Source organism: Frankia sp. ACN1ag (assembly GCF_001414035.1).
GTDB lineage: Bacteria > Actinomycetota > Actinomycetes > Frankiales > Frankiaceae > Frankia > Frankia torreyi.
In genome coordinates this window covers 57,672-172,181 of record NZ_LJPA01000013.1, presented here as the reverse complement: position 1 = coordinate 172,181, position 114,510 = coordinate 57,672, and the positions used below count along the sequence as shown (strand labels likewise).

The following is a 114,510-nucleotide window of genomic DNA, read 5'->3' as shown; positions in this document are numbered from 1 at the left end:
ACGACGCGTCCCGGGCGCGACGCCGGCCCGCCGCGGACCGCCGGGGTCGGCGCGGGGGGCGGCGGGCGGATCATCCTGGTGCGGATCGAGGACTGCTCGCGGCCCGCGCCGTTCGCCGGCCTGCTCGCCTTCGACCTGTTCGGCCTGGATGCGACGCTGGCGCGCGACTGGCTGCTGCGCCAGGTNACCGTCGTCGCCCCCCGGCCCGCGACCGACCTCACCCCGCCGCCGTTTCCCCCCACCTCGTTCGCCGGCACCGACACCGGCGCCGACGGCCAGCCGAGCCCATGCCCCGGCGACACCGGCGGACACCGTCCGCCCGGCCCACCGGCGCGCGGCGGCACCGCGGGCGCCAGCGCCGGCGCGACGTTCACCGGCGCCGGCGTCCGACGCGAGCGCGGCGCCGCCCGCGACCTGGCCGCCGCCCGCCGCCTGGCCGTCCTGCCCGAGGAACGCGGCCATCCGATGAGCGTCAGCTTCAGCCCGACCGCGGCACTGCTCGCCACCGGCGGCACCGACACCACCGTCCGGCTGTGGCAGGCGGCGTTCCCCGACCCTCCACGGCTGGTCGCCACCGTCGGCTACGGTCGGCGGATCAACCAGGAGTGGGCGCGGGCGGTGACGTTCAGCCCGGACGGGCGCATCCTCGCCGCCGCCGGCGACGCGGGTACCACCGTGCTGTGGCAGGTCGCCGACCCGGCCCGCCCGGTGCCGCTGATGACGCTGACCGGCCATCGCGGCTACCTGCACGACCTCGGGTTCAGCCCCGGCGGCACCCTGCTGGCCACCGCCGGCGACGACCGGGCGGTGCTGCTGTGGGACCTCGCCGAGCCGGGGGTGCCGCGGCGCGCGGCGATCCTCGCCGGGCATCGCAGCGCCGTGCGGGCGGTGGCCTTCAGCCCCGACGGCACCCTGCTGGCCACCGGCGCCGAGGACCGCACGGTCACCCTGTGGGATCTCGCCGACCCGACCCACCCGAGCGCCACCGTGACGCTGTCCGGCGCCCGCGGGGCCGTGTTCAGCGTGGCGTTCAGCCCCGACGGCGACCTGCTCGCCGTGGCCGGCAAGGACCGCACCGTGCGGGTCTACTCGGTGGCCGACCCCACCACCGAGACCGTCCTGGTCGAGATCGCCGACCATCGCCGCGCCGTGCAGGCCGTCGCCTTCAGCCCCGACGGCACCCTGCTGGCCACCGCCAGTGCCGACCGCACCGCGACGGTGCGCGACATCACCGACCCCGAACGTCCCGGCCCCGGCCACCGCCTGCCCGCCCACGCCGGCCCCGTCCAGGACGTCGCCTTCGCCCCCGACAGCCGCCTGCTGGCCACCGCCGGCGCCGACCGCCGCACCGTCCTGTGGGACCTCTTCCCGTCCCCACCCGCCGACGCCCGCTGACCCGCCGACCCCGCGTTCCGCCCGACACCGACGCTCCGTTCGAACCCGACGTCTGGTCCCGCTTCCGGCGGCCGCGGTCGCCCACGGCAGCCGATACGATCATCGGATGCGGCGGCGACGACGTCCCCCGGTCATCGCGTTACTCGGCGTCGACGGGGTGGGCAAGACCACCCAGGCGCGGCTGCTCGCCCGCACCCTGACCGCCGCCGGGCAGCCGGCCAGCTATTTCGAAAACGGCGGCGGCCGGCCGCTGCTCGATCCGCTCGCCCGCAGGCTGGGCCGCCGTGACGGCCCGAACCTGCTCGGCCCGCGCGTCCACGTCGCCGTCGAGGCGACGTTCCGCGGCCTGGCGATCACCCGCGCGCTGGCGCTGTCCCGGCTCACCGGCCGCATCGCGGTCATGGACCGCTACACCTACTGCCAGTACGCGGTCATGCGGCTACGCGGCGACGGCGACGGCCGGCGGGTGCGCGCCGCCTACCGCCGATTCCCGACCCCCGACCTGGTGGTGCTGTTCACCGTCCCGGCGGCGCTCGCCCAGGAGCGAGTCGAACACCGCGGCCGCGACCACGAGGACCTCGACCGGCTGACCGCCTTCGCCCAGGCCTACCGCGACCTGCCCGAGGCCGCCGCGTTCCACGAACTGCCCGCCTCCGGCACCACCGACGAGGTACACGCCGCCCTGTACCCGCTCGTCACCGCCGCGCTGAACCGCTGACCGCGCAGGGCGCCGCACGGGCGTCGGGATCCGCATCCGCCCGCCTGGAAATGATGCTGTTCCGCGGAACACCAAGATCGTCTACGCGTCGCGGGTCACGGCCGGCGCCAACCGAAAGTGACCATGGCCGTGAGGTTCGCACCCTGCCGTGGCCCGGCGCATCCGATTTTCCGCCGGCGATCCGATCATCCGGTGACGGAACGCGCGACGCGCAGGCCCACGTCGTCGAGGCGCACCGTCGGATGGCTGCGGCGGCGCACCGAGGCCCGGCAGCTCCACTCCTCGTCGAACCACCCGCCGCCGCGCAGCACCCGGTAGGTGCCGTAGACCTCGGCGTCGTAGACGTCCCAGCACCATTCCCACACATTGCCCAGCATGTCGTGCAGGCCCCACGCGTTGGCCACCCGGCCGCCCACCTCCTGGGGCCGCCCGCCCGCGTTGGCGCGATACCAGGCGATGTCGTCGAGCCGGCCGTAGCGGGGCCCCGTTGTGCCGGCACGGCAGGCGTGTTCCCACTCCGCCTCGGTCGGCAGCCGGTATCCGTCGGCCCCGGCATCCCACGCGATCACGTCGCCGTCGCCGTCAGGCAACCGGTACGCCGGTGTCAACCTCTCGTGCCGGGACAGGGCGTTGCAGAATCGGACAGCGTCCCACCAGCTGATGCCCTCGACGGGCAGCCCGTCGCCGTGGACACTGCTCGGCCGCTGGCCGGTGATCCGCGTGTACTGCTCCTGGGTGACGGGGAAGGCCGCCAGCCAGTAGGGGGCGAGCTCCACTGACCAGCGGCACTGGGTGCGCCGGTCCGACAGGGTCACCTGCCCGGGCGGGACGGCTCGCATCGCGGGGGACGCGTCTGNCTGCATCGGATGATGATCTCACCGCCGGCAGCCGGTGGTGAGGTGCCCGCGAGCTGTTCCATCGGGGGCGCCGCCGGCGGTGGGGTGCGGTTCCGCGGAACCGTGATGGGTCGGGGCTGAGGCCGGCGCGCCGCTCAGGGTCATGACCGGCAGCGATCATCGCCGTCGTTGCCGCGGCCGCCGCGGGGCATCCGGGCCGGATCGTTCCGTTATCTCCGACACCTACATCGCGCTGTTCAGCCGGTTCATCCCCTGCGGGGTGTGGGAGACGGTCCACATCATCGACGGCCTGCTGCACAACGAGTCCGAGGTGACACCGGATGTGGTGCATGCGGATACCCAGGGCCAGATCACCGGCGTGGTCAACCAGCTCGTTACCGAAGGCCAGGTGGTCGACCCCGACGACCTGGCCACCATCTCCCTTACATTCTGATCCGGATACTATGATTCCGGCGTTTCCGCCGACCACTCGGTCGGGCGAACGAAGTGCAGAATCTCTTCTCCTTTTTCTAGCCGCAGTCTGCGTCCGCTGGGAACGAAGCCGACCCGACGATAGAGCCGCTGCGCCCGGTCATTGCCGGCTCCGGTCCACAGCTGAAGCCATGCAAAGCCGCGGAGACAGGCCTGGTCCGCGAGGTGTCCGATCAGCAGCTCACCCACCCGTCGCCCCCAGTGGTCGGGGTGGACGAAGACCATCGAAACGTGGCACAACCCGTCCAGCTTCGGTCCCTGGCCGTCCTGAGCGCGGCCTGGTTCCGCCAAAACCATGCCGAGAACTGTCGTGCCTGCCACGGCGATGAGGAGGAGACCATCGGGGGCGGCAAGCTTGGCCCGCACTCTGGCGACCCGCTGAGGGCCGGGAGGTTGTCCGCGGGCAGTATTGGCTTCCTGCCAGACACCCAGGGCGGCAGGAAGATCATCGCCGCGCGCGAGACGGATCTCCACCGGCGCTGGGTCCAGTACAGGTTCCATGGTCCGATGATCGCCCGCTACCGCTCCCTGACCGCTTTCAGCGGGGGGGGGGATTACGGCCGCGCTCTCCGGCAGGGGTACCAAGATCTGCGAGAAACGGCCCGGGGGGTTAGAGAAGGTCCTCAAGTCGGGTGGCGACCTGGCGGTAGCGGCTGACCGGAACGAGGTGCACACCGGCGAAGGCGCCGCTGTCGCGCAGCCGTAGTACCTGGTCGCAGGCCGCTTCGACCCCGGCCACCTGGTCCCGTTCGACCGCGTGGACGAGGTCGTCGGGGATGTCGATGTCGGGGATGGTCGCGGCGAGGCGGCGGGCCATCCCGGCGCTCGCGAGGACCATCACGCCGGCGTAGACCGGCAGTGCGACCGGATGGGCGTCGCGCCAGCGCAGCAAGGCGTCCACCGAGTAGCTGACCTGTACGAACAGGAAGTCGGCCGCTCGTTTCCATGCGGGCAGTGGACGTAGGCCGGCCGCGGCGCCGACCCGGAACGCCGGCGAGTCCGCGAAGGCCGGATCCTCGCTGGCCGCGCGGGCCTCGTCCATCATCGCGCGCACGGTCAGGTCGCTGGTCCGGTTCCCGGCGGTGGGTTTGTCGCCGTGGACGAACAGGAACTCCTCGACGCCGTAGGCCGCGGCGGTGAGCAGGTCGCGGCGGAAGCCGAGCAGGTTACGGTCGCGGGAGTTCACGCAGGCGATGCTGCGTCCCCCCATGGTCTGCACCTCGTGGGCGACGGCGATGCTCGACACCGTCGCGCGTCCGATGTGGTTGTCGGGGATCAGGAACGCATCGGTGACGGGGCTCAGGACGCCGATCTGGTGGCGGGCGTGGGTCAGATCCGGCCGGGTCGGCGGCTCGATCTCGCAGATCAGCTCGAAGCCGCGCGCCGGACGTTCGTGACCCGCCATGGATTCCTGCATCCGGACAGGATAGGACGCCACGATCCACCCGCCGGCGTTGGCGCGCTACCAGGCGATGTCGTCGAGCCCGGCAGCGGCGGGGGCCACCCGGCGACACAATGACGGATGTGATCAGCTCTTCGGACGGTCCGGTGAACCCGCCCTGGCAGCGGTTGGAGGCCGAGGGGTGGAGGCTGTCGGACGATCCCGCACGCCTGGACCGTCACCAGGTGTGGAGATGGTTGTCGCTGGAGTCCGCCTGGTCGCGTGGCCGCAGCCAGGCGGCGGTGAACACCTCGCTCGACCAGTCCCTCACCGTGGGCGTCTACGACCCGGCCGGTCGGCAGCGGGGAGTCGCCCGGTGCGTGACCGACCGGGTGGCCGTCGCCTTCATCGACGACGTCCACGTCGATGCGGACCATCGCGGTAAAGGGGTCGGGCGCTGGCTGGTCTGCGGGCTGCTGCGGCATCCACAGGTGCGCGACATCCCGCAGTTCACGCTGGTGACCGACGAGGCGCACGCCCACTACGCCGCAAGCGGCTTCACGTCCCTGGCGAAGATCGAGCGGTGGATGCAGTGGCGACGCGACACCGGTTCTGCGTACACGCCCGATCCCTGGCCCCGATCCGCCGGCTGAGCCGTCGGGCGCCTTCACGGGGATGGCGCCCAGTGGGCGGGGCGGGCGAGTGCCGCGGGCAGGACGGTGGCCTCGTCGCCGCGGGCGGCGTCGAGCTGGGCCTGCACGACGAACAGCGCCCCGCGCAGGTCCGCGCCACTCACCTCGGCGCCGCGGAGGTCCGCTCCGCGCAGGTCGGCGCCTCTCAGGTCGGCGCCGCGCAGGTTCGCTTCGATCAGCAGCCGACCGGTCAGCTCCGCGCCCCGCAGGTCAGCGCCGGCCAGCCGGGCTCCGACCAGGTCGACGCCCAGGGCGCGTAGCCGTCCCTGCCCGCCGGCGGCGGGGGTGAGCCCGGCACGCAGCAGGGCGCTGGCGCGGGTGAGCAGGCCGTGGACGGCGCGGCGATGGGCGGGCACGTCCACGGCGAGCAGAGTGTCGGCGTCGGCGCCGGTCAGGGTGACGGTCGCCGCCGCGGTGGCATCCACCTCGGCGAGCAGGCCGGCGCGGAGAGCGGGGGCCTGCTCGCCGGCGGTGAGCAGGCCGTGGGCCTCGGCGAGGTGGTGCAGGGACTCGTGCAGGGTGCGCATGACCGCGAAGGTGTCGAACATCCGGGTGGCGTCGCCGGGGTGGGTGCGCCAGTCGCGGCCGGCGAAGGTGACCTGGCTGACCTGCTGGCCGGCGCCGAAGCAGTCGAACACCGCGCAGCCGCGGAACCCGCGGGGACGCAGCTCGTCGTGCACGGAGCAGCCGTGGCGGGCGTTCAGGTGCCGGCATGGCGTCCCCGGGGGCTTGCTGATCGGGAAGTCCGCCGAGGCGGTGAAGCCCGGGGCGACGCAGCACAGCGCGAAGCAGTGTGAGCAGTCCGCGCGCAGCGGCGGGTCGGTCACCGCGGGGGCCTCCTCGACGTCGGCGGATATGTCATGCTGGCGAACGCGACAGCTTCGGGAGGAAGCCGGTGTGAATCCGGCGCGGTCCCGCCACTGTCACCGGGAAGTGCGTCTTCCCGGGTGGATCCACCGGCGCGACGCGGCGCAGGAGGGCACATCCGGTGATCGTCGCGCCCGGGCTGGGAGCGGACTTCCCGGCACCGGGTGGGACGACGGGTCACGGCCGCGGCAGGCGGCTGGAAGGCCGAAGGCGCGCGTCGACCCGGGAGCCAGGATACTCCGGCCGTCGCAGGGTGATCACCAAGGGCGAGGACCCTCCGGGAGGACATCAGCATGCCTGCAACACCGTCCCATCGGACGCCCCATCGGCGCGATCGGCCGCGCCGGCCGCATCGGCACGATCGGCACGTGGTCGCGGCGGCGCGGCGGTGGTGAACTTCCCGCTGTCCGCCGTCGTCGGCGCCGACGACCTGCGCCTGGCGCTGCTACTCAACGCGGTCAGTCCGACGCTCGGCGGCGTGCTGGTGCGCGGCGAGAAGGGCACCGCCAAGTCCACCGCCGTGCGGGGGCTGGCGGCGCTGCTGCCCGGCGTCGACGTGGTCGTCGGCTGCCGGTTCGCCTGCGCGCCGAGCGCGCCGAACCCGGACTGCCCCGACGGCCCGCATCCCGACGGCGCGGCGCAGGCCACCCGGGCGGCGCGGCTCGTCGAGCTGCCCGTCGGCGCCTCCGAGGACCGGGTCACCGGGTCGGTCGACCTCGACCGGGCGCTCGCCGAGGGGATCAGCGTGCTGCGCCCGGGGCTGCTGGCCGCCGCCCACCGCGGGGTGCTCTACGTCGACGAGGTCAACCTGCTCGGTGATCATCTCGTCGATCTGCTCCTCGACGCCGCCGCGCTCGGCGTCGCCCACGTCGAACGCGACGGGGTCTCCGTGCGCCATCCGGCGTCGTTCCTGCTGGTCGGGACCATGAACCCGGAGGAGGGGGAGCTGCGCCCGCAGCTGCTCGACCGGTTCGGGCTGACCGTGCAGGTCGCCGCCAGCCGCGACCCGCAGCTACGCGCGCAGGTCGTGCGCCGCCGGCTGGCCTTCGAAGCCGACCCGGACGGGTTCGCCGCCGCCTGGGCGCCGGCCGAAGCGGCCCTCGCCGCCCACGTCGCCGCCGCCCGCGCCCGCCTGGCCACCGTCACGCTGACCGACGCGGCACTACGTGCGGTGAGCACCGTGTGCGCCGGGGTCGACGTCGACGGAATGCGCGCGGACGTCGTCCTGGCGAAGACGGCGATGGCGCTGGCCGCCTGGTCCGGGCACGGCACGGTCCGCGCCGCGGACATCCGCGCCGGCGCGCGCCTGGCCCTGCCGCACCGGCGCCGCCGCGGCCCGTTCGACGCCCCCGACCTCGACGACGCCGCCCTCGACGCCGCCCTCGACGCCGCCCTCGCCGGCCTCGACGCCACCGCCGACGCCGAACTCGCCGACACCGCCCTCGCCGACACCGCCCTCGCCGACGCGGCGGCCGACCCCGACCGTGCGGCGCACGGCGACGCCGACGGCACGGACGGCGAGGGCGCACGCTCGCGGCGGGACACCGCCGGCGACACCCACGGCGGCCGCGGCGTCGACAGCAGCGGCCCGGACGGCCGCGGCCCGAGCCCGGACGACGACCCCGATGGCAACGACCCCGACGGCGGCCCGGACGGCCCCGGCGGCGGCGCGTCACACGGCGACGACCACATCGGCCCCGGCGGCCCCTTCGGCGCTGGCAGCGGGCTGCACGGGCGGTCGCCGGCGGACGGCGGCGACCCGGCGGCCGACCCGGGCGCGCAGCCGGGCGCCGACGATCCGCGGCTGCCCGCGACGGCCGGCAGGACCCACCGCGGCCCCGCCGGCCCCGGACCTGGCAGCGCGGCGCGCGGGCACCGGGCGGGCGGGGGACATCTCACCCTCCCACCGGCACCGTTCCCCCCGTTCACCGCGAGCACCCCGGGATCGGGTCACGCCGGCGGCCCACCCGACCCGGCCGCCGCCGGGGTCGGAGTCGCCGGGGCGCCCGGGGCGGCGTTTCGACCCCGGCTGCTCGCCGTCGCCGGCCTGGGCACCGCCGCCGGTGCCGCCGGGCGCCGCTCCCTGGCCCGCGGCAGCCGCGGGGCGGTGGTCACCACCGCCGCCGACGCCCCCGGGCTGCACCTGCCCGCCACCCTGCTGGCCGCCGCCCCCCACCAGCACGCCCGCGGCCGGCACGGGCCCGCCCCGATCCTGCTGCCCGCCGACCGGCGCGGCGCGGTGCGGGTGGGCCGCGAGGGCAACCTGGTGCTGTTCGTCGTCGACGCCAGCGGGTCGATGGCCGCCCAGGCCCGGATGACCCTGGTCACCACCGCCGTGCTCGCCCTGCTCACCGACGCCTACCAGCGCCGCGACCGCATCGGCATGATCACCTTTCGGGGGTCGAGCGCCGAGGTGGTGCTCGCCCCCACCGCCAGCGTCGAGGTCGGCGCCGCCCGGCTGCGCGCGCTGCCGACCGGCGGGCGCACCCCGCTGGCCGCCGGGCTCACCCGCGCCGGGCAGGTCCTGCGCGCCGAACGGCGCCGCGACCCGGCCCGGCGCGCCCTGCTCGTCGTCGTCACCGACGGGCGCGCCACCGCCGGCGCCGACCCGCTGCCAGTGGCCCGCGCCCTGGTCCGCGCCGCCGGTGGCGCGGGCGGACCGGCCACCAGTCGGCCCCGCGGCGGGCGCGGCCCGGGGGGCACCGCGGGCCGCGGCGGGCTGGCCAGCGTCGTCGTCGACTGCGAGAGCGGCTTCCTGCGCCTGGGGCTGGCCGGCCGGCTCGCCCACGCCCTCGACGGGATCACGATCCCCCTCGACGCCCTGCCCCTGCTGACCCCACCGCCGACGACCCCACCGCCGACGACCCGGCCGACGCCGCCGACGCCGCCGCCGGCACCGGCACCGCCGGCACCGCGCCCACGCCCGCGCGCCAGAAAGGCGGCCTGAGATGGCGCCGCAGGGGCAGCCGGCCAGCGTCCCCGACGACGGACTGACCACCCGCGAACGCCGCGACCGGCCGCTGCTGATCGTGCACACCGGCGACGGCAAGGGGAAGTCGACCGCCGCGTTCGGCCTGGCGTTGCGCGCCTGGTCGCAGGGCTGGCCGGTCGGGGTGTTCCAGTTCGTCAAGTCCGCCAAGTGGCNCATCGGCGAGGAACGCGCCCTGCGGGTGCTCGCCGACTCCGGCGCGGGCGGCACCGTCGACTGGCACAAGATGGGCTCCGGGTGGAGCTGGGTACGTGACCGCGTCGATCCCGACGGCGATCCCGCGGCCGCGGCCGCGGAAGGCTGGGCGCAGATCCGCCGCGACCTGGCCGCGCAGACCTACCGGCTCTACGTGCTCGACGAGCTGACCTACCCGCTGCGCTGGGGCTGGCTCGACGTCGCCGAGGTCGTCGAGACCCTGCGCACCCGCCCGGGCCGCCAGCACGTCGTCGTCACCGGCCGGCGCGCCCCGCAGGAGCTGCTCGACGCCGCCGACCTCGTCACCGAGATGACGAAGATCCGTCATCCGATGGACGCCGGGCAGAAGGGGCAGCGGGGGATCGAATGGTGAGCGCGTGGTGAGCGCGCCGCTCGCGCTGCCCCGCCTCGTGCTGGCCGCCCCGACCAGCGGCGCCGGCAAGACGACGGTGACCACCGGGCTGATGGCCGCGCTGCGCGCCCGCGGGCTGCGCGTCTCCCCGCACAAGGTCGGCCCCGACTACATCGACCCCGGCTACCACGCGCTGGCCACCGGCCGCCCCGGACGCAACCTGGACGCGGTGCTGTGCGGCCCGGCGCGCCTGGCCCCGCTGTTCGCCCACGGCGCGCGCGGTGCCGACGTCGCCGTCGTCGAGGGCGTGATGGGCCTGTTCGACGGGGTCGCCCGCCCGCAGCCCGGCGAGGCCGCCGACCACGCCTCCACCGCGCATGTCGCCCGGCTGCTCGACGCTCCGGTCATCCTCGTCGTCGACGTCTCCGGCGCGGCCCGGTCCATCGCCGCGCTCGTCGCCGGGTTCCGGTCGTTCGACCGGCGCATCCACCTGGCCGGGGTGATCCTCAACCGGGTCGGCTCGCCGCGCCACCGCGAGCTGCTCACCGAGGCGCTGGGCGGCATCGGGGTGGCGGTGTTCGGCGCGGTCCCCCGCGAGCAGTCCGTGCACACCCCGTCGCGTCACCTGGGCCTGGTGCCCGCCGCCGAACGCCGCCCGGCCGCGCTCGACGCCGTCGACCGCCTCGGCGCGCTCGTCGCCGCCTCCTGCGACCTCGACGGTCTGCTGCGCGTCGCCCGCGCCGCCCCGCCGCTGCGCACCGAGGCCTGGGACCCGGCTGCGGCGCTGGCCACCGTGGGAGGCACGGCGGCGGGCCGGCCGCCGCGGATCGCCGTCGCCGGTGGGGCGGCGTTCACCTTCGGCTACGCCGAGCACGTCGAGCTGCTCACCGCCGCCGGCGCGGACGTCGTCGCCGTCGACCCGCTGCGCGACGACACGCTGCCCGCCGGCACCGACGCGCTGATCATCGGCGGGGGCTTCCCCGAGGAACACGTCGGCGCGCTCACCGCCAACACCCGGCTACGCGGCGAGATCGCCGCGTTCGCCGCCCGCGGCGCGCCCGTCGCCGCCGAGTGCGCCGGCCTGCTGTACCTGGCCCGCAGCCTCGACGGCGCGCCGATGTGCGCCGTCCTCGACGTCGCCGCGGTGATGGGCCCGCGGCTCACCCTCGGCTACCGCCGGGCGGTCGCCGCCACGCCCAGCCCGCTGGCGCCGGCCGGCAGCGTCCTGGCCGCCCACGAGTTCCACCGCACTGTCCTGCTTGCCCCGCCTGCCGGCGGCCCCCCGGCCGCCTGGTGGCTGCCCGTCGTCGACCCGGCGCCCACCGCCCCTGCCGGCGCCCCGCTGCCGGCGGCGCTCCCTGGCGCCCCACCCCCGACGGCGGGGCTGATCGCGGCACCGTCACGCCGGCCTGCCGAGGCGCCGTCGCGCTGGCTGGCCGAGGGCTTCGTCCACCGCCGGGTGCACGCCTCCTACCTGCACCTGCACTGGGCCGGCCGACCCCAGATCGCCACCGGCCTGATTGCCGCCGCGCGCGCATACCGCCGCGACAATGCCGCCGACACCCGCCACCCCGACCCGCCCTCCCACCCCGGCATCCCCGACACCCACGGCAGTCACGGCATTCCCGGCATTCCCGGCAGCGACGGCCGCCGGCCCGGCGCGGCCTGACCCTCCGATGGCAACCGCCCGGACCGCAGCCGACCTGGTCGTCGGCGTCGGCGCGCGCCCCGGGGTCGACGCGGCGGAGATCCTCGCGCTCATCGACGCGGCGCTGCGCGAACTCGGCGTGCCGGCGGGCGCCGTGCGCCTGCTGGCCACCGTCGCCGCCCGCCGCGACGAGGCGGGCATCGTCGCCGCCGCCGACCACCATCGCTGGCCCGTCGCGGGATACCCCCCGCACCGCCTGGCCACGGTCGACGTCCCCCACCCCAGCGCCGCCGCGCGCGCCGCACTCGGCACACCGAGCGTCGCCGAGGCGGCCTGCCTGCTTCCCCTCGACCCGGATCTCGACCCGGCCGCGCCACGACCGGTCCTGCTGCTCCCCAAACGCACCGGCCGGCGCGCCACGATCGCCGTCGCCCGCCACAGCCCGCACCGCGCGCACACATCCGGGTGGCCAGGTCAGGCGCCACGGAGGACAACCTCGTCGAGGTCAGGAGTCAGCGGCTCGGTTCCACGCCCGTGATCATGGATCTGGTGCACAGTTACCGGATGGTTCGTCTTGCGTTCGCCTCGGGTGCGGTGCTCGTCTCCTGTGTGGTGACGGCGTCCTGTTCGTCGGCGTCGGGTGCGGCGGCGCCCCGGCCGGTGCCGCCCTGCTCCCTGCTGCACGCTCCGGAGGTTCGGGCCGCGATCGAGGCGTCCTGGAGTCCGGGTCGCCAGGGGGCCTCCGAGGGAGACACCGATGCGATCGGCTGCACCTTCCAGTCCTCGAAAGGGTTCGTCACCGTGTGGAGCTCGGCGAAGGACACCGAGGCGGGCTACCAGTCGTCGCGCGCGGCGCCGGCCCAACGGCCGCAGCAGGACCTGTCGGGTGCCGGCTACGTGGGCTACAGCTACACCAGCCCCGGCAACGTCCAGGAAGTCCACCTCCTGAAGGGCGCGGCCTACATCTCGGTCGTCGTCGGAGCAGGAGCCGCCCCCGGCACCGCCCGCCACCTCGGTGATCTCATCGTGGCCAGACTCCCGTGAAGCAGCCGGTCTCCTCGCCGTGCAGGCGCGGCGCTCCGCCGCGGACTTCTCCGCCGAAATATGACTCGCGCAACAGGGGGGCGGGCTGGTTGGCTGTCGGGCCGTGCGTGTTCTGGTAACCGGAGACCGGGGGCTGGTGGGCCGGGCCGTGACAGCGGCGCTGACGTTGGCCGGACACCAGACGGTGGGATTCGATCTGGTGAACGGGCACGACGTACGCGACGGCGCCGATCTCGAGCGGATGTCCGCGGGCTGCGGGGCCATCGTGCACCTGGCCGCCCTCGACGAGCCGGTCGACGATCCGGGCCTGGCGGAGTTCGGACCGGCCACGACCGGCACGGACACGCGGGTGTTCGAGACCAACGTGGTCGGGACGAGCAACGTGCTGCGGGCAGCCGAACGGCACGGTCTGCCCCGGGTGGTCGTCATGAGCAGCGTGGACGTGCTGGGCTGTTTCGCCGGCCGCGGCCGGCCGTCCTACCTTCCCCTCGATGACCGCCATCCCACCCGCCCGGCGGGTGCGTACGGGATATCGAAATGGCTGGCCGAGCAGATGTGCGAGGCGGCCACCGCCGCGACCGGCGTCTACACAGTCTGCCTGCGCCCACCCGGGGTGTTCACCGAACAGACCTACGCCGGGATACGGCGGGCCCGACGTGACGATCCCGCCTTCGAATGGTCGCCGATCTGGGAGTACGGCGCCTTCCTCGACGTGCGGGACCTCGCGTCGGCGGTCGAACGGGCGCTGACCGCTCCGCTTGCCGGGCACCATCGGCTGCTGCTGTGCGCGGCCGACATCTCCTCCGCCCACGACGACGCCCGTACCCTGGTCACGCGGCTGCTCCCCGACGTCGCCTGGCGCGGGGGAGCGGAGTATCTCCAGGATCCGTTCCGGGCACTGATCGACACCTCGGGTGCGCGCACGCTGCTGGGCTGGGCACCGCGGCACCGCTGGCGACCTTCCCGCGCGAAGTAGACCGTAGAGCGGCGCAGGCGCACGCGGCGCCAGCGGCGCAGGGGCCAGCGGCGGCGACCCGCGGTCGAACCGCTCCGCGCGCCGCCGTCCATGATCTGCTGCGCCGTCGTCGCGGACTGACCGCGAGCCGCCGGGCCGTCAGTCCGGGGATGCGGGGAGGAACCGGGCGAGGTCGGGATGGGACCGCCCGACGGGGGCGAACACGATGATGTCCGTGGCGGTCACGCCCGCCTGCTGGAAGGGGTCCTCGGCGAGGATGCGTTCCAGCGTCGCGCGGTCGACGCCGTCGGCGAGGATGACCCCGCCGGTGCGCGGCGTGCGCGGGCCGGAGAGCAGGAACACGCCCTGGTCGTAGTAGCGGGCCAGGTAGTCGCGATGCTCGGCCAGCAGCCGGTCGACCTCCTCGATCGGGCGAAGGTAACGGAGCACGATGACGAACATCGGCAAGAAGGCACCCTTCTGCGGGGAACGCGCCGTGCGCCCGCGGTGGCGAGCCCGGCTGCGGGGTCGGTAGCCGGATCAGTAGACGTCCTCGGACATCTTCCGACGTTCTCAGGGGTCCTCAGGGGTCCTCGTGCAGGACGAGGTCGAGCAGCCCGGGGAAACGATCGTCGAACTCGGCCCGGCGCAGCCGGTTGAACCGGCGGGGGCCGGTGTCGCGCTGCTCGAGCAGTCCGGTCGCGCGCAGCACCGCGAAGTGGTGGCTGCGGGTGGCCGCGCTGACGGGCACCTCGAAGCTGCCGCAGGGCAGCGTCCAGTCCGGGTGGTCGGCCAGCATGCGCAGGATGGCGCGGCGCACCGGGTCCCCGAGGGCGTCGAGGGCCTCCTGCAGGCTGACCTGCGCCGGGTCGCGATGAGTGAGGCTCTGCGTGCGCGCCGGCGTCCGGACCGGCCCGTCGGCGGCCGTCGACTGCGTCATGACCATCTCCCTGCGGCGCGGACCGGCAGCCGGCAACCCGTCACCGGGCGACCGTCACGCCGTTGCCGGTCCCGCCGTCATGGTAAGTCCGCGCCTGGGACGATGGTGCCCGTGATCGGCGACTGTCTCGGCGACGACGACCCGACGGCCATCGGAGCCGAAGATCTTCTGCTGTCCTGGGGAGCGGCCAGGATCGACCATCCCGGCGNCACCCTGTTCGACCATCTGCTGCGCGTGCGTGACCTNCTCGCGCGGTGGCGGGCCGACAGCGTGCTGCAGGTGGCGGGTCTATGCCACGCCGTCTACGGCACCGACGGGTTCGCCCCGCATCTGGTGGACCTCTCCCGGCGCTGCGAGGTGGCCACGATGGTGGGCGCGGACGTCGAGACGTTGGTCTACCGGTATGCCAGCTGCGATCGAGCCTGGGTCTACCCTCGCCTCTCCGCCGCCTCACAGGTGGAATTCCGCGACCGGTTCACCGGCCGGGTGCAACCGGTCCGCGGCAGGGAGCTACGGGAGTTCATGGAGCTCACCGCCGCCAACGAACTCGACCTTGCCCGGCACAATCCGACGTTCGCCGCGGAGGTCGGTCCCCGTCTGCACGCCCTGTTCGCCCGCACGCGTCCGCTCCTCAGTGCCGTGGCGTGGCAGGACTGCGCCGCGACTCTGCGGCCCTGAGCGATCGGATCGATGCCCACGGCGCCGTCCCGAGAGCGTTCAGAGCGCGCGGGTGGCTATCCCTGGATAGTTGACGACCAGCGCCGAGTCGTCGTAGGTGAGCTGGCAGGCGAAGGCGAACGTGGGATCGGTGTAGTCGTAGCGCTGACATGATCCGTCGTCGGCGGCGCGGGTGTAGGTCTGCTCCAGCCGGTGGACGGTCAGATCGACGGCGCGGACGTAGGCGGCCGGGGCGTCGGCCCGCTGCCCGACGGCCAGGTCCAGCCGGCGGACCGGCAGCGCGTTCGTCACCGCCGACGATTCCAGATCGACGTCGCGGAAGCCCTCCAGATCCGCCGCGACCGCACCGTTGACCAGCCATCGCCCGCCGCGGTCGGCTTCGAGCGTGACCGACCGGGATCCAGTGGCCGACCGCCCGCGCACAGTCGCCTCACGGGATGTGGGCCCCGGCACGAATCCGTCTCGCCGACCGGTGCCGGCGCACACTGAGCGGGCGGGCCCACTGCCGTTGCTCCCCACCCGCCGTCACCAGCGCAGACCCCGACCGGCATCCCGCCGCCGGGGCCCGTCCCACCAGGGAGACACATGGCCACCCCGCAGGAACGCCGTACCGCCGACGAGCAGGCCCGGTATGCCGACCATCGCCGCGCCCGGGCGACGATCCTCGACGCCGCCGAGCACCTGGACCCCGCCGACCTCAGCCTGCGCGCCCGCCAACTGCGCGACACCGCCCAGGCGATCCTGCGCCGCCCCGGTGTTCGAGCCCCCGCCGAGGCGGTCGCTGCCGACTGACTCCACTTCCGCACGGCCCACCTGCCCCCGCCGGCACGTGCGAGCCCGCAGCGCAGTGCGGGGACCGGCAGCGGCCGGTTGTCGTCAGCGACGCGGCGCCGAGCCGGAGCCGAACAGCGCCCTCAGCACGTCTGGCGACGAAGCTGCTGGCCCGCGCCGAACGGGTCAGCGACAGCAAGCGGCTCAAGGCGCTGCCCCGCTTCCGTAAGGCCGCCGGACGGGTCGCGGCTGCGGTCACCGTGCTCCTCGACGTGCCACTGGCAGGGGACGGGCAGGGATGACCCTGGCGGAGATGTGGACCGCGATCGAGCAGGCCGTGCCGCGGGAGAAGCTGCAGGCGGCGCTGGCGACGGTCGCGGAGTATCTACCCGACGAGGCCGAGGACGACGACGCGGACTGGCGTACCGAGCTGGTCACCCGCTACGCCGCGGTGACCGGATTCCTGGAGCTGCTGGCCGAAACAATCGCCGGGGGTGCGACGCCGGCCGGCGCGCCGATCGTGGCGGCGCTGCGGGACCTGCCGCGGGTCAAGGCACGGCGTGCACCGGAGGCGGCGCACATCCGGGAGCACACGGGGACAGGCTCCCGATGAACGGTCGCGAGGTGCGGCAGTTCGTCTGGCAGGTGGTCCCGGCGGCCGTCCTGGCGATACTCGTTGCCACCGACACCACCGTGTCACTCTTGACGATGCCGTCCGCGCCGGCCGCCTCGATGACGGTTCCACCGTCCTGCTGCTCGGTTTCGGAGGAGGCATGACATGGGGAAGTGTTCTCCTGCGCTGGCACGCCTGAGCTGGCGGCCGGCCCGCGGCGCGTCGCCGCCGCGGGCCGGCCGTTCCCAGAGCCAGGTCGGGTTTCTCGCTGTCACCGCGGCGACCGTTCTGTGGGCGTTCGACGCCACCGCTGGCAAATCGTTCCGCGCCGGAGTCGCGCCTCTCGAGCTGGTGGAGGCACGTACGTACGTCACCGCCGTGGGACTTGGCCTGTTCAGCTACCTCTGGCACGCCCGCGCCGGCGATCGGACCTCCATCAGCGAGAACCCCCCGCGGTTTCGGCACACCCTCGTGTTCGGACTGGCCGCCGGAACCGGCCGGATCAGTCTGACCGGTCTCGCCTACGGCCTGCTGACCGCTGTCGCCGTCGCGTCGTTCTCTGTCCTCGGCGAAAGCTCCAGCCGCGCCTACGGCGCGGCTTCCTCCATGGCCCGAGCCTTCGCCGTCTCCGCACTCGCCTGGGTGATCATCCAGGCCCCGCAGGGCTGGCCACGCATCCTCACCGACACCCGCCATCTCCCCGACGTCCTGCTCGTCGGCATTCTCGGCACCCTCGCACCTTTCGTTCTGTTTTCGTGGGGTGTCGCCCGGGCGGGTTCGCAGGCGGCCTCCGCCGCCACCGCTCTCGAACCCGTCTTCGGTGTCGTCCTCGCAGGGCTATGGCTCGGTCAATCCCTCAACCTGCGTCAGCTCATCAGCGCGGCCGTTCTCATCGCGGCCGTCCTCTACCTGCGAACCCAGATGCCCCCTCCGGACATCCCACCCGCCGTACAGCAACTCCCAGCCCGAACGGCTCGTCCAGCCACCCGCCTGGGCGGCGATGAGGACCCCGATAGTGCACAGCGCACACCCAAGGCAACGACCGTCGCATATCCGAAGCAGCCGGTCCGACGACCAGACAGCCAACCGACGCAGGGACGGTTCACGACGAGATGTGCACGGTCTTCTGCCAGCTCTCGCGGTCGGCGAGATGGGTGAGCATGTAGTGGGCGAGATCTGCCCGGGAGACGGCCTTCGGTTTCACCAGGTGCTGGTCGACCGCCGTGCGGTAGCGCCCGGTGAACGGCCCGTCGGTGAGCATCGGTGCGCGGATCACCGTCCAGTCGAGGCCGCTGGCGGCGAGGAGGCGTTCCATGATGGTCATGTCGGCGTAGCCGTGCCGGTAGAGACGCCGGATGACCACGGTGGTGACGAGCCGCTGGGGCAGCGCGGTGCCCGGCGCGACGTCGAGACCCGCCGAGGACAGGCACACCAGCCGTCGCACCCCGGCGTCGCGCATGGCGTCGATGATGGCAGCCGCGCCCTGGGAGTAGACGGTGGTGGGATGCCTGCGCTCGGTGCTGCCCAGGCAGGACAGCACGGCGTCCTGCCCGCCGACGGCGGCCTTCCACCCCGGGGGCGCCAGGATGTCCGCGGCGATGACGGTCAGGCGGGCATGCTCGCCCGCGGGGACCCGGTCCGGGTGACGGGCGACGGCGGTGACGTCGTGACCGGCCTGCAGCGCCTGGGTCACCAGCCGGGCGCCGGTGCCACCGGTGGGGCCGAAGATGAGCAGCTTCACGATTGCTCCTGACGGACCCCGATGGGCCCAGGCGACGCGGGCCGCGGCACCCGCCGGGGGTTGCGGCCGGGGTTCAGATGTTCGTGCCGGCCCTGGTGGCCCTGTTGGCCCTGGTGGCCCGGGTGCGCGGCAGCAGGAAGCTGGTGGCGACGAGCCAGGCCAACGCGGTGAACCGGGCTAGGGGCAGCAGCACCGCCGCGTCGGAGACGAGCAGGGTGATCGTGGACAGTTCGGCGATGGTGGCGACGACCAGACCGGCCACCGCCAGCGGGCGCGGCAGCAGTCCGNCCAGCAGCCCCGGCACGGCGACGCCCGCGACCAGCAGGCCGAGGAAGACGACGTGCCCGGTGCCCCCGGTGACGAAGGCCAGGTCGTGCAGTGCCCGCACGACCGCCGGCTCGTCGAGGACGTCCGGACGTGCCAGCACCCAGCTGACCAGCCCGCACAGGGCGAGCATGGTGGCGGCCACCACGCCCCCGGCCAGGGCGATGGTGGGGCCGGGTACCCGCACGCCGAGAGTGCGCAGGCGGGCCGAGACAGTGGCCGCGTAGATCGCCAGCGGGACCGAGGCAGCGAACTGCAGGAACGCGCTGACGCGCACGGGATCGCGATGGTCGTGGAAGTACGCCAGGATCGTCGGCGACGAGCTGAACGGTGAGGGAAAGATGTCGCCGCCCGCCATGGCCGTGCTCACGGCGAGCCCGGCGACGAGCAGCGCCGTGAACACCACGGCGAGGATACCCAGGGGCGGTCCGCCGCCGCCCTGCCGGCCGGAACGCGCAGCGATCGTCACAGGATCACGCGCCCGCCGGTCNGGTCGAGGGTGACCCCGGTGACCCAGCAGGAGGCGTTCGAGGCCAGGTAGAGCGCGGCCTGGGCGATGTCGTCGGGCTGCCCGACGCGGCCCAGCGGGAACACCGCCGACAGCCGTTGGAGCTGCTCGGCGGACATCGACCGCCGCATGCGGTCGTTGAGGACCGCCGAGGGGGCCAGGCAGTTGAGGCGGACGCCGTGCCTGGCGACCTCGTTCGCCAGGTGCCGGGTGAACATCACCACGCCCGCCTTCGCCGCCGCGTACGCGGCGTTGGCGCCGCCCGGGTGGCGACCTGCCGTGGAGGACATGGTGATGATCGACCCACCGCCCCGGGAGATCATGGCGGGCAGGAAGGCGGTCACGGTCAGATACACCGACGTCAGCTCCGAGGCGAGGACCGCCTGCCAGCGAGCGGGGTCGAGCTCGACGGTGGGCACGGGGGAGCCCTGGCCGCCGGCGAACACCGCGAGGACCTCCACCGGGCCCAGCGTCTGCTCGACGTGCGCGCGCAGGCGTCCCACCGCGGCGGCGTCGGTGACGTCACCGGGCGCCGGCACCGCCGTGCCGCCGTCGGCGGCGATCGCCGCGACGACGACGTCGATGGCAGCGTGGTCACGGCCGTTCACCGCGATCCTGGCGCCGCTTGCCGCCAGCGCCCGGCAGGTCGCGGCGCCGATCCCACGGGAGCCGCCGGTCACCAGCGCGACCTTGCCGGCCAGGTCCGGATAGTGCGGCCAGCGAGCACCGGCGTCGTTGATCATGTCCACAGTCACCTCAGTTCTCTATGGTGAACCATTCATAGCACAGAATCATTCTCTGTCGCTACCATCGCTTCCATGACCACACACCGGCCGACCGGCCGCGACGAGGCGGCGGCGCAGCGCCCGCCGAGGGGGACGGCGTTCCTGCTCGCCCAGGTCGGCGCGCACGCCGCGGCACGGTTCGCCGAGCGGATCAGCGAACTCGGGCTGATCCCCGCCGAGGTCGGAATCCTGCGCATGATCGCCGCGCGGCCCGGACGCAGCCAGCGGTCCCTGGCCGAGGAGCTGGGCGTGGTACCGAGCCGTATCGTCGCCCTGGTCGACAGGCTGGAGGGAAAAGGACTGCTCGCCCGAGCGCGCAACCCGACCGACCGGCGCAACCACGCCCTGCAGCTGACCGCCGAGGGCGGTGCGGTCATGGCGAGGATGCGCGGGCTCGCCGCCGCCCACGAGGACGAGATCTGCGCCGCGCTCGACGACGCCCAGCGCGCGCACCTGTCCAGCCTGCTGGCGGCCATCGCCGCCCAGCAGGGGCTGACTCCCGGCGTCCACCCCGGATACCAGCAGCCCCCGCCGACCTGATCGCGCCGAAACGCTCGGGCGCCGCCGCGGCAGGGGCGCCGACAGGCCACCGTGCCCTGGCCGACCATGTCGCCGGCGTCCTCGGCGTCGCCGGCGTCCTCGGTACCCGCTCCCGCCGGCGGGCGGTCCGCTTAGTCCAGGGCGCTCGGCTTAGTCCAGGGCGCTCAGCGCCGCCGGGTCGCAGGCGTCGGCCAACAGGTCCAGGGACAGGCCGAGGACCGCGGCGAGCGCGGCGACGGTGAAGAACGCCGGCGTCGCGATGCGGCCGGCCTCGATCTTGCGCAGCGTCTCCGCGGACACCCCCGCCGCGGCGGCGACCTCCACCATGCTGCGCTCACCGCGCGCGGCCCGCAGCAGCGCACCCAGCCGCTCGCCGCGTTCCCGTTCCGCCCTGGTCAACGGCGTGCGCACCATACCCGTGATAGTAATACCGGTATAGTAATTGGGGACTGGTGCGGCGGGTGTGACGCCGCGTCGGCGTGGGCAGGGAAGGGTGGTCGGGATGGTGGAGCTGAAGTCGGCCGCGGCGATCGAGGCGATGGCCGCGGCCGGGGCGGTCGTCGCCCGCGCGCTGCGCGCCACCCGCGACGCCGCCGCCGTCGGGGTCACCCCCCGCGAACTGGACGCGGTCGCGCACACGATCATCCGCGACGCCGGGGCCATCCCGGTGTTCCTGCACTACCATCCCGGTTTCGCCCCGACACCGTTCCCCGCGGTCATCTGCGCGTCGGTCAACGACGTCATCGTCCACGGCATCCCCGGCGACACCCCGCTGCGCGACGGCGACCTGGTCAGCATCGACTGCGGCGCCGAGCTCGACGGCTGGGTCGGCGACGCCGCGATCAGCTTCACCGTCGGTGCCCCGCACCCCGGCGACGCCGCCCTCATCGACACCACCGCCGCGGCGCTGGCCGCCGGCATCGCCGCCGCCGTCCCCGGGGGCCGCCTCGGCGACATCGCCGCCGCCATCGGTCGGGTCGGGCGCGCCGCCGGCTATGGCATCCCCCGCGACTTCGGCGGGCACGGCATCGGCCGGCGCATGCACGAGGATCCCAGCGTGCCCAACGACGGCCGGCCCGGACGGGGCATGCCGCTGCGCGCCGGGCTCGTCCTCGCCCTGGAACCGATGTTCTGCGCCGGGGGCCGCGACAGCTACCGCACCGCCGCCGACGGCTGGGCCCTGCACACCGTCGACGGCAGCCGCGCCGCCCACGTCGAGCACACCGTCGCCATCACCGCCGACGGCCCGCGCATCCTCACCACCACCGGCTGACCAGCCCCGCACCGGCCTGACCCGACCGGACCACCCGAACCGACCAGGACCACCTGATGCAACCAGGACCGCCCGACGGGACCAGGACCGCCCGACGCGGGCGGTACCCGGTCCGTTGCGGGTCGCCGCCGCGGCGGTCGATAGTCGGAGCTGGCCGTGCGGCACCCGCCGCCGGCCGGTGATCATCCGACCCCGGACCCCTCGGAGCGAGCCATGACGTCGCCGTCAACCGCCCTGCAGCCCTTCACGATCGACGTTCCCGACGCCGTCCTCGACGATCTGCGCCACCGGCTGCGCCGGACGCGGTGGACCGAGCAGATCCCCGGCACGGGCTGGGACCTGGGCACCGACGTGGACTACCTGCGCGGGCTGTGCGCCTACTGGGCGGACGGGTTCGACTGGCGCGCCGCCGAGGCCCGCCTCAACCGCTGGCCGCACCTGCGCACCGTCATCGACGGCACCACCGTGCACGCCCTGCACGCCCGCTCCCCGCATCCGGACGCGGTGCCACTGCTGCTCACCCACGGCTGGCCCGGGTCGATCGTGGAGTTCGGCGGGGTCATCGACCGCCTCGTCGACCCGCCGTCCTACGGCGGCGACGCCGCCGACGCCTTCCACGTCATCTGCCCGTCGCTGCCCGGCTACGGCTGGTCCGGGCCGACGGTCGAACGCGGCTGGCACGTGCGCCGCATCGCCGACGCCTGGGCGGAGCTGATGACCTGCCTGGGCTACGACCGTTTCGCCGCCCAGGGCGGCGACTGGGGCGGAGCCATCACCGCCCATCTCGGCGCCTACCATCCCGACCGGCTGCTCGGCATCCACCTCAACCTGGTCCCGCCGCCGCCGATGACCCGCGAGGAACGGGCCAACCTCACCCCGGAGGAGATCGCCGACCTCGACTTCGCCCGCCGTTTCGCCCAGTACGAGACCGGCTACCAGGCCATCCAGGGCACCAAGCCGCAGACGCTCGCCCACGCCCTGGCCGACTCCCCGGCGGGGCTCGCGGGCTGGATCGTGGAGAAGTTCCGCACCTGGTCGGACTGCGACGGCGACGTGGAGAAGGCGATCAGCCGTGACGACCTCCTCACCAACATCACCACCTACTGGGTGACGGAGACGATCGGCTCGTCGATCCGGCTGTACTACGAAACGCGTGCCGCGGGCCTGCTCGGCGCGCCCGAACGGCAGGTGAGCACCCCCACCGGCGCGGCGATCTTCCCGAAGGAGATCTACCGGCCGGCGCGCGCCGTCATCGCCCGCCACTACAACCTGCGGCGCTGGACCGTGCAGCCCCACGGCGGCCACTTCGCCGCCCTCGAACAGCCCGAGCTTTTCACCGCCGACGTCACCGCCTTCTTCCGCACCCTGCGCCCCTGACCTGTGCCCCCGGGTGGCCGGCGGACGAAAAGGGGGTGACGGGTCGCGGCGGGGCCGGCAGGCTCACCACATGATCCGCACGCCCGACGGCCCCGCCCCGGCGCCGGCCCCCGGCCCCACCCGGCCCGACCACCCCACCCGGCCCGACCACCCCGCACCGGCCGGTGACCTCGCACCGGCCGAGCACCCCGCGCGGTACGAGCACCCCGCGCTGCCCGGCGAGCTGCGCTGGCGGCGGCCGCGCGGCGCCGACCAGGCGCGGGTGCTCGCCGTGCTGGACGACTGGTGGAGCGGCTTCGGCGGCGAGGCCGGCTCCCGGCAGCGGGCGCTGCTGCTGCCGCGGCTGTTCTTCCAGCACTTCGCCGACACCTCCGTGCTCGGCGAGGCCGCCGACGGCCGGCTGACGGCCTTCCTGATCGCCTTCCGCTCCGCCGCGCAGCCCGACGCCGCCTACATCCACTTCGTCGGCGTCGACCCGGCCCTGCGCCGCCGCGGCGTCGCCGCCGGGCTGTACCGGTGGTTGTTCGCCCAGGCCGCCGCCGACGGCGCCCGGCGCGTCGAGGCGATCACCAGCCCGGGCAACGCCACCTCCGTGGCCTTCCACACCGCNCTCGGCTTCCGCATCATCCCGGGGCAGCGCACGGTCGACGGCGTCGACGTCCAGGTCGACGTCCAGGTCGACTACGACGGGCCGGGACTGCACCGCATCGCCTTCACCCGCCCCCTCACCCACGCCGACACCTCACCGGCGTCCGCGGGATGAACCCGCTGCACACCAGGCGGGCCCTCGAACGGGCCACGGGCGGCTGGGGCCTCGCCCCGCCTCCTTCGAACCGGGCGACCTACCGTGAGGCCGGACCTGGCCGGCGAGGCCTGGTGCCGGCGGCGTTCAGATGCGGGCGGGCGTCGGGCGCATGGTGCGCTCGGCGATCCGCACCAGCATCCGCCGAGGCAGCAGCCGCCCGCCGCGGGCCAGCAGCGCGTTGCGCCGCCCGTCGATCGCGACCGGCCGGCCCCGCTGCAGGGCGCGCAACGCGGCGGCCACCACCTGCTCGGGGGTGCGCACCGCGCCGACGACGCTGTCGCGGGTGCCGAGGACGTCGAAGAACGGCGTCTCGGTGGCACCCGGGCACAGCGCCAGCACCCGCACCCCCGCCGAACGCGTCTCCGCCCACAACGCCTCGCTGAACGACAGCACGAACGCCTTGCTCGCCCCGTAGACGGCCATGTGGGGCAACGGCTGGAACGCCGCGGTGCTCGCCACGTTCACCACCGCCCCCTGCCCACGGGCCACCATCGCGGGCAGGAAACGGGCGGTCAGCGCGACCACCGCGACGCAGTTGAGCCGCACCAGGTCGGCGAGGCGGACCGGGTCGGCCCCGACCAGGTCGCCGTAGGCGCCGAAGCCGGCGTTGTTGACCAGCAGGTCCACCCGGCCCCCGGCGGCCGCGACCCGCTCGGCGACGACGTCGGCGGCGCCCGGGTCGCCCAGGTCGACGGCGACGATCTGGGCGCGCACCCCGTGGCCGCCCACGATCTGGTCGGCCACCGCCTGCAGGCGGTCTGGGTCGCGGGCGACGAGGACGACGTCGGCGCCGCGCGCGGCGAGGGCGCGGGCGAACACCGCGCCGATGCCCGTCGACGCCCCGGTGATCAGCGCGGTCTGTCCCTGCAGGTCCATCAGCGTCTCCATACCATCCGGTCGGTTTGTTGGGGGAGCAGGCGGACACGACGGCGGTGACGCCGACCGCCGCGAGGCGCGCGGGCGGGGCTACCCGCCGGGCCGGGCGGGCACCGCGGCCACGGCCGACGGTGGCGCGATCGCCTCCGTCGCCGTGTCCGCCCCCGAGCCCGTGTCCACCGAGGACGCCCCGACCGCCGGGTCGGTGGCCATGCCCCGACCGCCGCACAGCGCCAGGTCGACGAGGCCGACCAGCACCCCCGCCCGCTCGGCGAAGCGGGCCGAGGCCCGCGGGCCGTCGAGGACGTCGGTGAGCGACTTCAGCCCGTCGAACGCGGCGACGAGCACCGCGGCGAGGGCGTCGGCGTCGAGATGGGCGCGCAGGTCACCCTGAGCCTGGGCCCGGCGTACGACGTCCGCGACAAGCGCCACCCAGGCCACCATCGGCTCACGTACCCGCGCGGCGAGCTCCGGTTCGGCGGCGAGCTCGCGGGCCAGGCGGGTGACGCTCCACACTGCCGGGTCGCGCTCGATCAGCTCGACCATCACCGGGACCATGGCGAGCAGCTCGTCGACCGCCCGCTCCCGGCCCGCCAGCGCCGCGACGACCCGGTCGAGGAAACGGGTCTTCTGCTCGGCGAGCACGGCGAGGGCGAGCTCGGCCTTGGAGCGGAAGTAGAAGTAGAACGCGCCCTTGGTCAGCCCGCTGGCGTCGATGAGCTGCGCCATCGTCGTCGCGGCGTAGCCCTGCCCGGCGAACACCGCCGCCGCGGTGCGCAACAGGTGGGCACGGGTCGCCTCACCCTTGGCCGTCGCCGGGACCATCGCCGCCACCTCGCCCGCCGCCACCTCGCCCATGCGCCCGACACTAAACCGACCAGGCGGTATGTCAACGGGTCCGGCCCGCCCGCTGCCCGGGTAGCTTTACCGCGATGTACGTACCGGCGCCGTTCGCGGCCAACGCCCAGGCCATCGCCGAGATCCTCGCCCACCCCGGCGCGGCCGACCTCGTCACCGTCACCGCCACCGGGCCGACCGCCTCGGTCGTGCCGTTCGTCCTGGATCCCGACCGCGGCCCACGCGGCGCGCTGCTGGGCCACCTCGCCCGCGGCAACGACCAGTGGCGCACCGGCCGCGATGGCCCGGCCCTGGTCATCGTGGGCGGCCCCGACGCCTACATCTCCCCGTCCTGGTACGCGGCCAAGGCCGAACACGGCCGCGTCGTACCCACCTGGGACTACCTCCGGGTCCACGTCCACGGCCGGCTGCGCGTGCACGACGACCCCGCCTGGCTCGCCGACGTGCTGCGCTGCCTCACCGACACCCACGAGGCCGCCCACGCCGAGCCGTGGTCCGTCGACGACGCCCCACCCGACTACCTCGCCACGATGCTGCGCGCGGTCGTCGGCATCGAGGTGCTCATCGAGCGCGTCGAGGCGGCGGTGAAGCTCAGCCAGAACCGTCCGCCCGCCGACGTCGACGGGGTCCTGGCCGGGCTGCGCGCCCGCGGCGAGCACGCCACCGCCGACGCCGTCGCCCACCACCGCCCCCCGATTCCACCGACCGAGGCGACCGAGGCGACCGAGGCGACTCAGCCCACTGCGCCGATTCCGCCGGCCGCCGGCGGGTGACCCCCGCATGGGGGAGACGCGGGCGAGCGGGCCGGAGCCGGTATGCCCGAGCGGCCGGGTCCGGGCCGCGCCCCGCGACGGGGGACAGCCCCAGGGCGACCAAGGATGCCCGCGGGCGCACCGCCACCCGGCCCCCGGGCGCCCACGCCGGCCCTGACCAGGCCCGCCGGCCACGCCCTGCCGGCCGGGCGCCTCGGCCCGAACGGGCCATCGGGGCCCCTTTACACGCCTCACCTTCCGCCTACAAGAGGAGGAATGTCCCGACTGGACAACGCGGGGGCGGTGTGGAGTTCGTCGAACCTCTGTACAGACCCCCCCGTGGGCGCGGTAGCGTGCCCACCGTCACGTCGTCCACCGATCCGGCTACACACCGGTAGGAGGCGTCGCCAGGGACGGGTCGCCGTGTGCCCGGCGTCGAAGCCCAGCTCCGGCACCCCGCAGCGGGCCCGCCGAGAGAAGGCGGGCACGGCGGGCACCAGCCCCACGACCACCCGACGGTAACGCGGCGTGACGGACAGGGGTGGGCTTGCCTGCGGCCTGCGCCGCCGCGGCATCCGGCCGCGCCGGCGCGGTGCGCACGGCCCGCCCGGGCCCCGGCCCGGCCCGGACGTGACGGCGGGCGCGGGACGGGCGGTCCGGCCGGCGGTGTGCGCCGCCGGCCGGGAGGTGGAGGGGATGCAGGGCATGGACGCGGTGGAACTGCCGGGCGCGCAGGTGCCGGACCGCTTCGGCCTGTCCGCCGCCGCCCGCGCCGCGGCGATGATCTCCCGGGAGATCGCCTACGCCGACCCCGACCCGCTGGCGCTCAGCGAGTTCGACGACCGCCTGTACCGCTACGCCACCACCCTGCTCAGCGTGCCCCACACCAGCCTGCTCGGCCCGATCATCGGCGACTGGCGCCGCGTGCAGGCCGCCCTGGCGCGGCGGCTGTCGCCCGCGGTGCACATCGAGCTGACCCGCGTCGCCGGCTACCTGTCGTTCTACCTGGGTGTGCTGTCCGCGGACACCGGCGCGGACACCTCCGCCCGCCGCTTCGCCACCCTCACCGAGCAGTTCGCCGCCCAGCTCGACGACCGGCTGCTCACCGGCACCTCCCGCAGCCTGGACGCCGCGATCGCCTTCGCCGACGGACGCCTCGACGCCGCCCGCGCCGCCGCCGCCCGGGCCGCCGCCGTGGAGCATCCCTACCTGCACGGCTGGGCCGCCGCCGCCGAGGTCACCCTCGCCGCGGCCGCCGGAGACGAACCCGGCGTCGACGCCGCGCTGGCCCGCCTGCGCGACCGCCCGGTCGTGCACGGCCTGCGCCATCCCGGCTGGCCCGCCTTCGACGACGTCCGTGAGGCGTGCGTCGTCGCCGACGCGATGGCCCGGCTGGGTGTGCCCGGAGCCCGATCCGCGGCGTGGCGCGCCGTGGCGATCACCACCCCGGGCACCCTCGAACGCGGCTGGGCGCTGGCGGCGCTGGCCACCACGCTGGTCAACCACGACCCGGCCACCGCCGGCGGTGTCCTCGACGAGATGGTCGCCATCCTCGACACCCGCCCGTCGCGGCTGCTGGCCACCCGGGTGCACGAGGTCCTGCTGCTGATCTCCACGCCCCCGGTCGACCACGCCCCCCGCACCGCCGGCGCCTCCTGACGAAAGCCGCCGGGTCGGCGTAGGGCAGGCGCGGTGCCGGCAGCTGAGCGCCGGTAGTCCGGTACCGGTGGCGCAGTTCGGCGGGATCGGGGTCAGTCCGCGACGTCGGCGAGGGCGACGACCTGGGTGGGGGACAGGCGCACGAGCAGCTCGCCGGGCACGCCGTTGCGCGCGCCGTACTCCTCGGCGCGGTCGGCGCCCATGTAGCGGGCGGCGATGCGCGTGGCCCAGCGGCGCACCTCGGCCACATCTTCGGACAGCGCCACCGGCCCGGCCAGGGTGACGAACGAGTACGGCGGCCGCTCGTCGTCGACGCACAGCGACGCGACCCCGGTGCGCCGCAGCGCCCTGCCCTTCACCGACTCCGCCCCGGTGTTGAACACGACGTCGGCGCCGTCGAGGAGGAACCAGATCGGCACCACGTGCGGCCGGCCGTCGGCGCGGACGGTGGCGAGCTTGCCGGTGCGCGTGCCCGCCGAGACGAACGCCCGCCACTGCGCGTCGGTCATCGTCGCCATGCGAGCACCCTATGCCGCCGAGGCTGCGGTGCTCGGACCGCTCAGGCCCGAGCCGCCGGCGGCCGGACCGCCGCTGGTTCCGGCGCCGCGCCCGCCGGTGGCGCGCAGACGATGGCCACGGCGGACCAGCAGCCGCTCGGCGAGGGCGTCGGCGCGTTCGATGTCGTCCAGGGTGGCCCGGGTCCGCCGCTCGACCTCCAGGATCGCGGCGAGCAGCTCGGCGGACAGCCGGGTGCGTGCGGCGACCCGAGCCACACTCGGTGGCAGCGGCGCCGCCCCACCCCCCGGCCCGGCCGTCCCACACGGGGACCCGGCCGCGCCACCCGCCGCCGGACGGCCGCCGGCGTGGCGGTCACCGGCGGGACCGGCACGACCCGGACCCGCCGTGCCCGGACGGGCGGTGTCCAGCCGCGCCCGGGCGGGCGGGCCGGCCGGCGCAGCGGGGCCCCCGACCTGGACGGGGCGCGCCGTCGAACTCGGGCGGGCGGACTCGGGCTGGCGGGCGGGCGGAGTGGACCGGGCGGTCGGGTGCGGCAGAGCCATGCATCAGTGATACCGCGCCAGATACGCACCGCAACGCCTTGACTTCTCCCCGCCGCGCGGGATCACCCTTTCCCCACAGGACATCCACAGGGTCACACCGAGTTACCCACCGCTCCGTTGACAGGGTTATCCACATCTCGATCATCACGTGATGAACGTCACAGAGCAGACGTGACTCGGTCGGGGATCCGCCGACGCTCGGCGACGTCCACCCGGGACGGCGAGCGGATCGGCGAGGATGCAGCTATGACCCGGTTGCGCCCATGACGGAGACACCCCTGCCCGGTGGGCTCGTCAACCCGGTCGTCCGGATCGGGGACACCGTGCGCCGACCCGCGCCGGACCGCGCCGAGTTCGTCCACCGCCTCCTGGGCCTGCTGGCGGACCGCGGCTTCGAGGGAGCGCCACGGCTGCTCGGCGTCGACGGGCAGGGCCGCGAGATCCTCACCTACCTGCCCGGCCACGTCGCCTGGCAGGCCGACCAGCCGGCCGCCGTCACCGCCGACGGCAGCCTCGCCCGCCTCGCCGAGCTGGTCCGTCAGCTCCACGACCTGACCGCGGGGACGGCACTGGCGCACGGCGGCGAGGTCGTCTGCCACAACGACCTGGCGCCGCGCAACACCGTCTACCGGCCGGTGGCCGGGGCGCTGCGCCCGGTGGCACTGCTGGACTGGGATCTGGCCGCACCCGGCCGGCGCCTCGACGACGTCGCCCACGTCTGCTGGCAGTTCCTCGGACTCGGCCCGTCGGTGACCGACCTGACCGAGGTGACCCGACGGATCGCGGTGATCTGCGACGCCTACGGGCTGCGACACCGCGACCGTCTGATCGAGACGATCCTGTGGTGGCAGGACCGATGCTGGCGCGGCATCGAGGCCGGTGCGCGGGCCGGCCAGCCGGGCGCCCGGCACCTGCGCGAGGCCGGTGCCGTCGAGGAGGTGCGCGCGGCGTACCACTGGGTCGCCGCCCACCGCAGCCCTCTGCAGGAGGGGCTCATCGGGCGCCGCCCCGCCCAGGGATAGCGGCGGCGCGGGCGGCCCCACGCCGGCAGACGTCAGCCGGCTGGGTGCGCGCCGGCCGGGACCGCGTGGCGGGCGAGCATCGCCGTCGGTCATGACGGCCTCGCTGCGCACCTCGGCGGCCGGTCAGGGGCCGAGGGCCGGGGATCGTCGGCCGCGCGGCCTATTCCGGCAGGACGTCGCGGCGCGGCGGGTCGATCCCGACCGCGCGCAGCGCCTCGTCGACGAAGACGCCCTTGGCGTTGGTGTAGGCGTTGCGGTTGTCGCGATGCGCCGCGGCCAGGCGCCGTTTGAGCCGCGCGTACCGCCCGCGCAGATCCGCATCGGCGCGCAGGGCGTCGCGGAAGGCGAGCAGGGCGCGGGCGTGCGGATCGTCATAGGCAATCACGTGCAGATGGTGGGTGCGCGCGGCCGGATGGGGGCGCAGGAACCACAGACGGTAGCCGCCAGCCGGATCCTGCGGCCAGTACAGCCAGCCCTCGGCGGCCAGCGCCGGCACCGCGCCGCGCGCGGTGTCCAGGTCGTGCACCGGGGCGAGGATGTCGACGACGGGCTTGGCGGGCAGGCCCGCCACCGCGGTGGAGCCGATCTGCTCCACCGCGCCGGCCAGCAGATCCCCCAGGATGGCCGCCAGCCGGTCGCGCTGCTCGACGAACCGGCCAGCCCACGCCGGGTCATGGGCGACAAGCTCGCCCGGCTCGTCGCCGACCATGTGCGTGCCCCTCCCACCCGCACGTCATCGTCGCCCGCCCGACGATCTGCCCCGGACAGCCGCGGCGGCGCTCAGCGCCGCCAGGGGGAGCGGGAGGTGCTGCGCGGCAACGGTTCGGTGGCCGCCCAGATCCGCCGCCAGCGCGCCGTCGGGGTGTCCGGGGCGCCGCGCAGCCGCGCGGAGATCGACACCGGGCCGGTCCCGCTGCGCGCCGCGACGCGGGGACGGTGGCGGCCCAGGGTGCGCGCCGCGCCGACAGCGGCCGTCGGCGCGGCCGGGCTGCCGCCCGATCCGTCGTCGTCCCCCTGGTCAAGGCGCGGCCCGCCGAGCACAGGCCCAGCAGCGGGGGACAGGCCGTCAGCGTCGGCATGGTCGGCGGCGGTCGGCTGGCGTGGTGGCACGTCGGACACGTCGGGCCCGGCCGCGGTCGGCGCGCCCGCGGCGACAGGGGAGTCGGTGGCGACAGGGGAGTCGGTGGGCTGCTCGGCGAGCGCGGCACGGGTGGCATCCCACCAGCTGGTGGCGTCCTCGGCGCACAGCCGGTCGACCTCGGCGGCCAGCCGGGCGGTGAACGTCCGCACATCCTCACCGGGCGCCGGGCGCAGCGGCCGACCGAAGCGCACCGTCACCTGCGGGCGGCCCGGCACCGGCCACGACCGGCCCCGCGGCATCGCCGCGAACGCCCCCCGCACCCCCACCGGCACCACCGGCACCCCGGCGTTGATCGCCAGATACGCCGCCCCCAGCCGGAACCGGCCCCGCGCCCCGTCCCGCGACCGCGTCCCCTCCGGGAAGATCACCAGGTTCCAGCCGTCGCGCAGCAGATCCATCGGCGTCGACGACGGCGCCCCGCCGCTACGGTCGATCGGCACCGTCGCGAACGCCAACGCGCTGCCCGCCCCCCGCCACACACTGTCGAAGAAGTAGTCCGCCGCCGCCGTCACCGCGGTCCGCGAACGCACCCGCCCGGGCAGCGCGCACAGCAGCATGGGGGCGTCGAGATGGCTGGTGTGATTCGACACGATGATCACCGGGGTGTCGCGGACGGCGTCGAACACCTCCGCGCCATGCGTATCCGCGGTCAGCGAGGCATGCAGCAGCGGGTTCATCACCCCGCGCAGGAACACCGCCCGGGTCGTGCGCGCCGCCCCGCCGCGCGCCCACCCGGTGGGAAACTCCCGCGACGCCGGCCGCGCCGCACCGCCCGCGTCGCCGACCGGCGCCCACTGCGGGCCACCCCGACGAAAACCCCGTGCGGCCTCGCGCAGCCCCACACCCCGTCGCGGCCTACCCATCCCGATCACCCATCCGTCCCGAACACCTTCGTCCTACCGGTCCGATCCGCCGCACCCAGCCGCGCCCAGCAACCCGCCCGTCACGGCGCGACCCCAGCACCCCTCACCGCACCTCGGTGATCAGCTGCGGCGGGCTGTGCAGGTAGGTGATCGACGGGTCACGGCCCACCGACCCCGCCACGATCTCCAACGCGTCCGCCAGCGTCGACGCCGCCCGGTAACCCAGCCGCGCGCACACCGCCCGATCCCCGCCGACGAAGACCACCTCGGCCAGATGCGCCCGCGCCGGCGCCGTCTCATACCAGCGGTGGAACGGATGCACCCCGTGATGCGCCAGCGACGTCCGGTACAGCGACGCATACCAGGGGTCGGTGGCGTACTGCCGTTCGAACTTCGCCTCGATCGTCGCCGGATCACTCGACTCGGCAAGCACCTCCTCGTAGAAGTCCACATACGACGGCTGATGCAACTGGGAGAACCGGGCCGCCACCGGATGGTAGACGATCATCGCCCCGTTCTCGCGGACGACGGGCCGCCCCCGGTGGCGGGCGAAGACGTCGGCGAGCGCACCGTGCGCGGCGAGCACCGGATCCGCCGGCGCCCCACCCTGATACGCCCCGAACGGGGGCAGCCCCACGACGACGACGTCACTCTGCCCGTCGACGTCGACCCGCTGCTGGGCGTCGACCGCCTGCCACGCCGCCACCGCCACCGCCTGCGGCTCCCCGGCCGTCACCGAGGTGATCGCATAGTCGGCGGCCAGATCGCGCAGCACCCGCGCCCGCCCCCGCCCCCCGAGCAGCTCCAGGCCCCGGCCCACCCCGAACGCCAACGCCGAATCAGCCGGCGACCACTCCCACTCCCGGCGGGTCAGAAACGGCCCCGGCCCGACGGCCGCGTTCACCGTCGCCGCCACCGCGAACACCGGCACCGCCGCACCCAGCACCGCCCCCACCCGGCCCGCCGCCGCACCCTGCACCACCCGGCCGTCCACCGTCCCGCCGCCGCCCGCACCCGCCGCGGCGGCCTGCGTCACCGCGGCCACCCCGTGCACCGCGCGCAACGACGCATACGACGACAACCCCTCGACCAGCGCACCCAGCCCACCCTGCCCAGGACCCTGCACGATCCCCACAGCGACGAGCAGATCGGCCTCGGCCACCGCCCGGGCGATCTGGACCGGTTCGCCGGCGTCGCTGCGGCCGACCTCGACGAGGTTCGCCGCGTCCTCGGCGTCATGGCAGGCCAACTGCGTCGGCCAGAACGAGCGGAACACCCGCTCCCCGACGATCCCCGCCACCTCCGCGGCACTCAGCCGCCGGTGCAGCCCGTTGGCCACCACCAGCGTCACCTCGTCGACGCCGGCCGCCGCCGCCGCGCTCAGCACCTGCTCCAGGATCCGCCCGCGCGCGTCGACACCCCGCACCCGCGGCTGCGGGGTACGCAGATCATCCACGCTGATCGCCAGACGCATCCCCGGACGCAGCAGCGCCGACAGCGGCGCACTGCCCACCGGCTCGGCCAACGCCGCGCCGATCGCCGCGTCGACGTCACCGACCCCCGGCCGCGGCTGCGGCGGATACACCACCCGCGTACCCAGCGGGAACCGTTCCAGCAGCACCCCGGCGCCGGAATGGACCAGCAGCGGGGGAGTCCGCTCGTCGACCTCGAGCACGAACCCCGGTCTCACTGTCGCGATCCTCTCCACGTCCGCCCCGATGAGCCACACCCTGCGTGCGCCCAGTCCACCCCCGCCATCCCAGCCCGGGTCCGCCCAGCCCGGGTCCGCCCGACCCGGGTCACGACGGCGCCGCCGGATCGAACGCCACCCGCACCGCGCCGAGCCGCCCCGCGTCCCACGCATGGGCCAGCGCGTCCCGCCAGCGAGTCAGCGGATAGCCGCCGGTGACCAGCCCATCCAGCGGCGCGGTCGCGGCCAGCTCCCACGCCCGCGCCAGCACGTCNGCCGCACCCGGATCGGCGCTGGTCCGCGCCGCCCCGACCAGCTCCAGCCCCCGCGCCCACAGCGGCGTCAGATCCACCCGATCCGACGGGATACCGGCCACCACCACCCGGCCGCCCGCCCGCGTCGTGCGCAGCGCCGTCGCCAGCGCCTCACCGCTACCCGCCGCGTCCACCGCCACATCCACCCCGCCAAGCAGAAACGACCCGCCCGACGGCGGGGTCACCCGCAGCGCCCGCGTGCCGCGGCGCACCCCGGCAACCGCCCCGGCCGGGTCGAACACCGCGTCCGCGCCGAACCGGCCGGCCACCTGCGCCTGGCGCGGATGACGCGCCACGACCGCCACCGACCCGGCGTCGGTGAACGCCCGCAACGCCAGCACCGTGCACAGCCCGACCGCCCCCGCACCGACGACCAGCACCCGCGCCCCGGACACCACCCGGGCCCGGTCGACCGTGTGCACGGCGCGGGCCAGCGCATCGACCAGCACCGCCCGCTCGTCGGGCAGGCCGTCGGGCACCGCCTGAAGCTGACCGCGATGGGCGAGCATGACCCGGCTCCACCCACCGCCACCGACCCCGACCTCACCCGCCCGCGGCGCCGGGGGCGCCACCGGGTCGACGACGACCCGGGCACCCGCGGCCAGCACCCGGCCGTCGGGAAGGGTCACCTGCTGCTCCACCCGGCCGACGACCTCCCGTCCCGGCACGAACGGCAACCCGACCACCGCCGTCAGATACGCCGACGCCCGCCCGGTCACCAGCGCCAGCTCCGCCCCGCCGATCCCCGCCAGCGACGGACGCACCCGCACCCAGCGTTCATCCGGCGGCCGCGGATCATCACGATCCACATACCGCAACGGCACCGCCCGACCCAGCCCGGCGAACGCCCCGCCGGGCGCCTGGGCGACCAGCCGGGCGGCGACATGGCGCGCCGGGGACTCATACAGCTCCAACCCGCGAGTCACCCCCCACCCCCCACCCCACCGGCACCACCCACACCGCCCACCCCACCGGCACCACTGCCAGCACCAGCACCACTGCCAGCACCGACGGCGGCACGGGCCCGCGCCGCCGCGGCCTGCCAGCCCCGCTCCACCCGACTGCCCACCACCAGCCGCGGTTCCCCCGCCGCCGCCGCCCACTCCTCGATCGGCCAGCCCGCACCCCGCGCCACCTGGTGCAACGCCACATCCGGGTTCACCGCCACCGGATTACCCACCGCCCGCAGCAACGGCAGATCCGACTGGCTGTCCGCATACGCCCACGACGCCACCAGATCCGCACCCGTGCTGCGCGCATGATGACCCAGATACGCCGCCCGCGCATCCCCGACCAGCGGCGAGGACGCCAACCGGCCGGTGAGCAGCCCATCGGCGCCCACCTCCAGCCGAGCGGCGACGATCTCGTCGAACAGCGGCGCGAACGGCCGGGTCAGCACCTCCACCGCCCCGGTCAGCAGCACCGTGCGATGCCCCGCCGCCCGATGCTCCCGCACGCGGCGGATCCCCGCCGGCTTCACCCGCCGCAGCAGAATGTCCCCGGCCACCTCGGCAACCAGACGCTCCAGCTCCTCGGGATCCACCCCCGCATAACGGGCGTACACCGCGCGCATCAGATGCCCCCGGTCACGCCGCTCCGCGCGCACATACCCGGGCAGCGCCGCCGCCAGCCCCGCCAGCTCCCGCGCACGCCGACGCGGCCCCGCGTCGGCCAGCCGCATCCACAGATACGACTCGATCACCGTCGCGCTCGCCACCGCACCGTCGAGATCGAACACCGCCAGCACCCCGTCGCCGGCGGCCAGATGCCCCGACAACCGCCGGCGCGGCGCGGCCTCACGCGGACGGCGCAGCACCGCCGTCACCGCCGGGCAGTGCACCTGCTGCAGGTAGTGCCGCCAGTCGAAGCACGCCGGATCGAACCCGAACTCCACCTGGTCAGCCGGATCCAACGCCTCGTGCAACGCCGCCGTCGCATCGTCGACGTAGACCAGCTCCGCCTTCGTGTACGCCCGGTACACATCCGAATAGCGACGCAGGAACGCCACCCGGCTCTGCGCCCGCTCCAGCTCCCCGGCCAACGCCCGCGTCCGCGCCGACGCCGGGACCTGCGCCAACGCCCGCCCGGCCAGCCCCACCAGCCGCTCGGAATGCCGCAGCCGCGCCTCCACCGCCGCCGCCCCCGCAAACGGCCACGACGGCACCGCGATCGCCCCCCGGCCCCGCTGCGGCAGCGGATCGGCCAGGAAGTACTCGCGCACATGGGCATACAGATCCCGGAACAGCAGCGGGTTACGGAACCCCGAACACACCGTGTAGTAGGCCGGACGGTCCACCGGCGGCACCGTCGCCGCCGCGGCCAACGTCGCGTTGACGACCAGATCCACCGGGATGATGTCGACGACCGCGTCCGGGGAGGCCGGGAAGTCCGGCAGCTCCCCACGGCCATAGGCCAGGATCAGCGGCTCGGCCATCTTGAACCCCTCGATCCACCCAGGGAACGGCCGCGCCAACGCACTTTCGATGATCGACGGCCGCAGGATCGTCAACGGCAGATCGCCGTGCGCCTCCTCGAGGAACCGTTCCCCCAACGCCTTGGTGAACGTGTACGCATCGGTCCAACCCAGCACCTGCGCACGCTGCCCGCCGGCCTCGACCAGCCGGCGCGCCACCCACGCCCGCCGCAGCTTCTCCGCCTCCGCCGACACCGTCTGCGCCCCGGCTGCGGCGAACCGCCGCTGCGCCTGCGTCCGAAACCGCGCCGAGTTCTCCGGCGACCGTGAGGCGTCCTCGGTCTGCTGACGCACCCGGGAAGCCGAGTCCTGCTCGACCCGCCAGTCCACATCGTGGGCCAGCGACCCCTCGGCGATGTGCCCCGAACGCAGCCCCGCCACATACGCCGTCGACACGTGCACCAGATGCGGACGTGCCCCCGCGGCCGCCAGCGCCCGCAGCAGCTCCTGCAGCCCACCGACGTTGATCCGGAACCCGTCGTCGATCGGCGGGTCGAACGACACCTCCCCGGCGCAGTGGATGACGACGTCGATGTCGCCGGGCAACGCCGGCAGCCGCGACAGGTCACCCTCGACGACCTCGACGCGGCGCGCCACCAGCTCGGCAAGCCCCGCCGACCCGAGCCGGTCGCGCAACTGGCGAAACGCCGGCTTGCGCAGCATCCGCGCCAGCCGCGCCGCCCCCGTGTGACTGCCCCGCGGCCGCACCAGCGCCACCACCGAGGTGTCGGGGAAATCCGACAGCAACCGTTCCAGCAGAGCCTCGCCCATGAATCCGGTCACCCCGGTCACGAACACACGCCTGCCCGCGAGCCGCTCGCGCAGCCCCACCCTGACCTCCGCTGCCGTCACCGCCGACACCCTCATTCGGGCACCCGCACCCGCCGTAAATCCGGATGGGCGGGTGCACATCCGGAGGGCAACCCTAGGCGACGCCTCGCCCCCGCGGCGCCAACCTGCTCATCACGGGTGCGTGCCCAGGCCGCGGTACGCAGGGAAACCTACCGTCCGCCCCCCTGCGCGGTGACGGGCAGCCCCACGATCCGGCCAGCCACGTGGACAACCACCCCACCCATCTGCTTCCCCAGCGCGGGGCCACGACCGGGCCACCCCGTGGTGGGGCGCTGCCGCGGACCCCCGAACGGGGGCAGTCCAAACCCTCCCCCGGGGGAGGGCGACCCGAGGGAGGGCGACGCCCTACCCCGGCCGCGGGGTTGGGCCGCTCAGCCGGCACCGACCGCGTCCAGGGCGGACATCAGCCGCGTGCACGGCCCCGCCAGCCCCCACCGTTCGCTCAGCGCCAGCACCGCCTGCGGGTCGGCCGGGCTGACCGGCAGCCGCCCGTCGACGTCACCGACGTCGCAGTCACGCACCACCGCGACCACCCCCACCGCGGCGTCGAGGTAGTCACGGGCGGCCAGCAGCCGCCGCCGCGCCGCCACCGGCATCCCCTCCGCCCGCGCGCCACCCCGCGCGCCCGCGGCCACCGAAGCCGGGGGAGCCGGGGGAGCCGGGGGAGTGTCGAGCGCGGCGAGGATCGCCGCCAGCGACCCGAACCGGTTCAGCAGCATCGCCGCGGTCTTCGCGCCGATGCCGCCGACCCCGGGCAGCCCGTCGCTGGGATCGCCGCGCAGCACCGCGAAATCGGCGTAGGCCCGCCCCGGGATGCCGTAGCGGGCGGTGACGGACGCCTCGTCGACCACGGCGAACTTCTCCACCGCGTAGCGCACCCGCACCCCGGCATGATCGTCGACGAGCTGGAACAGATCCCGGTCCCCGGTGAGGATGTCCACCCCGCCGCCACGGTGGCGGGTCGCGAGGGTGGCGATGACGTCGTCGGCCTCGAACCCCACCGCGGCCGCCCGGGCGATCCCGAACGCGTCCAGCACCGCATCGATGATCGGAAGCTGAACGGTCAGCTCATCGGCGACCTCCTCGACGTCCCCGCCCACCACCGCATCCCCGCCCACCACCGAGACGCCGGCCCGGTCGGCGGGCACGGCCACCCGGTGCGCCTTGTACGACGACAGCAACGCCACCCGGAACGCCGGACGCCAGTCGGCGTCGAAACAGGCCACCAGCCCCCGCGGGCGGATCTCGACGATCTGACGTGCCAGCACGTCAAGCAGACCCCGCACCGCGTTGACCGGCGTCCCATCCGGCGCCCGCACCGCACGCGGCACCCCGTAGAACGCCCGGAAGTACAGCGACGGAGCATCGGCGAGCAACAACCCGCCGCCCCGCTCACGCGCCGGGCCGCTCACCACCGGATCCACCGCCGGACCTCGCGCCATCACCGATCCGCCCCCTACCCGTCCGTCCCCCCGCCCTACACCACCCACGCCCCGGACCGTCCACACACCCGGACCGTCCACACACCCGGACCGTCCACACACCACCCACGCCCCGGGACCGCCCGCCCCGCCCGACGCCCTTATCACCGCCATCACGACGGCAGCGCCGCGCGACCGCGCCCCACCCACACCTGATCCCGACCGTACCGGCTGTCCCACCGGGACCAGGCAACGGACCAGAAACAGCTCCCTCGCCCCGCGCCGACCTGCGTACGCTCCGGATCGTGCTGGAAGATCTCGACCGTCGAATCGTGCAGATGCTGTGCCGAGATGGGCGCATGAGCTTCACCGACCTCGGCCGGGCCACCGGCCTGTCGGTCTCCGCCGTCCATCAGCGCGTACGACGTCTGGAACAACGTGGAGTGATCACGTCCTACACGGCGCTGGTCGACCCCTCCCAGGTGGGTCTGCCCCTGACCGCCTTCGTCTCGATCACCCCGATCGACCCGAGCCAACCCGACGACGCCGCCGACCGGCTCGCCCACATCGTCGAGATCGAGGCCTGTCACAGCGTCGCCGGGGAGGAAAGCTACCTGCTCAAGGTGCGCGTCGCCAGCCCCGGCGACCTGGAGATCCTGCTCCAGCGCATCCGCGCCGCGGCGAACGTGTCCACCCGCACCATGGTCGTGCTCTCCACCCCCTACGAGGGCCGCCCCCCCGCCCTGTGACCCGACGCCCTCCGGGTAAGCCGGGAAACAGGTCGGGAGCGCCACTCGGCCAGTGAGCGCCGCGCCGCGGGCCGCGTCGAACAGGTGCCGCCGCCCCGGGCCGAACCACCGCTCGACTCGCGACCCGCGCCGCCCGGCACGCCACGACCTGCTCCCCGACGCCGGGCACGAGGGCGGCACCGGCCTCGCGCAGCACCCGGGCAAGATCGGCGGCCCGCCCCGGCTCGACGGGCACCACGGCGTAGACATACCCGGCGACCAGCCGACCCGACGGGCAGGCAGACTCACCAGCGTGACCGACCCCCACACCCCCCGCCGCACCGTGCTCTACCGGGGCGGCCACATCCACACCCCGACCAGCCCCACCGCCACCGCCATGCTCACCGACCACGCCACCATCGCCTGGATCGGCTCCGACGACACCGCCGCCACCCTCGACGCCGACACCGTCATCGACCTCGACGGCGCACTGATCACCCCCGCCTTCGTCGACGCCCACATTCACACCACCGCCACCGGCCTCGCCCTGACCGGCCTCGACCTCACCGCCACCCCCACCCGCACCGCCGCCCTCGACGCCCTGGCCACCCACGCCCGCCGCCACCGGCACACCACCGTCTTCGGCACTGGCTGGGACGAGACCGCCTGGGCCGACCCCACACCCCCCACCGCCGGCGAACTCGACCGCGCCACCGGCGGCGCCCCCGTCTACCTCGCCCGCGTCGACGGGCACACCGCCGTGATCTCCACCGCCCTGGCCACCGCCGCCGACGCCGCCACCCACCCCGGCTGGCACCCCGACGGCCTCGTCACCGGCACCGCCCACCACGCCGCCCGCCGCACCGCCGACACCACCCTGACCCCCAGCCAGCGCCGCCACGCCTGGCAGACCACCCGCACCCACGCCGCCGCCCTCGGCATCGCCGCCCTGCACGAGATGGCCGGACCCGACGTCTCCTCCGCCGACGACCTCGCCGGCCTGCTCGCCCACGCCCGCACCGTCACCGGACCCGACATCGTCGGCTACTGGGCCGGCGACCTGCCCACCGCCGTCGAACTCGGCGCCGCCTGGGGCGGCGACGCCTTCGTCGACGGTTCCCTGGGCTCCCACACCGCCGCCCTGCACACCCCCTACGCCGACCGCCCCCACACCCACGGCACCCTGCACCTCGACGCCGACGCCATCCGCGACGCCGTCCTCGACGCCACCGACGCCGGCCTGCAGACCGGCTTCCACGCCATCGGCGACGCCGCCATCACCACCGTGCTCACCGGCCTGGAGGCCGCCGCCACCACAATCGGACTCGCCCGCATCGCCGCCGGCCGCCACCGCCTCGAACACGCCGAGATGACCACCACCGACCACCTCCCACGCCTGGCCGCCCTCGGCATCATCGTCAGCGCCCAACCCGCCTTCGACGCCCGCTGGGGCGGCGAGGACGGCATGTACGCCACCCGCCTCGGCCCCACCCGCGCCGGCGCCATGAACCCCTACGCCGCCATGACCCGCGCCGGCATCACGCTGGCCTTCTCCTCCGACGCCCCCGTCACCCCCCTGGACCCCTGGGGCGCCATCCGCGCCGCCGCACACCACCACACCCCCGCCGCCCGCATCTCCGCCCGCGCCGCCTTCACCGCCGCCAGCCGCGGCGGCTGGCGCGCCGCCCGCGCCGACACCGACGGCCACGGCATCCTCGCCCCCGGCCACCCCGCCACCTACGCCGTCTGGGACCACCACGGCGACCTCGTCGTCCAGGCCCCCGACACCCGCATCGCCGCCTGGTCCACCGACCCCCGCGGCGCCGTCGCCGGCCTGCCCGACCTCACCGGCCCCACCCCCCGCTGCCGGCGCACCGTGCTGCGCGGCCGCATCCTGCACGACACCCCACACTGAACTCCACGCTCACCCCCACCCCGAAACCAATCCCATATTCGCACAGATGTTCGATAACGTCGAGAGGTGAACCACCACCAACCAGCCCCACCCCACCGCCAGGCCACACCGCCACCACACTTCGAGCCCCCTTCGGGTCAGGGGCGGCGTGGTCAGCGCGGCCCGCGTGACAGAAACTGGTCGGGTGACCCCCACGCCGGCCACCGGAAGCCCCACGGCCCAGGCGACCGGCGACACCGCCGCCGCGCCGACCCAGCCCGCCGCCGTCCCGCCCCAGCCCCGGACCGGCATCGAGCCGCCGCGGGCAAGCGACCCGTCACCCCCCACACCCGCCGCGCCCACCCCGGCCGCCGCGACCGCCACCGAACCCGACCGGACCGAGCCCAACCAGGCCGGCCAGGCCGGCAAAGAGCGGCCCGCCCGCCGGACCCGCCGCCGCGCCACCCTGCGCCGACGCACCCCCCCGGCCCTGGCCGCCCTGCTCGGCGGCGCCCTGCTCTACCTCGCCACCCCACCGGTCGGCGCCTGGCCGCTCGCACCGATCGCCGTCACCGTGCTCACCCTCACCGTCCGCGGCCGCCGCCTGCGCGCCTCCTACGCCCTGGGCCTGCTGTTCGGCCTCGCGTTCTGCCTGCCGCTGCTGCGCTTCGTCTCCTTCGTCGGCGCCGACGCCTGGATCGCCCTCGCCGTCGCCGAAGCCGCCATCCTCGCCCTCGTCGCCCCCGCCACCACCCTCGTCTGGCGCCTGCCCGCACCCTGGCTGTGGACCGGCGCCGTCTGGGTCGCCCAGGAGGCCCTGCGCGGACGCGCCCCCTTCGGCGGCTTCCCCTGGGGCCGGCTCGCCTTCACCCAGTCCGACAGCCCGCTGACCGGACTCGCCGCCCTCGGCGGCGCACCCCTGCTCACCGCCGTCGTCGCCGCCACCGGTGCCCTGCTCGCCCTCGCCATCACCCACGCCCACACCCTGGCCCGCGCCACCACCGGCCACCGGCGCACCGCACCGCGACGCCTCGCCGCACCCCTGCTCGGCGCCACCGCCCTCACCCTCGCCGGCCTGCTCGTCCCGCTGCCCACCACCGCCGAACACGGCACCCTCACCGTCGCCGCCATCCAGGGCAACGTCCCCGCCGACGGCGGCATCCACGCCCTCGGCCGCGCCTTCCAGGTCACCGCCAACCACGTCGCCGGCACCCGCCGCCTCGCCGCCGACGTCGCCGCCGGCCGCCGCCCCGCCCCCGATCTCGTCCTGTGGCCGGAGAACTCCTCCGACCTCGACCCCCAGCGAGACCCCACCGTCGCAGCCGCCCTGCGCGGCGCCGCCCGCACCGCCGGCGCCCCCGTCCTCGTCGGCGCCGTCCTCGACGGCCCCGGCCCCCGCCACGTCCGCAACGCCGGCATGATCTGGACCGCCGACGGCTTCACCGGCCAGATGTACGTCAAACAACACCCCGTCCCCTTCGCCGAGTACCTCCCCGGCCGCGCCCTGCTCACCCGCCTCATCGGCCGCTTCGCCAACGAGATGCCCAGCGACTTCCTGCCCGGCCACAGCCCCGGCGCCCTGCACGCCGCCGGCACCACCATCGGCGACGTCATCTGCTTCGAAGTCGCCTACGACGACCTCGTCCGCGACACCGTCGACCACGGCGCGCAGATCCTCGTCATCCAGACCAACAACGCCTCCTTCGGCCGCAAGGGCGAAAGCCAGCAGCAACTCGCCATGTCCCGGCTACGCGCCGTCGAACACGGCCGCGCCACCGTCCAGGTCTCCACCAGCGGCGAAAGCGCCCTCATCGCCCCCGACGGCACCCTGCTGGCCAAGACCGGCCTGTACGAACCCGGCGTCCTCACCGCCGCCCTGCCCCGACGCACCAGCCAAACCCTCGCCGACCGTGCCGGAATCGTCCCCGAGGCGGTGCTGCTCNCCCTCGGCCTGGGCGCCATGATGGCGGGAGTGATCCGCCGCCGAACCCGCCCCACCGGCGACCCCGACCACACCGGCACCACCCCGCAGGCACCACGACCCCACGAGACGACACCCACGGTGACGCCCGCCGGGCCGGCCTGACGGATATGGCCCCCGATCAGGAAAGGAACCGCGTGGATCTCCACCGCGTTGTCGTCTGCGTCCCCACCTACAACGAGCGGGACAACCTCCCGGACACCGCCCGCCGCCTGCGCGCGGCGAACCCGACGGTCGACCTGCTCGTCATCGACGACGCCAGCCCCGACGGCACCGGGAAGATCGCCGACGAACTCGCCGACAACGACGACCACATCCACGTCCTGCACCGCGACGGCAAAGCCGGCCTCGGCACCGCCTACATCGCCGGCTTCACCTGGGCCCTCGACCACGGCTACGACGTCATCGTCGAAATGGACGCCGACGGCTCCCACCAGCCCGAACAGCTACCCCGCCTGCTCGCCGCCCTCGCCCACGCCGACCTCGTCATCGGCTCCCGCTGGGTACCCGGGGGAGAGGTCCGCAACTGGCCCCGCACCCGGCTGCTGCTCTCCCGCGGCGGCAACATCTACGTCCGCGCCGCCCTCGGCATGCCGCTACGCGACGCCACCGCCGGCTACCGCGCCTACCGCGCCGACGTCCTGCGCGACCGCGACCTGACCGGCGTCTCCTCCCAGGGCTACTGCTTCCAGGTCGACCTCGCCTGGCAGGCCTGGCGCTCCGGCTACCGCGTCACCGAAGTCCCCATCACCTTCGTCGAACGCGAACGCGGCACCTCCAAGATGAGCAACGCCATCGTCGCCGAAGCCTTCTGGCGCGTCGCCTGGTGGGCCGCCACCACCCGCCGCCGCCGGCCCACCCCCCGCACCCCCCACCTCCCAGCCAACCCCACCCCACGCCAACCCACCGCCAACCCCGACATCCCCACCGACCACCCCGACAACGTCACCACCAGCCACAGCGCCTAACCACCACCAGACCGACCCCCACCCGTCACCCCCCGCAGCCGCCACATCACCCAGAACAGCCACCCCGGGCATGCCAAAGGGTCGGGCACGCACATCCCCGTGCCCGACCCCGCAACCACCGACAAACAGCCCCGCTACGCGGTACGCCGGCCCTCACCGGTCCCGCGCAGCACCGCCAACCGCTCCGCCAGAACCTCCTCCAGATCATCGGTGGTCCGGCGCTCCATCAACATGTCCCAGTGCGTCCGCGGCGGCTTCGACTTCTTCGGCTCAGGCCGCTCACCATCGACGATCACCGACGCCCCACCACAGACCTTGCACTCCCACACCGACGGCACCTCCGCCTCAGCCGCGAAGGGCATGGTGAACTGGTGGCCGTTGGGGCAGTCGTAGGACGCCGACTGCCGTGGGGCAAGCTCGGTGCTGCGGTCAGTCTCGTAGGACACTGCACCGAGACGGCTTCCCCGCAGGATGCGCTCGCCCATATAACTCCTCCGAGCGTCGAGACGTGTGCAACTACCCCTCGACAACGTTCTNGCCAGCCGAGACGTTCCCGCCGAGGAAGGACCCGTAACACAATCATGAACGCGCAGCGTCCCCACCCCACAGCGAAACGCCCCACCCGTCCCATCCGCACCCTGCACACGGCCACCCTCGGCATCACCCGCGCCACCGTCGGCACCCTCGTGCTCACCCGCGCCGTGGACACCCTGCGCATCACCGGCGTCGACCGACTCACCGCCACCCGCCTGGCCTGGGTCGCCCGCCTCGCCGGCATCCGCGACCTCGCCCTCGGCGCCGGCCTGCTCGCCGCGATGACCACCGGCCGCGACACCACCACCTGGCTGTGGGCCGGAATGATCGCCGACGCCGCCGACGTTTCCGTCTTCGCGACCTCCACCGCCCGCGGCCACCTGCCACCCGCCATCGGCACCCTCATGGCCACCGCCGCCCTCGGTGGCGTCGTCGCCGCCGCCCCCCTGACCCGCACCGGACCGGGGGAGTGACCCCACCACCCCGTCGCATCGCCCATCGACGAATCCACCCAGAAAGGACCCCGTGACGCCATGACCACCAGCGACCACGCCACCCCCACCGGCCCCGACGCCGCCGACGTCACCAAGACCGACGAGCAGTGGCGCGCCGAACTCTCACCCCAGCGTTACGCCATCCTGCGCCAGGCCGCCACCGAACCCCCCTTCACCGGCGCCTACACCTACAGCAAGGAAACCGGCACCTACCGCTGCGGCGGCTGCGGCGCGGCGCTGTTCACCTCCGACACCAAGTACGACTCCGGCTCCGGCTGGCCCAGCTTCACCGAACCCGCCGTCGCTGACGCCGTCGAACTCGTCGAGGACCGCTCCCACGGCATGATCCGCACCGAGGTCCGCTGCGCCCGCTGCAGGGGACACCTCGGCCACGTCTTCGACGACGGCCCCGGCCCCACCGGCCAGCGCTACTGCATGAACAGCCTCGCCCTCGACCTCGACACCCACTGACCCACCCCAGCCCGTGGACCGGGCCGCCGCCGGTGCACTGACGCACCGGCCGGCCCACCCACCACCTGCCACCCAAGACGACCCAGCACCCCCAAAAAACTGTCGGTGCCCCCGCCTACCGTCACTGCCATCCCGCCACCGACCCCGGGGGAGGCACACCATGGAAACCGAACTGCAGTTCGACTGGCACCGGCGGCGCGCCGCCTGGATCCGCGACACCATCCACCGCCACGGCTGGGCCGTCCAGGCCGTCCTCGCCGAACCCGACACCGGCGAACCCGACTACGCCTACACCATCGGCCTCACCGCGCTGCACCACCCCGAACTGCTCATCGCCGGCCTGCACCCGCACGACGCCGCCGCCCTGCTCAACCTGCTCGCCACCCGCATCCGCGCCGGCGACCCCCCGCCAGCCGACACCACCCTCGACGACCTCGCACCCCCCAGACGCCACCACCTACTCACCCTCAACCCCGCCGCCAGCGACGAGCTGCTGCTCCACGCCAACGCCACCTACCAGCACCCCGACGGCCCACCCGTCACCGCCCTCCAGATCATCTGGAGTGACCCCGCCGGCACCCTGCCCTGGGAAACCGGCTGCACCGGCGACGCCGCCCACCAGCCCCTCGCCGGCCCACCCCCCGACACCGCGGGGGACAGGCCCCACCCCTGACCGCACCCATCCAGCGCCCCGGTACCCAGGCGGCGGTGCCACCCGAACACCGCCGAGACACCGGGGCCACGCGGGGCGCGCGCCAACTCAGACCACGCCGACGCCGGGGGAGTCAGGCAACCACCCTCAGTAACCCACCAGAAAACACCACCACCGACGACCAGCACACCCGGCCGACCTGCTCGACCGCTCGAACCTGGCAACCGGACCGCGACAACGACAACGACAACGATCACCAGCGTGACGATCACCAACCTCCAGCTCCAGCACCCAGCCCACCCGGCGACCAGCATGCACATCCACCTGGAACACGTCACCCACCAAGCCAACCCACACAGCCAAAAACCCAGCAACCACTACCCCACCGCACGCGCCGATAATGCACATTATGTCAAGTAGAGATTGATCAGCCGCTCCCCCCGTTCGCCCCGACTCCCGGCCAGCAGGAGGCCCGCGACGAACAGGATCTGCCGCTACCGCGGACCTCGCGCCGCCCGACCCCAGGAAGATTGACTTCGATTTCGATCCAGCCCGAAGGCCGACAGATCACAAGATCACATCCAACACAAGCAAGTTGATCATGACTTCTCCCCCGGTGGTCAGCTGCATGGCCGGGTGGAGTTGTTGTTGATCATTATGTGAAGTGACGTCAACAGCGTTGATTATCTTTATGGAGGATGGCCGATCAGACGTGGCCGGCGGTTCCGCGGAATACCACGATCGCCGGAGGCTCACGAGCTCGCACCGGACCGCGTCCGTTCACGAGCGGACGACGCACGCCTGCGGGCTGCCTACCCGCCGCCGAAGGCGTAGATCACTTCAGAGGTGAGAAGGTGATCTACGTCGGTACGAAGCAGATCGGCCAGGGTTTCGGTGTAGTCGCGCTGGAACATCTCCACCTGCTCGAGAGTGAGGGTGGCGATCGCGTCGTGGTGCGGGCCGCGGGTGTGGGCCTCCCAGGCATGTTCCAGGTCACGGGAGGAGAAGCGGATGGTCTCCCCCACCTGCTTCGCCGGGGTGAACCCGGCGTCACGCAGTGCCCGATGGCATCGCGTCCGCGTTCCCAGGGCGGTGGCCGGGTCGGTGAGGGCCAGTCCGTGGCGGCGGGCATGGTCGCGAAAGATTCTGGCCGCGACGGGGAAACCCGCCGCCATCGTCGAGAAACCGATCTGCCCGCCGGGTGCCAGCAGCCGGTGCCATTCCCCCAGCGCCGCCTGGACCGGCAGGTAGAGCAGGCCGGCGGAGCAGAGGACCAGGTCGAACGAGCCGTCCCCGAACTGGGGCAGGGTGGTGGCGTCCGCCTTGACCAGCTCGATGGTCGTCAGTCCGGCCGCGTCGATTGCCTGCCGGGCCCGGGCGAGCATGCCTGCGGAGATATCGACGCCGACCACCTGTCCGGTCGGTCCGACGGCCCGGGCGGCGGCGATCGCGGCGAGCCCGGTACCGGTCGCGGCGTCCAGGATGCGCATGCCCGCGGTGGGGGCGGCGAGTTCGACGAGCCGTTCGGCGTAGCGGATGTGCCAGGTGTGGTTGCTGTAGGTCGCGGCACGCCCGTCGAAGACGGTCTCGGCGCTGCCCTGCGAGTCGGCCGCCGTCACAGAAGGTGATCATGGCACAGCCGCGTGGCCGTGGTGGTCGAATCCCGCTTCCGGGTCGGTGNGGTTGCCGTCACCGAACCGGTTGCGGGCCGCGGAGCATCGTGGCATGGCAGAACGACTCGTTTCCGCGTCCTGCCTGTGCCAGGGTCCTGGGGTGAGCAGCGAGGAAGAGCTGTTGCCGGGGAATGTCACGACCGGTGTGGTACGGGTGGGTCAGACTGTTCGCCGCCCGGTCGGACCATGGACGGACGCGGTCGATGCGCTGCTGGAACACCTGCACGCGGTGGGTTTCACCGGCGCCCCTCGCCCGCTGGGACGGGACGCGCAGGGACGCCAGGTGCTGGAGTACATCCCCGGCGAGCTCGGTGCGGTGGCGGGCACGTACTCGGTGGCAGAGCTGTTCTCGATCGGTCGGATGCTGGCGGACCTGCACCGGGCACTCGCCGGCTTCGGGCCGCCGGCCGGCGCGGTGTGGAACAGGGTCATTCCGCCGGATCGGGAGGACTTCGTCTGCCAGAACGACGTGGCGCCATGGAACCTCGTGAGGTCTGCTCGGGGGTGGGTGCTGATCGACTGGGATGGAGCGGCACCGAGTTCCCGGTTGTGGGATCTTGCGTACGCAGCGCAGAGCATGGCGGGTCTGCGGGCCGATCGGCCGGTGGCGGAGTCGGCGGCGCGGTTGCGCACCGTCGTTGACGGTTACGGCTTGGATGAGGCGTCGAGGCCGGCGTTGGCGAGCATGCTGGGCCGACGCGCCAGAGCGATGTACAACCTGTTGCGCGATGGCGCCCGACGGCAGCGTCAGCCGTGGGCCAGGATCTGGGTCGAGGACGGGCCTTACTGGCGCGCGACCTCCGAATATCTGGCGGCCCGGACCGAGGTGTGGACAGCCGCCCTGCGATGACGCTTGGGCGCCGGCTCAGGTGGCGGGCGTGGCCGCAAAGAACGGCCGCAAAGAACGGTTCGGCTCCCCCAGGTTGCGGGTTTGGATCGCCTTTCTTGTTGATTAAGAAAGGCGATCCTTCGTCAACGGCGTTGATTATCTTGGGGGTGGTGGGCGGGCGGCGGGCTCAGTGGGCGGCGTCGGACCAGCGGTGCAGGATGGACACGTCGGCGACGAACCGGACCCCGCTGGCCGTCGACCAGTAGGCGGCCGTGGCGGCGAGGGCGCGGCGCAGCAGGTCGGCGGCGGCCTCGGCGTGCGCGATGGGGACGTGCAGGAGCAGTTCGTCGTGCAGGCAGAGCACGATCTCGCCGCCGAGGGCGGGCAGCTCGGCGCGGACGGTCACCGCCCAGGCCTTGAACAGTTCGGCGGCGGGGCCCTGGATGACGGCGTTGCGGGCGAAGCGGCCGCGGGCCTGCTCGGTGACCCCGCCGGCGGCCGGGGAGGCCTCGTCGGGCGGCGCCGGGTCGGTCAGACCCCGGGGTGGGCGCGGCGTGGGGGCGAGGCGGACGAGCCGGCCGCCGTAGGTGCGCAGGTCGCGGCCGGAGCGGCCGGCGGCGTCGGCGGCGTCGAGGTAGGCCAGCGCGGTCGGGTAGGCGCGGCGCATCCGGCGCAGGGCCTCGCCGGCCGAGCCGGTGGTCTGGCCGTACATGGCGGCGAGCATCGCGATCTTGGCCTGCGGGCGGTCGCGACCGAGCTGCGCCGCGACGGGGGCGTACATGTCGTCGGCCTGGGTGGCCGCGGCGAGGGCGGGGTCGGCGGAGACGACGGCGAGGACCCGGGGTTCGATCTGGCCGAGGTCGGCGCGGACGAACACCCGGCCCGGTTCGGCGACGACGGCGGCGCGTAGGTCGGCGGGCAGGTTGTGCAGGCCGGCCTGGGCGGTCATCCGCCCGGCGGCGCCGTCGCTGCCGTGCCAGGCGCCGCGCAGCCGGCCGTCCGGGGCGACGTGGGTGTCGAGCCAACGGTGGCCGTAGGTCGTGGCGATCCGCTCGGTGCGCCGCCAGGCCAGCAGCGCGGCGACGGCGGGATGGGCGTCGCGCAGCGGTTCGAGGCGGCCCGAGCGGGTGTCGGGGACGTCGATGCCCACCGCGCGCAGCGCGGCTCGCACGGCGGCGGGGTTGCGCAGGTCGACGGGGCCGCGCAGGTGGGCGAGGACGGGGGCGTCGCGGCGGCGGCGGGCGGCGAGCTCGTCGGCGTCGGTGCGCGGCGGCGGGCCGACGATCTCGGCGAGCAGCGTCTCGGCGGTGGCGCGGTCGATGGGCAGGCCGTCGCGTTCGAGTTCGCGGGCGAGCAGCTCCGCGGCGGATTCGGCGCGGGCGGTCAGGACGGCGAGGCTGGTCCGGCCGGGGCGGGCGCGCCGGTCGGCGAGGCCGTTCAGCGCGGCCTGCTGACGGTGCTGGGCCTGCAGCGCGAGCGCGGCGAGGGCGGCGGCGCGGCGCAGCGCCTCACCGGGCCCGGCGGCCCGGTGCAGCCAGCCGGCGTCGAGCTGGCCATCCCCCGCCAGTGGCCCGTCCGCACCGCCGAGGCCGAACCCGCCGCCAGCACTGAACCCGCCGCCAGCACTGAACGCACCGCCAGCGCCGAGGGGTCCGCCAGCGCCGACGGGTTCGTGGGTACCGCGGGTGTCGACTCCCCCACCGGCGCTGATTCCCTCGGCGCCGGTGGGGTCGAGGCGATGCCGGGCAGCGGGGTCGTCGCCGGTGCCCTCCCACAGGCCGAGCTGGCCCGGCGCGACCCGCGCGGCGGGGCCGGGAGGTCGGGACGGCGGGGGTGGCAGGGGCAGGCCGGCGGCGGCGGCCCACACGGCGGCCGGGTCGTCACGGCGCCCGCCGTGCAGCAGCCGGTGCACGGCGGCGAGATCCCAGCAGGCGGCGAGGCGCACCTGGGTGGCTGGCGGCACCGCCGCCGACGCCGACCACCACACCCAGCGCGGGGCGCAGCGCCGCTCGATCTCGGCGACCAGTTCGGCGGCCTCGGCCGGCTCGGGCGCGGACACCACCAGGGTGACGGGCGTGCTGGTCGGGTGAGACGGCGGGAGCGGCGGCGGGCCGGCGGGCAGGTGGTGGGCCAGGGCGAACCCGACCTTTGGGAGGACCACGAGCGCCAGGGGTTGACGCGGGGCGAACTCCCCCGACCACAGGTCCGCGAGTGGTCCCGCGGCCGGGTGCGACGGGCTGGCCGGCGTCATCGTTCGATTCTCACCACCGGGTCCGACAGTTCGCGCCGGCCCGGTGGCGGGGGGCCGGCGCGCGTGGCCGGGCGGGCGAGCCTGGCCGGGTGCGCGGTGCCGTGGTCAGATGGACCGTCATGGTGGCCGGGAAAGCGGAAATGCCCCCGTTGGAAACGTGGAGCGGTAAGAATCCCCGTCGACGAGGGATGCGCGTACCACGGGGGAAGGGTGGATTCATGGCGGGGCGGGACAACGAGTACGAACGTCCCATCCTGCTCGGCTGCGGTGGGTGCGACGCCCGGTGGACGGCGCTGACCGCGGCGCACTGCCCGACCTGTCATGCCACGTTCGCGGGGGCCACGACCGGTTTCGACGCCCACCGGGTGAACGGGGTCTGCCAGCCCCCGCAGCTGGTCGGTCTGCGTCATGACCGGGGCTACTGGCTGGTCGCGGGCGAGCAGCCGCCGGGACGCCTCCTGCACCGCTCCCGGGAGGGGGCCGGCGGGCACGGTGACCCTCGCGGATCGGCCGGGCCCCCCGGCGGCGAGGTGCGGATGGCCGGCTGACCGGGCCGGCCGAACGGCGCTCCGGCCCCACGGCAGGCTGGCCGGACGGCAGGCTGGCCGGACGGTCGGCTGCGTCAGCGGGCCTGCTCGGCGGCGCAGGCCCGGCGGGCCGCGATGCGTTCGGCGGTCGGCCAGCGCACGTCGTGGGCCCAGCCCAGGCGTTCGAACCAGCGGATGAGCGCGGCGCTCGGGTCGACCTGACCGGGCAGGACGCCGTGGCGGGCGCTGGTGGGGTCGGCATGGTGCAGGTTGTGCCAGGACTCCCCCAGCGACGGCACGGCCAGCCACCAGACGTTCCGCGACTGGTCGCGGGTGGTGAAGGGCCGTTCGCCGATGAGGTGGCAGATCGAGTTGATGGAGAACGTGACGTGGTGCAGCAGGGCGATGCGCACCAGGGAGCCCCAGAACAGGGCGGTGAGCGCGCCGGTCCACGACATGCTCCACAGCCCGCCGGCCACCGGTGGGATCAGGACCGAGGCGGCCACGCACCAGGGGAACGCGGCGGCGACGGCGGCGACGTCGCGGTCGGCGAGCAGATCGGGGCAGAACCGCTTCGGGCAGGTGCGGTGGCGGTTGAACAGCCAGCCGACGTGGGCGTGCAGGAAGCCCCTGGTCACTCCGACGGCGCTGCGGCCGAAGCGCCAGGGTGAATGGGGATCGGCGGCGGCGTCGGAGTACTTGTGGTGGCGGCGGTGGGCGGCGACCCAGTCGGTGACGCTCATCTCGACGGCGAGGCTGCCGGCCAGGGCGAGGCCGATGCGCAGGGGCCGGCTGGCCTTGAAGGAGCCGTGGGTGAACAGGCGGTGGTAGCCCACGGTGATCCCGAAGCCGGAGATCAGGTACATCACCCCGCCGATGACGATGTCGTGCCAGCCCAGTCCGTGTCCCCAGGCCACGGGCACCGCCAGGGCCACCGCGAGGAGGGGGACGGCGAGGAACAGCAGCAGCAGGATCTGTTCGAGGGGGGTCTTCAGATCGGGGGCGATGTCGGGGCGGGCAGGCGGGCCCGCGTCGATACGCTGGAATGTCGATTCGGTCGATTCGGAGGACACATATTTCCTCTCACGAGGTTCGTCGGATACCCGGCAACCCTCGTCGGTTCTCCGAGCCGGGTCACGGGTGCTGGCCACCGGAACACCGGTTCGGGTCCGCCCCAACAGTAGACGGGGGTGTGCCCGCCGGTCGGCGGCGGCGCGCGTCAGGCACGATCGAGGGACCATGACACTCACCGACCACCTTCCCGCGTCCTCGCATCCGGTGGCCGGCGCCGCCGACGATGTACCCGGCGAGCCGGATCCGGACACCCTGTACGACGCCTTCACCGCCTGGGTCGCCGAGCAGGGCCTGGAACTCTATCCCGCCCAGTCCGAGGCGCTCATCGAGATCGTCTCCGGGTCGAACGTCATCCTGGCGACGCCGACGGGGTCGGGGAAGAGCCTGGTGGCGGCCGGGGCGCACTTCGCGGCGCTGGCCGCCCGGCGGCGGACGTTCTACACCGCGCCGATCAAGGCGCTGGTGTCGGAGAAGTTCTTCGCGCTGTGCGCGATGTTCGGGGCGGCGAACGTCGGGATGATGACGGGTGACGCCTCCGTCAACGACACCGCGCCGATCGTCTGCTGCACGGCGGAGGTGCTGGCGAACATCGCGCTGCGCGACGGGGTGGNCGCCGACGTCGGTCAGGTCGTCATGGACGAGTTCCACTACTACGCCGATCCGGAGCGGGGGTGGGCGTGGCAGGTGCCGCTGCTGGAGCTGCCGCGCACCCAGTTCGTGCTGATGTCGGCGACGCTCGGCGACGTGTCGATGTTCGAGGCGGATCTGACGCGGCGCACCGGGCGGCCGACGGCGGTGGTCCGCTCGGCGCAGCGGCCGGTGCCGTTGTTCTACCGGTTCGTCACGACCCCGCTGCACGAGACGATCGGTGAGCTGCTGGAGACCCATCAGGCGCCGGTGTACGTCGTGCACTTCACCCAGGCGCAGGCGTTGGAACGGGCGCAGGCGCTGATGAGCGTGAACGTGTCGTCGCGGGCGGAGAAGGACCAGATCGCGGCGACGATCGGGAACTTCCGGTTCGCCGCCGGGTTCGGCAAGGTGCTGTCCCGGCTGGTGCGCCACGGCATCGGGGTGCACCACGCGGGGATGCTGCCGAAGTACCGCCGCCTGGTCGAGCAGCTCGCGCAGGCGGGGCTGTTGAAGGTGATCTGCGGGACGGACACGCTCGGGGTGGGGATCAACGTGCCGATCCGCACGGTGGTGTTCACGTCGCTGTCGAAGTACGACGGGACGCGGGTACGGCTGCTCTCGGCGCGGGAGTTCCACCAGATCGCCGGGCGGGCCGGGCGGGCCGGGTACGACTCGGTGGGCAACGTCGTCGTGCAGGCTCCCGATCATGTGGTGGAGAACATGCGGGCGTTGGCGAAGGCCGGCGACGACCCGAAGAAGCGGCGCAAGGTGGTGCGCAAGAAGCCGCCGGAGGGCACCGTCGGCTACGGGGAGCCGACGTTCGACCGGCTGGTGGCCGCCGAGCCGGAGCCGTTGACATCGCAGTTCACGGTGACGCACGCGATGCTGCTCAACGTCGTCAACCGGCCCGGGGACGCGTTCGCGTCGATGCGTCACCTGCTCACCGACAACCATTCGGATCTCCCGACGCAGCGCCGGCTGATCCACCGGGCGATCGCGATCTACCGGGCGCTGCTGGCCGCCGGCGTGGTGGAGAAGCTCGACTCCCCCGACGAGCTGGGCCGCAACGTGCGGGTGACCGGGGATCTGCAGCTCGACTTCGCGCTCAACCAGCCGCTGTCGCCGTTCGCGCTGGCCGCGCTCGAACTGCTCGACCCGGCGTCGCCGACGTACGCCCTCGACGTGCTGTCGGTGCTGGAGGCGACGTTGGACAACCCCCGCCAGGTGCTGCACGCGCAGCTGACCAAGGCTCGGGGGGAGGCGGTGGCGGCGATGAAGGCCGAGGGGATCGAGTACGACCGGCGGATGGAGCTGCTGGAGGAGGTGACCTATCCGCAGCCGTTGGGTGAGCTGCTCGCCGCGGCGTTCGCGACGTACCGGCGGGGTCATCCCTGGGTCGACGACTACGAGCTGGCACCGAAGTCGGTGGCCCGGGAGCTGTATGAGCGGGCGATGACGTTCGCCGAGTACGTGGCGTTCTACGGGCTGGCCCGCTCCGAGGGGCTGCTGCTGCGCTACTTCGCCGACGCCTACAAGGCGCTGCGCCAGACGGTGCCGGAGGACGCGCGCACCGACGAGGTCATCGACCTCACCGAGTGGCTCGGGGAGCTGGTGCGCCAGACCGACTCCAGCCTGCTCGACGAGTGGGAGCGGCTGAGCAACCCCGATCCCGACGCGGCCGCCGGGGCCGGGGCGGGGGCGGTCGACGAGCGGCCGCCGGCGGTGACGGGCAACCTCCGGGCGTTTCGGGTGCTGGTCCGCAACGCGTTGTTCCGCCGGGTGGAGCTGGCCGCGCTGCGCCGCTACGACCTGCTCGGCGAGCTCGACGGCCCGGGGGCCGGAGCCGGCCTCGGGGCGGGAGTCGGCCCCGGGGCGGGAGTCGGCCCCGGGGCTGGGGTGGCCGCGGGGGACGGTCCGGTGTTCGACGCGGCGGGTTGGGAGCGGGCGCTGGCCGGCTACTACGCCGAGCACGACGAGATCGGCACCGGCCCGGACGCGCGCGGGCCGGGGTTGCTGCTGCTCGACGAGCGGCCCGGGGTGTGGACGGCGCGGCAGATCTTCGACGATCCGGCCGGGGACCACGACTGGGGGATCAGCGCGGAGATCGACCTCGCCGCCTCCGACGAGGCCGGGGTGGCGATGGTCCGGGTGACCGCCGTCGACCGGCTCTGACCGGGTACACCGTCGGGCCCCTTCGACCGGGGTCACCTCGCGATCCGGGCCGGGGCGCGCGACCCGAGCGGTATCGTCACCCTGTGAGTACCGTACGGGTCTTCCTCCTGGATGACCACGAGATCGTCCGCCGGGGAATTCGGGAGATGCTCTCCGAGACCGGTGACGTCGACGTCGTCGGCGAGGCGTCCACCGCGGCCGAGGCGCTGCGCCGGATCCCCGCCACCAGACCGAACGTGGCGGTGCTCGACGCGCGGCTGGAGGACGGCAACGGCATCGACGTCTGCCGTGACCTGCGCTCGGCGCATCCCGATATCGGCTGCCTGATCCTCACCTCCTACGACGACGACGACGCATTGTTCGCCGCGATCATGGCCGGGGCCGCCGGCTACCTGCTCAAGCAGATCAAGGGCACGGACCTGGTCGGGGCGATCCGCACGATCGCCGCCGGCCGCTCCCTGCTCGATCCGGCGGTCACCCAGCGGGTGCTGACCCGGCTGCGGGAGGGTCCGGCGGAGGACCGCAAGCTCGCGGCGCTGGGCGAGCGGGAGCGCCAGATCCTCGTCCTCATCGCGGAGGGTCTGACCAACCGGCAGATCGCCGGGCGGATCCACCTGTCGGAGAAGACGGTCAAGAACTACGTCTCGGCGATCCTGGAGAAGCTGGAGCTGTCCAGCCGCACCCAGGCCGCCGTCTACGCGACCCGCATCGACAAGTAGCGCCCCGCCGGCGCCGCCCCTCCACCGACCGGCCGGTCAGGACCCCGGTCCTGACCCCGGTGGTGCCGCTGGGTGCGTCACGGTTGGGTGCGTCACGGTTGGGTGCGTCACGGTCGTCGGCGAAGGTCGTGCGCGGGACTGTCCCTGGTGCGGTTGAGGGCGGCTGTCTCCTGGCGGGTGATCTCGATGGCGGTTTCCAGGTGCCGGGTGAGGAAACGCAGTTCCTGGGTGGAGTAGGTGGCGTGGAGCCGGTCGAAGGCGGCCCCGATGCTGAGATAGACGTTCTCGCGAGCGGCCAGCCCGGCGAGGTCCACCGTGACAACGACCTTGCGCCCGTCCTGCGGGTCTGCCTGCCTGCGGGCGAGCCGGTGGTCCGCCAGGCGGTTGATGACGCCGGTGACGGCTCCCGAGGTCACGGCCAGCCGCGCCATCAGGGACCCCGCGGTCTGCGGCCCGTCATGCAGCAGGATGCTCAGCGCCTTCATGTCGGTCACCCCGAGGCCGTACGTCGCGGCGGCGGCCTGGTGGAACAGCGCGGTCTGGGTCGACTCGATCTCTCCGAGGAGCCGCAGCCGTTCGATCAGGTCCCGCCGGATCTCGGCGTCCGGGTNAGCAGTCACCCTCTCATCGTGACATTGAAGTCTCTTAGTCACTAAGATAAGCGCGTGTCTCAGGGTGCGGAAGTCGCTGACAGCGTGGTGCGCGCCGCCGATGGCACGCCCATCGGGTACCACAGCCTCGGTTCAGGGCCGGGCGTGGTCATCGTGCACGGCGCGATGCAGGCAGCGATGAGCCAAGCGGACCTAGCCGAACTGCTTGCCACGAGATACCGCATTCACCTGATCGACCGTCGCGGGCGCGGCGCGAGCGGGCCCTACCCTGACGCGGTCACGACCGCCGTGGACGTCGGCGACCTCCACGCCGTGCTCGAGGCGACCGGCGCCCGCCGGGTCCTGGGGATCAGCTCCGGCGCGATCATCGCCGCGAGGGCTGCTCTGGCCCACCCTGAGATCATCGAACGCCTGGCCCTGTTCGAGCCGCCTCTCTCCCTCGACGGCTCGATGCGCCTCGACCTCGCCCCGCGAATGGACGCCGCGGTCGCCGCGGGTGACCTCGCGACCGCGATGGGGCTCAGCATGAAGATCTCGCAGATGGGCCCGCCGTGGATGTTCGGCCTGCCGGTCCCCATCCTCGCGGCGTTCTCCCGCCGGATACTCACCTCCGCGCAGAGACGTGCGCAGGCCGAAGCACTCCCGGTGGACTTCGCCATCGTTCGCGAGAACGCCGACCGCATCGCGGACTTCGCCGCGATCGCCACACCCGTACTGCTCATCAACGGCACCGCCACCCGGCCGTACCTGCGCACGGCCGTGACCGGCCTTGCCGCGATCATCCCCGGTGCGACGCACGTCGAGCTCCCCGGCCAGACGCACGCGGTCACCCAGAACCGCGACGAACGCGGACACCCCGACGCCATCGCACCGGCATTGCTCGACTTCTTCCAGTAGCCGGGAGTGCCACGTCAACGTGGCAGGGGACCTGGAGGCGGGTGCGCGGCGCGAGCTCCCGGCGCTGTCCTTCACCGGTGAGGTCACATTGCAACGGTTCCCGGCGCGGCCGGTCAGTCGAGATGGCTCTGGACGGCCTGCAACGCCTCGGCGACGGTGACGGCGGTGCGGATCACCGCGGCCGACGGCCACGGGTCGGCGCGCGCGGCCATCGCCCGGTGGATGGCCACCGTGGCCTCGGACGGGTCGGGGCCGGCGGCCATGCGCCGGGCGATGCGCGCCGCGGCGACCTCGGGTGCGGTCACGCAGTGCAGCTCCACCAGGTCCGCGTAGACGTCGGCGGCGAGGGTGGCGGCGGCGGCGCGGTGGCGCGCGCTGGACCAGGAGGCGTCGAGCACGACGCTCTCCCCCCGGCACAGCGCCGCCCGGGCCCGGCGCAGCATCTCGGCGTAGGTCGCGTCGGTGATCTCCGGGGCGTAGCGGCCGACGCCGAACTGGGCGTCGAACCCCGCCGCGTCGAACCCCACCGCCTCGCCGTCGGCCGACGGCGAGGCGCCATCAGTGTGCTGCTGGGGCGGGGCCTCGGCGGGCGGCTTGCCCACCAGCTCCTGGCGGATGATGTCGGAGCGCAGCAGGACCCAGCCGTCGCCGACCTCGGCGAGCCGGCTGGCCAGCGTCGTCTTGCCGGTGCCGGGCAGCCCGCCGACGACGACCAGCCGGACGCGGCCGGCGCGCAGGTGGCGGTGGGCGACGGCGAGCAGCCTGCGGGCGTTCTCCGCGGCGTCGGGGTCCCCCTGGCCGCCGCGGATGCAGGCCACCTTCGCCCGCACGAACGCCCGGTAGGCGACGTAGAAGTGCTGCAGTGACCGGGGATGCACCTCGCCGCTGAACTCGCGGTAGGCCTCCAGGAACTCGGCGGCCTCCTCCGGGGCGCCGAGACGCTCCAGGTCCATGGCGAGGAAGGCGACGTCGCCGAGGACGTCACCGAAGCGCAGCCGCGGATCGAACTCGATGCAGTCGAGGATGCGGGGGCCGTCGTCGAGGCAGAAGATGTCGTCGGCGAGCAGGTCGCCGTGCCCGTCGCGGATCCAGCCGGCCCGGGTGCGTTCGGCGAGCAGCTCGGCGCGTCCGGCGAGGTAGCGCAGCGCCAGGCGGCCGATGTCGTCGACGACCGCCGCGTCGAGCTGGGTGCCGCGGTAGGCGGCGATGCCGGCCATCCCCTCCCGCCACAGGTCCTCCAGGGTGGCCTGCTCCCCCGCGGTGGCGATCAGCGGGGAGGTCTCGCACCGCTGGTGGAACACCGCCAGCGCCCGGGCGACCGAGCGCAGCGCCGGGCCGAGCAGGTGGCCGCGGCGCACCAGGGTCGACAGCCGGCGGCTGGTCGGCATCCGCCGCATGACGACGAGATGGTCGATCACCTCGCCGGAGTCGTCGCACAGGTCGGCGACGCCGAGGTAGACGTCGGGGGCGAGGCGGCGGTTGAGCGCCACCTCCGCCAGGCACACCGCCTCCCGGGTCCGCCGTTCGGTGAAGTCGAGGAACCCCAGGTCGACGGGTTTCTTGCGCTTGTAGACCCGGTCGGCGGTCAGGTAGAGCACGGCGCTGTGCGTCTCGCGGGTCTCGGCCGCGGCGAGCTCGGCGAACGACGGGGCCGGTAGTCGAGGCGGCACGGACGCGCCGGCGAGGGACGCCGGCCCGGTCGACGCCGTCTCGCCGCCCGGCCTGGTTCCGCCCGGCCCGGTTCCGGCCGGGGAGGTGCCCGGCGACGAGGTGCCGGCCGACGAGGTGCCGGGCGGCGACGGGCTACCGGCGTTGCGGCTGTCGCCGGCCCCTTCGCCGGGCAGGGCATCCCGCACATACTGGACGGTCATGGCCTCTCCCGGGGTTGCGTGAAAGTCTCACGATCCTGACGGTCGACGCCCCGTTCCACCGTCGAACAGTCGAACACAGGCGTTCGATGGTTCTCCTTCGTCATGCTCGCCGTCCGTCGGCGATCTCACGACCGCCAGAGGTTGCCTACCCGGGGGACGTTCGGACCACCCTCGGTGGACATCCGTCCCGGATCAGGGCCGTGCCCTGCACGCGAGAACTCGCCCTGCACGCGCGACCTCACCGGCCGGGNAGGGCGACCCTCGGCCGGGAGCGGGGAAGCACCCTCAGCGGTCCTCGAACTGGCGCAGGAACGCCTCCCGCTCGGCGGTCGCCCGGTTGACCGCGGCCTCGGCCCGGGCGAAGGCGTCGTCGTCGAGTAACAGCTCCCCGCAGTACCGGTCGACGAGTCCGGCGAGGGTCAGCAGAATCGCGCGCAGCTCGGCCGGGGTCGCCGCGATCCACGGCCAGGCGTTCTCCCGCATTCCGTAAACCGTGTGCAGAATGTCCTGGACGCTGAGCGCGCGTGGCCGGGGGGCCGGCACGCCGCCGACGGCCGGCGCGGAATCGGCCGACCATATCCCGACCCTGGCTCCGAGCGCCCAGGACGTCCACGGATCGCAGGCGACGTCGAACATTCGCCGGCCACCCCGGAACTGGACATGCCAGCAGGTCCGTTTGGCGAGGAAAAGCCCGTACTTCTCGGCCAGCGGCTCCAGAATCTCCATCGCCGCCAGGTCGAACTCGGCTCCGGCTCGCCCGCCGGCGGCGCCGTCGCCGTGCCCGTGTCGCATCGCCAGCCACCTCAGCCTTCCGGTCCGAGCTCCCGCCGGCCGGCTGCGCGGGCGCGACGGGGCACGCCTGCGTCGCCGGGTCGCGCCTGCGACGCCGACGGCTTCGGGAACCCGCGCTGAACTGTAGAAGACAACCGGGGATCGTGTAACGGAAATCGAGCCGCTTGTCCCTGGGATCGGGGATTGTTGGCCCGTCCGGCCGGTGCCGTGCAGGTCAGCCACCCCCGAATATCCGAAACGGGACGACAAACAGGTCACGAGTCGGCGGGGTTGACCCCCGAACGAGAAAGAGAACCGCAGGTCAGCCTGCCGCACCAGAACCACGGAAACCGATGGTGACCAGTCGGGGACGCATCGCCGACGACAGGACAACCCGATGGTTCCACCACGGATGGGCCATCCAGGGACCACGAAAGACCTACAGCTCACCTCCATCGGGAGGGGGTCCGCGCCGGGCGCCGCGCACGGCGGCCGGCGGCGGGCTGCAGGTCGCGCACCGGACAGCGGCGGGAGGCAAACGGTGGTCGCGCGCCGGGGCGATCTCGGTAGCATCGCCGCAATCACCGCGCCGGCGCGTCCCCGGGCGAGCCGCCGACCAGGGCCGGCCGGCCTCGGACGGACCGGGCGCGGCGCCCGGCCGGGGAGCCGGACCCGCACACCCTGGGAGCACAGATGACCTCGCCATGGCAACCGCAGGACCAGCCGCCCGGCTACCAGGGGCAGCCCGAGCACCCCGACCAGAAGCCCGCGGCCCAGGGCCAGCCCGGATACCCCGAGCAGCCGCCCCCCGGCTACCAGCAGGGCTACCCGAGCCAGCAGGGCTACCCGAGCCAGGACAGCTACCCGGGCCCGCCCCCCGGCTTCCCCGGCCAGCCCGGCTATGAGGGTCAACCTGGCTACGAGGGCCAGCCTGGCTACCAGGGCCAGCCCGGCTACCCGAACCAGCCCGGCTACCAGGGCCAGCCTGGCTACCCCGGGCCGATGGGCTACGGACCGCCGCCCGGGTACGGTCCGCCGCCCGGGTACGGCGGTGCGGCGCCCTACGACCCTTCCGCCCCGTTCGGCCGGCACCCGTTGACCGGGGAGGCCTACTCGGACAAGCAGAAGCTGACCGCCGGACTGCTGCAGATCCTGCTCGGCACGGTCGGCGCCGGCCGCTGGTACCTCGGCAACACCGGCATCGCGCTGGCGCAGCTGTTCACCTGCGGCGGGCTGGGCGTCTGGGCGTTGATCGACGGCGTGATGATGCTGACGGGCAACGTCCGCGACCGGCACGGCCGGCCGTTGCGTGACTGAGCCGCCCCCGTCCACGGATCCCGCCGACGCCCCATCCGGGTCGCCGGCGGATCCGGCGGGACCGCTCCCGCCCCCGAACCCGCCCGCCCCGCCTTCCCTTTCCCCGACGCGGCCGCCCACAGCACAACCGCCCGCAGCGGCGGCGACCGGGCCGGCGGCCACCCGATCGGGCCGGCGCCGCGCCGCGGTCTGGGGCGTCGCCGCGGCGGCCGTGGCCGGCCTGACCTACCTGGCGGGCCACGATCCGCACGACCCGTCGACGGCGATGCCCGGCTGCCCCATACACCGGGTCACCGGCCTGGACTGCCCGGCCTGCGGAACCCTGCGCGCCACCTACGACGTGCTGCATGGACGGTGGGCGGCGGCCGGCCACGACAACGTGTTCGTGCTGGCCTGCGCCCCGCTGCTCGCCGGCCTGCTCGCCCGCCAGGCCCGGGCGGTGCGCGACGACCGGTACGCCCCCCTGCCCGCGCCGCTGGCCTACGGGCTCGGCGGCGCGGCGCTGGTCTGGATGATCGTGCGTAACCTGCCCGGCTGGCCGCTCACCCCCGGCTCGCCCGGCTGACTGTCGGTCCGCCTGGCCGGGGCCCGTGTCGGCTCCCGACCCGAATGATCATTTTGGCGCGCCGCGCTGTCAACACCGTTGATTATCTTGATATCGACAGGGAGGTTCCGGTGCGCCGCCGGCGGGCGGAAGTCCTGGCAGCGGGCGCGGACCCCCGGCCCGCGAGGCGGTGTGCACGGGAGCGACGCCACCCGTCTCTTCCGCAGGGATAAATCGGACGCCGAACCCTGTGGAAGAACCATGGAGGCGCTCTCCCACGCAGCCGCCGCCGACGCAGCCGCCGCCGACGCACGAGCCGTCGCCCACGCCTCCCACACACGCGAAGGGCAGGGCCTAGCGGCGGTCGGGCTCGGAGCCGACCAGACCGGAGCCGGTCTGCGCCGGCTGGTCCGGGATCCCGACGGTCTCGGCGTCGGGCTCGGTCGGCGGGCCACCCGCGCGCACCGGGAACGCCAGGGCCTCCATCTGCGCGCGGCGATCGGGCGGGATGACCGTCGGCGCGCCCTCGACGAGGTGGACCAGGATGCTGTCGCACAGGCCGAGGCAGACGCCGTCGCGGAACAGCCCCGCGCTGTGCACGAACGAGGTGGTGCCGATCCGGCCGACCCCACAGCCGACGACGTACGTCGCGGGATAGCGCGCCTCGGCCAGGTAGTGGATGGAGACGTTGGCGACGACGAAGGTGAAGTTCTCGAACGGCACCGGCCTGCCGTCGGTGAAGATCCGCCAGTCCAGCGTGATGCGGGCGTCCTCGTAGAAGGACGCCAGCGCGACGTTGTTCAGGTGACCGTTGCCGTCGAGGTCACTGAACCGCGCCTGGACGGGGTGACTGAGCGGGTAGCTGGCGAGGCTGAGCCGCTCGGGATCGCGTCTGGGGTCCATCCCGCCACTGTGCACATCCGCGGCGTCGACGGGGCCGCCGTGCAAGCAATCTCTCACCGGCGGACTCCCACGGGCGGTCGCGCACCGGCTGACCTGCACTCGGTGGTCCTGGACCTCACCCGTACACCGGGACGCCGTCGACGATCGTCTGGCGGACCTGGGCCGCGGACGGGTCGCGCAGGGCCGCGCGCAGGGCCGCGCGCAGGGGGCGGTGCAGCAGGCAGAGGTCGGCGCGCGCGCCGGGGCGTACCCGGCGCGGGCGGGCCGGGTCCGCCGGGTCGCCGAGGAACAGCGCGAGGGCCGCGGGGGCGTCGAGGCGTTCGTCGGCGCCCAGGACGATCCCGGCGGCGGTGCGCCGGGTCACCGCGGCGGCGACGGCCCGCCACGGGTCGGGATGGCCGAACGGGGCGTCGGTGCCGGCGGCGAGCCCGATGCCGGCCCGTACGAGGGAGGCGGCCGGGTACAGCGCCGCCGGATCCTCGTCGGTGACGTCGACGAGGTAGCGGTCGCCCCGCTCGGCGACGAAGTTGGGCTGGGTGACCACGACGAGCCCGGCGCGGCGCACCTGCCCGTACAGCTCGCCGGGGATGACGGCACCATGTTCGAGGCGATCGCCCCGGCGCGGGCCGGCGAGGTCGAGCGCGGCGAGGGTGAGCACCGTCTGGACGCGGGTCACGCAGTGCACGGCCACCGGGTGGCCGGCGCGGTGCGCGGCGGCGAACCGGGCGGCGAGGGTGTCGAGGTCGGGCAGGGTGTCGTCGTCGAGGATCACCTTCACCGGGCCGCCGACGACGCGAACGCCACCACCACCACCGACACCGCCTGCCACGCCTGCCACGCCGACGGTCCCCTCCCCGGCCCGCCGTCCGGCCGGGGCGTCCGCATCGGCAGTGGGCTGCGGTTCGGGGCGCATGAGGGTCAGCCGCTGCGGCAGCTCGCCGGTCGCGGCGGCCGCGGCGAGGGTCCGGCGATGCTCGGCGGTGCGGCCGGGGGTCGCGTCGGTGAACCCGGTGATCCCCGCCGCAGCGGCGGCGCGGCCCACGGCGGCGAGGTCCACGGCCACCGGGGGCAGCGCGGCGTGGCGGCGCAGCCAACCGTCCATCCGCCACAGTCGCCCGGTGGGCGCCCCGGTGGGGTCGCGTTCGACGCCCGGCAGGTCGCAGCCGTCGATGCCGGCCAGGCGTAGCGCCGGCGAGTTGAACACCCACAGGGCCCCGCCGCGGTGCTGCACCCGCACCGGCCGGTCGGGCAGCAGCGCGTCGAGGGTGCGCCGGTCGAGGTCACCGGCCACCGACGGGTGGTAGCCGACCGCGCGCACCCACCGCGCCGGACCGGTACCCGGCGCCGCGCGCAGCGCCGCGCGCAGCCCTGCGGCGTCGACGACCTCGGGCGGCCCCACCCGCACCGACGACGCCGACGCCGCCAGCGACAGCAGGTGGACATGATGATCGTGCAGACCCGGCAGCAGCGCGCCGCCGTCGGCGTCGAGGATGTCCTCCCCCGCCCGCGGGCGCAGCGGCTCGGCGCTGACCTCGACGATCCGTCCGCCGAGAATCCGCACGTCCGCGACCCACGTCGGCGGGAGCGCGCCAGCCAGGACGCGCCGGCCAGGCCCCGCTGCGCCGCCGCCGGCCGACCCGGTCAGCTCGGTCGACCCGGTCAGCTCGGCCCGGCGCACGAGCAGCGCCCGGCGCTCCGGTTCCTGCGCAGCGCGCCCCATCCCCGCCACCCTACGGCCACCGGCCACCGGCGCGGCGGGTCGCGGGACGGGACGGAGGTGGGCACGTTGAGTTACCCTCCGACATCGATCCGTATAAGGCCGCGATCGACGAAGAAGGGGTGCAGGTGAGCAGGCGGTGCAGGTGAGCAACGCGCAGGTCCTCGACCTCGTCGACCTGCGCCCGTACCGGCCGCGGCTCGACGAGCACTTCCCGGTCTACCGCGATCTCGTCGACCACCTCGCCGCCTTCGACGACACCCACCTGCATCCGGACGACCCGACCAGTCACGTCCTCGCGGCGTGCGCCGGCTACGCCTACGCCGAGACCGCCTCGACGCTGCTCGACCCGGACCTGCCGCGGGGGATCAACGCGGTGTCGGCGGCGATGACCCGGCTGGGCCTGCCCGGCTGCCGGTGCCGGATCATCGCCGAGCAGGTCGACGCGATGCTGATCCGCTCGACGGCGTTCGTCGTGCAGAGCGCCGACGCCCGGGTCGTCATCGTCGCCTACCGCGGAACCGAGCCGTCGGACCTCATCAACTGGGGCACCGACCTGGACGTCCACTCCCGCGAACGCACCCGCGTCCGGTTGGCGGGCACGGCCGTCGACGACCTGCACGCCGGGTTCCACCGCAACGTGCGCGCCACCGCGTTCGAGGTGCTGCGCACCCTGAGGCGGGCGATGGCCGGCCGGTCGATCTACGACACCGACACCGACGGCGACGGCGACGGCGACGCCAGTCTCCGCGCCGGCGCCGCCGGCACGACCCGCGCCGGCGGCGCCGGGAGACGGCGGGGGGCGTCGGCGCGGCCGCCGGCGCTGTACCTGACCGGGCACAGCCTCGGCGGGGCCATGGCGGTCATCCTCGGGCTGCGGATCATGGCCGATCCGGTGTACGCCGAGCTGCGCCGGGCGCTGCGCGCGGTCTACACCTTCGGCCAGCCGATGATCGGCGGCGACGGCACCGCGGCGGCCTACACGGCGGTGGTCGACCCGGCGCCGATCGCGCGCTTCGTCTACCGCCAGGATCCGGTCCCCCACCTGCCGCCGGCCACCGTCGGGCGCTACCGGCACATCGGCCGGGAGTGGCGCTACGGCGGCGGGTGGACCGACACCACCGGCCGCCCGGTGGGGCAGATGCTCAGCACGCTCGGGTTCGCCGGGGCGCTGGCAGCGTTCCCGCTCGGCCAGGTCCGGCCGCTGGGCCGGCTGTTCCCGTACACGATCAGCGACCACTTCCCGCACTACTACATCGACGCGTTGGCGGCGGCCGGCGTCTGCGAGTTCGGCGACGACGAGCTCAGCGCCGGCCCCGACGGCCGGCGCCGCCCGCCCCGCTGACCGCCTGCCGTCCCGGGCCGGCGCACCGGCCCGGGACGGGACGGGACAGGGAGGGACAGGGAGGGGCGGGAAAGCACGGGCGCCGGGCGGGTACGCGGCCGATACTGCCTATCCATGGGAAAGACCTACGAACGCCTCGACGGCCGGCTACGCCGGTTCATCGAGGACCAGGTCGTCTTCTTCGTCGCGACGGCGCCCCTGTCCGCGCAGGGCAGCGTCAACCTCTCCCCCAAGGGCCGCGCCGGGACGCTCATCATCCTCGACGAGCGGACCCTGGCCTACCTGGACTTCGGTGGCAGCCACGCGGAGACCCTCGCGCACCTGCGCGAGAACGGCCGGATCACGCTGATGTGGTGCGCGTTCAGCGGACCCCCGACCATCGTGCGGGTGCACGGGCGCGGCGAGCCGGTGTTCCGTGACGACCCGCGCTTCGCCGCGCTGCTCGCCCGGTTCGACCCGCGGGCGGCCGACCCCAGCGGGCTGCGGTCGATCATCGTCGTGACGGCCGAGCGGATCAGCGACAGCTGCGGCTACGCCGTGCCGTTCCTGGAGTACCGGGAGGAACGAAGCCTGCACCGGGAGTACTTCGGTCGGCGGACCGACGAGGAGTTCGCCGCCTACTGCGAACGCAAGGAGTACAACGGCACGAGCATCGACGGTCTGCCGGCGTTGCCCCTCCCCCTGCCGCCCCTGCCCGATCCCTGGGTTGGCCCGGCCGAGACCCGGAGTGCCGAGACCTTGCGTGCCGAGACCTTGAGTGTGGAGAACCGATGAGATTCGCCGTCCAGCATGCCGTGGCCGATCCCGCCTGGTCGCCGCGGATCCTCACCCCGGACGCGGTGACCGGCTTCGCGCGGGCCGCGGAGGAGTCGGGTTTCGCCGCGCTCGGGTTCAGCGACCATCCCGCGCCGTCGGCGCGCTGGGTCGACTCCGGCGGGGAGGGCAGCGCCGACCCGCTGGTGTCGTTGGCCTTCTGCGCGGCGGTGACCAGCCGCATCCGCCTGTTCACCTGGGCGCTGGTGGCGCCCTACCGCAGCCCGCTGCTGACCGCCCACCAGGTGGCGACGCTCGACGCGCTGTCCGCCGGGCGCCTGACGCTGACCCTCGGCGCGGGCTACCTGCGCTCGGAGTTCGGCGCGCTCGGCGTCGACTTCGACGGGCGGCTCGCCGCGTTCGACGAGACGGTGGACGTGCTGCGCGCTAGCTGGGAGCAGCCGCGGCTGACCCACAGCGGCCGGCTGCTGCAGACCCGCGGTACCAACATCCAGCCACGGGTCGTCCAGCAGCCGCACCCGCCGCTGTGGCTGCACGGCAACAGCGCGTGGGGGCGGGAGCGGGCCGTCCGCTACGGGCAGGGGGTCGTCACCCTGCTCACGAACGACACCCTGGCCCGCACGATCCGCACGGCGGCCGTGCCCGGCGTCGACGGGTTCACCCGGGTCGTCGACGACGTCCGGGCCCGGCTGGACGCGGCGGGCCGCCCGCATGACGCCGTCGACGTGGTGGCCACCGGCATGTGGCCGCAGCTCGACGTCCGGCAGGGCTGGGACGCGGCGGCCATGCTCGACGACGTCGCGACCTACGCCAAGCTCGGCGCGGACTGGATCGTGATCGCGGTCTGCGGCGACGACCCGGCTGCGGCCGAGGACACCGTGCGCCGCTTCGGCGAGGAGATCGTCGCCCACGCCGCCGACCCGGTGTAGCCGGATCCGTTGCACCGCAGGCGCCTGGAGGCGCCGAGCCGGAGGCACCGAGGGTGAAGGACATCCGCCGAGGGCGAAGGACAGGGGGTGGCCCCGTGCGGGGTCTGTGCGCGGGTCGGGTGGTCATCGTCACGGGGGCCGGCAACGGGATCGGGCGGGCGCACGCGCTGGCGTTCGCCGCCGAGGGCGCCCGGGTGGTCGTCAACGACGTCGGCGGTGACCGGGCCGGCCGCGGCCGCGACGGCGGGCCCGCGGCCGCCGTGGTCGAGCAGATCCGGGCGGCCGGCGGGCAGGCGGTGGCGAACACCGACGACGTCGCCGACTTCGCCGGGGCCGGGCGCCTCGTCGCCCAGGCGATCGAGGCGTTCGGGGGGCTGGACGTCCTGGTGAACAACGCCGGGATTCTGCGCGACCGCACCCTGGTCAACATGACCGAGGCGGAGTGGGACGCGGTCGTGCGGGTGCATCTCAAGGGCACCTTCGCCCCGACCCACCACGCGGGCGTCTACTGGCGCGACGAGCACCGGGCCGGGCGCGGACGGTCGGCCCGGGTCGTCAACACCAGCTCGCCGTCGGGGTTGTTCGGCAACATCGGCCAGACGAACTACGGCGCCGCCAAGGCCGCCATCGCCGGGTTCACCGTGACCGCCGCGCTGGAGCTCGCCCGCTACGGGGTGACGGTGAACGCGATCGCCCCGCTCGCACTGACCCGGCTGACCGAGGGCCTCACCGGCGACCTAACCGAGGCGCAGGCGGCGGGGATGAGCGCCGAGCACATCGCGCCGCTGGTGGTCTGGCTGGGCAGCGAGGCGTCGGCTGGCGTGACCGGGCGGGTGTTCGCGGTCGTCGGCGGTCGGATCACCGTGCTGGAGGGATGGGCCAACGGACCGGCCGTCGACGTCGACGGCGTCTGGGAACCGGGCGCGCTCGGCGAGGTCATCCCCGACCTGGTCCGCGCCGCCGCCCCGAACGCCGACCTCACCGGAGACCGTCCCCCGCGCGACGCGCCGGCCCGCGGCTGAGCCGGCCCGGCGCCGGTGCTGAGGATCAGCCCATCTTTTGTGATCATGGATGGCGGCGAGCTGTCAACAGTGTTGATTATCTTGATTGCGCCGGAGGCGGTCAGGCCGAGGCGGAGATCGTCAGGGGCTGCCGTCGAGGAGGCGTTGCAGGCCGGGCGCGCACAGGTCGACGATCCGGTCGCGTTCGGCGGCGCTGATCGCCTCGGTATGCACGATCTTGCGCAGGACACCGAGGCCGAGCAGGTGGGCGAGGACGAGCTCGGCGCGCAGGGCCGCATCCGGGCCGGTCAGACGCGAGCGCAGCCGGGCGACGACCTGGTCGCGGAAGTTGTCGCGCAGCAGGGTCGCGTGCTCGCCGTGCTGGAGCGCGAACGCGACCCGGATGAGCGGATCGCGGCGCTGCTCGTGCGCGTCGAGCAGGGCGTGCAGCAGGTGGCGGCCGAGGTCGGGCAGCGGCGCGTCGAGCAACTGGTCGATCTCGTCGCCGAAGCGGGCGACCCGCGCGAAGAGCTGCTCCTTGCTGCCGAAGTACTTCAGCACCAGCGGAGCACTCACCCCGGCGTCCGCCGCGATCGCCTTGAGCGTGATGGCGGCGTAGGGCTGGCGGGCGAACGCCCGGCGGGCCGCGGCGATGATCGCCTCGCGGCTGACCTCGGCGTCCCCCCGCATCCGGCCCCGCCCGCCGCCCGCCGCCCCCGTCGGCGCGACCCCACCCGGGACGGCATCGGACCCAGCCAGGACGGCGACCGCGGACTGCGGGGCGACCCGGCCGGGATGGGAGTGGGACGTCTCGTGCTGGCCGGCATCCGAACGGCCAGTGTCAGGGCGGGCGGAGTCGGCCCCGGCAGGGCTGCTGGACTCCGGCCCTGCCGGCCGTCCGCGGGTGGTGGTCGAAGGGCTCGTCATGGTCCGCTCCTCCGCCCGTCCCGGGATGCGCCGGACGTCCCCAACCGGGACGCCCGAGCCTGCACGCTACCGCTCACCGGCGCCGCACCGTGCCCGCCCCGGCACCGTCGGGTCCTCCCCGGCTGCCGCATCCTCACCACGCAGCCCTGGCCACGCAGCCCTGGCCACGCAGCCCTGGCCGTGTCGGCTCGCGCCGTCGCCGGGACCCTGCTGCCCGGATCCCGCTGCCCGGATCCTGGTACGTGGTCAGCGTGTGGTGGTGACCGGGGTCGGCGCGGCCGAGACGGACTCCGCCAGCCGGCCACCGTCGTCGCCAGCCGCGTGCATGGTCCGGGCCGGATCNCCGGGCTGCACCGGCACATCCGTGTCGACCCGGTCACGGGTAGGCACGAGGCAGCCCACCCCGAGAGCGAGCGCCCCCACCACGCCGGCCATCGCGAAGACGGTCTGGAAGGCGCCGAGGCTCGGCACCGCCCCGCCGGAGGTCGTCATCGTGAGGTGGCTGAGCAGCGCGGCGACGGCGGCGCTGCACATCGCCTGCCCGACCGTGCGCAGCAGGACGTTGAGGCCGTTGGCGGCGGCCGTCTGGGTGCGGGGAACCGCGTTCATAATCAGCATCGGCATGGCCGAGTAGGCCAGCGCCGTCCCGGCGGCGACCACCGCCGCACCCACCACGATCATCGGTAGATTCTCGCTGGTGAACATGCGTAGCAGGTAGCCGAACACGAGCGCGGACGCGCCGAGCAGCAGAGTGATCCGTGGGCCGCGGGAGGCGGTGATCCGCGCCGCGACCGGCGACAGAGCGAACATCGCCACGCCGCCGGGCAGCAGGCACAGGCCGCTGGCGAACACCGACAGGCCCAGGCCGTAGCCGGTCTCCTTCGGGACCTGGACGAGCTGGGCGGTGGACAGCGAGTTGGCGTAGAACGAGAAGCCGATCAGCAGCGCCGCGGCGTTCGGGGCGAGCACCGCGGGCCGCCGCGCCAGACGCAGGTCGACCAGCGGGTCGGCGACCCGCAACTGCCAGCGGGCCCAGCCGACGAAGATCACCACGGCGGCGAGGATCAGTCCGCCGAAGCGCGGGCTGGTGAAGCCCCAGTCGGCCGCCTTGGACAGCGCCAGCAGCAGGCACAGCAGGCCGAGGGCCAGCCCGACCGCGCCGGGGATGTCGAAGCGGGCGGGGGCGCGGACCTTCGACTCGCGCACGAGCAGCCCGGCGAGGATCAGATCGGCCAGGCCGAGCCCACCGGTGACCCAGAACATCACGTGCCAGTCGGCGAACTGGATGATCAGGGAGGCGAACGGGACGCCGAGCGCCGCGCCGATGCCGACGGTGGCGCTCATCAGCGCGACCGCCGACCCCACCCGCTCGGGGGGGAGCTCGTCGCGCAGGATGCTGATCGACAGCGGCACCACCGCAAGGCAGGCTCCCTGCAGTCCGCGGGCCGGGATCAGCAGCCAGATGTTCGACGTCAGCGCNCACAGGACCGACCCGGTGGTCAGCATCCCGAGCGCGACCAGCAGCATCCGCCGCTTGCCGAAGATGTCGCCCGCCCGGCCGAACAGCGGCGTGACCACGGCACCGACGAGCAGGGTGACGGTGAGTAGCCAGCTCACGTTCGACGCCGACGCGCCGGTGAGCCGGGGCAGGTCGGGCAGCAGCGGCACGATCGAGACCTGCGAGATCGCGGTGAGGATGCCGCCGACGCCCAGCACGGCGCTGAGCTCCCGGGAACGTCCCCCCGCGGGGGCCTCCCCCGCGGACACGGCGCGGACCGGATGCACGGCAGGCTCGCCCACGTGACTCCTTGACTGATCGAGACAGGACATGATCGGAACAGATTCGGCCACCTTGCGGTGAACCGACGTTCACCAGCATAGTGAACGCCGGTTCACCGACGCGGGGAGCGCCCCAGTGACGGCCGCCACCCATCGCGATACGCAAACACCCAGGTCGGGCCCCATCCCCCGCCACGACCGTGGGGCTCCCGGCCGGCCCGAAGGGCCCCGATGCCCCCGTGCGGCGGAGCTCCCCGGTGACCGCCCGGGGGCTACCCAGCCACCGCGAAATCCGGTCACACAGGGCGACGATCATGGGGTTCCGCGGAACCGCGCTCCCGCCACCCAACCCAGGCGATCATGATGTCCGGCGGAACCACGCCACGCCGCACCACCGCCGTCAGCCCGTCAGCCCGTCAGCCCGTCAGCCCGTCAGCCCGTCAGCCCGTCAGCCCGTCAGCCGAGTGTCGGCCATATTGAGGCCACATCATGCCGAGGCCTGTGTACGGTTTTTCGGCTAAAAACCGTACCTACCCCTCGGCACGATTCTGTGCATAGACGTTCACAGAAAGATACAGGGCAGGTGGTACGGCCAGCGAGCGCCCGAGCCTCGAGGCCACCAGGCACCCGAGCTCCGATCAGGCCCCACGGCCACGGCCCTCACTCAGCCGTCCGGTCTGGCCGGGGCGCTCGGTGCGTCCGCCGGATTCGGCGCGACCGGGTCCGCCGACGGCTCGGACGGCCCAGCCTGCTCGGACGGCCCAGCCTGCTCGGACGGCTTGGACGGCTCGCCGGGGTCGGCGTGGATGCGACCGCGGGTGGCCCGCAGCGGGCGGCCGCTGCCACCCCAGCGACTCTGGATGATCTCCGCGGCGATCGAGACGGCCGTCTCCTCGGGCGTGCGCGAGCCCAGGTCCAGGCCGATCGGGGAGTGCAGCCGCGCGAGGTCGTCCTCGGCGACGCCGCTGGCACGCAGCCGACGCAGCCGGTCGGCGTGGGTGCGCCGCGACCCCATCGCGCCGACGTAGTGCGCCGGGGAGCGCAGCGCGGCGCGCAGCACCGGGATGTCGAACTTGGGATCGTGGGTGAGCACGCAGATCACCGTGCGAGCGTCGACCGCCGCACGGTCGAGGAAGGCCACCGGGCGTTCGCAGACGACCTCGTCGGCGTCGGGGAAGCGCCGCGCGGTGGCGAACACCGGCCGGGCGTCACACACCGTCACCCGGTAGCCGAGAAAGCGGCCCAACCGCACCACCGCGGCGGCGTAGTCGATCGCGCCGAAGACCAGCATCCGCGGCGGTGGGGCGAACGACTGGACGAACACGCCGATCGCGTCCGGCCGCCGCTGCCCCTGCGGCCCGTAACGGCGCAGCCCGCTGCGACCGGCCGCCAGCAGCCCGCGGGCATCGTCCACCGCGGCGACGTCGAGACCGGCGACCCCGGACGAACCCACGGTGCGATCGGGCCACACCGCCACCTGCCCACCCAACCTGCCTCCCCCGACGACGGTCAGCAGCGCCACCGCGTCGTCGGCGGCCAGCGCGGCGAGGACCGCGTCGAGCACGCCGCCCGCGCCCCGCGCGCCCGTGCCCGCGGACGGCCCGCGGGCCGGGTACGGGACGATGATCAGGTCAATGGTCCCGCCGCAGGTCAGGCCGACGGCGAAGGCGTCGTCGTCGGAGATGCCGTAGCTCTCCAGGACGGGCACGCCGGTGCGGATCGCCTCGGCCGCGGCCTCGTAGACCGCACCCTCGACGCAGCCGCCGGACACGCTGCCGACGACCTCCCCGCCGGCGGCGACGGCCATGGCGGCGCCGGGCTGGCGGGGCGCGCTGCCCTGCACCCCGACGACGGTCGCCACCGCGAACGCGCCGCCCTCGGCCCGCCATCGCCGCAGCGCGTCGGCGATCTCGCGCACCGGCGCCACCCCTCTCCGCCGACGTTCCCTCTCTGCCGACGTCCCATCCCCGCCGACATCCCATCCTCGCCGACGTCCGATCCCCGCGGGCGGGGCGCCCCGTTCACGGGACTGGAACCGTCGCCACCCTCCAGCAACTCGGCGGGCCACCGCCGACGGGCCGCCGACCGGCGAGGATCACGGAGGACACCTGGCGGTACCCGGACCCGGCACAGACCCACGACCCGGCGCAGACCCACGACCCGGCGCAGACCCACGACCCGGCGCTGCTCGATCCGGCGGGACGGATTCGGGCGAGGGCGGTGGCGTGGGCGAGAACTCTCCTCTGCGGCGCGCTAGCGGTAGCGTTCGGCCACCGGGTATTGCGCGAAAACAGCCACGTCCGCGACGAGATCACCCGTATGCGGCGGCGCGGGCGCGCGTGGCTTACTGTCCGTCAACAAGGGAGCACGTATGTCCGACGAAGTTCTGGTCGAACACGCCGACGGGGTCACCGTCATCACGATCAACCGCCCGCAGGCGCGCAACGCCGTGAACAGCGCCGTGTCCGTGGGGGTCGCCGCCGCCCTCGACGAGTTCGAGGCCCGCAAGGACCTGACCGTGGCGATCATCACGGGCGCGGGCGGCACGTTCTGCTCGGGGATGGACCTCAAGGCGTTCCTGCGGGGCGAGAACGTCGTCGTCGAGGGCCGGGGCCTGGCCGGTATCACGCTGTCGCCGCCGCGTAAGCCGATCATCGCCGCCGTCGAGGGCTACGCCCTGGCCGGTGGGTGCGAGGTCGTGCTGGCCTGCGACCTCGTCGTCGCCGCCGAGAACGCCGCCTTCGGCATCCCGGAGGTCAAGCGCGGTCTCGTCGCCGGCGCCGGCGGCCTGCTGCGCCTGCCCAAGCGCATCCCCTACCAGGTCGCCCTGGAACTGGCGCTGACCGGAGACCAGCTCTCCGCCCCCGACGCCCACCGCTACGGCCTGGTCAACGTGCTGACCCCGGCCGGCGAGGCGCTGGCCGGCGCCCGGGCGCTCGCCGCCCGGATCGCGGCGAACGGCCCGCTGGCCGTCGCCGCCACCAAGGAGATCGTCGCCTCGGCGTCGGCCTGGCCGGCCGACGAGGCGTTCGACCGCCAGGCAAAGATCATGGAGCCGGTGTTCGCCTCCGCGGACGCCAAGGAGGGCGCGTTGGCGTTCGCCGAGAAGCGGGCGCCGGTCTGGCGCGGCGAGTGACCCTCGCCCGGCGAGGGGACTGACGGCACGCGGCGGCCGCGGGCGGACACTTCCTCACCCCGCGCGCGGTCGCCGCGCGCCGCGACGCGGCCGCCGCGCGCGGGCGCGCGGCCGACCCCGATTCTGGCCGTCCCTGATCTGATGCGGCCGCTGCGCGCGCGGGTAGTTTGGCCGGCCGGCGAGCCGGGCGGGCGGCCTGACGGCGAGCCGGGCCGGCGGAGGGCTGCCCAGTGTCACCACAGCGGCGGTGAGCGTGCCCGCCGGCGGGACGCTGGGCCCGCCGCACCTTACGCGCAGTTGCCGGCCGACACCCAGGCCCACCAGGCATAAGACCATAAAAGTGGGCTCGGTATTGTGCTCGGGTGTGGACATTTTACGGTAATGTCCGCGCCTCGGGCACGTGCCTGTTGTCACAGGCGGTGAACATCGCAGTCGTGGTTCCGGCCAGGCGCACCCTGCTGCCGACGAGATCGGAGTCCGCATGCACCGTTCGCTGATCGTCGCCCGTCATCGTCGATCGTCCACCGTCAGCCACCGAGGGGTTCGCCGCTTATGCGCCGCCACGTCCAGTTACGTCTCGCGACCGTCGCGCTCACCCTGACCGCGGCCACTGCCACGGGTTGCGCCAGCGGCGCGGCGGGCGCCGCCGGCGACTGCGACGCACCCGGGGTGACCAAGAACGCGATCCACATCGGCGTCGTCTACCCGGACACCGGCGCGGTGTCGGGGCCGTTGCAGGCGGCCCGCGCCGGCATCGACGCCCGGCTCGGCGCGATCAACGCCAAGGGCGGCGTCAACGGCCGGAAGATCTTCTACGACTGGCGGGACGACCAGGGCACGCCGGCGGCCAACGCGATCGCCGCGCGTGACCTCATCGAGCACCAGCAGGTCTTCGGCCTCATCGAGTCCACGATCGCGGCCAGCGGCAGCGCCCAGTACCTCAACGACCAGAGCGTCCCCGTCACGGGGCTGGCCGCCGAGGGCATCTGGTCGAAGTACCGCAACATGTTCTCGTTCTCCTACACCACCGGCGCCCCCGTGGACACCTACGGCACGTTCGTGAAGTCCCGCGGGGGCAGCCGGTCGGTGCTGCTGCAGACCGCGCTGTCCGGCGGCGTCAACGACGTGGGCACCAAGCTCGTCCAGAGCATGACGGCGGCCGGCGTCAGCGACGGCGGGACCGTCAGTTACACCCCCGGCGCGGACAACCCGGCGGCGGTCGCCCAGCGCGTCGTCGACAGCGGCGCCGACACGCTGCTCGCCATCACCGACACCGACGCCCTCGTCCAGGTTCTCGCGCAGCTGCGCGCCGCCGGGCACGCACCCAAGGTCGTCATGGCCGTCAACGGGTACGACGCCGGGCTGCTCAAGCGGTACGGCGCCGGGATGGCGGGGGTGACGGTGCCGCTGTTCTACCGCCCGTTCGAGTCCGGTGGGCCGGCGATCGCCGCCTACGTCGACGCGATGAACCGCTACGCCCCGCAGATCGACCAGCCGCAGCAGGACATCCCGCTGATGTCCTACATCCAGACGGACATGTTCGTCCGCGGGCTGGAGGAGGCCGGCGACTGCCCGACCCGGCAGGGCTTCATCGACGGGCTGCGCGCGGTGACGAACTACGACGCCGAGGGCCTCATCCAGCCCATCGACATCGCCCACGGCCAGGGCCGCCAGACCACCTGCTACGCCTTCGTGCAGGTCAACGATGCCGGCACCGCGTTCGACGTCGTCAAGGAGCAGCTCTGCGGCAAGGAGATCACCTCCTGAGCCGGCCCTGATCCGCGTCCCCGGGGGTGGAGGCGACCGCGTCCGCCCCCGGGGACGACCGGCACCCGGCGACGCGTGACGAGCCGCGGCTCAGGGCGCCGGGTGCAGCTCCGTGCGCAGCTCGTGGCTGCCGTCGGGCAGGGCGGCCTCGTAGTACAACCGGTGGGCGCCGTCGGGCAGGGGCACGACGCTGACGTAGCGCAGCGCGCCGTCGCCGTCCGGGGAGAAGGCGACCGGCTCGGTGCCGACGGCGTGGAAGCGTTCGGGGGTGATGCCGACGGCGAGGCCGGTGTGCTCGGCCCAGTTCTGCGCGGCGCTGGCCCGCCCGTCGTAGTAGGCCACCGGCTGGGTGCCGCCGGTGAGCACGGAGGTGATCCGCACGCCGCGGGCGTCCCAGTGGCCCGGGCGGGGGGCGAGCGCCGTCCCGGTCCAGGTCCAGTGGACGCCGTCGGGGCTGGTGGCGTGCCGGCTGTCCATCCGGTCGGTGGCGGCCGGGTCGTCGAGCAGGTGGCAGGACGCCCACAGCTGCCACTGCCCGTCGAGTAGGGCGACGACCGGGTCCTTCACGGCGAGGGTCGCCGGGTCGCCGGGCAGCACGGTGCGCCGCCGATGCGGGTCGAAGGCGGCCGGGGAGTCGGCCTCGAGCAGGTCCACCCACCAGTGCGGGCTGCCCGGGGCGGCGCAGCTGACGTAGAGCCGCCACGACCCCTGCGGGGTCACCGCCAGTGCGGGCCGCTCCAGGCTCTCCGCGCCAAACGGGTCCCGGGGGATGCCGGCGATCTGCGTGAACGTCTCCCCGTCGGTGGAGCGGGCGATGACCAGTCCGAAGCCGCGGCCGGCACCGACCGGGCGGCGCAGCCGGTAGGCCAGGTAGAACACGCCGTCGGCCAGCACGGCGCAGGGCGCGCCGGCCCAGAAGCCGGGGCCGTGCCCGGGGGCGGGCGCCACCGTCGTCGCGGGCTGCCGACCGGGCAGGGGGATGGTCTCGGACGCCGTGTGCTGCTGGCTGATTGCCACCGCGCAACCCTACCGTTCCGCTGCACGGGGAGGCTTGCGAAGTGGGCCCCGCCAGGGCCGTTACGCGGTTAGCATCCTGATTTCACCGGTCGGGTTACTCGGCTATGCCAGTGGGGATGGCCTCTCGCGGCTGGCCTTTCGACCGGCGCCGCCGGGTGCCCGCGGATCGGTTGACGCCGATCCCTGTCCGTGCGGATCGGCCGCGGCCGATCCCCCGTCCGTCAGGAGCGACCGCCGATGGCCCTGCCCGACTTCCTCGTCCTCGGCGTGCCCAAGGCCGGCACGACCGCGCTGCACGCCGCGCTGTCGCGCCATCCCGGGCTGTTCCTGCCGCAGGTCAAGGAGCCGAAGTTCTTCCTGTCCGAGGGCCCGCCGCCGGCCCGCGGCGGCCCCGGCGACGCCCAGACCTACCAGGAGCACGTGTGGCGCCGCCGCGACTACGAGGCGCTGTTCGCCCCCGCGCCGGCGGGGACGCTCACCGGCGAGGCCACCCCGTTCTATCTGTACGACCTCGACGCGCAGAACCGGATCCGCCGCCTGCTGCCGAAGGTGCGGATCATCGTGCTGCTGCGTAATCCGGTCGACCGCGCCCACTCCAACTGGACGCATCTGTGGGCCGCCGGGTTGGAGAGCGAACGGGACTTCGTCCGCGCCTGTGCGCTGGAGGAGCAGCGCCGCGACGCCGGCTGGGCGCAGTTCTGGCACTATGTGTCCCTCGGTCGCTACGGCGAGCAGCTCGCCCACCTGTTCGGCCTGTTCTCCCGCGACCAGGTGCTGCTGCTGCGCTACCGGGACCTGCGCGACTCCCCCGCCGCCACACTGGACCGCGTCTGCGAGTTCCTCGGCGTCGAGACCGGCCTCGTCGGCCTCGTGCCGTCGGAGAACGTCACCCCGTTCGTCGCCGACACCCCGGTGAACACGGCGCTGCGCGCGGTGCTGCGGACCGGCGGCCGCGTCGGCCACCACTTCCCCGTGCCGGTGCGCCGCGTGGTGCGCGACCCGCTGCTGTCCGCGCTGCAACGCCAGAAGGGCGGCCGGCCGAAACTGACCCCGGAGCAGCGCCGCGCGGTGCTGCCCTACTTCGTCGACGACATCGCCCGGCTGGAGGAGCTCACCGGGCTGGTCTACCGCGACTGGCTCACCGTCGGCCTCGAACCCGAGGTGATCGACTGACCGGACCGCGCAGGGGCCAGCCCCGCGAACGCGGAGTCGGCCCCGCGCACCCGGGATCGGCCCGGCGAACGGGGATCGGGGATCGGCCCGGCGAAGCCGGGATCAGCTCAGCGAACGCGGGTCCGCGGGGACGTCGACGGCGTGGGCGCGCAGTGCCTCCAGGGGGATGACCTCCAGCGCCCGCTCGTGGGTGGAGGCGAGCACGACCGGAGCGGCGGCCCCGGCGTCGTAGGCCTGCAGCCAGCGGACGGCGACGACGCACCACCGGTCCCCGGGGCGCAGGCCGGGGAAGGAGTACTCCGGCCGGGGCGTCGACAGGTCGTTGCCGACCTGCCGTTGATGACGCAGGAAGTCGGCCGTCACCACCGCGCACACGGTGTGGCTCCCAAGATCCTCCGGACCGGTGCTGCAGCACCCGTCGCGGTAGAACCCGGTCACCGGATCGGTGCCGCACGGTTCGAGCTCGCCACCGAGAACGTTGCGCTCCTCTGCCACCCGCCCATTTTCTCCTACCCGCGCCGCGGCCACACGGTGTCCCGCCAGATCGGGCCAGCCGGGCCCCGGTGACGACCGGCAGGTCCGCCCGAACGGGGGGCCGCGCTGGCCGCAGGCCGACGGCCGACGGCCGACGGCCGACAGCCGCAGGCCGGCGGCCGGCGGCCCCTGTCCCACCTCGTCCTGGCAGGCAGAGCTACGGACGGCCGGCGATGTTGTTTGACCAGACCGCTATGTGTCCCGGCGCGTAGGCGACCAGATTGCGGTCGTCCTGAAGACTCAGAACAGTGTCCCGTCGACCTGTTCCCGTCGACCAGACGGCGCGGTTACCGGGAGCGACGACCACGAAGTTCCCGTCGTCCTGCGCCAGCAGGATGGCCTCGGGCGTACCTGTCCCGCTCGCCCACACCGCACGACCACCTGGAATGTACTCGACCAGATTGCCGTCGGCCTGCATGGAGAGATAGTTGAGGCCATTGGGGGAAAAGATCTTGTCCCCCGGTGCCAGCCGATTTCCGTGGACGAGATCGGTCGTCCGGTAGTTTCCCCAGTAGCCGGCGTCGTCTGTTTCGTAGTCCACGTTGAGGGCGATGCGCGGCGCAGTGCCGAGCTCGCTCTTCATGGCATGGGACTCGTCGCCGAAGACGCACCACGCCGGATCACTGCCACCATGCGAGACGCATGATGCCTGCTCTTTCGGGCTCGTCTTCTTTGCCCAATGCCCCCGCTGGAAGTTCAGGTAGATCTCGGAGTAGTCCTTGGTCGGTCCCACCTCGATCAGATGGATCTTCGTGAAGTAGTCCACGTTGGACTTGAGATCAGCGGCATTCGAGGTGCCGACCGTCAGTACACGAGGGTTTCCGTCGAACGCCTCGGTGTCGAGATAGGCGTGCGGTAGATTTGAATCCCAGCCACGATACCCCCCGGCCTTGTTGAGGCCGCCATACGCCTCGACGTCAACCTCCAACGCACTGGATCCGGTGCATGCGAGGGCGGAGATATCACTGTCGGAGAATCGGAAGTCGACGGTCACCAGGTACTCATGTGATCCGCTCGAACCTGATTTCAGATAGGTCTGTCGAACCTTCCCTCCACCCGGGTGCCAGTTTCCGCACTTTCCGGCCGCCATCGCGACTCCAGGAAAAACCATTAACGTTGCGAACAGGACGGCCAGAAACGCGACCGAGGAGTATCTCTTCATCTGTCCCCCGTATTCGATTCGCGCTCCCCAGGGATGCGCATCGCCGGCCGAAAATATGTGCGGACCTAGTCCCGATACAAGAGATTGGGCCGCAGTGGTTAGCAGGTAGCACGATTTGCCGCAAACGTCCGGCCACGGTTTTTCCCTCGATGAGCGCCGAACCGGCCTTCGGCAACAGCGCGTGGCCATGGCCGCGATGCCGTCCCGCCGGCTCGACCACCGATGGCTGGAGACGAGGCGAGTTCCTACGATGACGCGATCGGCGCCCAGGGGTCTGGGAGCGCCATGGCCGCCGAGCCGTTCGATTTCGGTGCGCTGCCGGGTGTCACCGCGCCGGTGGCTTCGCCTGCCGGGTTGGTGGCGAGGCCCATCGGCCAAGTGCCGGCCTCCGCCATCCCCGGCCGACCTGCGGAGAGAGGTCGACCTGTGTCATGCGCGATCAGCTGCTTGAGGCGGTTCCCGTTCTTCGGACAGTGATCCCGGTGTGGGCTCATTGATCCCTTGACGGAGGAGATCAATGACCCGGTCGCGGAGGCGGTTCACGCCCGAGAACAAGGACGAGGCCGTGAAACTCGTCATCGATTCGGGTCGACCGGTATCGGCGATCGCGAAAGATCTCGACATCAACGAGTGTGCAATGACGTGCCGTGACGGCAGTTGCCCACTGGCCTGTATCCGGGGTGACTTGCTGACAGCGGCTGCGACATGGGCTGGCGGGGTCTGGCGACACCTGCCCGAGCGGCAGCTGGCCGAGCGGCAGCTGGCCGAGCGGCAGCTGGCCGAAATCTCGATCATCGCGTGACGCGGAGCGCCGCACGGCAACCACTTTGCGTCGCTGCAAAGAGGTCGCGGGGTCAGCCGGCCTCACCTGCTCATTCGTCGGCCACCAGCGTCTGGTCACTCCGGGGTAGGCACGCCTCGCGGATGACCGGCGCAATGGGGTCGCGATCTGCCACTGGCAGCCTGATGGGAACGTGGGTGCGCAGGGCCGCGGGTAGCGGGTCGGCGTGGACGACGGTGAGGTCGCTGACGGCTCGGGTGAGCACGACGTACAGGCGGCGAAGGCCCAGGCGGGGATGGGGTTCGCCGGCGACGATCGCCGCCGGTTCCACGGCGATCACCTGGTCGAACTCCAGGCCCTTCGCCAGGGAGGCGGGCACGAGGCAGGCCCGCGACGGCGTCCCGTCGACGCCGAGCACGTCGACGGGCAGGTCGGCGGCGCGCAGGGCTTCGGCGAGGGCGGGGAGGTCGGCGTCGGCGGCGATGACCGCGAACGAGCCGCTGGCGGTCCGGACGCGGGCGACCTGGGCGGTGACGGTGGCGGCCACGTCCGCGGTGGGCAGCAGCGTCAGGGCGCCGGGGGTGGTGCGGGCCGAGGTGGGCGTGGTCAGTTCGGCGGCGATGTGGGGTAGCAGGCGGCCGGCGAAGCCGAGGATCTCCGCGGGGACCCGGTAACCGCGGGTGAGGACCTCCAGGTGGGCGTCGGGCCGGCCGAGGTGGGTCAGCTGGGCCGCCCAGGAGGTGGCCGCCCACGGGGTGGTGCCCTGGGCGAGGTCCCCGAGGACGGTCAGGGAGCCGTCGGCACAGCGTCGCGCCAGGGCCCGGCACTGTAGCGGGGAGAGGTCCTGCGCCTCGTCGACGATCACATGGCCGAAGCCGGGAGTGCCCTCGATGAGGTCGCGGGCCTCGTCGATGCAGAACACGTCGGCGGGTGACCAGCGGGCCGTGCGGGCGCCGCCGGGTGGTGCGGCGGCGAGCAGCGTCGCCTGCTCGTCGGCGTCGAGGACGCCGTCTGCGGCGCGGGCGAGCAGGGGCGGGTCGGTGAGCAGGCGGCGGACCAGGGTGGCCGCGTCCACCTTCGGCCAGGCGGCCTCGACGGCGCCCTGGACCGTCCGGCTGCGGGCGAGGGTGCGGACCGCGCCGTCGGTGAGGTAGTGCCCGCTCGCCTCGGCGCGCACGCGGACGGCGTTCACCAGTCGGCCGGCGAGCCGTTCGCGTCCGGTGGCGTAGCGGAAGGTGCCGGCGGCCAGGCCGGCGGCGGCGTCGGCGAACAGGCCGGCGACCTCCTCCTCCCCGACGGTCCACCGGCCGGTCCTGGTCACGACGGCGACTGGCCCGGTCGGGGGGTGCAGCCCGTCGTGCAGGGCGCGGCGCAGCACCGTCGCCATCCGGGCGTCGCCCTTGAGGGTGGCCGCGTCGAGCGTGTCCGCGCCGGCGACGGTGACGTCGTCGACGAGGTCCGCCAGCGTGCTGTGGCGGACGGTGAACTCGCCGAGCGCCGGCAGGACGGCGGCGATGTAGCCGAGGAACGCCCGGTTCGGCCCGACGACGAGCACCCCGGCCCGCGCGAGCCGCTCCCGATGGGCGAACAGCAGGTAGGCGGCCCGGTGCAGACCGACGGCGGTCTTGCCCGTCCCGGGCGCCCCTTGGACGCACAGGCTCACCGACAGCTCGGCCCGGACGATCTCGTCCTGCTCGGGCTGGATCGTGGCGACGATGTCACGCATCGGCCCGGACCGCGGCCGCTCGATCTCCCGCTCGAGCAGCCCCCCAGCCGCCACCACCGCCGTCCGCGCCCCGCCCTTGTCGCCATGGTCGCCGCCATCGGCGTCGGGGGTGCCGTCGCCGTAGCCGTCGGGGGCGGCGTCGCCGGTGGAGCGGACGGGGCGGGAGAGGAACTCGTCTTCGAAGGCGGTGAGCTCGGCGCCGTCGTGGCCGAAGCGCCGCCGGCGCAGCACGCCCATCGGGTCGCCGCGATGAGCCCGGTAGAAGGGTCTGGCGACGTCCGTTCTCCAGTCGACGACCAGCGGATCGTCGCCGGCCGCCTCCCGCACATGCCGACGCCCGAGGTAGAACCGCCGGCCCGCGACACCGGGCACCTCGGTCGCTCCCCATCGGCCGGAGGCGTCTGGTTCACCGGATGCGGCGGGTCCGCCGGATGCGGCGGGTCCGCCGGATCCACCGGTTGCTGCGGGTCCACCGGTTGCTGCGGGTCCACCGGTTGCTGCGGGTCCACCGTCTGAGTCGGGTGCATAGTCCAAGCGGGCGAAGAACAGCGGTGCGGTCCCGTCACCGTCGGCGAGGCCGGCGATGCGACGCTGCCTGGCGATCCGCAGATAGGCGATCGTCACCTTGTCGTCAACCGGGTCGCCCCCTGCGACCTGGGTGTTCTCGGCCTCGGCCCGCATGCCCGCGAGCGCCGCGTGGCCCCGCCGCAGGTAAGCCCGCTCCCCCGCCAGCTCAGCCTCGCCCACCGGGCCGGTTTCGCCCACCGGGCCGGTTTCGCCTGCCGGGTCGGGTCTCGTCACGACATCAGGCTCTGTCTCGTCATCTAGTCCGACGCCCCGACTTCCAGTCCCCACCACGACCCCTTTCTTAACCCGGTAAAGGATACGTGACGGTCGAAGTACCCTCGGCGGCCGAGCGGACGCCGACCGTGACTCCTGTCCGCGCGCCGGGCCGGTGCCGTGCCGGTGCCTCAGTGCGGCCGACAGGCAAGACTGCGGTGGAGGGGACGGCGGGGCGGGGAGGCACGCGGATGGCGCGAACGGTGCGGGCCGGCACATGGCGCATCCACGACCAGCTGATCGGCCTGCCGGTCACGATCGCGGATGCGCGGGCCGCCATCGCCGTCTACCGGGCCGATCCCGATGCAGCGCGCGGGGTGCTGGCGGGCGCCGGCCTGACGCCGTGGACCGTCGGGGGCCGAGCCATCAGCGTGCTGTTCGTCGTCCACTACGGGCCCTGGGTGCTCGGAAGCTACGACGAGGTGGGGATCGGGGTCGTCGTGCGGGGCCCGCGTCGGCGGCGCGGCGTGCACCTCGTTGACCTGCCGGTGACCGAGTCGTTCACCCGCGACGCCGGCCGGGCGATCTGGTCGCTGCCGAAGTGGCTCATGTCCGCCAAGGTGGATCTCACCGACCGCGCGGCGTCGATCCTGATCGAGACCGCGCCCGAACCATCCACCCCGCCGCGCCCCCTCCCGACTATGCGGAGGGACGAAACGGACACGAAGGCCTCGGGCTCGGGATACGCGGTCAAGCTCGACGGAGACGGCGGCCGGTTCGTCTTGCGGGCCCGGCTGGGGGTGGATGGTGTGCGAGTGCCGTTCCCGGTGCGCGTCCGCATTCCGCTGTGGTGCGTGCTGCCGGACGGCCCGCGGCCGGGGGTCCTGCTGCGCGGGGTGATGCCGCTGCGGCTGGGCGGGATTCGGTTCGGCCGTGGCCGGGCTCAGGTGGAGGTGGGCAATCATCCGATGTCCGAGCGGATGGCCGCCCTCGGGATGACCGACCGCCCCCTGCTGACCGGGACAGCACCCCGACTGCGCGGCAAGCTCGGGGACTTCACCGCCGCCGACATCGTCCATCGCAGTCCACGCCGGGGTCGATGACGGCCTCGCCCGCGGATCAGGCGTAGTCAGGCAGGGCGCGGCTCAGGGCGTCGAAGGCTCTCCGGGTGGCCGTGACCGCCGCCGGATGACGCGCGGCCGCGTTCTCACCGGCGCGCAGCCGCGCCCAGTTCTCCCGGGCAAGGACGCGCTGCACCGCGATGATCTGGGCGGCGGCGAGCGCCGCAGCGAGGTCCCCGGGCGCCGGCACTGCCCCGACGACGTCACCGAACGCCGACGCGGCACCGGGTAGATCATCGGCCGGCAGCGCGACCTCGGCGAGGGCGGCGGCGAGGGCTTGCTCGTCGCCGGCGGTGTACTGGGCGACGCGGCCGAGCAGGCTCGGGGTGGCGAAGACGAGCCCGTGGAAGGCGAGCACCTCGGGGTCGTCGTTGAGGCCGGTGACGGGTTCGCGGCGGTCGAGGCCGGCGAGCAGGTGGGACTCCAGGGCGGCCAGCGGCGTCACGCCGGCCGCCCTGGCGCGTACCACCCGGGCAGCCTCGCCGCGGTGGTCGAGGATGCGGTGCAGGATGAGGTCTTCCTTGGCAGGGAAGTAGGCGAACAGGGTCGGTTTGGACACCCCGGCCGCCGCCGCGATCTCGGCGACGGAGACGGCGTCGAAGCCCCGTTCGAGGAACAGGGTGATCGCCGCCGCGGACAGCGCGTCATGGATGCGCCGCCGGCGCCGCGCTCGCAGCCCCGTCTGCTCGCCCGCGCCCAGCCCGGCCGGCCCAGCGTCGCCCAGCCCGGCCGACCCGCCCGCGCCCGACCCGCCCGCGCCCGGCCCGGCAGGCCCACCCGTGTACGGCCCGGTGGGTTCGTCCGGGCCCGACATCGGCATCGGCCGCGGGGTCAGGCCACGTGGACAAAGGGACGGCGGTCGGGGTCGGGTTCGGCTTCGCGCAGGACCTCGCGGGTGACGGTGGCGACCTCGCCGGCGCCGAAGAACAGGAAACGCAGGAAGTTCACGATCGGGTTGCCCTCGCTCCACTCGAAGTACACGTTCGGTCGCATGCCCGTGGTGTCGCGCAGGTGCAGCAGCAGCGCGGCGATCGCGTTGGGCACGGACGTGCTGGTCAGGCGCAGGATCCGGTAGCCGTGGCGGTCCTCGCCGCAGACGTCGAGCTCGCCTTCGAACTCGGAGGAGTCCGGGATGCTGACCTCGAGGAACAGCAGCGGGACGTCGTCGGGCACGAACAGCTCCTGACGGGCCTTGCGGACCTTGTCGGCGTACTCGGCGGCGTCGCCGGCGTCGAGCTCGTTGGCGACCAGGTGCAGCGAGCCGGCCTCGGCGGACTCGCGCACCCACCGCTCGGCGAGGGGATCCAGGCGCACCCCGGTGACGCGCAGCTCGAACGAGCGCGCGACCCGGGAGGAGAACGACACGACAATGATCGCGATGATGAAGATCGAGCCGATGATGAGCCCGTCGGGCCGTTCGATGATGTTCGCGATGGTCGTGTAGACGAACACGACCGCGATGGCGCCGAACGCGATCGCCAGCCGGCGCCGGCCGCGGCGCAGGGTGGACAGCGTCACCGCGAGCGCCGCCGAGGTGATCAGGACGAGCACGCCGGTGGCGTAGGCGCCGCCCTGCTTGTCGACGCTGGCCCGGAAGACGATCGTGACGACGAAGCCGATGAGCGTGAACACGATGACCAGCGGTCGCACGGCGCGCGCCCAGGTCGGCGCCATCCCGTAGCGGGGCAGGTAGCGCGGGACGAGGTTGAGCAGGCCGGCCATGGCCGAGGCGCCGGCGAACCAGAGGATCAGGATGGTGCTGACGTCGTAGACGGTGCCGAAGGCGGCGCCGAGCTGTTGGTGGGCCAGGTAGGCCAGGGCGCGCCCGTTGGCCGGCCCGCCGGGTTCGAACTCCTTCTCCGGGATGAGCAGCGTCGTGCTCAGGCTGCTGGTGATGAGGAACACCGCCATGATCGCCGCGGCGGTGGTCAGCAGCGTGCGGGCGCCGCGGATGCGGCCGACCGGATTGGCCTCGGTGTCGCCCGGGTCACCGCGGACCAGCGGCATCACCGCGACCCCGGTCTCGAAGCCGGACAGGCCCAGCGCCAGCTTCGGGAAGACGATCAGCGCGAAGCCGACCAGGGCGAGCGGGTCGGGATGTTCGTTGACGAGCAGTGCGTGCCAGTCGCTGAACAGGTGCGGATGGCTCACGATCTTGATCAGCGCGTCGACGATGACGACCGCGTTGAGGCTCAGGTAGATCACGACGAGCACGACGGCGATGCCGACGGCCTCGGTGAACCCGCGTAGGAACACCCCGCCGAGCAGGGCGAGCAGCACGAGGGTGACGGCGACCTGGTGGCCGTGCAGCGCGTGCGGCGCGTACGGGTTCTCCAGGATGTGGGCGGTGGCGTCGGCGCCGGACAGGGTGATCGTGATGAGGAAGTCGGTGCAGGCGAAGCCGAGCAGCACCAGGACGAGGACCTTGCCCTTCCACCAGGACAGCTCCTTCTCCAGCATGGCGATGGAGCCCTCGCCGTGCGGGCTGTCCCGGGCGACCTGCCGGTAGACCGGCAGCGCCCCGGCGAGGGTCACCAGCACCAGCACCGCCGTCGCGATCGGGCTGACCGCCCCGGCGGCGAGCGCGGCGATGCCCGGCTGGTAGCCGAGGGTGGAGAAGTAGTCGACGCCGGTCAGGCACATCACCCGCCACCACGGGTGCAGACGGTGCTCCTCGGCGGGCTGGGCGTGCGGGCCGGAGTGCTGCTGGGCCTGCTCGGCGCCGGCCAGCAGCCACCGCCGCAGCCGCCGCGGGCCGGCCGGGCACCGCGCCGGTTCGGCTTCGGTCGTCGAGGTCACGGAGCAGAACACCTTCCAGCCAAGGGGGGCATGCCGAGCATCCTCCCCCGCGCGCCCGGCCGGCACGCGCCCCCGGCTCGCCCGGGCGCGCTGCGGCGCCCCGTCCCCGGGCGCCCTGCGGCGCGACGCTCCGGGCGGACCGCGGCCCCCGCCCCGGGCGGGCTCAGGTGGCGGTGCCGCCGAGGGCGGACAGGACGCTGCGGCCGAGGACGCGGGCCAGGCGCTGCAGCGGCCAGCCCTTGGACTCGCGCAGGTCGACGATCACCCGCTCGTCGAACATCGTGATCCAGACGAGCACGGCGTACTCGACGTCCTGGTCGGGAAGCTCCCCGTGCTCGATGAGGTCGCGCACGATCGGCTCGAGGGCGGCGTAGAGCGCGCCGGTGGGCTCGTCACCGAGGTGGACGCGCTCGAGGAACCCCCGCCAGCTGCGGATGTGCACCGCCGCCGGGCCCCAGTCCGCGGCCTGCTCGGCCCACCGTTCGCAGGCGGCGTCGAAGCGCCGGCGCGGGGTCCAGGTGGGCGGCACCGACTGCAGCCGGTCGGTGAGCCGGCCGGTGAGCTGCAGCAGGAACTCGCGGTGCGCGTCGTGGATCGACTCGAAGTGCCGGTAGGCGGTGGCGGTGGCCACACCGCCGCGGCGGGCGAGTTCGGGCAGGCCGAAGGTGGGGCCGGACTCGGCGAGCAGCTCGCCTACCGCGGCCAGCAGCCGGTCGCGGGTCTCCTGGGTGTCCCGCCGCAGTCCCGGTCTCGGACCCGCCATCCGCTCCCCCTCGCCGCCACCGGTGCGCACCGCCGTCGATGCGCACCGGCATCAATGTTAACCCATAACCTGGGAAGTTAATCTCATGTTTCGCGCCTTGACAGTCATCCGGGCCGACCTCAAGACTCTGGCAACACGCGAAAATCTTCCCATGTCCGCGAGAAGATCGCCAAATCAATCCCTTTCCCCGCTCCCCGAAAGCGATGTCACATGGCCGTTACCACATTGACACCCGGGCCCCACGCCCACGGCCGACGCGGCGGACGCGTTCTCGCGCCGGCCGTCGCCTCCTGCCTGGCCGCGGCGATCTCCCTGGCAGCCTGCGGATCCTCCGGCGGCGACGGCTCCCCCGCGGGCACGGGCGCCGGCGCCTCCTCCGCCGCCACCGCGAAGACGGTGCACGTGGGCGTGCTCCAGCTCGCCAGCGCGACCGTCATCGACCAGACCGTGGCCGCCTTCGAGCAGGAACTGAAAACGAAACTCGCCCCCCGTCCGGTCAGTTTCGACGTGAAGAACGCCCAGGGTGACCAGAGCCTCATCACCAGCATCTCCCGGAGCTTCGCCCAGTCGGACTCCGACGGCGTCGCCGTCATCGGCNCCCCCGCCGTGGTCGCCCTGGCGCAGCAGACGCAGGAAAAGCCCATCTTCGCCCTGGCGATGGGCGACCCGGTCGGCGCGAAGGTCGCGCAGAGTCTCGACCGGCCCGGGAAGAACGTCACCGGCAGCGTCGACTACGTCGATCCGGCCGTGCTGCTGCAGTCGATCATGAAGATCACGCCGGCCCCGAAGCGCCTCGGGACGATCTACGACCCGTCCAACCAGAACATGCAGGTCTGGATCAAGGCGTTGCGCGCCGCGGTGGCGAAGTACCCCGGGGTGAGCGTGGTGGAGTCGACGATCTCCGGCGCCCAGGACGTGCCCAGCGCCGCGCGCAGCCTCACCGGGCGGGTCGACGCCGAGCTCATCGGCCCCGACGCCACCGTGCTGGCCGCGCTGCCCGTCGTCGGTTCGGCCGCGGCCGGCGGGCGGCTGCCGGTCTACGTCGTCGGCGGGGACGCCACCGTCGCGGGCATCCTGGCCAGCATCGGACCGGACTATCCGACGCTCGGCCGCCTGGCCGCCGACTCCGCCGCGAAGGTGCTGACGGGCACGCCCGCCGCCGAGGTCGCCTTCGGCCAGCCGTCGGGCGTCGGGTTCACCGTCCAGAAGGCCACCATGACCAAACTCGGGATCACCCTGCCGGCGGACCTGCTGAGCGCGGCGACGGTGCAGTGATGATCCAGGTCCTGCTGGACATGCTGGTCACCGGCCTGCCGCTGGTGCCGGTGTTCCTCGGCATCTACACCGTCTTCCGGCTGCGCGCGGACTTCGACCTCACCGTCGAGGGCAGCTTCGTCACCGGCGGCGCGGTGTGCGCCCTCACGCTGGTGCACGGCTGGCCGAGCTGGCTCGCCCTGCTGGCGGGGACGGCCGGCGCGGCCGCCGCCGGCGCCGTCACGGCGCTGATCCACCTGCTGCTGCGGGTTCCGGTGCTGCTCGCCGGCCTGGTGATGAGCATCGGGCTGTTCAGCGTGAACCTGCACGTGCTCGACACCCCCACGCTGAGCCTCGGCACGCAGGGCACGCTGTTCAGCGGCTTCGGTTCGCTGTCCGGCCGGCAGGCCGACCTGGCCACCTCCGGGGTGATGGCCGGGGTCGTCGCCGTGGTGCTCGTCGCGTTCGGCCTGTTCCTGCGCACCGAGCTGGGCCTGGCGCTGCGGGCCACCGGCGTCAACGCGCGGATGGCCCGCAGCCAGGGTGTCAACGACCGCCGGCTGACCGTGCTGGCGCTCGTGCTCGCCAACGGCCTGGCCGGACTCGGGGCGAGCCTCAGCGTGCAGTACCAGGGCTACGCCGACGTCAACATGGGCGCGGGCACCTTCGTCGCCGGGGTCGGCGCGGTGCTGCTCGGCGAGCTGTTCGTCCGCCCGTCGGGGTCGAAGCTGCTGCGCATCGTCGGCTGTGTGCTGGTCGGCACGCTGGCCTACCGGCTGGTCCTGGTCGGTGCGCTGCGGGTGGGGCTGCCCGCGGGCGACCTGCGGGGGGTCACGGCGCTGACGCTGCTCGTGGCGATCGCGGCCGAACGCTACCTCGGTGCGCTCGGCGGCCTCGCCCGCACGCTCGCCCACACCACCCGCTCGGCCAGCGCCGCCGTCCGGCAGGAGGCCGCCTGATGCTCCGGTTGGACGACATCGACCTGATCTACAACGCCGGCCGGGTCGACGAGGTGGTGGCGCTGCGCAGTCTCAGCGTCACCTTCGAACGCGGGCAGTTCGTGACCGTCGTCGGCACGAACGGCGCCGGGAAGTCGAGCCTGATCCAGACGATCTCGGGTGCGGCCCGCCCGACCCGCGGCCGGGTCCACCTCGACGGCCGCGACGTCACCCGGCTGCCCGACCACCGCCGCGCCGGCTGGATCGCCCGGGTCTTCGACGATCCCCGGGCGGGCACCGCGCCGGAGCTGTCCATCGAGGACAACCTGGCGCTGGCGATGGCCCGCGGGCGCAGGCGCGGGCTGCGGTTCGCCGTGACCGCCCGCCGGCGCGCCGTCATGCGCGAGCACGTCGCCGGTCTGGGTCTCGGGTTGGAGAACCGGCTCGCCGACCGCGTCGGGCTGCTCTCGGCGGGCCAGCGCCAGAGCCTGACGATGGTGATGGCCGCCCTGAGCGCCCCGTCGGTGCTGCTCCTCGACGAGCACCTGGCGGCGTTGGACCCGGGGACGACCGCCACCGTGCTCGCGCTGACCACCGAGCTGGTGCGCGAGCTGGGCGCCACCACGGTCATGGTCACCCACAACATGGATCACGCGCTCGCCCTGGGCGACCGGCTGCTGGTGATGAGCCGGGGCCGGGTGATCGCGGACTACGACGGAACGGAGAAGTCCGAGATGACGGTAGGCGGCCTGATCGACCGGATCACCGGCGCCGGCGACGCGCTGAGCGACCGCAGCGCGCTGATCGAGAAGGTGGCGTCATGACGACCGCGGCGGGAGTCGGCCAGACGGAGGTCGGGCCGGACGGAACCGGGCCGGCGGGGATCGGGCCGGCGGGGATCGGGCCGGCGGGGATCGGGCCGGCCGGAACCGAGTCTGCGGGGGCCCGGTCGGACGGCGTCGGGTCGGCGCAGGCCGAGAGGGGCGATCCGATCGCGGGGCGGTTTCCGACGCTGACGGAGATCCGCGCGGCGGCGCAGGCGGTGCTGCCCCGCGACGTGTGGGACTTCCTCGCCGGCGGCGCCGGGCAGGAGACGACGCTGCGGGCCAACCGCGACGCGTTCGCGGGCTGGCAGTTCCGCCCCCGGGTCATGAGCGGCCACCCGGTGCCCTCCACCGCCACCACCGTGCTCGGCCTGCCGATGCGTCTGCCGGTCCTGACGGCGCCGTTCGGCACCGACGGGTTCTTCGACACCGACGGCCACCTCGCCGTGGCCCGGGCGAACGCCCGGTGCGGGACGTTGAGCATCGTTCCCGAGGCAGGCACCCACTCGATCGAGAGCGTCGCCCAGGCCGCCCCGGCGGCGGCGCGCGTGGCGCAGGTGCACCCCATGGGCACCGAACGCAACTTCGTGCGCATGCTGGAGCGCATCGAACGCGCCGGCTACGCGGCCGTGTGCGTGACCGTCGACTGCCCGACCGCCGGGTGGCGCGAGCGCAACCTGCGCAACCGTTTCACCGTCGACCTGCGGATGATCACCGGTAACTACCCGCCGGGCGGCGACGTCGCGGCCCAGGACGTCTTCGGCCAGCTCTTCGCCCGCGACGAACCCGTCTGGACCTGGGACCGGCTGGCCCGGCTGATGCGCCACACCGACCTGCCGTGGATCGCGAAGGGCATCCTCACCGCGCAGGACACCCGCGCCGCCATCGACGCCGGCGCCGCCGCCGTGCTCGTGTCCAACCACGGCGGGCGCCAGCTCGACGGCACGCCCGCCGCGCTCGACCAGCTCCCCGAGGTCGTCGCGGCCGCCGACGGCCGCGCCGAGGTCCTGCTCGACAGCGGGGTGCGCTGCGGCACGGACGTCGTGAAGGCCCTCGCCCTCGGGGCGCGCGCCGTGGTCATCGGCCGGCTGGCCGCCGCCGGTCTGGCCGCGGGCGGCGAGGCCGGGGTGGCCCGCGTCCTGGCCCTGCTGCACGAGGAGATGGTCACCGTGCTGACCCTGCTCGGGCACGGGTCGGTCACCGAACTGACCCCCGCGGCCCTCCAGCGGAGCCGGCCGTGATCACGAGGGTGCCCGGTCAGCTTCCGTCGATCTCGGGCGCCACCGGCCACGGCGAGCTCGTCGTCACCTCCGGCGTGATCTGCCCCGACCTGCTGCGCCCCGGCCTGACGCCGGCCACCACCCCCGACGTCCGCCAGCAGATCGACGGCGCCCTGGGAGCGCTGGGCGAGGTCCTGCGCGCGGCCGGCAGCGGCCTGCACTACGCGCTGCGGGTGGAGGCGTTCCTGGCCCGTCCGGCGGACTTCCCGCTGTGGGACAGCGCCTTCGCCGCGGCCTGGCCTGTGCACCCCCCTGCCCGGACCACCCTGGTGACCGGTTTCGCGCTGCCCGTCGTGCTCGTCGAGCTCCAGGCGATCGCCGTGCGCGCACCCGCGGCGGCGCCGTAGCGGCGACCACGGGGCGCCGCGGGGGGGGCGACGGTGGACCCCGGTGTCCGGCTGCGGCGGCACGCGGGCGCCGGCGGGGGAAGACTGGCCGGATGGAGGTTCTCAGCAGTCGGATTCTCATCAGGCCGGTCGACCCGGGGCGCAGTCGCCGCTTCTATCGCGACATCCTGGGGCTGGCGATCTACCGGGAGTTCGGGCCGCCGGACGATCCCGGCCTGGTGTTCTTCCTCGGGCAGAGCCTGCTGGAGGTCTCCGGCCGCGCCGAGGAGCCGGCCGGCGGCGGCGCGGGGCGGGTGCGCCTGTGGCTGCAGGTGCGCGACCTCGCCGCCGAGCACCGCCGGCTCGCCGCCGCGGGGGTGCCGATCGTCCGCGACCCGCAGCGGGAACCGTGGGGGCTCGACGAGATGTGGATCGAGGACCCGGACGGCATCCCCATCGTGGTCGTCGAGATCCCACCCGACCACCCGCTGCGCCGCGACCAGCGTGGGGCGCGGACCGAGCTCTGAGCGCGCCCCCGACGAGCGGGCGCGCCGCCCCCAGGTCAGACCGGACCCTGGCGGCGCTCCTCAGGCGTCGTGGCACTCTCCGGTGGCTCGGAACCGGGCCCTTCACCTGGCGCCCAGACCGTCCGGTCCACCAGGCCGTGAGGACAGCGTCCGGAACCGTCCTTGGACGACGCCCGGACACCCCGGACGCCAGCGAGTGCCGCGCCGCGGGCCCGGCGGCACTTCCGGCAGGCAGTGACAGAGATCATCGGCACGATCCTGTCCACGCCGGTGTCCTCGCTCACTTCGTCACCCGCCCACCGCCACTGCACGCCGTGCACTTCGTGACAGCATTTCCAGCGAACCGGCCGTCCTCATCGACCTCCTGCCGGCCCGTCTCCACCTCGCCCTTCCCGTCGCAGGCGGAACACGTGCCGAACTCGACCGGCTGGTCCCCGGTGTTGCCGCCGGCCTTCCGCCTGTCCGGATCGCTGTCGTCCCGGACCACGGGCGGCTTACCACCACGCTTCGTGCCCCCACGGCCCGACGACGCGCCACCGTCGGTGTTGCCCCTTTTGTTCCACACCATCGGCTGCTCTCCGTCCACCCCCGGTGTCGTACCGTATCGACGGTAACCCCGGACAGCGCAAAGCCGGAACGAGCCAGTCGGAACTGTCACCGAACCCCAGGAGGCAGCTCGCGGCGAGCCGGGGCCGGAGCGTCCGCTCATCCTGAGATGAAGGTCAGGCCGGCGTCGCCAGATCCCCGGAGTCGCCAGATCCCCGGAGAGGGTGCGGTCCCGCGGCGGCGAGCGGGGCGCTCTGGCTAGCGGCCGGCTGCGGCGCCGGTGACGGCCCGCCAGTCCTCGAAGCGGGTCCGGGCGAGCAGGGCGTCCGGCCCGGGGAGCAGGGTGTGCTCGTCCAGGCGGGCGCCGAAGTAGCGGGCCTGCGGGTCGGTCACCACCGGACGGGGGTCGCCGCGGCCGGCGAGGTGCTGGCGGACGAGCTCGTCGAGGCGGAACCGCTGCGGGCCGGCGACCTCGACGGTGCCGTCCACCGGCGCGCCGGCCGCGGTGACGCCGACCGCCGCGGCGACGTCGTCGGCGGCGATCGGCTGGAACGGCGCCGGCGCCAGGCGGACCGTGCCGCCGACGGTGGCGGCGTCGGCGATACCGCCGACGAACTCGAAGAACTGCGTCGCCTGGATGATCGAGTACGGCAGGCTCCCCTGCCCGATCAGCTCCTCCTGGGCGATCTTGGCCCGGAAGTAGCCGCTCTCGGCCAGCCGCCGGGTGCCCACCACCGACAGCGCGACCAGGTGCCCGACGCCGGCGGCGGTCGCGGCGGCGAGGATGTTCGCCGTCGACGTCCGGAAGAACTCCAGCACGGCCTGATCGTCGAACGACGGCGAGTTGGACACGTCGACGACGACGTCGGCGCCGGTGAGCGCCTCGGCGAGCCCGTCGCCGGTCAGGGTGTCGACGCCGGAGCTCGGCGAGGCGACGACCGCGGTGTGCCCGTGCCCGATCAGCCGGCGCACGAGCTTCGCGCCGATGAGGCCTGTCCCGCCGATGACGACGATCTGCACGGTGTCTCCCCTTCGGGTTCGGGCGGGAGGGACGACCCGCCACGCGGGTGAGGACGAGGCGGCCCGCCGATCCGTGACACGCGGCGACGGCCCCGACACTACTCACCAGTGTGCAACACGCAGCGTGTTCCGGTCGCGACTCGACGCACGGAGAGTTGGGGCACGGAGGCTTGGGGCACGGGCGGCTTGGGGCGGCGAGGCGCCGCGATCATGGTTCGCGACGGGGAAACATGTCGGGTGGGTCGGGGACGGGGGGCAGCGTGATCGTGACGAGGGCGCCGCCGCCCGGGTCGTTGGCCGCCTCGACGGTGCCGCCGTGGGCGGCGGCAATCGCCGCGACGATCGACAGGCCGAGCCCGGCGCCGCCGTCGTCGCGGCCGCGGGCGGCGTCCGCCCGGCGGAACCGCTCGAACGCGTGGGGCAGGAAAGCGGCGGGAAATCCCGCGCCGTGATCGCGAACCTGCACCACGACCACGCCGGGCACGCCGTCGGCGCGCCCCGGCGCACGGTGCCCCCGCAGTTCGACGGCGCTGCCGGGCGGGGCATGGCGCACCCCGTTGGCGAGCAGGTTGTCGACGGCCTGGCGCAGCAGGTCCGGGTCGCCGAACACGGTCAGCGGCCGGTCGCCGGCGGGCACCGTGACGTCGAGGCGCAGCCCGCGCGAGGCCGCGTAGCCGGCGGCGGCGCGCGCGGCGCGGTCGAGCAGCTCGTCGAGGGCGAGCGGCCCGCGCCGGACGTGGCCGCCGTCCATCCGGGCCAGGGTGAGCAGCGATTCGGCGAGGCGGATCAGCCGGTCGGTCTCCTCGGCGGCGGTGTGGATCGCCTCCCGTAGCTGCTCGGCCGAGCGTCCCGGGCGGTCGGCCAGCTCCAGCTCGGCGCGCAGCACGGTCAGCGGGGTGCGCAGCTCGTGACCCGCGTCGGCGACGAAGGCGCGGTCGCGGGCGCGGGCGGCGTGCAACCGGGCCAGCAGGTCGTTCATGGTGCGGGCCAGGGCGGCGATCTCGTCGCGGGTGGCCGGCACCGCCAACTGGAACCCGTCGCCGGCCGTCCCGAGGTCGGAGGCGGCCATCTCGGCGGCCTGGCGGCGCATCCGGTCCACCGGGCGCAGCGCGGCGCCGGACAGCAGCCAGGCGGCAAGCCCGGACAGCGCGATCAGCGGCGCGGTCGCCGTGACCATCACGTTGCGGACCCGGTCCTCGGCGCGGTCGGTGAGGTGGGTCGGGGTGCCGACGACGGCGACGAGCGGGCTCCCGCCGGCCGCGGCGCGCACCGGCACGGCGTACAGGCGCGCCTGGCCGGCGGGCAGGGCCCGGTCGTCGGCGTCGCTGGCGATCCAGACCGGGTGGGACCGGGCCCGGGCCCGTTCGTCGACGGCGAGCAGGGGGGCCGTCCCGGCGTCCGCCGAGGAGGCCAGCGGCCGCCCCTCGGGGGTGAGGACCTGGGCGATGGAGCCGGCCCCGGTGAGCAGGGCTGCTGGATCCCCGCGGCCGGGCACCGGCTCGCCGGCGGCGATCCGGTCGGCGAGGCGCGCGGTGAGCACGTCGGCCCGGGTCCGCAGATCCGTGTCGACGGCGTCGCGCAGGTTCGCCCGCAGCAGCAGGTAGAACAGCGTGCCGGCGAGCAGGAGCACCAGCGCGGTGCCGAGCGCGAACAGCAGGGTCAGCCGAACCCGCAGCGGCACGTCGGGCTACGTCCCGCCGCCGACGGCCGGCAGCGTCGACCCGGTCGGGCGCGGCTCGGTCGAGTGCGGCTCGGTCGAGTGCGGTTCGAGCGGGACGCACAGCCGGTAGCCGACCCCGCGGACCGTCTCGATGAGCGAGGGGGCCGGCGGCAGATCGATCTTGCGGCGCAGATAGCGGACGTACTGGTCGACGATGTTGGAGGTGGCGTCGAAGGCGTCGTCCCAGACGTGCTCGGTGATGTAGGTGCGGGTGAGTACCTGGTCGGGATGGCGTAGCAGCAGGTGCAACAGGGCGAACTCCTTGGCGGACAGGTCGACCGGCGCCCCGCCGCGCCAGACTCGGTGCCCGGCCGGGTCGAGTTCGACCGCGCCGGCGCGCAGCACGACGGGCCGGTGCACCGCGCCGCGGCGGACCAGCGCGCGCAGCCGTGCGGTGAGCTCGCCGAAGCTGAACGGCTTGGGCAGGTAGTCGTCGGCGCCGGCGTCCAGGCCGCGGATGCGGTCGTCGACGTCGACGCGCGCGGTGAGCATGAGCACGGGCGCCCAGCGGTGGTCGGCGCGCAGCCGGCGGCACACCTCGAAGCCGTCGATGCCGGGCAGCATCAGGTCCAGGACGATCGCGTCGTAGGCGATCTCGGTGGCCCGCCAGACGGCGTCGATCCCGTCGCCGACGACGTCGACGGCGTATCCCTCCTCGACGAGGCCCCGGCGCAGCACCGCGGCGGTGCGCACCTCGTCCTCCACGACCAGGACCCGCATGGACCGATGGTAGGACCCGCCGGATGTGACGGCGATGTGGACTCCGCCGGCTCGCCGATGACGGACTGGCCCGGCGGGACGGGCGGGTCAGCCGGGCCGGCCGGGCAGCCGGCCGGCGAGCAGGCCGATGCCGGCGGCGGCCGCGGCGAACAGGGCGAACAGGGGCGTCACCCAGTCGGTGCCGGCGCGCGACTGCAGCAGGCTCAGCAGGGCGACGCCCAGCGACGCGGCGAGCTGCACCGCCATGAAGATCGAGGTGGTGCCCTGCGGCTGCTCGACCGGCGGCAGCGTGCGGTACAGGCTGGCCACGGTCGGTGAGGCGGTGAGGCCGAAGCTCAGCCCGACGGCGACGAACAGCGCGCACGCGGCGGCGAGCGGGATGTGCTCGGCGGTCGCCGCGAAGGTGGCCAGCAGCACGGTGGTGGCGCCGGCGCCGGCACGTACGAGGGAGCGCGCGCCGAGGCGGTCGCTGATCCGCCCGCCGGTCGTCATCGACACGAGCAGCCCCAGCCCGAGGGCGCAGACCAGCAGCCCCTGGTCGAGGCCGTGCAGGCCGTGCTGGTCGAGGCCGACCACCGGCAGTGCCGTGGTCTGCCCGTACATGACCAGTCCGACCAGGCTCATCACGGCGATGCTCGCGGCGAATCCGGGCCGGCGCAGCAGCCGCAGGTCGAGGGCGGGGGTGGCGGTCGTGGTGAACGCGTGGCGGACGTAGGCGGCGAGCAGGACGATCCCCCCCGCCGCGGCGGCGAGGACCGGCCAGTCGCCGGGGTGCGCGCCGGCCCGGTTGACCGCGAACAGCACGCCGAGGTAACCCGCGGTGAGCAGGACCAGGCCGCGTAGGTCGGCGCCGGGGCGGGTCGGGGCGGGGTCGGGCCGGCGGGCGGGGACGTAGGCCAGGGTGGCGGCGCCGACCAGCAGCCCGAGCGGGAAGTTGACCGCGAACAGCCACTGCCAGTGGCCGGTCTCCAGCAGCAGACCACCGAGGATCGGGCCGGCCGCGGGCGCGACGTTGACGACCGTGGACATCACGCCGAGCGCCCGCCCCATCGACTCCCGGGTGGCCAGCGCCGCGGACAGGGTCATCGCGCTCGGTTCGAGCAGCCCGCCGCCGAATCCCTGGAGCACCCGGAAGCCGATGAGCATCCCCGGCGAGCGGGCCAGCGTGCACAGCAGCGAGCCGAGCAGGAACAGGCCGAGACCGGCGAGGAACACCGCGCGCCCGCCGAAGCGGGCGCTCGCCCAGCCCAGCAGCGGCAGCGCCGTCGCCGCGGCGAGCAGGTAGGCGATCGTCACCCACACGACGGTGGTCAGCGGGGCGGAGAAGGCGTCGGCCAGCGGGGCGAGGGCCACCGCGACGACGGTGCCGTCGAGCACGGCGAGCAGCGCCGCGCCGGCGAGCGCGACCAGGGCCGGGCCGGTGCGCACCCCCGACCCGGATGCCGGCGTCGGGCTGGCCGCGGGGACGGCTGCCGGGTCGGGCGCCGTGGCGGCGGGCTCCCCGGAGGCTTCCTTTACGCTCATGAGACCAGATTAAACTACACGGTTTAGTAAGGACAGGAGGGCCTACAGTAAGGACGGCAGCGGCGGCGCAGAGGTGAGGGTGGGGCCCGATGGCGGGACGGCAGCGCGGGATCGACAAGCGCCGGGCCATCCTCGACGCCGCAGCACCGATCTTCGGCACGCAGGGGTACGAGCGGGCGAGCGTGGACGCGATCGCCACCGCGGCCGGGGTGTCCAAGCCGACCATCTACAGCTACTTCGGCGGCAAGGAGAACCTGTTCCGCGAGTCGGTCGCCGACTCCGCCGTCGAGCAGAACGGTGACGCGCTGCGGGTGCTGCAGGCCCTGGACGTCTCCCCCGAGCGCTGGCAGGCGAGCCTGTTCGAGGTGGGCGTAGCGCTGGTGGAGTGCCAGCGCAGCACCTGCTCGATGTTCCTGTACCGCACGATCGCCGCCGAGTCGGTCCGCGATCCCGAGATCTACCGCACGGTGCGGGAGAAGGCCGGCGACCCGATCCTCGACGCGCTCACCGGACGCCTGGCGATGCTCGGCAACGCCGGGCTGCTGCAGGTCGCCGACCCGGCGCTCGCCGCCCGCCAGTTCTTCGCACTGATCAACGCGCAGATCCCCGAGCTGACCGAGAACGGCACCCGCCCGGCGGCGGACGACGTCGTGCGCCGCGCCGTGGAGGCCGGCGTGCGCACCTTCCTGCTCGCCCACGGCGTGCCCGACCCGCAGCCGCCGGCCGCCACGACGGTGCCCTAGTCCGCGTATGTGGTTGTGACCGTGGGGGCCTGTCGCGTTCCCTGATCCTCACCGTCGAGGTGTGCAGGTGAGGGCAAGATCGTGGAAGTCGAGGTCGTGCCCGGCAGCACGGCGCGGTTCCGCGGAACACCAGGCGTCCGACTCGGGACCGGTGCTCGCAGACGAAAGCGCCTTCGCGCCTGCCCGTGTCTNCCTGTGCCTGTCTGTGCACGGAATCGCGCCGAGGGCTTGTGCCACTTTTCAGCCCGAAAACCGTACCTAAGCCTCGGCACGATCTGGCCGCGTTCTGACCGGAAAAGCCAGAGGAGTGAGTCCGAAGCCGGGCGGGCAGGTCGCGGTGCGTTTTGCACGGTCTGAGCCCGGGGATCGTGCGCATCGCACCGCAATGCCGCCGCACTGGTAGCCGGCCCAACTGACAGGTCCCCGATCGCCGGGGTCCCAGCCGGGAGGTGCCGGGAGGTGCCGGGAACGCCCTGGGCCGGGCCGACCCCCATTTCGGGAGCCGGCCCGGCCCAGGGCTTGCCGGCCGGGGCCGGCTAGCGTCGGGTCCCGCGGACGGGACCCGACGGGGTCACTTCGCGCCGGCGGTCAGGATCTTCTGGCCGTCGTAGGACGTGCCGGTGGCGAGGAAGGTCTTCTTCGTCGAGTCCCAGCGCTGGCCCAGCAGGGTGTTGTTGAACAGCCGGGTCAGGCCGGGGACCGGGTTGGTCTTGGTGAAGTCCAACGGCGGGACGAGCTGCAGGTCCAGGCCCTTGGTCTGGTTGAGCTGCGCCAGCAGGGACTTGGCGGTGAGGTCACCGGTGACCTTCTTGCCGACCTGTTCGACGATCTGGACCGCCAGCCAGCCGCCGATGGTGGAGGTGGAGTGGCGCAGGTTCTTCGCCGCGTCCTTGTCGCCGGCGGCGAAGTCCGCGTCGAGCTCGGACTGCAGCCGGGTCAGCTCCGGGTATTTCGCGCTCTGGTTGAACAGCGGGAAGGCGCCGACGGCGTAGAAGTTCTTCGCCGCGGGCCCGAGCTTGACCAGGTTCGCGTCCGAGATGGTGCCCGCGGCGTTGCAGTAGTTCAGCTTGTCCCCGCCGGCCTGGATGAGGCCGATCGCGCTGGCCTCGGCCAGGCCCATCGTGACGCCCTGCGCGCCGGCGTCGGTGATCCGGGCCGCGACCGGAGCGTAGTCGCTCGTCGTCACCGGCACCTTGATCTCCTGGGTGCCGACCCCGGCGGACTTGCCGCCGAGCCCGGCCAGCGCCCCGAGGCGGGAGGCCGCGGCGATGTCGTAGTTGACGACCCCCATCTTGCTGATCTTGGCAGTGTTCTTGAGCAGCGGCGCGCAGACGGCCTCGTAGTACGTCGACGCCGGCTGGTAGACGAAGCTGATCTTCGAGGTGAGGTCCGAGCCGTCGCCGGCGATGCCCGAGCTGCCGATGCTGGGGATTCCGGCCTTCTCCAGGATGGCGTTGATGCCGCCCGCGGTGCTGAAGGCGGAGACGACGGCGAGGTACTTGCCGCTCACCGCCTTCTGGGCGCAGGCCTCGCCCGCCGCCTGGTCGTTCTTCGAGTCGCACACGTCGATCTGCACGGGATGGCCGTTGATGCCGCCGCGCTTGTTCAGCGCGCGCACGGCGGCCTTCGCCGCTCCGGCCTGCTCCGGGAAGTTCGTCGTCGGCGTCGTCAGCGGCACGATGGACAGCAGCTTCACCGGGCTGGCCTTCGGGCCGTCCGTGGCCGGCGACGACTCCCCCGTCGTTCCGGACGAACCACACGCGGCCAGGGCCAGCGTGGCCCCCACCGCCAGCGCCGCCATCGCGCTTCTGGACCGCATCGTCTTCCTCATCATCTCTCGCCCGAACCCACTCTCAACTCGCCGCCGTTCCTCCACCCGACCGCCACCGTCCCGCCGGCCGGCCCCCCGCGGGGCCGGCCGGCCGCCGCGGCCGGGACGCTCTACATCCCGCCGGGACGCTCTACACCCCGTCGAGCAGCACGGCCCGCTCCGGGCAGGCCTCCGCCGCCCGCCGGGCCAGTTCCACCCGGTCGGCCGGCACGTCCGCAACGGTCACCTCGCCGTAGCCGCTGTCGTCGTCGGTGAACAGCTCCGGGGCGAGGTCGTAACACCGCCCGTGCCCCTGGCAGCGGGCGGTGTCGATCGTGAGCCTCATGCCTGCCCCGCATCCGTCGGCCAGGTCAGCGCCAGCGAGTCCAGGCCGCGCAGCGTGTGGCCGTTCCAGGTGATGCTCGCCCCCGGCGCCAGGGAGTACTCGGGGATGAGTCGGTGCCACTCGCGCAGCACGGTGCGCAGCTCCATCCGGGCCAGGTGGGAGCCCAGGCAGCGGTGCGGCCCGCCGCCGAAGGCCAGGTGCCGCTTGTCGGCGCGGTCGAGGTCGACGACGCCGGCCCGCGGGTCCGCGTCCGGGTCGAGGTTGCCCGAGGCCAGCATCACGTGGACCATCTCGCCCTTCTTGATCGGGCAGCCGGCGATCTCGGTGTCGCGGGTGGTGATCCGCGGGACGGCTATCACCGGGGTCTCCCAGCGCAGCAGCTCCTCGACGACGGTCGGGATCTTCTCCGGGTCGGCGACGATCGCGCGCCGCGCCTCGGGATGCTCCAGCAGGTAGGCAAGAATGCAGGTGAGGCTGATGGTGACGGTGTCCAGCCCGGCCATCATGAGCATGAAGCAGATCCCGAGCAGCTCCGGCTCGGTCAGCGGCCGGCCCTCGATCTCAGCCTTGAGCAGCTCGGTGATGAGATCGTCCCGGGGCTCGGCGCGCCGCTGCGCGAGGACCGTCCCGAACAGGGTGAACGCCTGCGTGCCGGCCTCGGTCTGGATCCGCACCCTCTCGTCGGGGTCGTCGGTGAGCGACTCCGGACGGATGATCGCGTCCTTCATGTGCAGCAGGGCCGGCAGCTCGGACTGCGGCAGCCCGAACAGGGTGAGGAACACCGAGCAGGGCAGCGGGACGGCGAGGTCGGTGGCGAAGTCGCAGGCGCCGCGGTCGAGGAAGCTCTCGATCGTGGCGACCGTGTTCGCCACGACCTCGGCCTCCAGCACGGCCATCCGCCGCGGAGAGAACAGCGGGTCGAGGATGCGCCGGTACTTGGCGTGGTCGGGCGGGTCGACGCCCATCGGGATGGCGGGCAGCGGGCTGCTCATCAGTTCGGGGATGAGGTTGGAGAACACCTCGGGATTGCGCAGGACCTCGTCGATGTCGGACCGGCGCAGGATCTGGATCCAGCCATCGTGTCCCTCGTCGTAGTCCACCGGGCACTTCTCCCGCAGCCGGGAGAAGTAGGCCCGCGGGTCCTCGGCGCGCTGGCGTTCGAACTCGACCCAGTCCAGCGTCGCGGCTCGCAGGCCGTGGCCGCCGTCGGCGGGCGCCGCCGCGCCCGCGGTGTCGTCTGGCATATGCGTGTTCCTCCAGGATCGGTGAGACGTTCCGTCCGGGGCACGGACGGGGGCGGTCAGGCGGTCAGGTGAGATAGCCCTGTTCGACGAGCGCCGGGTCCGCGCGGGCCTGGGCGGCCGGTCCCGACCAGCGAACCCGCCCGCGGCTGAGCACCACGGCCCGGTCCGCGACGCGCAGCGCCGCGCGGACGTGTTGCTCGACGAGCAGCACGGCGAGCCCGTCGTCGGCGGCGGCGCGGATGGCGCCCAGCAGACGGGCCACCACCTGCGGCGCGAGGCCGAGCGAGAGCTCGTCGGCGAGCAGCGCCACCGGCCGGCGGGCCAGCACCCGGGCCAGGGTGAGCAACTGCTGCTGGCCGCCGGAGAGCAGACCGGCACGGCGGTCGAGATGCTCGGTGAGCTCGGGGAAGTCGGCCAGCGCGGCCAACGGATCCACGCCGCCGATGCGCAGGTTCTGGCGGACGGTCAGCGACGGGGTGACGGCCCGTTCCTCGAGCACCACGCCGAGGCCCTGCCGGGCCCGCCGGTGCAGCGGCGCCGTGGTCGCCTCCCCCTGCCAGGTGACGATCCCCTCGTCGGGGGTCAGGGCGCCGGCCAGCGCCATCAGCGTGGTGGTCTTGCCGGCGCCGTTCGGCCCGAGCAACGCCACCACCTCCCCGCGGGCCACCTCGAGGTCGAGACCGACCACGACAGGCCCGGCGCCGTACCCGACGGCAAGCTGGCGGCATCCGACGACGCTCACCTGGCACCTCCAGCCACGGGCGGCGCCGCCGCCGCCTCACCGACCGGCGCGGCCAGCGCCGCACCGTCCTTCCCGTCCCCGACCGCCGCGTCGCCGGCCGAGCCGTTCTCGTCGCCGGCCGTCTGCTCCGGTCCGGCACCATCGCCGGCCGTCTGGTCGGGTCCGGCACCATCGCCGGCCGTCTGCTCCGGTGCGCTGGCCTGGGCCACGACGATCTCCTCCTCGGTACCGCCGGCGCCCACTCCGTCCGCGGCGGCCCCCTCGCCCTGCGCGGCGGCCTCATCCACGGGGACCGCCTCATCCGCGAGGACAGCCTCGTCCGCGACGGCAGGAGTCTCCGCGACCGCAGGCTCGTTCGCCGCGACAGCCTCAGCCGCCACCGCCGGCGGCTCCTCGACGACAGGCTCGTCCGCCGGCGCCGACGACTCCTCGACCACCGGCTCGACCGCCGGCGCCGACGACTCCGCTGCGGCAGCCTGATCCACCGCCGCCGGCGGATCATCAGCCGGGGCGGTCTCGGTGGCGCTGCCCGCCTGGTCGTCGGCGGCGCCGTCCGCGGTCGGCTCGTCGGGGCGGCCGAGGTAGGCGGCGATGACGGCGGGATCGGCCTGGATGTCCGCCGGCGCGCCCTCGGCGATCCTGCGGCCGAACTCGAGGACCACCAGGCGGTCGCAGACTCCCATGACGAACGGCATGTCGTGCTCGATGAGCAGGACGGCGATTCCCCACTCGTCCGCCAGGCGGCGTACGAGGGCGGCGAGCTCGGCGCTCTCGTGCTCGTCCAGACCGGCCGCCGGCTCGTCGAGCAGCAGCACGGACGGCGCGGTCGCGACGGCGCGGGCGATCGCCACCAGCCGGCGGCGCCCGTAGGACAGCGCCGACACCTGGGTGTCCAGCGCGTCGGCCAGGCCGAACTCGCGGACCGCGGCCTGGGCGGGTGCACTCAGCGGGCGGTTGCCCGGCCAGACCAGGCCGGTGATGTAGGCGGCGAGGTCGCGCGGGTCGCTGGCGGCGCGCAGGTTCTCCGCGACGGTGAGGTCCTCGAACAGTTCGAGGTTCTGGAACGACCGGCTCACCCCTGCCCGCACCCGGCGATGCGCCCGTAGCCCGTCCAGGCTGGTGTCGCCCACCCGGACCGTGCCCGCCGCCGTCGCCGCGTACCCGGTGATGGCGTCGACGATCGTCGTCTTGCCTGCGCCGTTGGGCCCGATGAGCCCGACGACGGTGCCCGGCGCCACCTCGAACCCGACGCTGTCCACGGCGACGACGCCGCCCCAGCGCACCGTGATGCCCTCGACGGTCAGCGTCGCCGGCCGCACCCGCAACACCTCTCGCGTGGCCTCGGCTTCCGGCGGCGGGGCCACGTCCGCGGCGGCCGGGACGACGGCCCCGGTCGTCACAGCCTCGGTCGTCACAGCTCCGGTCGTCACAGCTCCGGTCGTCACAGCCTCGGTCGGCGCCTCGACGACGGTGACCGGCGCCGGGGCAGGGCCGGCGAACGCGGTGTCGGGGCGGCCCAGCCGAGCGGCGACGGGGGCGGGCAGCGGCAGACGGGCCCGGCCGGCCAGGCCGCCGGCGAGCCCCGTGCCCCCGGAACGGATCAGCACCAGCAGCAGGATGATCCCGCCGATCAGCGGCAGGTAGCGGTCGATCTCGCGCAGCCAGTCGGTGAGCCGGTCGCCGAACAGTACGCCCAGCACCGCGAGGACGACCAGGGCGCCGGCCGGCAGCCAGCGCGCCCACCGGGCCGCGCCGGCGCGCCGGGACCGGTCGACCTGGCCGCGGGCGAGCCCGCCGAGCCCGTACCCGAACAGGCCGGCGAGCACGGCGCCGACGGTGCGCGGCAGCGCGGTGGAGCCGCCGAAGCGGTCGGACAGCCAGCCGGCGAGCTGCTGACCGAGGGTGCCCGGCGCGAGCAGGGCGCCGATCCCGGCGCCGCTGATGTAGCCGACGCCGCCGACGACGGCGTAGGCGACGACGAGGATGCCGGTGAACGGCAGGAAGTTCCCGTCGTCATAGCTGATGTTGCGGTTGGCGAAGGCGAGCAGCACCCCCCCGAGCCCGGCGATGGCCGCGGACAGCGCGAAGGCGTAGATCTTCGCCGCGAACACGCTGATGCCCAGCGACGCCGCCGCCCGTTCGTTGGTGCGCACCGCGATGAGCCGCCGCCCGGCCCGGCCGCGGCGCACCGCGGACACCGCGAGCCCCGCGAGCAGCAGCAGGATCAGCGCCAGGGTGGCGTAGGCGCGCGGATCGTCGGTGCGGTCGACCGGGATGCCGAGGAAGTGCAGCGGGGCGTCGGCGGTGGCGACGACGGTGCCCTGCTGGTCGAGCACGTCCCCGAAGATCGAGGAGCTCTGGCCGTCCGCGGGAGGTGAGGAGTAGCCGCGCTGGAACAGGATCGCGCTGACGGTGACACCGAGGCCCAGAGTGACCACGGCGAGCTGCAGGCCGCGGGTGCGCAGCGCCGGCAGGGCGAACAGCACGCCGACGGCGGTGGTGGCCAGCACGCCGATCACCAGGGCGGCGGCGAACGGCCAGCCCTCGGCCGCCACCAGGCGCCCCGCGACCAGCGCGGCGATCCCGGCCAGCGCGCTCTGGGCCAGCGAGAGCTGGCCGGCGTAGCCGACGAGGACCACCAGCGACAGCAGGATCAGCGCGTACCCGGCCTGGAGGGCGACCGCGTTGACCCACGGATCGGGCAGCACCAGCCAGACGAGCGCCACCAGCAGGGCGAACCCGCCGACCAGCACCGGGAGGTTGATCGCTCCGGAGCCGAGCGGCGGGCGGTCCTCGGCCTGGTGGGCGCGGTCGGGAATGTTGCTGCCCCGCACGACGAGCAGCACGATGATGACGACGACCGGCAGGGCGCTGTCGAGGCCCTGCGCCCAGTCGTGCGGGCCGGTCAGGTGCACCTGGAGCTGGAGTTCGACCAGCGCCAGCAGCAGCCCGCCGACGAGCGCGAGCGGGAACGAGCGGAACCCGGCGGCGAGCGCCACCGCCAGCGCGGGAACGACCAGCAGGACCAGGCTCGTCGACGACAGCGGGTTCTGCAGCGGGGCGAGCAGGACACCGGCGAGGCCGGCGAGCACCCCGCCACCGAACCAGCAGGCCCCGGCGACCGCGTCGGCCGACCAGCCGAGCGTCGCCGCCGCGGCCGGCCCCTCGGCGACGGCGGTGGTGACCGCCCCGGCGGTGGTGTACCGGAAGAACGCCCACAGCGCCGCGACTAGGGCGATGACGACACCGAGGCGGACGAAGACGTGCACCCCGACGGGCTTGCCGAACACCTCGACGACGGACTGCGGCAGGAACGACGGCACCGAGCGGCTCTGCCCGCCGAAGGCCAGCACCACCGCGGCCTGCAGGACGATGAGCAGGCCCAGGGTGGCAACGACCCGGTTGAGCGGCGCGGCATGGCGCATCGGCCGCAGCACGGCCACGTGAAACAGCAGCGCGACCGCCCCGGTGAGCACGACGACGACGGCAGCGGCAAGCGCGGTCGGCAGCCCCCACCCGTCACCGGCCTCGTGGAACAGATAGGCCGCGAACATCACCAGCGCGCCCTGCCCGAGGTTCAGCACTCCCGAACCCCGGTGGATCAGCAGCAGACCCGCCGCCACAAAGGCATACAGTGCGCCGGCCCCAAGACTGATGACGGCGTATCCGAGAAAGCTGCCCACAGCATCACCCCAGTCCGAACTCTAGCGAGTTCGATCCTCACCGAGAACCGGTCGGATAGTTCTCGACACCGCCGGTCGTCACTGTGACGCCTGCGCTCCCGCCAGACCACACCATCCGGATCGGATGGCCGGCCCATATCTTCGCCTACGCCCCGCCGTAATGTCCTTCTATCACATCAACGCGCGGGCCCGACTTCCCTCATCACTGGCCGGTGTCGAAGCGTTGGCCACAGAGTGGCTGTGGGGTCACGACCTCGAAATGGTCACCGCTTCCGGCGACCCGGACGAAGTCGAAGCACGGATCGAGCTGGCCCTGATCGGTGGCGTAATTGATCTTATTGACCAGCATCCCGTCGGCATCGTAGTCGGTCACCCCACGCAGGCCCTTCATGTAGGACTCGCGGGTAGGACAGCCGTGCTGAGTCTTCAGTCCACGGATAAACAGGTCCGCGCTCAGCCAGCCGATGATGGTGCTCTGCTGGCCGGGCGGGGAGACCTCCGGGGAGTAGTCCGCCATCGCCTGCAGGAACCGGCGCTGGACCGGCCGGTTGCGCTCCAACGCGGCGTAGGAGAGCGACGCGTAGGTGCCGGCGAGCTGCCGCCCGTAGGGGGCGAGCAGGCGCGGGTCATAACTGACGGCGGACACGGCGACCTTGAACGGGTGCCCGGCGCCGACGGCGGCGTCCAGGACACCGGTGTAGAGGTCGAGCGGCGCCGCGGCGATGATCGTGTCGGCCCCGGAGGAGATGATCTTGCGGGCGACGTCGGCGGCGTTGGTGCCGTCGACGTCCTGGGTGACCGCGTCGATGCCCGCGTGCTGCAGGCTCTTCGTCACTCCGTCCGCGTAGAGCTTGGCGGTCTCGCTGAGGAAGCTGACGACCACCGCGGCCTTGGTGCCGCCCTGCTGGCGGACGAAGTCGCCGATCGTCGTCGTGCTCTGGCCCGTCTGGCTCGTCAGGGTGACGGTGAAGGTGTTGCGGTGCGCCGCCCAGCCGGGCTGGTCGGCGGCGCCGATCACCGGCACGCCCGCCTTGTCGAGGTAGGCGACGGACTGCTGGGACACCGCGGTGTACTGGACGACGGCGAAAGCGTTCTGGGCGACCAGCTCGCGGGCGCCCTGCAGGTTGCCGCGGGGGTCGGACTGGTCGTCCTGCCAGGCATAGTCGATCTTCCGGCCGTCGACGCCGCCGGCCGCGTTCTCGGCGCTGAAGCGGGCGTTCACGCCGGCCCGGAAGCCGGTGAACTGCGCCGCCATCACGCCGGTGTCCGGATAGAGCAGACCCACCTTGATCGCACTGTCGGTCACGCCCGGAGCGCACGAGCCGGACGCGGACCTTCCGCTGTCCGACGAGTCCCCGGAACTACAGGCCGCCAGCATTGTCACCGCAGCGATCGCCGCCACGCCCAGCCTCGTGCGCCACACCCGTCGAATCCGCCTCTCGATCGCGCCGAGGTTTCCCGAGCCCGTGGCCGACCCCTCTGCGCTGATGAATTTCCGATCCCGGCCGCACGTGCGCGATCGGGGTCGGCGAGCGAACTCGCCGCGAGAACCGCCACCGCCGCGTAGCGCATCAACGTCTACCAGATCAGTGCGGACGACTTGTTCACCGCAGCACAGCAGTCAGTACAGGTCCCATCCTCCGACATCTTCACTGAAGATCACCGAACTTCGTCGGCGAAAACCTACCAGGGGGGAGCCACGCCGGAGCCAGCCGGGGGGTGCTCTCCGCTTCCCATCCGCGCCCTTAGGCATCGCCTCAGGAAATTTGCAACGGGCTCCACCCAGCCTTCTCCGTCGGGGGTCAGCGACGCTCACCCGAGCGTCGGCACGGGGCCACCCGCCACCCGACTACGCTCACGGTCTGTAGACGATGAATATTGTGCTGTATACGAACCCTTGGGACGGACAACTTCCGGCGCATCAGGGACGACGATCCGCACCGGCCGATCCGGCCCGGGGTTCGCCGGCACTCCACCAGGCCTCGGATGCCGGCTGGACGGCGGCACTCAGGCCCGCAACCTGGGGCGATCCGCCGGCAAAGTGATCCAGATCGCAGGAGTACCGGAGTACCGGCCCTCCACCGCACTGGACCGCGACCGCGTCGCCCCGGAACATCGCGCCGAAAGAGCCGCGGACCCCGCCGCCGCGAACACCTTCGACGGACCGGTCCCGAAACCCGCGCCAGCGTATCCGAGAAAGCTGTCCGTGACCTCAACCCAGCCGAATCTCCGGCGGGTTCGATCCTCACGGGCACCGGGCCGAAAAGTCTCCTCGATCCCGCCGGCGGGGGCGTTGCAGCCACCAATCCGCAACACCGAGAAATCCATCTCAGATTGTCCCGGAGTTGGGATGGAGGAGTGCTCTCGGCATCGGCATCGGCATCGGCAGGGCGCGGCGCACCGGCGGCCTCATCGATCCGTCTCGATGCGCTCCCCACAGAGGGGCTGCGGGCTGACGACCTCGAAATGGTCGCCGCTGTTCGCAACCCGGACGAAGTCATAGCAGAGGTCGAGCTTACCCCGGTCTGTTCCAAAATTGATCTTGTTGACCATCATTCCGTCAGCGTCGTAGTCGCTCACCGCCCGCAGGCCCTTGATGTAGGAGTCGCGGGTGGGGCAGCCCTGCTGGGTTTTCAGGCCACGGATGAACAGGTCCGCGCTCAACCAGCCGTCGATGGCACTCTGCTGGCCCGGCGGGGAGACCTCCGGCGAGTAGGTGGCCATCGCCTGGAGGAACTGGCGCTGGACCGGCCGGTCGCGTTCGAGAGCCGCGAAGGAGAGTTGGGCGTAGCTGCCGGCGAGCTGGTGGCCGTAGGGGGCGAGCAGGCGCGGGTCGTAGCTGACGACGGAGACGGCGACCTTGAACGGGTGTCCGGCGCTGACCGCGGCGGCCAGGACGCCGGTGTAGAGGTCGAGCGGGGCCGCGGCGATGATGGTGTCGGCACCCGAGGCGATGATCTTCTGTGCGACGTCCGCGGTGTTGGTGGAGTCGACATCCTGGGTGACGACGCCGATGCCGGCGTGACGCAGGCTGGCGCTGACGCCGTCGGCGTAGAGCTTGGCCGTCTGGCTGAGGAAGCTGATGGCCAGCGCCGCCCTGGTGCCGCCCTGCTGCCGGACGAAGTCGCCGAGGGTCGTGGTGCTCTGGCCGTTCTGGCTGGCGAAGGTGACGCTGAAGGTGTTCTGGTGCTGGCCCCAGCCGGGCTGGTCGGCCACCCCGACCACGGGCACGCCCGCGGTGTCGAGGTAGTCGATGGACTGCTGGGAGGCGGCGGAGTACTGGACGACGGCGAAGGCGTTCTGCGCGACCAGCTCGCAGGCGCCCTGCAGGTTGCCGCGGGGGTCGGACTGGTCGTCCTGCCAGGCATAGTCGATCTTCCGGCTGCCGACGCCGCCGGCGGCGGCGTTCTCCGCACCGAATCGCGCGGTCACGCCGGCCCGGAAGCCGGTGAACTGCGCCGCCATCACACCGGTGTCCGGATAGAGCAGACCCACCTTGACCGAGTCGTCGGTGACGCCGGGGGCGCAGGTGCCGGTCGCGCTATTCGTGCCGCCCGACGAGTCACCGGAACTACAGGCAGCCAGCATGAGTGCGGCGATCGCCGCCCCGGTGAATCTCGTCCGCCACACCTGCATAAGCCACCTCTCGACCGCGCCGAGGTCTACCCGTGCCGGCATCTGGACCGCTGCGCGCCAACGCCTCCTCCGCTCTCACCGGCAGATCCGGGATTATGTGCGGCCGGCTGCCTGCACCCCGCAGACCGCCGTTACCCGGTGGCGCATAAACACAAAGGATCAGTGCGGACGATCCGCATTGACAACGCTGCGGTCAGGACGGGGCCGATCCCCCCGCGCCTTCACCGAAGAGCACCTCTCCGCTGGCGGAAACCTACCAGGGCCGAGCTGTCGCGGAGCCAACCGGGGGGTTCTTTCCACTTCGGCTGCGAGCCCCTCCGGTCGGCCGCGAACGCATTCACGCGGCCCTGCTCGCGTGCTGCCACACGGAGTGCTACCGCCACTCGTTCCGACCGGGCTCCGTGTTAGCGGTGCGCGCAGGACCGGTAGCCGATCCGTATCTCAAATATCACCAGCAACACAATGACGGGCGTGCCGTGAACCACCGCCCCTCGGGACGGGAGCGGCCGAGCTGGGCGCCACCGGTCATCCCGCCCGCGGACCGGACGGCGATCGGCGGGGCCGTACCGTGCACAGATCCACGCCGGCAGTGAGCGAAGTCATAGTCGTCCCCATCCGCGTTCCGTGCGTATCCCGGTGTTGAGGTCACCCGCCACACACCGGGGTCCGGATGCCCTGATCGGCCCGTTGACCTGCCATTGGCGCGGATTTAGTGTGGAAGCGTGCAGCTCACTCCGTGGCCTACGGCCGGCGCATCGCCGTGCGCCTCTGTGGAGGGTCGCGACGACCAGCCACGTCTGCGGCGCCGGCGTCACGTCGACTTCGGCCACAGCAACAGCGATCTCTGTCGCCCCTGCCGCTGAGTCACCCCACCCCGGCCACCCCATCCCGCGAGCGTCCGCACCGACCCGCCGGGAAGGCCCGGCCCGGTCCCGCGCGGATGCCGCCGTCGTGAACGCCTCCGGCACCTGCGCCGTCCCGAACGGCTCCGCCCGCCCCGTCGCCGTCCCGCCCGGCCCCGCAGGGTGGCTCGCCCCCCGTTGACACGTCCGCCTCCGGCCGTGCGCCTGCCACGCGTCGCCGGTGGCCCTGACCAGCACGTGTCCGACCCACTCCCCAGCCCCGCGGCGGCGGACAGCCCGGCCCGTCCACGAGCCGGACCCTGCCGGTCCGCGGTCCGAGTCGTGGCGAGCGTGCCGACCGGGCGCGGCGCAGCGGCGACGATCGGTCGGATGGCCCGACCGTCGGCGTGACCGACGCGGTCCATGGCACCGGCCGAGCCCGATCCGCCGCTCAACACCCACGACCGCCGCTGAGAACCATGTCCGCCGCTCAGAACCATGTCCGCCCCTCGAACCTCGGGAGCATCCGTATGACCGCCTCGCTTCGCCAGACCCAGGGAGCCCCCAGGGCGCGCGCCGTCGACGGCGACCTGTTCCGGACCGTCTTCCGGGGTCACCCGGCGGGCGTCGCCGTCATCACGACGGACGCCGGCGTGGGACCGGTCGGCTTCACCGCGACCTCGCTGGCGTCGCTGTCCGCCGAGCCCCCGATGGTCGTCTTCGCGATCTCGTCGAGCGCGTCGGCCTGGCCGCACCTGCGCACCGCCGAGACGTTCGTCGTCAACCTGCTCTCCTCGGAGCAGGAGGAGGTCGCCCGCCGCTTCGCCCGCAGTGGCATCGACCGGTTCGCCGAGCCGACCCGCTGGACCGCGCTGCCCACCGGGGAGCCGCTGCTCGACGGCGGCCGGGCCTGGCTGCGCTGCGCCACCCGCCCGCCGATCGAGGCCGGCGACCACTTCCTCATCGTCGGCCAGGTCCTGGAGGCCGCGACCGACCCCGCCGCGGCGCCGCTGATCTACCACGACCGCACCTTCCACGCCCTGCCCTGAGCTCGCCCGCGCCCCGGGTCCGCGCACGCGGCTCGGCCGCTCGCCCGCTCGCCCGCTCGCTGCAGCGTCCACGGCCCGCACCCCACCAGGGGGCGGGCCGTGCGCGCGTCGGGGCCCGGCTGACCACCGCCCGGCTGACCACCGCCCGGCAGATGAGCGCCCGGCCGGCCGTCATAGCGTGACCATTTTGCTCGCTTCTGTGACTATTCGCGCGCACGATCATCCCGATCATGCTGATGGCGTGCGCTGGCAGGACGGGCACTGCGTGCCCGCCGGCGTCGCCGAGGCCTCGGCCACCTGGGTCCTCGACTACGACGTGACCGCCATCGGCATCGTGCTCACGCTGGACGTTCCGCTCGTCGCGCTGNGCGTGGTCACGGGCCACGACAGCCCCTGCCTCCCGTAGGACACAGCCCGCTGTGACGGGCTCAGCTCACTGCCGGCCCGCCCGGGGCGCAGGCGCCGGCGCGCGCTGGATCCGGCCGGAGCCGGACCGCAGTTGCGGAAGGATTTGAGGCACCCCCACCTGGTCGTAACGTACAAGCGGCACTATCATGCATCCAGTTTCGCATCTGCGGCATCGCCTACCAGCGGCATCCGCAGGTGCGAGCGGGTGCCGTCGCCGTCGGAGTACTCCGCGCGGCTCGACGCTCGCGGCGACGACGACGTCGCCATAGGTCGGTTCGGTGACGATGAGTGACATCGAGGCGCCCGACCGCACAGCCAACAGTGGATGTTCGTAGGGGGCGGTCGACCGTGCGCGCGATGGCGCCGGCGACCGACCGTGGTGCGTAGGAACGGGGATTCGTGAGATTTCGCAGGGTGAAGACGGCGCTGGCGGTCGTGGCCAGCGCCGGTCTGCTCGCCGCCGGGTGTGGCAGCAGCGGGAGCGACGGAGGCACGGCCGCCACGCCGGCGCCCGCCACCACCAGTGCCTCCAGCGGTGTGACGGGCACGGTCACGGTGTTCGCCGCGGCGTCGCTGACCGGGACGTTCACGACGCTCGGCAAGCAGTTCGAGGCCGCCAACCCGGGGTCCACCGTGAAGTTCTCCTTCGCGGGCAGTTCCGCGCTGGCCCAGCAGATCACCTCCG

General features: G+C 73.8%; 101 protein-coding genes, 10 pseudogenes and 1 riboswitch (1 of these 112 cut by a window edge). Of the genes and pseudogenes, 59 read left to right on the top strand and 52 right to left on the bottom strand.

The genetic code is table 11. The annotated features are described in order from the left end of the window. Positions 1-186 precede the first annotated feature (186 nt). Both UK82_RS14170 and UK82_RS14165 read left to right on the top strand, forming a co-directional pair. Positions 187-1,395: WD40 repeat domain-containing protein (locus UK82_RS14170; protein ID WP_236705914.1), on the top strand; the 1,209-nt coding region annotated here is incomplete at its 5' end. A 106-nt stretch (positions 1,396-1,501) separates the two neighbouring features. After that, the gene (locus UK82_RS14165) at positions 1,502-2,113 is read left to right on the top strand and encodes an AAA family ATPase (protein ID WP_044883153.1); all 612 of its coding nucleotides are present in this window, start codon (positions 1,502-1,504) and stop codon (positions 2,111-2,113) included. A gap of 185 nt (positions 2,114-2,298) precedes the next feature. On the opposite strand, the gene UK82_RS14160 is transcribed toward UK82_RS14165, so the two are convergent. After that, positions 2,299-2,952, bottom strand: a complete 654-nt coding sequence (locus UK82_RS14160; RefSeq protein ID WP_152989897.1) for a formylglycine-generating enzyme family protein — start codon at positions 2,950-2,952, stop codon at positions 2,299-2,301. 160 nt (positions 2,953-3,112) lie between these two features. On the opposite strand from UK82_RS14160, the pseudogene UK82_RS34355 reads away from it, so the two are divergent. Beyond that, positions 3,113-3,319: pseudogene (locus UK82_RS34355) on the top strand (Tn3 family transposase); the annotation flags it as partial. Between the two features lie 92 nt (positions 3,320-3,411). Here the strand turns inward: UK82_RS34355 and UK82_RS31420 are convergent. Further along, positions 3,412-3,942 carry a GNAT family N-acetyltransferase gene (locus UK82_RS31420; protein WP_082121595.1) on the bottom strand — a complete coding sequence of 177 codons (531 nt, stop codon included), beginning with the start codon at positions 3,940-3,942 and terminating at the stop codon, positions 3,412-3,414. 109 nt (positions 3,943-4,051) lie between these two features. Beyond that, positions 4,052-4,858, bottom strand: a complete 807-nt coding sequence (locus UK82_RS14150) for a methylenetetrahydrofolate reductase (protein WP_044883150.1) — start codon at positions 4,856-4,858, stop codon at positions 4,052-4,054. A 98-nt stretch (positions 4,859-4,956) separates the two neighbouring features. On the opposite strand from UK82_RS14150, the gene UK82_RS14145 reads away from it, so the two are divergent. After that, positions 4,957-5,475 (top strand): N-acetyltransferase, encoded by a 519-nt coding sequence (locus UK82_RS14145; RefSeq protein ID WP_052680895.1) that lies wholly within the window; start codon positions 4,957-4,959, stop codon positions 5,473-5,475. Positions 5,476-5,489: 14 nt separating this feature from the next. Here UK82_RS14145 and UK82_RS14140 read toward each other — a convergent pair whose 3' ends face one another. Further along, positions 5,490-6,341 carry a pentapeptide repeat-containing protein gene (locus tag UK82_RS14140; RefSeq protein WP_082121594.1) on the bottom strand — a complete coding sequence of 284 codons (852 nt, stop codon included), beginning with the start codon at positions 6,339-6,341 and terminating at the stop codon, positions 5,490-5,492. A gap of 58 nt (positions 6,342-6,399) precedes the next feature. Next, positions 6,400-6,621: riboswitch (cobalamin riboswitch) on the top strand. Positions 6,622-6,769: 148 nt separating this feature from the next. On the opposite strand from UK82_RS14140, the gene UK82_RS14135 reads away from it, so the two are divergent. From UK82_RS14135 to UK82_RS14110, 7 genes and pseudogenes are all read left to right on the top strand, one after another. Beyond that, the gene (locus UK82_RS14135; protein WP_055407590.1) at positions 6,770-9,328 is read left to right on the top strand and encodes a VWA domain-containing protein; all 2,559 of its coding nucleotides are present in this window, start codon (positions 6,770-6,772) and stop codon (positions 9,326-9,328) included. A 1-nt stretch (position 9,329) separates the two neighbouring features. Next, a pseudogene (locus UK82_RS37700) lies at positions 9,330-9,525 on the top strand (cob(I)yrinic acid a,c-diamide adenosyltransferase); the annotation flags it as partial. A gap of 1 nt (position 9,526) precedes the next feature. Continuing rightward, on the top strand, positions 9,527-9,938 hold a 412-nt coding region (locus UK82_RS14130), incomplete at its 5' end, for a cob(I)yrinic acid a,c-diamide adenosyltransferase (protein WP_236705913.1). 4 nt (positions 9,939-9,942) lie between these two features. Continuing rightward, positions 9,943-11,586, top strand: coding sequence for a cobyrinate a,c-diamide synthase (locus tag UK82_RS14125; RefSeq protein WP_083507190.1), 1,644 nt, complete (start codon positions 9,943-9,945; stop codon positions 11,584-11,586). Positions 11,587-11,593: 7 nt separating this feature from the next. Beyond that, a complete protein-coding gene (locus UK82_RS14120; RefSeq protein WP_082121592.1) occupies positions 11,594-12,103 on the top strand; it encodes a cobalamin biosynthesis protein in 510 nt (169 codons plus the stop codon). A 26-nt stretch (positions 12,104-12,129) separates the two neighbouring features. Then, positions 12,130-12,609, top strand: coding sequence for a hypothetical protein (locus UK82_RS14115; RefSeq protein WP_161849119.1), 480 nt, complete (start codon positions 12,130-12,132; stop codon positions 12,607-12,609). A gap of 103 nt (positions 12,610-12,712) precedes the next feature. Continuing rightward, entirely contained in the window at positions 12,713-13,585 is an 873-nt protein-coding gene (locus tag UK82_RS14110) for an NAD(P)-dependent oxidoreductase (protein ID WP_055407584.1), read from the top strand. Positions 13,586-13,723: 138 nt separating this feature from the next. Here UK82_RS14110 and UK82_RS14105 read toward each other — a convergent pair whose 3' ends face one another. Beyond that, a complete protein-coding gene (locus UK82_RS14105; RefSeq protein WP_044883144.1) occupies positions 13,724-14,026 on the bottom strand; it encodes a YciI family protein in 303 nt (100 codons plus the stop codon). Between the two features lie 121 nt (positions 14,027-14,147). Then, entirely contained in the window at positions 14,148-14,504 is a 357-nt protein-coding gene (locus UK82_RS14100; protein ID WP_044883143.1) for a helix-turn-helix transcriptional regulator, read from the bottom strand. Here UK82_RS14100 and UK82_RS42730 point away from each other — a divergent pair. Further along, positions 14,439-14,712 (top strand): annotated as a pseudogene (locus UK82_RS42730) (hypothetical protein); the annotation flags it as partial. The gene UK82_RS14100 and the pseudogene UK82_RS42730 overlap by 66 nt on opposite strands. A 38-nt stretch (positions 14,713-14,750) precedes the next feature. Beyond that, a partial coding sequence (locus UK82_RS14095) for a DUF6817 domain-containing protein (RefSeq protein ID WP_236705912.1) occupies positions 14,751-15,182 on the top strand: 432 nt, incomplete at its 5' end. 39 nt (positions 15,183-15,221) lie between these two features. On the opposite strand, the gene UK82_RS14090 is transcribed toward UK82_RS14095, so the two are convergent. Further along, the gene (locus UK82_RS14090; RefSeq protein ID WP_255354292.1) at positions 15,222-15,635 is read right to left on the bottom strand and encodes a putative glycolipid-binding domain-containing protein; all 414 of its coding nucleotides are present in this window, start codon (positions 15,633-15,635) and stop codon (positions 15,222-15,224) included. A 132-nt stretch (positions 15,636-15,767) separates the two neighbouring features. On the opposite strand from UK82_RS14090, the gene UK82_RS14085 reads away from it, so the two are divergent. From UK82_RS14085 to UK82_RS14075, 4 genes are all read left to right on the top strand, one after another. Next, entirely contained in the window at positions 15,768-15,974 is a 207-nt protein-coding gene (locus UK82_RS14085) for a hypothetical protein (RefSeq protein WP_044883142.1), read from the top strand. Between the two features lie 277 nt (positions 15,975-16,251). Beyond that, the gene (locus tag UK82_RS33655; protein WP_044883141.1) at positions 16,252-16,566 is read left to right on the top strand and encodes a hypothetical protein; all 315 of its coding nucleotides are present in this window, start codon (positions 16,252-16,254) and stop codon (positions 16,564-16,566) included. Continuing rightward, positions 16,448-16,765 (top strand): 3-oxoacyl-[acyl-carrier-protein] synthase III C-terminal domain-containing protein, encoded by a 318-nt coding sequence (locus tag UK82_RS41850; RefSeq protein WP_082121590.1) that lies wholly within the window; start codon positions 16,448-16,450, stop codon positions 16,763-16,765. The genes UK82_RS33655 and UK82_RS41850 overlap by 119 nt, the downstream gene beginning before the upstream one ends. Beyond that, positions 16,732-17,724 carry an EamA family transporter gene (locus tag UK82_RS14075; RefSeq protein ID WP_055407582.1) on the top strand — a complete coding sequence of 331 codons (993 nt, stop codon included), beginning with the start codon at positions 16,732-16,734 and terminating at the stop codon, positions 17,722-17,724. Before UK82_RS41850 ends, UK82_RS14075 begins: the two co-directional genes overlap by 34 nt. On the opposite strand, the gene UK82_RS14070 is transcribed toward UK82_RS14075, so the two are convergent. Together UK82_RS14070 and UK82_RS14060 are read right to left on the bottom strand one after the other, a co-directional pair. Beyond that, positions 17,669-18,307, bottom strand: coding sequence for an NAD(P)-dependent oxidoreductase (locus tag UK82_RS14070; protein ID WP_044883139.1), 639 nt, complete (start codon positions 18,305-18,307; stop codon positions 17,669-17,671). The genes UK82_RS14075 and UK82_RS14070 overlap by 56 nt on opposite strands. An 815-nt stretch (positions 18,308-19,122) precedes the next feature. Continuing rightward, positions 19,123-19,882 (bottom strand): SDR family NAD(P)-dependent oxidoreductase (locus UK82_RS14060; protein ID WP_236705925.1); only part of this gene is annotated, 760 nt, incomplete at its 3' end. Between the two features lie 75 nt (positions 19,883-19,957). Between UK82_RS14060 and UK82_RS14055 the strand changes: the two genes are divergently transcribed. Then, on the top strand, positions 19,958-20,464 hold the full coding sequence (locus tag UK82_RS14055; protein WP_055407576.1) for a MarR family winged helix-turn-helix transcriptional regulator: 507 nt from the start codon (positions 19,958-19,960) through the stop codon (positions 20,462-20,464). 150 nt (positions 20,465-20,614) lie between these two features. On the opposite strand, the gene UK82_RS14050 is transcribed toward UK82_RS14055, so the two are convergent. Next, positions 20,615-20,878: a helix-turn-helix domain-containing protein gene (locus tag UK82_RS14050; protein ID WP_044883135.1), complete on the bottom strand. Its 264-nt coding sequence runs from the start codon at positions 20,876-20,878 to the stop codon at positions 20,615-20,617. Between the two features lie 88 nt (positions 20,879-20,966). Here UK82_RS14050 and map point away from each other — a divergent pair, with 88 nt between their 5' ends. From map to UK82_RS14035, 3 genes and pseudogenes are all read left to right on the top strand, one after another. Continuing rightward, positions 20,967-21,737 (top strand): type I methionyl aminopeptidase, encoded by a 771-nt coding sequence (gene map, locus UK82_RS14045; protein ID WP_055407653.1) that lies wholly within the window; start codon positions 20,967-20,969, stop codon positions 21,735-21,737. A 213-nt stretch (positions 21,738-21,950) separates the two neighbouring features. Further along, positions 21,951-23,114 carry an epoxide hydrolase family protein gene (locus UK82_RS14040; protein WP_055407574.1) on the top strand — a complete coding sequence of 388 codons (1,164 nt, stop codon included), beginning with the start codon at positions 21,951-21,953 and terminating at the stop codon, positions 23,112-23,114. A gap of 70 nt (positions 23,115-23,184) precedes the next feature. Beyond that, a pseudogene (locus UK82_RS14035) lies at positions 23,185-23,723 on the top strand (GNAT family N-acetyltransferase); the annotation flags it as partial. Positions 23,724-24,003: 280 nt separating this feature from the next. Here the strand turns inward: UK82_RS14035 and UK82_RS14030 are convergent. Together UK82_RS14030 and UK82_RS14025 are read right to left on the bottom strand one after the other, a co-directional pair. Then, positions 24,004-24,795, bottom strand: coding sequence for an SDR family oxidoreductase (locus UK82_RS14030; RefSeq protein ID WP_055407649.1), 792 nt, complete (start codon positions 24,793-24,795; stop codon positions 24,004-24,006). 90 nt (positions 24,796-24,885) lie between these two features. After that, positions 24,886-25,653, bottom strand: coding sequence for a TetR/AcrR family transcriptional regulator (locus tag UK82_RS14025; RefSeq protein ID WP_236705911.1), 768 nt, complete (start codon positions 25,651-25,653; stop codon positions 24,886-24,888). 74 nt (positions 25,654-25,727) lie between these two features. Between UK82_RS14025 and UK82_RS14020 the strand changes: the two genes are divergently transcribed. Both UK82_RS14020 and UK82_RS14015 read left to right on the top strand, forming a co-directional pair. Then, a complete protein-coding gene (locus tag UK82_RS14020) occupies positions 25,728-26,426 on the top strand; it encodes an FMN-binding negative transcriptional regulator (protein WP_236705910.1) in 699 nt (232 codons plus the stop codon). A gap of 684 nt (positions 26,427-27,110) precedes the next feature. Next, on the top strand, positions 27,111-28,064 hold the full coding sequence (locus UK82_RS14015; protein ID WP_044883283.1) for a hypothetical protein: 954 nt from the start codon (positions 27,111-27,113) through the stop codon (positions 28,062-28,064). Between the two features lie 92 nt (positions 28,065-28,156). Here the strand turns inward: UK82_RS14015 and UK82_RS14010 are convergent, their stop codons facing one another. Together UK82_RS14010 and UK82_RS42725 are read right to left on the bottom strand one after the other, a co-directional pair. Next, positions 28,157-28,582 carry a PPOX class F420-dependent oxidoreductase gene (locus UK82_RS14010; RefSeq protein WP_044883134.1) on the bottom strand — a complete coding sequence of 142 codons (426 nt, stop codon included), beginning with the start codon at positions 28,580-28,582 and terminating at the stop codon, positions 28,157-28,159. A 9-nt stretch (positions 28,583-28,591) separates the two neighbouring features. Beyond that, positions 28,592-29,125 carry a hypothetical protein gene (locus UK82_RS42725; RefSeq protein ID WP_052680893.1) on the bottom strand — a complete coding sequence of 178 codons (534 nt, stop codon included), beginning with the start codon at positions 29,123-29,125 and terminating at the stop codon, positions 28,592-28,594. Between the two features lie 263 nt (positions 29,126-29,388). Here UK82_RS42725 and UK82_RS14000 point away from each other — a divergent pair, with 263 nt between their 5' ends. Continuing rightward, positions 29,389-30,147, top strand: a complete 759-nt coding sequence (locus UK82_RS14000; protein ID WP_044883133.1) for a phosphotransferase — start codon at positions 29,389-29,391, stop codon at positions 30,145-30,147. Positions 30,148-30,307: 160 nt separating this feature from the next. On the opposite strand, the gene UK82_RS13995 is transcribed toward UK82_RS14000, so the two are convergent. From UK82_RS13995 to UK82_RS13970, 7 genes and pseudogenes are all read right to left on the bottom strand, one after another. Continuing rightward, on the bottom strand, positions 30,308-30,856 hold the full coding sequence (locus UK82_RS13995) for a GrpB family protein (protein WP_055407572.1): 549 nt from the start codon (positions 30,854-30,856) through the stop codon (positions 30,308-30,310). Between the two features lie 71 nt (positions 30,857-30,927). Then, positions 30,928-32,151, bottom strand: coding sequence for a lysophospholipid acyltransferase family protein (locus UK82_RS13990; RefSeq protein ID WP_055407570.1), 1,224 nt, complete (start codon positions 32,149-32,151; stop codon positions 30,928-30,930). Positions 32,152-32,254: 103 nt separating this feature from the next. Beyond that, positions 32,255-33,841, bottom strand: a complete 1,587-nt coding sequence (locus tag UK82_RS13985; protein WP_236705909.1) for a lactate racemase domain-containing protein — start codon at positions 33,839-33,841, stop codon at positions 32,255-32,257. A gap of 109 nt (positions 33,842-33,950) precedes the next feature. Next, positions 33,951-34,115, bottom strand: a pseudogene (locus UK82_RS37685) (zinc-binding alcohol dehydrogenase); the annotation flags it as partial. Position 34,116: 1 nt separating this feature from the next. Continuing rightward, the coding region (locus UK82_RS13980; RefSeq protein ID WP_236705908.1) for a medium chain dehydrogenase/reductase family protein at positions 34,117-35,081 on the bottom strand (965 nt) is incomplete at its 3' end. Beyond that, positions 35,078-37,459, bottom strand: coding sequence for an SDR family oxidoreductase (locus UK82_RS13975; protein WP_055407647.1), 2,382 nt, complete (start codon positions 37,457-37,459; stop codon positions 35,078-35,080). The genes UK82_RS13980 and UK82_RS13975, both read right to left, overlap by 4 nt. Positions 37,460-37,851: 392 nt before the next feature. Then, on the bottom strand, positions 37,852-38,922 hold the full coding sequence (locus tag UK82_RS13970; RefSeq protein ID WP_044883128.1) for a 5'-3' exonuclease: 1,071 nt from the start codon (positions 38,920-38,922) through the stop codon (positions 37,852-37,854). A 287-nt stretch (positions 38,923-39,209) separates the two neighbouring features. On the opposite strand from UK82_RS13970, the gene UK82_RS13965 reads away from it, so the two are divergent. The 4 genes and pseudogenes from UK82_RS13965 (at position 39,210) to UK82_RS41845 (ending at position 44,472) form a co-directional block, all read left to right on the top strand. Further along, on the top strand, positions 39,210-39,650 hold the full coding sequence (locus tag UK82_RS13965) for an Lrp/AsnC family transcriptional regulator (protein WP_063870315.1): 441 nt from the start codon (positions 39,210-39,212) through the stop codon (positions 39,648-39,650). Between the two features lie 292 nt (positions 39,651-39,942). After that, entirely contained in the window at positions 39,943-41,544 is a 1,602-nt protein-coding gene (locus UK82_RS13960) for an amidohydrolase (protein WP_055407645.1), read from the top strand. A gap of 184 nt (positions 41,545-41,728) precedes the next feature. Continuing rightward, positions 41,729-43,465 (top strand): annotated as a pseudogene (lnt, locus tag UK82_RS13955) (apolipoprotein N-acyltransferase); the annotation flags it as partial. Between the two features lie 176 nt (positions 43,466-43,641). Then, positions 43,642-44,472 carry a polyprenol monophosphomannose synthase gene (locus UK82_RS41845; RefSeq protein ID WP_044883125.1) on the top strand — a complete coding sequence of 277 codons (831 nt, stop codon included), beginning with the start codon at positions 43,642-43,644 and terminating at the stop codon, positions 44,470-44,472. A 134-nt stretch (positions 44,473-44,606) separates the two neighbouring features. On the opposite strand, the gene UK82_RS13945 is transcribed toward UK82_RS41845, so the two are convergent. Then, positions 44,607-44,957: an RNA polymerase-binding protein RbpA gene (locus tag UK82_RS13945; RefSeq protein ID WP_009738606.1), complete on the bottom strand. Its 351-nt coding sequence runs from the start codon at positions 44,955-44,957 to the stop codon at positions 44,607-44,609. A gap of 96 nt (positions 44,958-45,053) precedes the next feature. Here UK82_RS13945 and UK82_RS13940 point away from each other — a divergent pair, with 96 nt between their 5' ends. The 4 genes from UK82_RS13940 to UK82_RS33650 all read left to right on the top strand — a co-directional run bounded on the left by UK82_RS13940 (position 45,054) and on the right by UK82_RS33650 (position 47,043). Continuing rightward, the gene (locus tag UK82_RS13940) at positions 45,054-45,479 is read left to right on the top strand and encodes a hypothetical protein (RefSeq protein ID WP_055407568.1); all 426 of its coding nucleotides are present in this window, start codon (positions 45,054-45,056) and stop codon (positions 45,477-45,479) included. Positions 45,480-45,539: 60 nt separating this feature from the next. Continuing rightward, a complete protein-coding gene (gene msrB, locus UK82_RS13935) occupies positions 45,540-45,971 on the top strand; it encodes a peptide-methionine (R)-S-oxide reductase MsrB (protein WP_044883123.1) in 432 nt (143 codons plus the stop codon). 160 nt (positions 45,972-46,131) lie between these two features. Next, entirely contained in the window at positions 46,132-46,644 is a 513-nt protein-coding gene (locus UK82_RS13930) for a DUF4262 domain-containing protein (protein ID WP_052680892.1), read from the top strand. A 240-nt stretch (positions 46,645-46,884) separates the two neighbouring features. Further along, complete coding sequence (locus tag UK82_RS33650) at positions 46,885-47,043, top strand: hypothetical protein (RefSeq protein WP_157871692.1); 159 nt, start codon at positions 46,885-46,887, stop codon at positions 47,041-47,043. A 392-nt stretch (positions 47,044-47,435) separates the two neighbouring features. On the opposite strand, the gene UK82_RS13925 is transcribed toward UK82_RS33650, so the two are convergent. Continuing rightward, on the bottom strand, positions 47,436-48,242 hold the full coding sequence (locus tag UK82_RS13925; protein ID WP_055407566.1) for a class I SAM-dependent methyltransferase: 807 nt from the start codon (positions 48,240-48,242) through the stop codon (positions 47,436-47,438). A 154-nt stretch (positions 48,243-48,396) separates the two neighbouring features. Between UK82_RS13925 and UK82_RS13920 the strand changes: the two genes are divergently transcribed. After that, positions 48,397-49,146: a kinase gene (locus tag UK82_RS13920; RefSeq protein WP_055407564.1), complete on the top strand. Its 750-nt coding sequence runs from the start codon at positions 48,397-48,399 to the stop codon at positions 49,144-49,146. 166 nt (positions 49,147-49,312) lie between these two features. On the opposite strand, the gene UK82_RS13915 is transcribed toward UK82_RS13920, so the two are convergent. Next, a complete protein-coding gene (locus tag UK82_RS13915) occupies positions 49,313-51,376 on the bottom strand; it encodes a DNA polymerase (RefSeq protein WP_055407562.1) in 2,064 nt (687 codons plus the stop codon). A gap of 218 nt (positions 51,377-51,594) precedes the next feature. On the opposite strand from UK82_RS13915, the gene UK82_RS13910 reads away from it, so the two are divergent. Next, entirely contained in the window at positions 51,595-51,924 is a 330-nt protein-coding gene (locus UK82_RS13910; protein ID WP_044883120.1) for a hypothetical protein, read from the top strand. Between the two features lie 74 nt (positions 51,925-51,998). Here the strand turns inward: UK82_RS13910 and UK82_RS13905 are convergent, their stop codons facing one another. Further along, complete coding sequence (locus tag UK82_RS13905; RefSeq protein WP_082121588.1) at positions 51,999-52,976, bottom strand: acyl-CoA desaturase; 978 nt, start codon at positions 52,974-52,976, stop codon at positions 51,999-52,001. Between the two features lie 166 nt (positions 52,977-53,142). Between UK82_RS13905 and UK82_RS37675 the strand changes: the two are divergent. The 3 genes and pseudogenes from UK82_RS37675 to UK82_RS13895 form a co-directional block, all read left to right on the top strand. Further along, a pseudogene (locus UK82_RS37675) lies at positions 53,143-53,587 on the top strand (DEAD/DEAH box helicase); the annotation flags it as partial. A gap of 1 nt (position 53,588) precedes the next feature. Further along, positions 53,589-55,779 (top strand): DEAD/DEAH box helicase (locus UK82_RS13900; protein WP_236705907.1); only part of this gene is annotated, 2,191 nt, incomplete at its 5' end. Between the two features lie 83 nt (positions 55,780-55,862). After that, positions 55,863-56,498, top strand: coding sequence for a response regulator transcription factor (locus tag UK82_RS13895; RefSeq protein ID WP_009738617.1), 636 nt, complete (start codon positions 55,863-55,865; stop codon positions 56,496-56,498). A 107-nt stretch (positions 56,499-56,605) separates the two neighbouring features. Here UK82_RS13895 and UK82_RS42720 read toward each other — a convergent pair whose 3' ends face one another. Then, positions 56,606-56,992: a MarR family winged helix-turn-helix transcriptional regulator gene (locus UK82_RS42720; RefSeq protein ID WP_396230556.1), complete on the bottom strand. Its 387-nt coding sequence runs from the start codon at positions 56,990-56,992 to the stop codon at positions 56,606-56,608. Positions 56,993-57,163: 171 nt separating this feature from the next. Between UK82_RS42720 and UK82_RS13885 the strand changes: the two genes are divergently transcribed. Beyond that, positions 57,164-58,006 carry an alpha/beta fold hydrolase gene (locus UK82_RS13885; protein ID WP_063897486.1) on the top strand — a complete coding sequence of 281 codons (843 nt, stop codon included), beginning with the start codon at positions 57,164-57,166 and terminating at the stop codon, positions 58,004-58,006. Positions 58,007-58,119: 113 nt separating this feature from the next. Here UK82_RS13885 and UK82_RS13880 read toward each other — a convergent pair whose 3' ends face one another. Then, entirely contained in the window at positions 58,120-59,877 is a 1,758-nt protein-coding gene (locus UK82_RS13880; protein ID WP_052680891.1) for an AAA family ATPase, read from the bottom strand. Between the two features lie 285 nt (positions 59,878-60,162). Continuing rightward, positions 60,163-60,669: a hypothetical protein gene (locus tag UK82_RS13875; RefSeq protein WP_044883118.1), complete on the bottom strand. Its 507-nt coding sequence runs from the start codon at positions 60,667-60,669 to the stop codon at positions 60,163-60,165. Positions 60,670-61,341: 672 nt separating this feature from the next. Between UK82_RS13875 and UK82_RS13870 the strand changes: the two genes are divergently transcribed. Together UK82_RS13870 and UK82_RS13865 are read left to right on the top strand one after the other, a co-directional pair. Further along, positions 61,342-61,965 (top strand): TM2 domain-containing protein, encoded by a 624-nt coding sequence (locus UK82_RS13870; RefSeq protein ID WP_044883117.1) that lies wholly within the window; start codon positions 61,342-61,344, stop codon positions 61,963-61,965. Next, positions 61,958-62,530 (top strand): DUF2752 domain-containing protein, encoded by a 573-nt coding sequence (locus tag UK82_RS13865; protein ID WP_236705906.1) that lies wholly within the window; start codon positions 61,958-61,960, stop codon positions 62,528-62,530. The genes UK82_RS13870 and UK82_RS13865 overlap by 8 nt, the downstream gene beginning before the upstream one ends. 333 nt (positions 62,531-62,863) lie before the next feature. Here the strand turns inward: UK82_RS13865 and UK82_RS13860 are convergent, their stop codons facing one another. Then, on the bottom strand, positions 62,864-63,412 hold the full coding sequence (locus UK82_RS13860; RefSeq protein ID WP_044883115.1) for a thioesterase family protein: 549 nt from the start codon (positions 63,410-63,412) through the stop codon (positions 62,864-62,866). Between the two features lie 115 nt (positions 63,413-63,527). Then, complete coding sequence (locus UK82_RS13855; protein ID WP_055407556.1) at positions 63,528-65,132, bottom strand: amidohydrolase family protein; 1,605 nt, start codon at positions 65,130-65,132, stop codon at positions 63,528-63,530. A 142-nt stretch (positions 65,133-65,274) separates the two neighbouring features. Here UK82_RS13855 and UK82_RS13850 point away from each other — a divergent pair, with 142 nt between their 5' ends. The 4 genes from UK82_RS13850 (at position 65,275) to UK82_RS13835 (ending at position 69,199) form a co-directional block, all read left to right on the top strand. Further along, positions 65,275-66,474, top strand: a complete 1,200-nt coding sequence (locus tag UK82_RS13850) for a lipase family protein (RefSeq protein WP_152989893.1) — start codon at positions 65,275-65,277, stop codon at positions 66,472-66,474. Between the two features lie 114 nt (positions 66,475-66,588). Further along, positions 66,589-67,248 carry a pyridoxamine 5'-phosphate oxidase family protein gene (locus tag UK82_RS13845; protein ID WP_052680890.1) on the top strand — a complete coding sequence of 220 codons (660 nt, stop codon included), beginning with the start codon at positions 66,589-66,591 and terminating at the stop codon, positions 67,246-67,248. Next, positions 67,245-68,177 (top strand): LLM class F420-dependent oxidoreductase, encoded by a 933-nt coding sequence (locus UK82_RS13840; protein ID WP_044883112.1) that lies wholly within the window; start codon positions 67,245-67,247, stop codon positions 68,175-68,177. Before UK82_RS13845 ends, UK82_RS13840 begins: the two co-directional genes overlap by 4 nt. 95 nt (positions 68,178-68,272) lie before the next feature. Next, a complete protein-coding gene (locus UK82_RS13835) occupies positions 68,273-69,199 on the top strand; it encodes an SDR family oxidoreductase (RefSeq protein ID WP_044883111.1) in 927 nt (308 codons plus the stop codon). A 120-nt stretch (positions 69,200-69,319) separates the two neighbouring features. Here the strand turns inward: UK82_RS13835 and UK82_RS13830 are convergent, their stop codons facing one another. From UK82_RS13830 to UK82_RS13820, 4 genes and pseudogenes are all read right to left on the bottom strand, one after another. Further along, positions 69,320-70,105 (bottom strand): TetR family transcriptional regulator, encoded by a 786-nt coding sequence (locus tag UK82_RS13830; RefSeq protein ID WP_236705905.1) that lies wholly within the window; start codon positions 70,103-70,105, stop codon positions 69,320-69,322. A 343-nt stretch (positions 70,106-70,448) separates the two neighbouring features. Continuing rightward, positions 70,449-71,584: pseudogene (locus UK82_RS13825) on the bottom strand (MFS transporter); the annotation flags it as partial. Position 71,585: 1 nt separating this feature from the next. Continuing rightward, positions 71,586-71,935, bottom strand: a 350-nt coding sequence (locus tag UK82_RS37670; protein WP_396230555.1) for an MFS transporter, incomplete at its 3' end; no start/stop codon positions are given. 613 nt (positions 71,936-72,548) lie between these two features. Then, on the bottom strand, positions 72,549-73,802 hold the full coding sequence (locus tag UK82_RS13820) for an XdhC/CoxI family protein (protein ID WP_055407638.1): 1,254 nt from the start codon (positions 73,800-73,802) through the stop codon (positions 72,549-72,551). Between the two features lie 453 nt (positions 73,803-74,255). Between UK82_RS13820 and UK82_RS13815 the strand changes: the two genes are divergently transcribed. Together UK82_RS13815 and UK82_RS13810 are read left to right on the top strand one after the other, a co-directional pair. Further along, on the top strand, positions 74,256-75,020 hold the full coding sequence (locus UK82_RS13815; RefSeq protein ID WP_044883110.1) for a crotonase/enoyl-CoA hydratase family protein: 765 nt from the start codon (positions 74,256-74,258) through the stop codon (positions 75,018-75,020). A 552-nt stretch (positions 75,021-75,572) separates the two neighbouring features. Then, positions 75,573-76,787 (top strand): ABC transporter substrate-binding protein, encoded by a 1,215-nt coding sequence (locus UK82_RS13810; protein ID WP_055407550.1) that lies wholly within the window; start codon positions 75,573-75,575, stop codon positions 76,785-76,787. 90 nt (positions 76,788-76,877) lie between these two features. On the opposite strand, the gene UK82_RS13805 is transcribed toward UK82_RS13810, so the two are convergent. Further along, a complete protein-coding gene (locus UK82_RS13805; RefSeq protein ID WP_055407547.1) occupies positions 76,878-77,804 on the bottom strand; it encodes a hypothetical protein in 927 nt (308 codons plus the stop codon). Positions 77,805-78,041: 237 nt separating this feature from the next. Between UK82_RS13805 and UK82_RS13800 the strand changes: the two genes are divergently transcribed. Further along, a complete protein-coding gene (locus UK82_RS13800) occupies positions 78,042-78,977 on the top strand; it encodes a sulfotransferase (RefSeq protein WP_044883270.1) in 936 nt (311 codons plus the stop codon). 102 nt (positions 78,978-79,079) lie between these two features. Here the strand turns inward: UK82_RS13800 and UK82_RS13795 are convergent, their stop codons facing one another. Together UK82_RS13795 and UK82_RS13790 are read right to left on the bottom strand one after the other, a co-directional pair. Further along, complete coding sequence (locus tag UK82_RS13795) at positions 79,080-79,472, bottom strand: DUF2237 family protein (protein ID WP_044883107.1); 393 nt, start codon at positions 79,470-79,472, stop codon at positions 79,080-79,082. A 196-nt stretch (positions 79,473-79,668) separates the two neighbouring features. Further along, positions 79,669-80,673 (bottom strand): hypothetical protein, encoded by a 1,005-nt coding sequence (locus tag UK82_RS13790; protein ID WP_157871690.1) that lies wholly within the window; start codon positions 80,671-80,673, stop codon positions 79,669-79,671. A 517-nt stretch (positions 80,674-81,190) separates the two neighbouring features. On the opposite strand from UK82_RS13790, the pseudogene UK82_RS13785 reads away from it, so the two are divergent. Then, positions 81,191-81,304: pseudogene (locus tag UK82_RS13785) on the top strand (transposase); the annotation flags it as partial. 241 nt (positions 81,305-81,545) lie between these two features. Here UK82_RS13785 and UK82_RS13780 read toward each other — a convergent pair. Next, on the bottom strand, positions 81,546-83,981 hold the full coding sequence (locus tag UK82_RS13780) for an AAA family ATPase (protein WP_236705904.1): 2,436 nt from the start codon (positions 83,979-83,981) through the stop codon (positions 81,546-81,548). A 230-nt stretch (positions 83,982-84,211) separates the two neighbouring features. On the opposite strand from UK82_RS13780, the gene UK82_RS13775 reads away from it, so the two are divergent. Next, the gene (locus UK82_RS13775) at positions 84,212-85,063 is read left to right on the top strand and encodes an acetoacetate decarboxylase family protein (protein ID WP_044883106.1); all 852 of its coding nucleotides are present in this window, start codon (positions 84,212-84,214) and stop codon (positions 85,061-85,063) included. 16 nt (positions 85,064-85,079) lie between these two features. Here UK82_RS13775 and UK82_RS13770 read toward each other — a convergent pair whose 3' ends face one another. From UK82_RS13770 to UK82_RS13760, 3 genes are all read right to left on the bottom strand, one after another. Then, entirely contained in the window at positions 85,080-85,901 is an 822-nt protein-coding gene (locus UK82_RS13770) for a TetR/AcrR family transcriptional regulator (protein ID WP_082121580.1), read from the bottom strand. 11 nt (positions 85,902-85,912) lie between these two features. Next, the gene (locus UK82_RS13765; RefSeq protein ID WP_044883265.1) at positions 85,913-87,880 is read right to left on the bottom strand and encodes an APC family permease; all 1,968 of its coding nucleotides are present in this window, start codon (positions 87,878-87,880) and stop codon (positions 85,913-85,915) included. A 163-nt stretch (positions 87,881-88,043) separates the two neighbouring features. Beyond that, positions 88,044-88,643, bottom strand: coding sequence for a TetR/AcrR family transcriptional regulator (locus UK82_RS13760; RefSeq protein ID WP_044883264.1), 600 nt, complete (start codon positions 88,641-88,643; stop codon positions 88,044-88,046). A gap of 210 nt (positions 88,644-88,853) precedes the next feature. On the opposite strand from UK82_RS13760, the pseudogene UK82_RS37665 reads away from it, so the two are divergent. The 7 genes and pseudogenes from UK82_RS37665 to UK82_RS13730 all read left to right on the top strand — a co-directional run. Further along, positions 88,854-89,240, top strand: a pseudogene (locus UK82_RS37665) (hypothetical protein); the annotation flags it as partial. Between the two features lies 1 nt (position 89,241). Next, a partial coding sequence (locus tag UK82_RS13755) for an ABC transporter substrate-binding protein (protein ID WP_236705903.1) occupies positions 89,242-89,918 on the top strand: 677 nt, incomplete at its 5' end. Next, a complete protein-coding gene (locus UK82_RS13750) occupies positions 89,918-90,856 on the top strand; it encodes an ABC transporter permease (protein WP_044883105.1) in 939 nt (312 codons plus the stop codon). The genes UK82_RS13755 and UK82_RS13750, both read left to right, overlap by 1 nt. After that, the gene (locus UK82_RS13745; protein ID WP_044883104.1) at positions 90,856-91,659 is read left to right on the top strand and encodes an ABC transporter ATP-binding protein; all 804 of its coding nucleotides are present in this window, start codon (positions 90,856-90,858) and stop codon (positions 91,657-91,659) included. Before UK82_RS13750 ends, UK82_RS13745 begins: the two co-directional genes overlap by 1 nt. Next, complete coding sequence (locus UK82_RS13740) at positions 91,656-92,900, top strand: alpha-hydroxy acid oxidase (protein WP_055407545.1); 1,245 nt, start codon at positions 91,656-91,658, stop codon at positions 92,898-92,900. The genes UK82_RS13745 and UK82_RS13740 overlap by 4 nt, the downstream gene beginning before the upstream one ends. Beyond that, entirely contained in the window at positions 92,897-93,286 is a 390-nt protein-coding gene (locus UK82_RS13735) for a RidA family protein (protein ID WP_052680886.1), read from the top strand. The genes UK82_RS13740 and UK82_RS13735 overlap by 4 nt, the downstream gene beginning before the upstream one ends. A gap of 92 nt (positions 93,287-93,378) precedes the next feature. Beyond that, positions 93,379-93,792 (top strand): VOC family protein, encoded by a 414-nt coding sequence (locus UK82_RS13730; RefSeq protein WP_044883103.1) that lies wholly within the window; start codon positions 93,379-93,381, stop codon positions 93,790-93,792. A gap of 804 nt (positions 93,793-94,596) precedes the next feature. Here the strand turns inward: UK82_RS13730 and UK82_RS13720 are convergent. From UK82_RS13720 to UK82_RS13705, 4 genes are all read right to left on the bottom strand, one after another. After that, complete coding sequence (locus tag UK82_RS13720; RefSeq protein WP_044883102.1) at positions 94,597-95,358, bottom strand: SDR family oxidoreductase; 762 nt, start codon at positions 95,356-95,358, stop codon at positions 94,597-94,599. A gap of 208 nt (positions 95,359-95,566) precedes the next feature. Next, positions 95,567-97,039 carry a cell wall metabolism sensor histidine kinase WalK gene (locus UK82_RS13715; protein ID WP_044883101.1) on the bottom strand — a complete coding sequence of 491 codons (1,473 nt, stop codon included), beginning with the start codon at positions 97,037-97,039 and terminating at the stop codon, positions 95,567-95,569. Between the two features lie 6 nt (positions 97,040-97,045). Further along, complete coding sequence (locus tag UK82_RS13710; protein ID WP_236705902.1) at positions 97,046-97,798, bottom strand: response regulator transcription factor; 753 nt, start codon at positions 97,796-97,798, stop codon at positions 97,046-97,048. A gap of 87 nt (positions 97,799-97,885) precedes the next feature. Continuing rightward, entirely contained in the window at positions 97,886-99,322 is a 1,437-nt protein-coding gene (locus UK82_RS13705; protein WP_236705901.1) for an MFS transporter, read from the bottom strand. Between the two features lie 89 nt (positions 99,323-99,411). Here UK82_RS13705 and UK82_RS13700 point away from each other — a divergent pair, with 89 nt between their 5' ends. Next, positions 99,412-100,065 (top strand): TetR/AcrR family transcriptional regulator, encoded by a 654-nt coding sequence (locus tag UK82_RS13700; RefSeq protein WP_044883099.1) that lies wholly within the window; start codon positions 99,412-99,414, stop codon positions 100,063-100,065. Between the two features lie 571 nt (positions 100,066-100,636). Here UK82_RS13700 and UK82_RS13695 read toward each other — a convergent pair. From UK82_RS13695 to UK82_RS13665, 7 genes are all read right to left on the bottom strand, one after another. Next, the gene (locus UK82_RS13695; protein WP_082121612.1) at positions 100,637-101,884 is read right to left on the bottom strand and encodes an ABC transporter substrate-binding protein; all 1,248 of its coding nucleotides are present in this window, start codon (positions 101,882-101,884) and stop codon (positions 100,637-100,639) included. A 142-nt stretch (positions 101,885-102,026) separates the two neighbouring features. Next, positions 102,027-102,221 (bottom strand): ferredoxin, encoded by a 195-nt coding sequence (locus tag UK82_RS13690; protein WP_011604962.1) that lies wholly within the window; start codon positions 102,219-102,221, stop codon positions 102,027-102,029. Further along, positions 102,218-103,465 carry a cytochrome P450 gene (locus UK82_RS13685; protein ID WP_044883098.1) on the bottom strand — a complete coding sequence of 416 codons (1,248 nt, stop codon included), beginning with the start codon at positions 103,463-103,465 and terminating at the stop codon, positions 102,218-102,220. Before UK82_RS13685 ends, UK82_RS13690 begins: the two co-directional genes overlap by 4 nt. A gap of 64 nt (positions 103,466-103,529) precedes the next feature. After that, positions 103,530-104,207: an ABC transporter ATP-binding protein gene (locus UK82_RS13680; protein ID WP_055407542.1), complete on the bottom strand. Its 678-nt coding sequence runs from the start codon at positions 104,205-104,207 to the stop codon at positions 103,530-103,532. Next, positions 104,204-107,890 (bottom strand): ABC transporter permease subunit, encoded by a 3,687-nt coding sequence (locus UK82_RS13675; protein ID WP_055407541.1) that lies wholly within the window; start codon positions 107,888-107,890, stop codon positions 104,204-104,206. The genes UK82_RS13680 and UK82_RS13675 overlap by 4 nt, the downstream gene beginning before the upstream one ends. 202 nt (positions 107,891-108,092) lie before the next feature. Continuing rightward, positions 108,093-109,196, bottom strand: a complete 1,104-nt coding sequence (locus tag UK82_RS13670) for an ABC transporter substrate-binding protein (protein WP_055407539.1) — start codon at positions 109,194-109,196, stop codon at positions 108,093-108,095. A 1,103-nt stretch (positions 109,197-110,299) separates the two neighbouring features. Next, positions 110,300-111,526, bottom strand: coding sequence for an ABC transporter substrate-binding protein (locus UK82_RS13665; protein ID WP_055407537.1), 1,227 nt, complete (start codon positions 111,524-111,526; stop codon positions 110,300-110,302). 1,372 nt (positions 111,527-112,898) lie between these two features. On the opposite strand from UK82_RS13665, the gene UK82_RS13660 reads away from it, so the two are divergent. Next, the gene (locus UK82_RS13660; protein ID WP_044883094.1) at positions 112,899-113,417 is read left to right on the top strand and encodes a flavin reductase family protein; all 519 of its coding nucleotides are present in this window, start codon (positions 112,899-112,901) and stop codon (positions 113,415-113,417) included. Positions 113,418-114,224: 807 nt separating this feature from the next. After that, positions 114,225-114,510: the 5' end (the start) of a molybdate ABC transporter substrate-binding protein gene (modA, locus tag UK82_RS13655; protein WP_055407535.1), read on the top strand. It continues 530 nt past the right edge of the window; only the first 286 of its 816 coding nucleotides appear in the window; it begins with the start codon at positions 114,225-114,227; the stop codon falls past the right edge of the window.

Coding starts and splice junctions, on each gene's coding strand:
- UK82_RS14165 (WP_044883153.1), top strand. CDS start 1,502: ATGCGGCGGCGACGACGTCCCCCGGTCATCGCGTTACTCGGCGTCGAC.
- UK82_RS14160 (WP_152989897.1), bottom strand. CDS start 2,952: ATGCGAGCCGTCCCGCCCGGGCAGGTGACCCTGTCGGACCGGCGCACC.
- UK82_RS31420 (WP_082121595.1), bottom strand. CDS start 3,942: ATGGAACCTGTACTGGACCCAGCGCCGGTGGAGATCCGTCTCGCGCGC.
- UK82_RS14150 (WP_044883150.1), bottom strand. CDS start 4,858: ATGCAGGAATCCATGGCGGGTCACGAACGTCCGGCGCGCGGCTTCGAG.
- UK82_RS14145 (WP_052680895.1), top strand. CDS start 4,957: ATGACGGATGTGATCAGCTCTTCGGACGGTCCGGTGAACCCGCCCTGG.
- UK82_RS14120 (WP_082121592.1), top strand. CDS start 11,594: ATGGCAACCGCCCGGACCGCAGCCGACCTGGTCGTCGGCGTCGGCGCG.
- UK82_RS14115 (WP_161849119.1), top strand. CDS start 12,130: ATGGTTCGTCTTGCGTTCGCCTCGGGTGCGGTGCTCGTCTCCTGTGTG.
- UK82_RS14105 (WP_044883144.1), bottom strand. CDS start 14,026: ATGTTCGTCATCGTGCTCCGTTACCTTCGCCCGATCGAGGAGGTCGAC.
- UK82_RS14100 (WP_044883143.1), bottom strand. CDS start 14,504: ATGACGCAGTCGACGGCCGCCGACGGGCCGGTCCGGACGCCGGCGCGC.
- UK82_RS14085 (WP_044883142.1), top strand. CDS start 15,768: ATGGCCACCCCGCAGGAACGCCGTACCGCCGACGAGCAGGCCCGGTAT.
- UK82_RS33655 (WP_044883141.1), top strand. CDS start 16,252: ATGACCCTGGCGGAGATGTGGACCGCGATCGAGCAGGCCGTGCCGCGG.
- UK82_RS14075 (WP_055407582.1), top strand. CDS start 16,732: ATGGGGAAGTGTTCTCCTGCGCTGGCACGCCTGAGCTGGCGGCCGGCC.
- UK82_RS14055 (WP_055407576.1), top strand. CDS start 19,958: ATGACCACACACCGGCCGACCGGCCGCGACGAGGCGGCGGCGCAGCGC.
- UK82_RS14050 (WP_044883135.1), bottom strand. CDS start 20,878: ATGGTGCGCACGCCGTTGACCAGGGCGGAACGGGAACGCGGCGAGCGG.
- map (WP_055407653.1), top strand. CDS start 20,967: ATGGTGGAGCTGAAGTCGGCCGCGGCGATCGAGGCGATGGCCGCGGCC.
- UK82_RS14040 (WP_055407574.1), top strand. CDS start 21,951: ATGACGTCGCCGTCAACCGCCCTGCAGCCCTTCACGATCGACGTTCCC.
- UK82_RS14030 (WP_055407649.1), bottom strand. CDS start 24,795: ATGGACCTGCAGGGACAGACCGCGCTGATCACCGGGGCGTCGACGGGC.
- UK82_RS14025 (WP_236705911.1), bottom strand. CDS start 25,653: ATGGGCGAGGTGGCGGCGGGCGAGGTGGCGGCGATGGTCCCGGCGACG.
- UK82_RS14020 (WP_236705910.1), top strand. CDS start 25,728: ATGTACGTACCGGCGCCGTTCGCGGCCAACGCCCAGGCCATCGCCGAG.
- UK82_RS14015 (WP_044883283.1), top strand. CDS start 27,111: ATGGACGCGGTGGAACTGCCGGGCGCGCAGGTGCCGGACCGCTTCGGC.
- UK82_RS14010 (WP_044883134.1), bottom strand. CDS start 28,582: ATGGCGACGATGACCGACGCGCAGTGGCGGGCGTTCGTCTCGGCGGGC.
- UK82_RS42725 (WP_052680893.1), bottom strand. CDS start 29,125: ATGGCTCTGCCGCACCCGACCGCCCGGTCCACTCCGCCCGCCCGCCAG.
- UK82_RS14000 (WP_044883133.1), top strand. CDS start 29,389: ATGACGGAGACACCCCTGCCCGGTGGGCTCGTCAACCCGGTCGTCCGG.
- UK82_RS13995 (WP_055407572.1), bottom strand. CDS start 30,856: ATGGTCGGCGACGAGCCGGGCGAGCTTGTCGCCCATGACCCGGCGTGG.
- UK82_RS13990 (WP_055407570.1), bottom strand. CDS start 32,151: ATGGGTAGGCCGCGACGGGGTGTGGGGCTGCGCGAGGCCGCACGGGGT.
- UK82_RS13970 (WP_044883128.1), bottom strand. CDS start 38,922: ATGGCGCGAGGTCCGGCGGTGGATCCGGTGGTGAGCGGCCCGGCGCGT.
- UK82_RS13945 (WP_009738606.1), bottom strand. CDS start 44,957: ATGGGCGAGCGCATCCTGCGGGGAAGCCGTCTCGGTGCAGTGTCCTAC.
- UK82_RS13940 (WP_055407568.1), top strand. CDS start 45,054: ATGAACGCGCAGCGTCCCCACCCCACAGCGAAACGCCCCACCCGTCCC.
- msrB (WP_044883123.1), top strand. CDS start 45,540: ATGACCACCAGCGACCACGCCACCCCCACCGGCCCCGACGCCGCCGAC.
- UK82_RS13930 (WP_052680892.1), top strand. CDS start 46,132: ATGGAAACCGAACTGCAGTTCGACTGGCACCGGCGGCGCGCCGCCTGG.
- UK82_RS13915 (WP_055407562.1), bottom strand. CDS start 51,376: ATGACGCCGGCCAGCCCGTCGCACCCGGCCGCGGGACCACTCGCGGAC.
- UK82_RS13910 (WP_044883120.1), top strand. CDS start 51,595: ATGGCGGGGCGGGACAACGAGTACGAACGTCCCATCCTGCTCGGCTGC.
- UK82_RS13880 (WP_052680891.1), bottom strand. CDS start 59,877: ATGACCGTCCAGTATGTGCGGGATGCCCTGCCCGGCGAAGGGGCCGGC.
- UK82_RS13875 (WP_044883118.1), bottom strand. CDS start 60,669: ATGCGACACGGGCACGGCGACGGCGCCGCCGGCGGGCGAGCCGGAGCC.
- UK82_RS13870 (WP_044883117.1), top strand. CDS start 61,342: ATGACCTCGCCATGGCAACCGCAGGACCAGCCGCCCGGCTACCAGGGG.
- UK82_RS13860 (WP_044883115.1), bottom strand. CDS start 63,412: ATGGACCCCAGACGCGATCCCGAGCGGCTCAGCCTCGCCAGCTACCCG.
- UK82_RS13855 (WP_055407556.1), bottom strand. CDS start 65,132: ATGGGGCGCGCTGCGCAGGAACCGGAGCGCCGGGCGCTGCTCGTGCGC.
- UK82_RS13845 (WP_052680890.1), top strand. CDS start 66,589: ATGGGAAAGACCTACGAACGCCTCGACGGCCGGCTACGCCGGTTCATC.
- UK82_RS13840 (WP_044883112.1), top strand. CDS start 67,245: ATGAGATTCGCCGTCCAGCATGCCGTGGCCGATCCCGCCTGGTCGCCG.
- UK82_RS13830 (WP_236705905.1), bottom strand. CDS start 70,105: ATGACGAGCCCTTCGACCACCACCCGCGGACGGCCGGCAGGGCCGGAG.
- UK82_RS13815 (WP_044883110.1), top strand. CDS start 74,256: ATGTCCGACGAAGTTCTGGTCGAACACGCCGACGGGGTCACCGTCATC.
- UK82_RS13810 (WP_055407550.1), top strand. CDS start 75,573: ATGCGCCGCCACGTCCAGTTACGTCTCGCGACCGTCGCGCTCACCCTG.
- UK82_RS13800 (WP_044883270.1), top strand. CDS start 78,042: ATGGCCCTGCCCGACTTCCTCGTCCTCGGCGTGCCCAAGGCCGGCACG.
- UK82_RS13790 (WP_157871690.1), bottom strand. CDS start 80,673: ATGAAGAGATACTCCTCGGTCGCGTTTCTGGCCGTCCTGTTCGCAACG.
- UK82_RS13775 (WP_044883106.1), top strand. CDS start 84,212: ATGGCGCGAACGGTGCGGGCCGGCACATGGCGCATCCACGACCAGCTG.
- UK82_RS13770 (WP_082121580.1), bottom strand. CDS start 85,901: ATGCCGATGTCGGGCCCGGACGAACCCACCGGGCCGTACACGGGTGGG.
- UK82_RS13760 (WP_044883264.1), bottom strand. CDS start 88,643: ATGGCGGGTCCGAGACCGGGACTGCGGCGGGACACCCAGGAGACCCGC.
- UK82_RS13750 (WP_044883105.1), top strand. CDS start 89,918: ATGATCCAGGTCCTGCTGGACATGCTGGTCACCGGCCTGCCGCTGGTG.
- UK82_RS13745 (WP_044883104.1), top strand. CDS start 90,856: ATGCTCCGGTTGGACGACATCGACCTGATCTACAACGCCGGCCGGGTC.
- UK82_RS13740 (WP_055407545.1), top strand. CDS start 91,656: ATGACGACCGCGGCGGGAGTCGGCCAGACGGAGGTCGGGCCGGACGGA.
- UK82_RS13730 (WP_044883103.1), top strand. CDS start 93,379: ATGGAGGTTCTCAGCAGTCGGATTCTCATCAGGCCGGTCGACCCGGGG.
- UK82_RS13710 (WP_236705902.1), bottom strand. CDS start 97,798: ATGCGGGTCCTGGTCGTGGAGGACGAGGTGCGCACCGCCGCGGTGCTG.
- UK82_RS13705 (WP_236705901.1), bottom strand. CDS start 99,322: ATGAGCGTAAAGGAAGCCTCCGGGGAGCCCGCCGCCACGGCGCCCGAC.
- UK82_RS13700 (WP_044883099.1), top strand. CDS start 99,412: ATGGCGGGACGGCAGCGCGGGATCGACAAGCGCCGGGCCATCCTCGAC.
- UK82_RS13695 (WP_082121612.1), bottom strand. CDS start 101,884: ATGCGGTCCAGAAGCGCGATGGCGGCGCTGGCGGTGGGGGCCACGCTG.
- UK82_RS13690 (WP_011604962.1), bottom strand. CDS start 102,221: ATGAGGCTCACGATCGACACCGCCCGCTGCCAGGGGCACGGGCGGTGT.
- UK82_RS13685 (WP_044883098.1), bottom strand. CDS start 103,465: ATGCCAGACGACACCGCGGGCGCGGCGGCGCCCGCCGACGGCGGCCAC.
- UK82_RS13665 (WP_055407537.1), bottom strand. CDS start 111,526: ATGCAGGTGTGGCGGACGAGATTCACCGGGGCGGCGATCGCCGCACTC.
- UK82_RS13660 (WP_044883094.1), top strand. CDS start 112,899: ATGACCGCCTCGCTTCGCCAGACCCAGGGAGCCCCCAGGGCGCGCGCC.